The following is a 115,343-nucleotide window of genomic DNA, read 5'->3' on the forward strand; positions in this document are numbered from 1 at the left end:
AATCATTTATCAATATCAGCATTTGGGATATTTTACATGTAGTAATTACTATTTCAGCATGGTATATTCTTATTCCGGCCAAGAAAACACAAGAAACACGGTGCGGTAAGCTAGCTTAACAAGCGAAAGAAACTTCAAAAAAGTGCTTGCCAAATTGGTTCGGACATGATAAGATATAAAAGTTGCTGAAGAGAACAACACTCGGATGCGAACGACGTTTGATCTTTGAAAACTGAACAACGAGTGAGTAAATGATCTTGCTTGCAAGATCAACAAATGAGATTTTTAATCTCGTCAGATTCAAAATGAGCTAATCGCTCTTTTCAATACTTTATTGGAGAGTTTGATCCTGGCTCAGGACGAACGCTGGCGGCATGCCTAATACATGCAAGTCGAGCGGACTTGAAGAGAAGCTTGCTTCTCTGATGGTTAGCGGCGGACGGGTGAGTAACACGTAGGCAACCTGCCCTCAAGCTTGGGACAACTACCGGAAACGGTAGCTAATACCGAATACTTGCTTCCTTCGCCTGAAGGAAGCTGGAAAGACGGAGCAATCTGTCACTTGAGGATGGGCCTGCGGCGCATTAGCTAGTTGGTGAGGTAACGGCTCACCAAGGCGACGATGCGTAGCCGACCTGAGAGGGTGATCGGCCACACTGGGACTGAGACACGGCCCAGACTCCTACGGGAGGCAGCAGTAGGGAATCTTCCGCAATGGGCGAAAGCCTGACGGAGCAATGCCGCGTGAGTGATGAAGGTTTTCGGATCGTAAAGCTCTGTTGCCAGGGAAGAACGTCCTTGAGAGTAACTGCTCAAGGAGTGACGGTACCTGAGAAGAAAGCCCCGGCTAACTACGTGCCAGCAGCCGCGGTAATACGTAGGGGGCAAGCGTTGTCCGGAATTATTGGGCGTAAAGCGCGCGCAGGCGGTCATTTAAGTCTGGTGTTTAATCCCGGGGCTCAACCCCGGATCGCACTGGAAACTGGATGACTTGAGTGCAGAAGAGGAGAGTGGAATTCCACGTGTAGCGGTGAAATGCGTAGAGATGTGGAGGAACACCAGTGGCGAAGGCGACTCTCTGGGCTGTAACTGACGCTGAGGCGCGAAAGCGTGGGGAGCAAACAGGATTAGATACCCTGGTAGTCCACGCCGTAAACGATGAATGCTAGGTGTTAGGGGTTTCGATACCCTTGGTGCCGAAGTTAACACATTAAGCATTCCGCCTGGGGAGTACGGTCGCAAGACTGAAACTCAAAGGAATTGACGGGGACCCGCACAAGCAGTGGAGTATGTGGTTTAATTCGAAGCAACGCGAAGAACCTTACCAGGTCTTGACATCCCTCTGACCGTCCTAGAGATAGGGCTTTCCTTCGGGACAGAGGAGACAGGTGGTGCATGGTTGTCGTCAGCTCGTGTCGTGAGATGTTGGGTTAAGTCCCGCAACGAGCGCAACCCTTGATCTTAGTTGCCAGCACTTCGGGTGGGCACTCTAAGGTGACTGCCGGTGACAAACCGGAGGAAGGTGGGGATGACGTCAAATCATCATGCCCCTTATGACCTGGGCTACACACGTACTACAATGGCCGGTACAACGGGCTGTGAAGCCGCGAGGTGGAACGAATCCTAAAAAGCCGGTCTCAGTTCGGATTGCAGGCTGCAACTCGCCTGCATGAAGTCGGAATTGCTAGTAATCGCGGATCAGCATGCCGCGGTGAATACGTTCCCGGGTCTTGTACACACCGCCCGTCACACCACGAGAGTTTATAACACCCGAAGTCGGTGGGGTAACCGCAAGGAGCCAGCCGCCGAAGGTGGGATAGATGATTGGGGTGAAGTCGTAACAAGGTAGCCGTATCGGAAGGTGCGGCTGGATCACCTCCTTTCTATGGAGAATCGTTTCCCGTAGCGGAAACATTCAAAAAGTCTTCAGGAAGCATGCTTCCGAAGCGAGCTTTACTTCGTAAAGCTTTTAACTCACTCGTTGCTCAGTTTTGAGAGCTCAAACTCTCAAAACAGCTTGCTTTTGCATGGAGCTTGTTCTTTGAAAACTAGATATCGAAACGAAAATTGCGAATTAGAACATTCCTTTTAGCTGAACTTGTGTTAAACAAGTTTCAAATATTAGCGAAAACTGCTTTGCGATGGTATCGAATTGGAACGACTTTTGGATTTGCGCAAGCAAACCAAGGGAAGTGAGAAGTCGAAACCGGAGTATATGGTTAAGCTACTAAGAGCACACGGAGGATGCCTAGGCGCTAGGAGCCGATGAAGGACGTGGCGAACAACGATACTGCCTCGGGGAGCTGTAAGCAAGCTTTGATCCGGGGATGTCCGAATGGGGAAACCCAGCTGGGGTAATATCCAGTTACTCACAACTGAATACATAGGTTGTGTAGAGGCATACCAGGGGAACTGAAACATCTAAGTACCTTGAGGAAGAGAAAACAATAGTGATTCCGTCAGTAGCGGCGAGCGAACGCGGAACAGCCCAAACCAGAGAGCTTGCTCTCTGGGGTTGTGGGACGTCTCACATGGAGTTACAAAGGAGCCGGTTAAACGAAGAGGTCTGGAAAGGCCCGCCAAAGAAGGTAAAAGCCCTGTAATTGAAAGTCTGCTCTCTCCGAGACGGATCCCGAGTAGTGCGGGGCACGTGAAACCCCGTATGAATCCGGCAGGACCATCTGCCAAGGCTAAATACTTCCTAGCGACCGATAGTGAAGCAGTACCGTGAGGGAAAGGTGAAAAGCACCCCGGAAGGGGAGTGAAATAGAACCTGAAACCGTGTGCTTACAAGAAGTCAGAGCCCATTTTAGGGGTGATGGCGTGCCTTTTGTAGAATGAACCGGCGAGTTACGTTCCCGTGCAAGGTTAAGGTGAAGAGCCGGAGCCGCAGCGAAAGCGAGTCTGAATAGGGCGAGTTAGTACGTGGACGTAGACCCGAAACCGGGTGATCTACCCCTGTCCAGGGTGAAGGTGCGGTAACACGCACTGGAGGCCCGAACCCACGCACGTTGAAAAGTGCGGGGATGAGGTGGGGGTAGCGGAGAAATTCCAATCGAACTCGGAGATAGCTGGTTCTCCCCGAAATAGCTTTAGGGCTAGCCTCGGAAAACAGAGTCGTGGAGGTAGAGCACTGATTGGGTGCGGGGCCCGCAAGGGTTACCAAGCTCAGTCAAACTCCGAATGCCATAGACTTACTTCCGGGAGTCAGACAGTGAGTGCTAAGATCCATTGTCAAAAGGGAAACAGCCCAGACCATCAGCTAAGGTCCCCAAGTGTGTGTTAAGTGGGAAAGGATGTGGAGTTGCACAGACAACCAGGATGTTGGCTTAGAAGCAGCCACCATTGAAAGAGTGCGTAATAGCTCACTGGTCGAGTGACTCTGCGCCGAAAATGTAACGGGGCTAAACACACCACCGAAGCTATGGCTTGATGCTTTGCATCAGGGGTAGGGGAGCGTTGTATAAGGGTTGAAGGTGTACCGTAAGGAGCGCTGGACATTATACAAGTGAGAATGCCGGTATGAGTAACGAAAAGATCAGTGAGAATCTGATCCGCCGAAAGCCTAAGGGTTCCTGAGGAAGGCTCGTCCGCTCAGGGTAAGTCGGGACCTAAGGCGAGGCCGAAAGGCGTAGTCGAAGGACAACAGGTCGAAATTCCTGTACCACCGTAAATCGTTACGAGCGATGGGGGGACGCAGTAGGGTAGTGACGCAGACTGATGGATGTCTGTCCAAGCAGTAAGGCTGATGTGTAGGCAAATCCGCACATCCTAAGGCTGAGCTGTGATGGGGAGTGAAAATTACAGTAGCGAAGGTCATGATCTCACACTGCCAAGAAAAGCCTCTAGCCAGATGAAGGTGCCCGTACCGCAAACCGACACAGGTAGGCGAGAAGAGAATTCTAAGGCGCGCGGAAGAACTCTCGTTAAGGAACTCGGCAAAATGACCCCGTAACTTCGGGAGAAGGGGTGCCCCGGTAGTGTGAATAGCACGAGGGGGCCGCAGTGAAAAGGCCCAAGCGACTGTTTAGCAAAAACACAGGTCTGTGCGAAGCCGTAAGGCGAAGTATACGGGCTGACGCCTGCCCGGTGCTGGAAGGTTAAGGGGAGCGGTTAGGGAGTAATCCCGAAGCTGTGAACCGAAGCCCCAGTAAACGGCGGCCGTAACTATAACGGTCCTAAGGTAGCGAAATTCCTTGTCAGGTAAATTCTGACCCGCACGAATGGCGTAACGACTTGGGCGCTGTCTCAACGAGAGATCCGGTGAAATTTTAATACCTGTGAAGATGCAGGTTACCCGCGACAAGACGGAAAGACCCCATGGAGCTTTACTGCAGCTTGATATTGAATTTGGGTACGATCTGTACAGGATAGGTGGGAGCCTTTGAAGCATGAGCGCCAGCTTGTGTGGAGGCACCGTTGGGATACCACCCTGATCGTATCTAGGTTCTAACCTGGTGCCCTTAGCGGGTACGGGGACAGTGTCAGGTGGGCAGTTTGACTGGGGCGGTCGCCTCCTAAAGAGTAACGGAGGCGCCCAAAGGTTCCCTCAGAATGGTTGGAAATCATTCGAAGAGTGCAAAGGCATAAGGGAGCTTGACTGCGAGACCTACAAGTCGAGCAGGGACGAAAGTCGGGCTTAGTGATCCGGTGGTACCGCATGGAAGGGCCATCGCTCAACGGATAAAAGCTACCCTGGGGATAACAGGCTTATCTCCCCCAAGAGTCCACATCGACGGGGAGGTTTGGCACCTCGATGTCGGCTCATCGCATCCTGGGGCTGAAGTAGGTCCCAAGGGTTGGGCTGTTCGCCCATTAAAGCGGTACGCGAGCTGGGTTCAGAACGTCGTGAGACAGTTCGGTCCCTATCTGTCGTGGGCGTAGGAAATTTGAGAGGAGCTGTCCTTAGTACGAGAGGACCGGGATGGACGTACCGCTGGTGTACCAGTTGTTCCGCCAGGAGCACCGCTGGGTAGCTATGTACGGACGGGATAAGCGCTGAAAGCATCTAAGCGTGAAGCCCCCCTCAAGATGAGATTTCCCAGTATGTAAGACCCCTTGAAGACGACGAGGTAGATAGGCTGGGGGTGGAAGTGCAGTAATGCATGGAGCTGACCAGTACTAATCGGTCGAGGGCTTATCCAAATTGCAGGTTCTAGTCGCAAATTTCGTTTCGGATCTAGTTTTCAGAGAATGATCTCTGAGTGTATAGCAGCATCGTTTGGTGGCGATAGCGGAGGGGTTCCACACGTACCCATCCCGAACACGACCGTTAAGCCCTCTAGCGCCGATGGTACTTGGACCGAAGGGTCCTGGGAGAGTAGGATGCTGCCAAGCGAGACCCCACTGGGGTATTTTTTTTCGAGTTTTTGATAAGGGCCCTTAGCTCAGTTGGTTAGAGCGCACCTCTGATAAGGGTGAGGTCGGTGGTTCGAGTCCACCAGGGCCCACCATACAAGATTTATGCAATTCACGGGGTCCCCGGAAAGTAATCGGAATAAACCTCGAAGCTACACTTCACTTTGTGGGGTGAACAAACATGGGGCCATAGCTCAGCTGGGAGAGCGCCTGCCTTGCAAGCAGGAGGTCAGCGGTTCGATCCCGCTTGGCTCCACCATTCCCTGATAGCTCAGTTGGTAGAGCACTCGACTGTTAATCGAGTTGTCACAGGTTCGAGTCCTGTTCGGGGAGCCATATGGAGAGGTGTCCGAGTTGGCCGAAGGAGCACGATTGGAAATCGTGTAGGCGCCACAAGCGTCTCGAGGGTTCGAATCCCTCTCTCTCCGCCAGAAGATTTTTTAGTGAGGCCCGTTGGTCAAGGGGTTAAGACACCTCCCTTTCACGGAGGTAACAGGGGTTCGAATCCCCTACGGGTCATAGATATGGAGGCTTAGCTCAGCTGGGAGAGCATCTGCCTTACAAGCAGAGGGTCGGGGGTTCGAGCCCCTCAGCCTCCACCATATAACTTTTATAACGACGCGGGGTGGAGCAGCCCGGTAGCTCGTCGGGCTCATAACCCGAAGGCCGCAGGTTCAAATCCTGCCCCCGCAATTATACTTTCCTAAGAGAAAGTGATCTGGAACCGTGGTGTAGTTGGCCTAACATGCCTGCCTGTCACGCAGGAGATCGCGGGTTCGAATCCCGTCGGTTCCGCCATCTTGATTATGCTTCAGGGATGAGAATCCGTTTTGGGTTCGTCGGAGCATACACTTCGAGAGCATTAGCTTCGCAGTCTCGAACGAAGTGAGAGTATCCCGTCGGTTCCGCCATTTAATATTTAATACCGCATGCGGACGTGGCTCAGCGGTAGAGCATCGCCTTGCCAAGGCGAGGGTCGCGGGTTCGATTCCCGTCGTCCGCTCCAATTATTTTGCGCCCTTAGCTCAGCTGGATAGAGCGTTTGACTACGAATCAAAAGGCCGGGAGTTCGAATCTCTCAGGGCGCGCCATTATAAAACTTATTTGCCGGCGTGGCGGAATGGCAGACGCGCTCGACTCAAAATCGAGTGGGAAACCGTGGAGGTTCGAGTCCTCTCGCCGGTATAACATAACGGGATGTAGCTCAGCTTGGTAGAGCACCTGGTTTGGGACCAGGGGGTCGCATGTTCAAATCGTGTCATCCCGATATTATTTTACGCGGGTGTAGTTCAATGGTAGAACTTTAGCCTTCCAAGCTAATAGCGTGGGTTCGATTCCCATCACCCGCTTACGGATATAGAGAAAAAAGAGATGATCATGATCATCTCTTTTTTTGTGCTTTTAGGGTACCCACAAGACTACGTACTCACTGCAATTACATCCTTTTGAACTTGAACAAATACAATTCACCCTGTGGAATGTTGATTAGCAGCATATAGATCGAATTAGACTTCATTTTAATAAAACGCTTACAAAAATATCTTGCCTATTTAGCCATGATGTAATACTATACCAATTAAGCGCTTAACCTTTATGGGTAAGGCGCTTAAACTTAACGTAGATTAAGCGCTTTACCCATAAAGGGAAAGGAGACGAAATCCATGACAACGATCCGGCTGACCATGGCCCAGGCACTGCTCCGCTATCTGGACCAGCAGTATATTTCCGTAGATGGTGTGGAGACCAAATTCGTGAAGGGTGTTATCGGTATTTTCGGACACGGTAATGTTACAGGAATAGGAGAGGCACTGGAACGCAGCCCAGGAAGTCTGACGTACATGCAAGGCAAAAATGAACAGGGTATGGTACACACTGCAGCGGCTTATGCCAAGCAGAAGAATCGCAGGCAAATATACGCGTGTACCACATCGATCGGCCCAGGTGCGTTGAATATGATTACCGCTGCTGCAACAGCGACCGTGAACCGGATTCCTGTACTTCTGCTTCCCGGAGATAACTTTGCCACACGTGAACCGGACCCGGTTCTGCAACAGCTCGAAGTGAGCAGTGATTATACCGTCTCGGCTACAGACCCATTTAAAGCGGTCAGCAAGTATTGGGATCGTATTGTACGTCCTGAACAGTTAATGATTGCTGTAACACAGGCGATGCGTGTTCTCACGGATCCAGCGGAGACGGGAGCGGTAACGCTGGCACTGCCGCAGGATGTGCAGGCAGAGGCGTACGATTACCCGGAAGCGTTCTTCGCCCGCAAGGTGCATTACCTGGACCGCCGGCCTCCGGTCCAGGCAGCCATTGAACGGGCCGCGGAACAGCTGGCCCGTGGCAGGAAGCCGCTGCTGGTTGCTGGCGGCGGTGTGTTGTATTCCGAGGCGTCTGTTCAGCTCGCTGCCTTCGCCGAGGCATTCGGCATTCCGGTTGCCGAGACCCAGGCTGGCAAGAGTGCACTGTCCTGGGACCATCCACTCAACGTGGGGGCCATCGGGGTTACAGGCTCTCTGGCAGCAAACCGGCTTGCAAGAGAAGCAGATGTTGTGATCGGCGTCGGCACCCGGTTCTCGGATTTCACGACGGCGTCCCGATCCGCTTTTCAGCATCCAGAAGTGACATTTATCAACCTAAACCTGAACGGTATGGATGCTGCCAAACTGGGCGGGGAAGCCATTCTTGCAGATGCACGAGAAGGTCTGCAAGCCTTGCAAAAGGCAATGCAGGAACGAGGATATCGTAGCGGCTACGGCCCATCCGAGGTTGCTGATCTGCGGGGTGAATGGAATCGAGAAGTAGATCGGTTGTATGAACTAGAGCACGAAGCCGGCTTGGCACAGACCACCGCCGTTGGAATTATTAATCGGAATATTGATCCATCTTCCATCATTGTTTGTGCAGCGGGTAGCCTGCCGGGAGATTTGCATCGCCTGTGGCGAGCAGCAGAACCGAAGACGTATCACATGGAATACGGCTTCTCCTGTATGGGCTATGAGGTGAGTGGTGCGTTTGGAGCAGCGCTTGCCGAGCCGAATCGGGAAGTATACGCCATGGTTGGTGACGGCAGTTACCTGATGCTGCATTCCGAGCTGGTGACCAGTCTGCAGGAACAGAAGAAGTTCACCATTTTGCTATTCAATAACAATGGATTCCAATGCATTCATAATTTGCAGCGTGAGCACGGCAGTGACGGATTCGGCAACGAGTTTCGTTATAGGGAATCGGAGAGTGGACGACTGACAGGGGATTACCTGCCGATGGATTTTGCAGCACATGCTCGCAGTCTGGGAGCACAAGCATATCGAGCAGAAACAGCAGAGCAGCTGGAGCAGGCGCTCAAGGATGCAAGGAATGAGAGCGTGACTACACTTATCGAGATTCCGGTTGTACCAGGGACCAATGCAGGAGGATATGAATCCTGGTGGAATGTTGGCGTGCCGGAGGTATCAACAGAAGAAAAGGTGGTAAGTGCTCATCATGCAATGCAAGCCAGCCGTGCCAAAGCAAAGCTCATTTAATTCAGCACCGTATATCTGAACGGACAAGATGCTGAACTCTAATAAAGGAGATGTGGAGCCATGAACAAGCTGCCATTTCAGCTCGGGATTCATCCGATCAACTGGGTCGGCGAAGATGTGAAGGAGCATGGAGACAACACGACGTGTGAGCAGATTTTGGATGATATTCAGCGACTCGGATTGACTGGTACGGAGATGGGGCGCAAATATCCAACGGATCCAGCTGCACTGCGTGAGGAATTAGATAAGCGCAATATCCGTCTCGTTTCCCAGTGGAAGTCGGTATTGCTCTCCGACCCAGCATACCGGAAATCAGAGCTGGACAGCTATCGCAGACACACGGAGTTTCTGCAATCGATGGGTAGTACGGTGATTAGTACAGCAGAGATCGGGGGTTCCCTGCATTTTGATCCACGGCGGACTCCGCATGAGAAGGAAGTGCTAAGACTCAGTGAAATCGAGTGGCACATCCTTGCTGAAGGGTTGAACGAGGCTGGTGCCATTGCACGAGAACATGGATTGAAACTGACATACCATCACCATGGCGGCACCGTAGTGGAACGGCCGGAGGAGATCGACCGGTTGATGGAATTGACCGATCCTACTCTCGTTTACTTGCTTTATGACACGGGTCATGCCTACTACGGGGGAGCTGATCCACTTGCTCTGCTGCGTAAGCATTATGACCGGATAGCCTATATTCACTTGAAAGATATCCGTCCGGATGTACTGGATGAGGCACGGGCAGCACAATCTGATTTTGTTGGCTGTATTCGCAAAGGGGTATTTACTGTACCCGGGGATGGATGCATTGATTTTGCACCGATTATGCAGGAATTGGTTGATCGGGGATACGATGGGTGGGCGATGCTTGAAGGCGAGCAGGATCCTGCCATTCATAATCCATACGAGTATGCGAAACGTTCCCTCTTGTACATGAATTCATTAATTAAGTAGCCCATCTAATTCGGCATGAGTTTAATGTGATTTCCATAGGGTTAGGTAACGAAGGTGTTTTTCATATGTGCATATCAAAATACCAATGTAGACAGAAGGTGTCTCCGGAGAGAAGAGTATATTTTATCTGGATCGGCCAGCACCTTTAATCTAGAACACTATTCCATTTACGAAAGGGGTTCTAAGCCATGGCTTACGTTTCCTTTCCTGCTTCCAGGAAGACGGATTTTACCGCAATCGGAAGACTGTGCATTGACTTGAACGCCAATGAGATTAACCGTCCGATGGAAGAGACGATGACGTTTACGAAGTATGTAGGTGGATCTCCGGCCAATATTACGATTGGCATGTCCAGGCTTGGCATGGAGACGGCTTTTATCGGGAAAATCGCCAATGACCAGATGGGGAGATTCATCCATAGTTATCTGGAACGCAACGGAATTGATACGTCCAATGTGGTAACCGATGACACAGGAGCAGTGACAGGGCTTGCTTTTACCGAGATCAAAAGTCCAACCGACTGCAGCATACTGATGTATCGCGACCACGTAGCTGATCTGCTGTTACAAGCCCGTGAAGTGCAGGAGCAGCTGATCGAGGATTCCAAAGTGCTGCTAATTTCCGGAACGGCTCTTGCCCAGAGCCCATCTCGTGAAGCAGTATTTCAGGCACTAACGTATGCAAAAAAACATGGAACGGTCATTGTATTTGATCTCGATTATCGTCCCTACACCTGGACATCGGCGGAAGAAACAGCAGTGTATTACAACCTTGCAGCTGAAAAATGCGACATCATCCTGGGCACCCGTGAGGAATTCGACATGATGGAGACATTTGACCATAATACACAGCGCAGCGATCAGGTGACCTCGCAAAAGTGGTTTGACTACTCAGCAAAAATTGTTGTTATCAAGCATGGCAAGGAAGGATCCATTGCCTATACCCGCGAGGGGCTATCCCATCGTGCAGACAGCTACCCAGCGCGTGTGGTGAAGACATTTGGAGCTGGCGACTCCTATGCAGCAGGGTTCCTGTACGGATTAATGCAGAACTGGACGATTGAACGCAGTATGGCGTATGGCAGCGCAGCAGCAAGTATCGTCATTTCTAGTCACAGCTGCTCGGATGCGATGCCAACGGTAGAACAGGTAAATGACTATATTGATCGCTGCAAACGGGGCGAGATTATAGTGTCGTGAATCACTAAGGAATGGTTGCAACATATATAAGCGAAGGGAGACAGGGCTATGGGAAATGGGATTTCGGAAGCGTCCACAACCGTGACGATGGTACAAAACTGGATCGGGGGTGCCTGGGTAGCCCCGGCGGCAACCCGAACCGAGCCGGTCATGAATCCGGCTACGGAGGAAGTCATTGCACACGTCCCGCTGTCAGAACAGGCAGACGTGGATCTCGCTGTCCAAACGGCAAGAGAGGCATTCCCATCCTGGAGCAGCACGCCAGTTCCTCGCCGTGCGCGTGTTTTGTTCCGCTACCAGCAGTTGCTGGTGGAACACTGGGAAGAACTGGCCCGGCTGGTCACATTGGAGAACGGCAAAAGCTATGCCGAAGCCTACGGGGAAGTACAGCGGGGCATTGAATGCGTCGAATTCGCGGCAGGTGCCCCGAATCTGATGATGGGCAAGCAGCTGCCTGATATTGCCACAGGGCTGGAATCAGGCATGTATCGGTACCCGATCGGCGTTATAGGGGGGATCACCCCTTTCAACTTCCCCATGATGGTACCGTGCTGGATGTTCCCGCTGGCGATTGCGTGCGGGAATACCTTTGTGCTGAAGCCCTCCGAGCGAACACCGCTGCTCGCAGGGCGCCTGGCTGAGCTGTTCAAGGAAGCCGGGCTTCCGGACGGTGTACTTAACATCGTACACGGTGCACATGACGTCGTGAACGGACTGCTTGAACATCAGGATGTTCAAGCCATCTCTTTTGTCGGCTCACAACCTGTGGCTGAATACGTCTACACTACTGCATCCGCGCACGGAAAACGGGTGCAGGCCCTCGCCGGTGCCAAAAACCACTCGATCGTCATGCCGGATGCCGACCTTGACCTGACGGTGAAGGAGATCACCAGTGCAGCTTTTGGCTCAGCCGGAGAACGCTGCATGGCCTGTTCGGTTGTCGTGGCCGTTGGTGATATTGCAGATGCGTTGGTACAAAAGCTGGTGGAAGCAGCGGACCGCATCACGATCGGCAATGGTTTAGATGAGGGTGTGTTCCTCGGTCCGGTCATTCGAGGCCCGCATAAAGAACGTACGCTCAGCTACATTGAATCCGGAGAACAGGAAGGCGCAGCCTTGATCCGCGATGGCCGCAAGGATGAAGCGGCAAGCACGCCCGGATATTTTGTTGGACCCACCATATTCGACGAGGTTCAGAGCAGCATGAAAATCTGGAAGGATGAGATCTTCGCCCCTGTGCTCTCCATAGCTAGAGTAGATACGCTCGAGGAAGCAGTCCAGCTGGCGAATCGTTCCGACTTTGCCAATGGGGCGTGCCTGTTCACTCGTAGCGGGGCGAGCATGCGACAATTCCGTGAAACGATTGATGCAGGCATGCTTGGCATTAACCTGGGCGTACCTGCGCCAATGGCCTTTTTCCCTTTTTCCGGCTGGAAGAAATCCTTCTACGGTGACCTGCACGCCAACGGTACGGATGGAGTTGAATTTTATACGCGTAAAAAAATGGTGACGGCCCGCTGGTAACAACCCTAGGCATAAACCAGACCAAGGGGAGACCTCATCCTATAGCGAGTGAACACAGGGACAGGGAGGATAACGTAAATGGGCAAGGACAAAGTGAGAATTGGCATTATTGGTGCCGGGCGGATCGGTAAAATTCATGCAGACAATCTCCTGCGCAACCCGCATGCCGAGATTGTAGCAATCAGTGATTTGTTTGCGGGGCCTGAGCTGGAGGCTTGGGCCTCAGCACGGGGAATTTCGGTCGTAACGGCAGACAGCAGTCAGCTGATCTCGATGCCGAACGTGGATGCTGTGCTGATCTGCTCCTCGACGGATACGCATGTACCCTTAATTGAACAAGCGGCGCAAGCGGGCAAGCATATTTTCTGCGAGAAGCCGGTCAGTATGGATTTGGCTCAGACCCAAGCGGCTGTGGCGGCTGTGCAAAAGGCTGGCGTGAAGCTGCAAATCGGATTCAACCGCCGCTTCGATCACAACTTCAAACGGGTGCGCGACCACGTACAGGACGGGACGATTGGCGATCCGCATATTATCAAAATCACTTCACGGGACCCGAGCCCGCCGCCCGCGGAGTATATCCGGGTATCTGGCGGAATTTTCATGGATATGATGATTCACGATTTTGATATGGCACGTTATCTGTCGGGAAGTGAAGTAGAGGAAGTATATGCCCAAGGGAATGTGCTGATCCACCCTGTTTTTGCAGAGCATGGAGATGTGGACACAGCCATTGTGACGATGAGTTTTGAAAATGGAGCCATCGGGGTCATTGATAACAGCCGCCAAGCGTTATATGGATATGATCAGCGTGTCGAGGTGTTTGGCTCATTGGGCAGTGCAGCTGCTGCAAACGATCATCCCAATACGGCAGAGATTAGTACAGCGGCAGGGCTTATGCGGGATAAACCGCTTCACTTTTTTCTGGAAAGATACAATGAGGCTTATGTGCAGGAGACGGCCCTTTTTATTGAAGCGATCCTGAAGGATACACCCGTTATTGTAGATGGTCATGATGCGGTTCAGGCTGAACGGATCGCACTGGCTGCAAGGATGTCCATGGAACAGGGCAGACCTGTCAAGCTGCGAGAAGTCACTGGGGTGACAATGGAATCTCAAACTGCATCGCCCTAAAAATTCAATTCAGCGTTCATGCTATTGCAGATGGTGTTTCTCTATGGATAGGAATACGAGATTGCCAGGGCGCAAAGAAAGGAGAGGCTGCAGCATGTCAGAACGTATCGTGAAACCGGCAGCACATTCGAAGGGGGACGGCACGCTTATACACGTAACTCCAGAGTCTGCTGGTTGGCAATATGTTGGGTTTCAGGTAGTACAGCTTGCAGAAGGGCAATCCTTCACCCGTGAGAGCGGTGATCAGGAACTCTGTGTCGTACTGCTCAGCGGACTGGCCAATATAAGTACGCGGGCGCATGCGTGGGAGAACGTTGGGAAGAGAATGAGCATATTTGAGAAAATACCTCCTTATTCCGTCTATGTCTCTAGCTCCGATCAGGTGGAGATCAATGCTCTTTCCGAATTGGAAATAGCCATATGTGCGGCACCGGGCAAAGGAACATATCCGGCTCGTCTCATCACACCGGAAGACGTTGGAGTAGAGACCCGCGGGTATGGCAATCTGGAACGCCAGATTCATAACATATTACCGGAACAGAAGGAAGCGGACAGTCTGCTCGTCGTTGAAGTATTTACGCCTGATGGACATTGGTCGAGTTATCCGCCGCATAAACATGACCGGGATGCCTTGCCTGAAGAATCACTACTGGAGGAGACCTATTACTTCCGGGTGCAGCCCGAGCAGGGGTTTGCCATTCAACGCATTTACACAGACGATCGATCTGTGGATGAAACACTGGCAGTGAACAATGGTGAGGTCGTGCTTGTCCCTCGCGGATATCACCCAGTAGGTGCTCCACCGGGATATGAGGTGTATTACCTTAATGTGATGGCGGGCCCGACTCGAACCTGGAAATTTTATAATGACCCTGACCATGATTGGCTGATGAAAAGGTAATTCGGTCTCATCAGTATCTTATAGTGTGGTTTCGAGTTGCGAATGCAGACTTCCCCCTGCATAATGAGAAGAAAACGATTACCTATATATAAGAATCTTGTATATAGCACAGATGGGGAATTAACAATGAAAGCAACCATTTATGATATTGCGCGTGAGGCGGGCGTATCCATTGCCACAGTCTCCCAGGTCATTAACGGCAAAGGGAAGATCAGTGAGAAGCGGCGCGCTGAGGTTATGGGGATCATGGAGCGCCTTAACTATCAACCTAGCGCGATCGCAGCTGCACTTACAGGCAAGCAAACCTATACGCTCGGTCTGCTTGTACCCGATATATCCAATCCGTATTTTGCCGAGCTTGCCAGAGCAGTAGAAGACCGGAGCCGTCAGCTGGGGTACAGCGTCGTGATCTGCAGCACGGACAATAAGGACGAGCGGGTAGAGCGGTATTTAAACCTGCTTCAGCAAAAAAGAGTCGATGGCATGATGATCGGAACGGGTATTGATAATGCCGAGATTTTGTCACCCCTTCTGCAGCAATCCATACCTGTTGCCTTAATTGCTCGTCAACTGCCGTCCCTCTCGGTGCACACCGTTGCGATCGATGACAGGCTCGGAGGTGCACTGGCTGCGCAGCATTTGCTTCAGCTCGGTCATACCCGCCTTGCGGTGGTGTCAGAGCCACTCAAGGTCAGCAGCAGTAAGGAACGTGTACGCGGATTCCGCGAAGCAGTGGAGGAAGCAGGTCTTGCTCTTGAATTTTCCCAGGTCAGGGAATCAACCGCAGACATAAAAGCAGCCAAACAGGAGGTGCTTGTGCTGCTCGAGCAAACCAACCGGCCAACCGGCATATTCTGTTGTAATGATATGCAGGCTATTGGAGCGTTGCAGGCAGCAAAAGAGCACGGTCTGCGAGTCCCTGAAGATGTCTCCATCATCGGATTCGACAATACCATTCTCGCATCCGTGACCAATCCACCGCTCACGACGGTTGCCCAGCCTATTGAGGATTTGGGGCATCGTGCTGTGGATCTGCTAATCGATGAGTTGAAGGATGAGCATAAACGGCCACAGAAATTGGTTCTGAAACCCGAGCTGGTGATCAGAGAGTCAACGGGGGAGGTCTCCACTCATTCTTGATTCAGGGATCCAGCATCACATCAGCTCAGTGAGATAGACAAAAAAGCCGAATTCAACCTCCTAGGAGGATGGATTCGGCTTATTCCGTGTAGACTACGGGATCAGATGGCATGATGGAATCCAATTAGTATGATGTAATCCCGTTTCTCCTTGATAGGAGGAGGTAAGCTATTTTTCACATAGGGTAGCTATAATGGTCGATAGGTTGGTTTGGATGGATGTATTAATATAGAACAATATATGGATGAAATGGTATACTAAAAATAGCATACGATATCCAATTTTTATACGATATTAGGATGAGAAAGATGGGTGATTTTATCAAAAGGTGGGGACTTGCTGCATCCATATGTTTCATTGTGGGCTTATTGCTACTGGATTTTTCTTCTGGTCAGAAGGAGATCACTACGGAATCAGAAGTTGAATCCCTCACACAGGATCCTTCTCAAACTAATGTGATGGACTGGGAAGTTACGAAACTATCTACTGAACAGTTTCAAGAGAGATATTCCGAACTTACGGGTGAGAGAACATCGAAGGAACCCATCAACCAGGAGCACGAGTGCCAGAAGGCCGACACCACAGAGGAACAAACACCTTCAATAATCATGGAGTGCTACGACGCAGAGTACGCGGCCAATATAGCCCTGGAAGAAGGAATTTCAGCACAGGCAGGAGTTTTGGTACAAGTAAGAGAGGTCAGAAATGGTGACATGATACGAAAAGAGTTCCGCAAAGTGTATGAGAACACCGGTTATCTCTCCTCTGATGATTCCAGCACAAGTGAACTTGTGAAAAATTATGTCTTGGGTACGCTGCAGGATCACTCTCGATTACAGCTCAGTTTTAGTGGATACGTAGCACACCTACAGAGACAAGGAGAATGGGAAGCCCGGAATCAAAGGGCAAAGGATCCAAAACATTTTAGCGGATCAGGATTTTTCCAACTATAGATTAATTCAGGCGCATATAGGTTAACGAGAGGAGGTTGATTTATGAATAGAAAAAGAAAGCTGATTCTGGGTATCGTTATTTTACTTGCCTTAGTAGCTACAGCGATACCCGTGTACATATCTCAACAGCATACCACGTTTCGGGCAGAGGTTACGGATCACATGACCATGCTGGACAAATTCGACCGGTTAGAAATCACAAGATTTTCAAGTTCATCGGGGGACAGGGAGGAAGTGATCATCAAGGATGCGGCGGAAATTCAGGACATTCTGAAGGACTACAAGGATATTGAATTGAAGAAGATTAATCAGAGGGATACAGAACGGGAATCTCCCTATTATTATGAGTGGCGTCTTATGATTAACAAAGAGGAACGTGAAATCAATGGTTTTGGAATCACCTTATATAACAAACATTCAATGACGATCTATAACGGTAATGATACGCGAGATAAACTACAGGACTATAAGGTGTCGCAAGATATGAATTGGTACAAGATGGAGCGCCTCTTTGAGGGAATAAAGGAGGAAGAATCATGACCGAGTACTACGTTCGTCCTGTAGAGACGGAAGATGTTCCGTTCCTGTGGGAGATGTTATACGCTTCACTGCATACCCAGGCGGATGATGAACCTTTGGAACCTGGGATTGTCCATTCTCCAGAACTGTCCAAGTACGTGGAAGGCTGGGGAAGAGCAGGGGATTTTGGATATATCGCGGTAGATACATTAGGCAGGAAACTGGGTTCGATCACTTTACGTTTGTATGATGAGCACAATGCCGGATACGGTTACGTGAACGCTGCTACACCAGAGATGGGCATGGCAGTCATTGAGGAAGCACGAGGAAAAGGATTGGGCACTCTTCTGATGCAGGCGGCATTGGATGAAGCTCGGCAGAGGGGGACTCAGGCCGTGTCGCTGAGCGTAGATCCGAATAATGCAGCCATCCGACTTTACCGGCGTTTTGGATTCGAGGAGATTGGGATGTGTGGTACATCGGTCACCATGTTATGTCGGCTTCATCCAGCTCTTTGAGTACTACGGGATGGGAGTCTAAATGGATCTGAACATAGAAGAAGCGTTCCCACAAGGGAACGCTTCTTCTATTTCGTCAAAAATGCTAGTGCTTCATCATATGTTTCCCATTGGAATTCCGTCTGATGCTCCGATTCCTTGGAGATCCGATTCAGCTGCATCTTCGCAATGGCACTGCCGACCGCTACACTAGCACGTTTCATACCCCATTGTGTGAGCAGCTTTTGATGCTCCACAATTTTCTCTTTCGTTTCCTGGGAGAAAGCTTTCATGTTTCGCATGTCCACCAGTACATCAAACGAATTATCCAATTGCTGCGCAATATGTTGAATTTCCCGATTCGTTTGTTCTACTTCTTCAGGGGAAACCATGCCATCCCAGATTATTTCAATAATATGTTCCTTTGAATCCAAACGTCGTACAGACATACAGGCAACTCCCTCGAAAAAAATATGTAATATATAAGTCTATTGACCTATTAATTATACCCGATAATCGGGCTATGAAACAAATTTTCGAGATTATGTAATACTTATGAACTATTTTTATACTAGCAGAGTTAATATTAGGGAATCTCGGATGAGAGTGAAATAGCCGCTTCAAAAATAATAGAGCCGCCCAGATTAATGCTCTGGATGGCTCTATTTATTTCAGGAGACAAATAGGGGGATGCTGAGCTTGCCCCTGTGGGTTGTTGCTTCCTATATGACTTCATGTTAATTAATATCCGATCTTTAGACTGCTGCCTTCTGTAGCTACTCCCTTGGAACGGATAATTGGGAGCTTATGCTCAGCTGTAAACCCGAGGGTTTCCCCATCGTGCAACGTGACGTCATTTTCAACCACGTAGGTCATCGTCATAAACATCATTTCAAATACATCACTTAATGGGTTGGCTGAATGTATAATCTCGATCTCTTCTTTTCCGAAGTTACGCAATCCATACGTATAGGCTGAAGCGCCTTCCGCATTCTGATACATACCGATAAAAATCCATAGGGAAACAGGCAGCTCGTCCTGCTTGAGGATATAACTAGTCTCAACATACTGACGTGCCTCGACAACAAGTGGTGCCAAATATATGGCGAGTGCATGGTCAAGCTGTAACAGTGCACTTGCTGTCTTGGTAAACAGGATATGTCCCTGGATCGCATCCGGTGCGTTCAGAACAGAGACGATAATTTGTGATTGATGTCTGGAAGTAACTTGTTCGGCTTCACGCCACAATATATTTAATTTGGCGTTCTCCTCTACTTCCCGGTCAGGAACAGGGGCACCAATATAAGCACATACCACCTGCATCCCATCTACCTCAAAGAAAAGGTTACCCTCTTCCGAACTCTCTTCGATATTAATATCCCAATCCTTCTTCATCGTGTGGATGAATTGATCAAAATCACAGTCATCCTGTTCCAAAAGGACAAAACCAACAATGGTTTCACTATGTGAAGAAGATTCGACGGCTCCGCCTACAGATACAGGTTCCTTTTTGCGACGCCGAAGCTTGTCAAACAGTCCCATGAGACATTCTCCTTTCCAAATCCATCACGGTAATGGGGTATAACTGATTCCATTATTACCTTACCATACCATACTTTGGTCTGTAATGAATAAGGGCAGTAAGTTACCACTCAAGAGCTGATTAGAGGAAAAGTACCAGGAGCAATGCGATCAATGCTGGCAATCCTTGTTTGACGATAATAGACCGGGAAGCAGTTGCTCCTCCGTATAAGGCTGCGATGATGACACAAGCCAGGAAGAAGATCTGAATGTGCTGACCAATCACCGAGTCTGGATACACCAATCCCCAGATCAGCCCCGCTGCAAGAAAACCGTTGTAAAGCCCCTGGTTAGCTGCCAGAGACTTGGTTGATTCTGCGAATTCTGGTGTGAGACCAAAGGTTTTCATTGTACGTGGACGAGTCCACATAAACATCTCCATGATCATGATGTAAATGTGTTCAATGGCTACCAGAGCCACAAAAACTGAACCGATCAATACGAACACCTTGCTTTCTTTTTATGTAGTTTATTTCATTATCTTCTCAGTATAAATGTTTGCAACCACAACTTAAAGTATTAATTAAATTTTGTACAAATAAATTGTGTGAAATAAATATGATAGGACGAATGAGAAAACAAATGATTGTTTAATTACAAACAATATATTATATTATCTATAAATAAACAAACAACAATATAAATAGTTGTTTAAAAAGTCCGAAGGAGGAGTTGGAGTGTTTCGTAATCCATATGTACGGACCATAGTCATTTCCCGATTACTTCTGCAATTGGGGATCTGGGTACGCAATTTTGCCATACTCTTGTATGTGACTGATCTGACCAACAATGATCCGCAGGCCGTATCATGGATCTCTGTGGCCGAGTATGCACCCATCTTTATTTTTGCAATAATCGGAGGAACCTTCGCTGATCGCTGGAGGCCCAAACATACCATGGTGTGGTGTGATCTGCTTTCCTCACTTTCTGCGGTAGTTGTGCTGGTTGCCTTAATGTTTGGTCCCTGGTATTCAGTGTTGTTGGGTACCTTGGTTTCAGCAGTATTCTCTCAATTCTCACAGCCCTCTGCAATGAAGCTGTTCAAGCAGCACGTCCCAAGTGAGGGGTTGCAGGGAGTAATGGCCATGTTTCAAACGTTGGTTGCTGTCTTTATGGTGGTTGGTCCCATGATCGGAACGGTCATCTATCAGAACTACGGGATCGAAGTATCTCTTTTTCTTACATCTGTGATGTTTCTGCTATCGGGGCTGGTTCTTTCGCGGTTACCTAAAGATGAAGGGGGGACTGTGGCTACAGGCATTAGGGGCTCCTTCCATCAAGAGCTGGCTGAGGGGTTTCGATATGTGTATGCTAATGTTGCTCTTCGGGCACTGGTCATGACTTTTGCGGTAGCCGGGCTGGCTGCTGGGTTGATACAACCGTTGATGCTGTTTGTTGTCATCGATAATCTGGGGCAGGACAAAACTTTTCTACAGTGGCTGCTCATGGTTAATGGTGCAGCCATGCTGGTCGGGGGCGCAATCATCATGAGTGCAGCCAAAAAACTTCAGCCTCAAGTGCTGCTCGCTGCAGGTTTGCTGATCAGTGCGCTCGGAACAATCATGATGGGCTGGTCCACCAACATTTTGCTGACCATGATCGCTCAGGTGATTAACGGTTTCTTTTATCCTTGGATTCATGTAGGCATTCAGACGATGATTATGCGCAATACGGATACGAACTATATTGGCCGAGTGGGAGGGGCAGTTACTCCGGTGTTTATGGGCATGATGGTCATTAGCATGTCGTCCGCAGGTTATCTAATGAATCAATTGAACCTAACGACGGTAGTTACCGTGAGTGGTGTACTCTTTCTGGCAGGTGCGTTCATTTTGTTGCTGATGTTACCTAAGGGGAAGGGAGTTAGCGGATCTCACGTGATGAGGAACTCGGAGTAAATTCATTTGCAAGATCAACAAATGCCGATTGCTGAAGTCTGCCTGTTGGGTAATAATATATTCGAAGAGATGAATAGCTCATGGAAAAGAGGGGACTGGCATGGGAACCGTTCAATACGTGCTGCTTGCAGACGATCCATCGACGTTTGTTACGCGGACCGTACCGTTAATCGATATTGAGCTTGCTGGAATTCCGGGAGACCGTCATTATGGCCTGCTGCGTCCCGCGGACTCCAGACAGAAGATATATAAGCGGGGCACGATGATTGCCAATCGTCGGCAGATTAGTATTGTCTCGGAGGAGGAATGTGCACTCATTGCTGAGAAAATGAACATTCCCGAAATTCGTCCGGAATGGCTTGGTGCAAATATGATGGTTCGTGGCATTGACTGCTTAACTGAGCTGCCTGCCGGAACGCGGCTTCTGTTTCCTGACGGGACAGGTTTGATATGCGAAGGAGAGAATCTCCCTTGTGTTCATCCAGGGAAAGTGATTGAGCAAGTCTATGAACAGGATGGTTTGCGCAAAAAATTCGTGCCTGCCGCTCGCAAAAAACGTGGTATTGTCTGCTCGGTTGAACGGGAAGGTGCAATTCGAACTGGTGATACGATTGAAGTTATACGCCTGTCCTGATATTTGGGGGCAGGTTTTTGCGTGAATGAATGTATTCCTCGGGTGTGCTCCCGATAATGGATTTAAAATCCTTGATGAAGTGAGGCTGATCATGGTATCCAAGCTCCTGAGATAGCTTAACCAGATCGCAGTGAAGACCACGGTCGATCAGTTCGGCTGCATTTTGCAGTCGGTAGAGCTTGATTGCCGTTTTGGGGCCGATTCCTACATACTGATTGAACAGGCGCTGGAGTTTTCTTGTATGAATGTTCCAGAAAGACGACAGATCATCCACTCTCAACAATTCCCGGTTCAGTTCAATCTGCTGTACGATATCGTGAACCAGTCTCGCTTGGGTATCCTCAGCTGGAAGGTGTGCACATAGAAGTTGGTCCATGTAACTGATTTTATCGACATGACTGCCATCAGTGAGCAGTTGTTCTTCCAATGATGCTGCGCTGACGTTAAGCACACGGGAAACTTCCAACGGTTGTTCACACAATGATGAGATAGGGAGGCGAACAAAGGGATAGAATCCACCCGGTCGGAACTTTACGCCAAACACCTGCCCCTTTCCGCGAATGAGATAGGAGAATTTGCGTCCAGAAGGACCGAAGAAAAATGTGTTGCCCCGCTCTACGACCAGATTAACACAGGGATTGGGCACCACATGCTGTGGATAGGATTCAAGACCTGTAAGATCCCACGATACCATCCAGTAATGTTTAACAAAAGGACTGAGCGCTTCCGCAGGAGCATGCCGTGTCAGCTCATATCTTTTGTTGCCTTCGTTCAGTTGAAGCAGGCCCATGCTGGGTATGCTGATATGGGTTGAGGATTCCATCTTGTTCATCTCCTCTGTATTTAATGTGGCTATCCCTGTGTTCGCAGGTACAGAAAAACATGGGTGTTGTCCGGTCACTTCTGCTCTCGGAACAGCAGTGCTCGAACAGCAAAACGTGGCAATATAAGCTGTCTTCGCCACCTGGAGGGCTGGCTGAGCAGCCGGTACAACCATTCCAGATTTAGCTTTTGCCACAAGGCTGGGGCACGTTTGGTCTTGCCTGCAACGATATCCAGGCTTCCTCCGACGCCAATGGCTATACGAGCATTTAGCAGATGACGGTGCTTGTCGATCCAGTGCTCGGCATTCGGTGCTCCGAGTGCAACAATAAGAAAGTCTGGTTGTGCATTGCGGATTTCCTCCACAATGTGCTCTTCCTCATCCGTTGAGAAAAAACCATGGTGCCTGCCGCTAACGATTACACCCGGGTAATTCTCCTCGATGACTTCCACTGCCCGTTGACTAACCTTCTCTTCTGCTCCAAGCATATAGAAGGACCACTGTTTTCGGTTTCCCTCTTCTAATAAGCGGAATAACAGATCACAGCCGGTTACCCGTTCAGTCAATTGACCGCCTCGGAAGCGTGAGACCATCACAATGCCTGCCCCATCCGCGGTTACCAATCCGGCTTGATCCACGATCGCCCGGAGTGTTTGGTTCTTTTGACACGACATGACGATTTCCGGATTTCCCGTAATGACATGAAAGAGTTCAGTGCTACGCCGATCTACAACATCGCTTAGAATGGTGAGGGTCTGCTCCATGGTGAGGTTGGGAAAAGGAATACCCATAATATTCGTAGTTTGGCTCATGCTTTGCTTCCTTTCTGATGAACGCCCCACCAATGAATAGGGGCAAACTCATGGTACCAAATGCTGTTATTTCATTCCATTTTAGTATATCTGATCTTGTAGCAAAGAACTATATGGTTCAGTTATCAGTTATGGAACAGGCGGCTAAAGCATGGACTCGGCAATATGTAACAGCTGGTCTATAGATAGGCCACTTGCAGCAATTCGGTATTCCAAACCTGTAGGATCATTCCAACGCAGCACCTGATCCATTCGTATACGAGCCTCACGATCATCTGTATCCCAGACCTTTACAGGCATCTCCCCTAGGGTGGCATGCATCCCTTTAATCGTTATTGTCTGACGCTGATCCAATATTTCAAAGCCTTCTGTAGGCTGAGTAATTGTGACATACGTATATGGATCTTCTGCCGAAGAATAACCATATTGGAGTGCTATGCCTTTTCCGCTTGCGTATATTTGCGGTAAAGTCTGTTTCAATTTTTCTGGCATTGTAGCTTGGATGCGGTCTATTGTGGTTGTTAATGAAATTCCGGATATGGCTTCGGCCTGATGCAGTGAAGTTTGTAGCTCCATCTCTCCATGTTGGAGTTGAACCTGTATATCATTTTTTCTTTGCAACGAATAACCTTGGTCTGTTTTGACAGGTGTATAGAATAATAACTCATATTCTTCAGGGGTCAGCTGCTGGTCTCCTACCTGAATTGATCCATTCGCCGTAGTATGCGTTTTTGCATAAATGAATTGATAGATTTGACTGGTGAGATCTGTAGCAAGTGCTCGCGTATCAGGTGAAAAACCAAAGATTAAACTGCTGACTATCAGGGTAGCTGCCGAATAGGATAACCAGCGTTTAATACGGTGCATGGTATTGGGGTGCTGTTTACGTTTGTCTCGTTGAGCCCTTGCTATGGCTTGATCGATAGCGGTTCCCAATTCTTTCTCCGGGACTTCAATGGCATGGATGCTATTAATCCACTTCTGTAGTGGTCTATTCATGACTGCATTCCTCCTTGAGCTCTATTCGTAGTTTTTTCATAGCTGTGTGCAAGCGGGTTTTCACAGTTCCGACAGGACATGACAGCAATTCTGCGATTTGAAATACCGTCAGGTCATGATAGTACTTCAGAATGATGACGGTGTGGTACTTCTCCTCCAGATGTCCCACAGCCTTGGCAATATCCATTCTCTCTTCGACAGAAGAGGAGTTTACGGGATTTTCGACATATTCCGAAACAGGATTAGGAAGCAGGGTAACCCGATTTTTCTTTTTCATGTAATCAATGGCACAGTTGATAAGAACGCGGATCAGCCATGTGTTGAAATGGGCGGGTTCTTTCAACTTTTGTATGGATAAGTATGCCTTGTAAACACACTCCTGTACGATATCCAGGGCATCATGCTGATTATGGGCGTAAGCATATGCTGTTCGGTAAAGTGTGGTCTGTCTTTCCTCAATGAGCTGTCTGAAGGCCCCTTCGTTTCCTCGTTGGGCTTGAATTATTTTTTCCATGAACTCTCCTTATCATTTTGTGATATATGGATTGGACTGTCCGGAGACTGCAAATGGTTTTAGGTGTTTTAAATTTGTTATTCTCTCTATAATCTTAATCTTATTTTTCCGGTTGTCGTGTTTTTACAATACGAAGTTAAGGGTATAACGATAGGATAGGAGTGCGAGTTGGTAGATCGCATATCCATTGCATAGGGGAGTGAGTTCATGGAATTAAAATATGAATTTTATATCAACGCCGGGCTGGAAGACGTGTGGAATGCCCTGATTTCACCTGACGGCACACGAAGCAGTTTCTTTGGCAGTGAACTTCGTTCCAATTTTCAACCAGGCCAGCCGTTTGCTTATGTAGGACCAGGCAATGATGGTGCTGAAACCGTCCATGTGTACGGTGACATTTTAGAGTTCGAACCTTTATCCAGACTCAGTTATCGGGAGCATCCCGGACCCTCGTATCATGCGAATCATACGGATCTTGAATCCAGAGTGGTCTTCCAGCTCGAAACCGTGGGCGAGTGTACCAAACTGACCTTGATCAATGATCAGTTTACGGAGAATCATCCTTCCTATGCAAGCGCGCAGAACAGCTGGTGGATGATTTTAAGCAGTATCAAAACCTGGGTAGAAACGGGAAAAACGTTGGACTTCGGGTGGTAAAAAAATATACCTGAGTCGTCACATAAAAAAAATCCACCGAAAGGCAGCCGAGCCTTCGGTGGATTTTATTTGTCTATATTTTAACAGTATCGATTGAATTATACTTGTTGAACCTTGATCAGGTTGGTATTACCGGATTGACCGATAGGTACACCTGCGGACAACACGATAATGTCGCCTTTTTCGATATAACCTGTTTTGATTGCGTTACGTGTAGCAGATTCGAACATTTCATCCGTCGTCGTTACTTTGTCGCCCATAACCGGGATAACGCCGGAGAGCAAGCAAATTTTAGCGAGTACTTCTTCATGCTGAGTAACGGCGATAATCGGTGCTTTCGGACGGTACTTGGAGATCATGCGTGCTGTGAAGCCACTTTCTGTGGAAGTGATAATCGCTTTGGCATTCAGTACAAGAGAGGAACTTACAGCTCCCTGACTGATAACTTCCGTAATGTCGGCTACTTGTGCAGCTGATTTTTGACCGAATTGCTCTTTGTAATCAATCATCGTTTCAGCACGACGTGCAACAGCAGCCATTGTGCGAACAGATTGGACAGGATATTTACCTGCAGCCGATTCACCGGACAGCATGACTACGTCTGCGCCTTGAAGAACGGCATTTGCTACGTCGCTGACTTCGGAACGGGTTGGACGCGGGTTAACTTGCATGGATTCCAGCATGTGCGTAGCAACGATAACCGGTTTACCTGCACGGTTACATTTGTCGATCATTTCTTTTTGCATCATAGGTACGTCTTCAATCGGCACTTCAACCCCGAGGTCACCACGAGCTACCATGATACCGTCAGAAGCTTCAATAATATCGTTCAGGTTGGTCATACCTTCCTGATTTTCAATTTTGGAGATAATCTGCACGTGTTCTGCATCGCGTTCTTTCAGGATGCTGCGAATTTCACGAATGTCATCGCCTTTGCGAACAAAAGAAGCGGCAATGATTTCGATATCGTTTTCGATCCCGAATCCGATGTGCATAACGTCACGCTCGGTTACACCCGGCAGAGTCGTTTTGATTCCTGGCAAGTTAACGCCTTTACGTGGTTTAAGAATGCCACCGCTGATGATTTTGCAATGAATATCCGAACCCTCTACAGAGAGTACAGTCAGATCTACCAGACCATCGTCAATCAGGATGCGATCGCCAGGCTTCACAACGAGATTCAATTCAGGATAGTTTACGGAGATGCGCTCTGCGTCACCCAGGATTTCTTCTGTTGTCAGAATGAGCTCTTTGCCTGCTTGCAAGTGGCAGGATGCTTCTTTCAGTTTACCGATCCGAACTTCCGGTCCTTTGATGTCCATCATAATAGGTATATATTTGTTCAGTTCGGAAGCTGCTTGGCGGATGTTGTTAATCCGGGTAACGTGGTCTTCCAGCTCACCGTGAGCCATATTCAGACGGGCCACCGTCATGCCTTCCTGAATCATTACTTTCAATGTTTCGATCGAGTCACAAGCAGGTCCCATAGTACAAATAATCTTTGTTTTCAACATGCTGATTTCCTCCTCATATTTTGCTTATGTGTGTATTGTAGCGTTTTCTGTCGAATCAGGGTATGAACTATAGTACAATGATTGGAGTATAGTCCAGTATTGAGGTGAGTTATGGTCATTCCGTTAGAAGTAAGGCATATTAATGGCGTCGGTTGGTACGAAGAAGCGGTGCAAACCGAAGGAACCTGGCGGCTCAGCTTGGTTACATATGGAAAATGTGTATATTGGGTGAACGGCGAGAAACTGATTATGGAGAAGGGTGAATTGTTGTTGATTCCCGGTGATGTCTCCTATTATGGCAAAAGCATTCCTACGGTAACGCACACTCAAATTGTTGTCCATTTGCAAGGAGATCATGCCGATGGATTGCCTGCATTGGAACGGGCAGAAGCGTTACGGCATAGACCCGGATGTTACGAGCTGATTCATGAACGCATGAAGGCGATTCACCAGCAGTGGCAGGAGCGTCCTTCTTATTATGTCATGATGAGTCAGGCGTTATTGATGGAAGTGTTGATTTATGTGAATCGGGAACTGGACCGAGGAGTTATTCCACCAGAGAAACATATGCACGCAGAGCGGATGAAACGATACATTGAGCGCCATTACCGGGAAAAGTTAACGAAGGATGATCTCGGAGATGTGATTGGCAAGACGCCCAATTATGCAGCAGCGTTGTTCAAAAGCATGACGAATCAAACGATCAGCCAGTATGTGCATGACCAGCGGATGAAACGAGCATTATATCTCCTCACCGAATCACAGTTGTCCATTCAGGAGATTGCCGAATTTCTTGGTTATCGGGACTTGTCGTACTTTTACCGCATTTTCAAGCGCATAACCGGAACCCAGCCTTCCGACTGGCTCCATGAGCGTCCTCCTGTGATTTAAGACGGAACTTTAACCCTGAAAGTGGGTCGGTTTTTGGTTTCTTCTATATAGATGTGCAAAAAAAGAGGGCCGCTGGCCCTCTTTTGATGTCATGCAGCATATATCCTTGCTGCTTGTAAGGAGTGATTAAGCATTGCTGCTTGTATTGGTGGCACCTACATGCTGCTTTGTTTTTTTGCGGGCAAGGCTGCTGCGGGCCAAGACTGCCCGGACGGCCCAATACGCTGCTTCCGCAAACAGAATTCCGCCTGCAACATCCAGCAGGGAGTGCTGTTTTACAAACACCGTTGAAGCAATGATCAGCCAGAGCCACACTGACCAGGAGATTCGGGCGAGTGGTCGGAAATTCAAGTGTCGATTAATGATTATAAACAGCAGATAACTTGTGAGGCAGTGAACGCTTGGAAAACAGTTGAATGGAGCATCATTGGCATAGATGAACTGAACTAGCGTACTGCTCAGATCGGTTCCGCCAACCATTGGCCGCGGGACATGCGTTGGAAAGACTGCAAAACAGATGTTGGCCGCGATAACCCCGACATTATAGGTCAGTAGTGTACGCCAGAATAACGATTTATTAGTCAGGCCCAGATAGATAAAGCCAAGGTATAGAATGGGCATCCAACTGATGTATGGGTAGATAAATTCTTTGATAAATGGAATTTGTGTATCAATCCAAGCGTAATTGTAGAAGACATTGTCACCCGGATTACTGCCTAGAAAAACATATATGGTGCCTTGAAGTGGTATGCAGAGTATAGCCAGCAGATGCCCCCAGCGCAGAAATAGTTCTTTCATATTGACCCCCTGATTTGTTATGCATCGTGCACGTTCGTTATTTTACTCTTTTCTCTTTATATAAGACGCTGCAGAGTATGGTTAACCCTGCAGCCAATATCTTGCGTACTACTATGATGACAGTTTCGAACACAAGCCATACCTGATTTTAGGGGAAAAGAGGGTGGAGAAAGTCTCTATTTTGTTACTTTTATAATTTTATCCAAAAAAGGATATTCGAATGTCCGTTGATGTGATACAACTAAATTGTCATATTAAATTCGTATGACAACGACAGATGACAATGAAATGAGGCTGATTTATCCATGGCAACCCCGCAAACCGGAAAAAAACCATCGTTCTCCGTACGCAGACCGGTACTGGCTGTGATCATCATTGAACTGCTGCTCTTGCTCGCTGTATTTGCAGCAGGGGCTGTCGCGACGGTGAAACAGTTGGATTACACGTCTCCAGTGCTTATGTCCTTTACGCCGATGGCTGTTGTGCTCATCATTTATCTGACCCTGCGGCGCAGATGGGCCGAGACGGGATTTCGTTCCCTAAGAACCATCCCGGTTCAGCACGCAAAGTATTATATTCCGCTACTCCTTGTACTGGGTACAATCGCCCTGAAGGGTTTTGCGGAGCTGACTTTAGCGAAAGTAGCCTTCTTTATCTTTTTTACGCTGCTCGTCGCCTTTGTGGAAGAAACCGTATACCGCGGACTAATATTCAAAACATTACTTCGCAAGAGTGCAGTGGCAGCGGTAGTGACCTCAAGCATTTTATTTTCCATTACACATATGTTGAATGCACTCTCAGGTCAAAGTATGGCTGATACGATGCTGCAGCTGATCTATGCATTACTGCTCGGAGCTGTACTGGCGCTGTTAATGCTGAAAAACGGGAACATCATTCCCTTGATTCTGTTTCACTTCATACATAATTTGATCCAATTCCTAAGTGATGACCTCCAGGATACGAATACTCTTCCTTATGATCTTTTCTTGTTAATCGTTCTTGCTGTTCATTGTTTATGGTTGATCTATGGTGCTCGAAAAGAAAAAAGGATCTCTGCCGATGGTGGAGCTGCTGGACATGAAGTTACACATTAGATGTTCCTAAGGCGACTTGGTAACCGCATTTAGCACTTGTGGTGTACTCGTGTTATACTTCAGTCTGGCGGTAGGGGTGACATGGGATACGGTTTCCTGTGTCAGCCCCTTTCGCACATTAGAATAGACAGCAGGTGAGTAAGGATGGAAAAAACAGCACAAGAAGTTGCCGAATGGATGGTTCAGGAGATTAAGTTTACCGGAACATTGAAGCAGGAAGCTGCAATTGAATACGTGAAGACTCATTTTGGTGATGAATTTGTTTTTGTTAATGAGAACGGGAATGCTTCTTTATCCAAAGAAGTGAAAAAAGCATTCCGAAAGCTCCATGGCGGGCAGATCGCCTGGGATCGGGATGCCTTTATGTGGGCTTGGACGTAGGTTCATTTGGATGTATAGGATGAGTGAATCTAATTGAAATGGATATGCATGCCAAAATATTTTATAAAAAGTGTATAAGTTGGTTCAGATCTGCATATCCTTTCATAAGACCGCACAGCAGGGGATGTGCTTTTGAACAAGACTTGTCCACGGCAGCACGAATAACATGTATTTCCAAAGCTGTTTGAAAAGAAAATACAAAGATTTGCTTTTTGGCAGAATTAGAGTTATAATAAGAACAAGTTGTAGAGAGAGTGGAAAACCTAATTCACATATTGTAAAGGGCGATCACTTATAGGTTATGACTGGTACCTTTTTCAATGTGTGAATTTTTATTTGCTTGCTGCAAAGAACAAAGGAACATGTTAATCTTTATTTGGAGGTGTAATTCACATGCAAAACGGAACAGTAAAATGGTTCAACGCTGATAAAGGCTTCGGTTTCATCGAAGTTGAAGGCGGAGAAGATGTATTCGTACACTTCAGCGCTATTACAGGCGAAGGCTTTAAAACGCTGGACGAAGGTCAACGCGTGCAATTTAAAATTGTACAAGGAAACCGTGGTCCTCAAGCAGAAGAAGTTGTAAAACTGTAATTAAAGCATAGCTGCCTTTAACATGTTATAATGGTAAAGGCAGCTTCTTTTTTTTGAGCAGATAGATGTAAGTCGGCCCAATAAGTTTGTCGAAGCAGTAGCCCAGCGGGTTCAAGACTTCCGCTAAGTATAGGCTTCTGTGAAATAACGTCGGTTAGATGTCTTTCCATAACAAGGGGGTAGAAGTCATGTATAATCGCAAAAAGCCATTGGAAGAAATTCCACAAGCGGATGCGGCAATCTGGGAGTGTACGAGTGAAACGTGCAAAGGATGGATGCGGGACAATTTTGCGTTTGATAGCGTGCCTACTTGTCCGATATGTGCTTCTGAGATGGTTAGCACGACTAGGATGCTGCCATTGCTTGAAAATTCGAACAGTAACATGAAGACGATGTCTAAAGGAACTCGGATTTAACATAGCTTACCCGCCTCTAACGAGGTGTTTTTTTTTAACTCAGATCTGACATCTTGTGCAAAGGTACGGGTAATGAAATATGAAGTTCCCGGCATTCGTTTTGGCGAATGCCTTTTTTATACGTTTTAAAATATTGAAATATAACAAACACCCCTCATGGCAGTACCATCATGAGGGGCGTTTTTATTTTAAAATAGCTAGTGAGTATGCTTGCTTAGATGAAAAGGAATGGAAGCAAGAATAATGTGGTTACCAGCGCCAAATCATATCCGGCCCCGTATCCGTAACCCCCGCCGTACCCGTATCCGTAAGGGCCATAAGCGGAAGACTTTACTCTTTTTGCGGTAACTGCGTTGTTTTTCCCTTTTCTGCGCAGCTGCTGTTTGGATTTTACAGAGCACAAGCGTGGGCCTTCGAAACTTCCGCTGACATAAATCTTGCCATCCCGGCAGCCTCCAAGTGTACCGTATATGTGCTTGCCATCTTTCATAATCATACATACCGGGCGTCCAACGTGCGGAGACACCGTCTCTTCACATACCGGATGAATTCTGTGCATGCATATCCTCCTCAGATTTTGCGGTTTGCCGCTTGGAATCAACGGTTTGTATATCATAGTAAAAAAAGAGTGAATTGGTATGGACGAGTACCCGGAAAATGTATAGGGATGTGCCGCTTTTGTCATTGCTCCATACACTGGAGGAGGGAAGGGGGCTGGAAACTTTGGATTATCATGATTTATTGGCTAAACTCGGTGAAGGAAGTGCGCATCCTGGCGGATTCATGGCGACAGTGCAATTAATCGATTCCTTGTCTCTTCCTGAACGGGGGCAAGTATTGGAAGTAGGATGTGGTACAGGGAGGACGGCATGTTATCTCGCTCGGAATGGGTATCGGGTGACGGCGATTGATCTTCACCGTCAGATGCTGGAGAAAGCGGTCAGAAGAGCAAGACGTGAACGGCTGGATATTCGTTTTATTCAGGCAGATGTCACTGCGTTACCTTTTGCGGATCATCGATTTGATGTGGTGTTTGTAGAGTCGGTTACGATATTTACTCGCTGGCGCGCTGCGCTCTCCGAATATAAGCGGGTTTTGAAACCGGGAGGGCGTTTGATTGACAGGGAGATGGTTTTGTGCGGACGGAAAACTGATCTGATGAGCCGCAGGTTGAAGCGTTTTTATGGAATGAGGACACTGGCCACCATGACGGTATGGAAGAAGCGGCTCAAACAGTGCGGATTTACCAGCGTGTTGGTTCGTGAGCACTCTCGCTCCATGGGGAAATGGGGAGTGGATCATGATCCGTACCGGGAACTGGACATGGCTATGTTTGAGGACGAACAGGTCCAGCGCATGAGTGAAACCAATGACCAATTGCTGGCGAGATACGGTAAAAGGTTGGGTTATGCCGTTTTTGATGCAAAGGTCCCGCCTGACGAGAGATGAATGCTGATGAAGGTGAACTTAAGCGTAAGGTATTGGTGTGAGAAAAGGATAAGGCAACTCACAGGGTGAGTTGCCTTTTTGTACTGCAGTTTGAATGCCGGCCCGGGAAGTGATTACAGCATATCGTTGTCGATAATTCGCCAGTGATGTTTGAGGAGGGACTCCAATTGCGGTTTGTCGTTGGTACGGAAGGCGTTAAGAATCTGGCGATGTTCCTCGTTAACCTGCTGAAGAACCCCGGATAACTTCGATTTGTTGTCACTTACATAGGACTGGCGAATGAAGCTGTTTTTCAATGTATCCAACATTTCAATAACGGTTGAATTGCCACATCGCTGGATGTACAAGTTGTGAAATTGATATTGGTCTTTACTATAGGCGGTAAGATCGAGCTGAGCAATGTCTTCATCCATTCTTGCGATAAGTGCTTCCATCTCAAGTAGGTCGGATGATCTCAAATGATCAGCTGCCAGTGTGGCGGCGAGAGCTTCCAGTACCCCGATGGCCTGGGAGAATTCAAGCTTTTTGCCAGAATCAAAAGGAGCAACAATAAAACCCCGGCGCGGAATATATTGCAGCAGATTGTCTGATGCAAGCTGAAACAGCGCCTCTCTTGTCGGAGTGCGACTGATGTCCAGCTTTTTGCATATCTCTGCTTCGTTGATCTTCTGATTGGGGAGCAGTGTTCCGTCCTGAATCTTCTGGGCGATATAGTCGTAAACGTGATCTTTCAAGGAACGGTATTTAGGTAATTCCATACCGAATTCCTCCTTCTGTATATAGTAATGATAGGATGTGCGAGCTAGGCCCAAGTGTGGTGCGCCGTTCAGGTGTTATAAGTTTTTATCATCTTAACACCGAGGGGGAAGTTGGGCAAGCTAACTTAAATGCCTATTTAATGTTATTTAAGTGTTAGATATGTTACGTATAATGGAATATAAGTCCATAAATGGTTGAAAGTTATTGCTGAAAATGCAAATATTTGTTAGTATAACTTACATAAAGTTCCTTATATAGTACGTTGTATATTGTATACAGATTCAGATGTGTATCATTCCAAAAAAAGAATAGGGGTATGCTCTGTGAAACGAATTCTTTTACCGGTGTTGTTGTCGTTGATGGTTGCGATCATGTCGGCTTGTGGGCAGGAACGGACAGCAGGTAATCCTTCGGCTCCAGCCTCGACCGCTGAAGGCGACGGAACAGAGAAGGAAGTCATTGTACTTGGTACCAGCGCAGATTACGCACCCTATGAGTTTCATAAGAGCATCGATGGCAAAGACACAATAGTTGGTTTCGATATCGAGATTGCCAAAGCTATTGCGGCGGATATGGGGGCCGAGTTGAAGATTGAAGACATGGATTTTGATGGTCTCCTCATGGCGCTGGACACAGAAAAGGTGGATTTTGTGATCTCGGGCCTAACCCCAACCGAAGAGCGGAAGGAGAACGTGGATTTCACGGATATCTATTACTATGCAGAACAGGCAGTGCTTGTCCGGGAGGGTGAGGGTGGAGCGTTAGGTTCGCTGAATGATCTGTCAGGCAAGCAGGTCGGTGTGCAGAAAAGCTCCATTCAAGAAGGGATTGCTCAAGGGATAGATGGTGCCAAACTCACATCCCTAGCGAAAATACCTGAGCTAATTCTGGAATTGCAGACTGGCCGCGTGGATGCGCTCATTTTGGAGAAGCCGGTAGCGGAACAGTATGTGAAGAATCAGCAGGGACTTGCCTTGTCGGACGTAAAGATTGAACAAGCCGAAGATGAAGCTGGATCGGCAATTGCCGTCAAAAAAGGAAATGAGGAGTTGGTGAAACAAATTAACGCTACACTCCAGAAGCTCAAAAGTAACGGTGACATCGAACGTTTCGTCATTGAAGCTAATGAGTTGGTTGGGGACTAAGCCTGGCGAGTGAGGGATATGCCGTGAATTTAGATTTTTCGTTTTTATCGGATCATTGGCAGGATTACGCAAGAAGTGCGTGGGTGACGTTGGAATTGTCTTTCTTTGGCGTCCTGCTGGGCACCATCCTTGGGGTTTTGGTTGCACTACTGCGTATATCACGTGTGTGGCCATTCAAATTTTTGGCATCAGCCTATATTGAACTCATTCGGGGTACACCGATGCTGGTGCAAATTCTTATCATTCACTATGGTCTGACGGTGATCGGCATCAATTTGCCGGCATTTATGTCAGGGGTTGTGGCACTAACCATTAATAGTTCTGCTTATATGGCGGAAGTGTTTCGGGCAGGAATCCAGGCAATTGACAAAGGGCAGACAGAAGCTGCTCGTTCACTTGGTTTCACCCATGGCATGACGCTTCGCTACATTATACTGCCTCAGGCGTTTCGCAACATGCTGCCGGCAATCGGTAATGAATTCATTATCATTATTAAAGATTCTTCCCTTGTCTCCATGATTGGGATTGCCGAGATTATCTACACGGCCAGATCTGTTCAAGGTGTTACCTTTCAACCACTCGCACCGCTCCTCGTGGCTGCTGCACTCTATTTTGTGATCACATTTACGCTGGCTAATCTGCTTGCCTGGGTAGAACGGAGGCTCTCTGCTTCCCGTTAATTGAGATTTACCCGCTGTACCAGGGCTATGGTGGAATTGGTGGTGAAGGGGTCGTAAATAGAGAAGGCTGAGCATACATTGATATTGTATTTTGTATACAGATCGGCAGGAGGTGCTGAGGAGTAATGTCAGACTCTCAAAAATGGTTGGAATGGTCGGAACAATATGCTGCGCCTAACTATCATCCGCTCCCGATTGTCATTGAAACAGCCGAGGGGGTTTGGGTTCAAGACCCTGAAGGTCGTCGATACATGGATATGCTAAGTGCATATTCGGCGTTGAACCATGGACATAGGCATCCTGTGATTATTCAGGCGCTGAAGGATCAGGCTGACCGGGTTACGTTGACTTCGCGGGCGTTTCACAGCAGTGCAGCCTCCCTTTTTTATCAGAAACTCTCGCAATTTACTGGCAAAACGAAGATTCTTGCGATGAATACGGGTGCTGAAGCAGTGGAAACGGCAGTTAAGGCTGTGCGCAGATGGGCCTATCGTTGTAAAGGTGTCCCAGAAAATCAAGCTGAAATTATCGTCTGCTCCGGTAACTTCCATGGAAGAACGTTGACAGTCACGTCTTTCTCCTCTTCAACTGCGTACCAAAAGGACTTTGGTCCATTCACTCCCGGATTTCGCATTATTCCTTATGGAGACATCGATGCATTGAGGCAAGCGATCACTCCAAATACTGCGGCGTTTCTGGTGGAGCCGATTCAGGGTGAGGCAGGTATAATCATCCCGCCGGATGGATACCTTGCGGAGGCTTTTGAACTATGTAAGAAAATGCAGGTGTTAACGGTGGCGGATGAGATCCAGACGGGTTTTGGTCGAACGGGACGCCGTTTTGCTTCTGATTGGGAAGGGGCAATACCTGATCTCTGGATCATGGGTAAAGCGCTTGGTGGAGGAATTATGCCGATCTCGGCTGTGGCAGCAGATGCAGAGATCCTTGATTTGTTCGAGCCTGGCTCACATGGCTCCACATTTGGAGGCAATCCGCTTGCTTGTGCGGTGGCTGTTGCGGCGCTGCAGGTATTGGAAGATGAACGACTGGCAGAGCGATCGGAGCGTCTGGGGAATTATTTTATGCAACATCTCAGGGGGATTAGGAGCGCTGCGGTAAAAGAGGTACGAGGAAAAGGGTTGTTTATAGGTGTCGAACTTCAAGTGCCTGCCCGTCCATATTGCGAGCAACTAATGACAGCAGGATTGCTGTGCAAGGAAACGCATGAGACAACGATTCGCTTTGCACCCCCTCTTACCATAACGGAAGATGAAATCAATTGGGCATTAGAAAGAATTAAGGAGGTCTTAAAGGATTAAGGGATGGGAGTCTGGATAGGCGGATGAGAGATCGGTTCTAATTATAACTCATTGCTTTAGAAATAAGCCGCGAAGGGGCTGATCTGTATGGGGAATCATAATACGGAAACTGCAGGCAAGCTGGAAACTGCTATTGAAATGGGGTTAAGTTCTAAGGAGCAGCGCCAGGTGGCTGTTATTAAAGTTCCTTTTGGCCTCGGGGGTGCTCGCGGGGGTGCAGAGTTAGGTCCGGATGAGCTGATTACAGCTGGGCTGAAGCGGGAGATTGCGAGACTCGGATTAGTTCTGACGGAGGAAGTGCGTGTGGAATGTCCGTTGGTAGCTGATGCACCAATTGACCGTAATCGTGCTAAATATTTGCGTGAAGTACGCCAAGTGAGTGAGCGGGTGTGCGCCGAAGTGTCGCGTGTGGTAGCAGGGGGTGTGTTCCCGCTTGTTCTCGGAGGAGACCACAGTGTGGCAATCGGTACTATGGCGGGGTTAACTTCTCATTATTCAAACTTGGGTGTAATCTGGTTCGATGCTCATGCTGACCTGAATACCGAGGAGCGCAGTTTGTCTGGTAACATGCATGGGATGAGTCTGGCTGCGGCACTGGGACATTCGGTGTTTAATTTATCCCATATCCCTGGGGTTGGTCCATTTATTAATCCTTCCAATCTGGTGTACGTCGGGTTGCGGGATATTGATGAGTATGAGAAAGAGCAGATTAGAGCACATGGAATCAAAAGCTTCACAATGCATGATATAGACCGAATGGGAATCCAGTGGGTTGTCGAACAAGCGGTGGCTGTGGCAGGAAAGGGAAGTGACGGGATTCATCTTAGCTTCGATATGGATTGCCTCGATCCTCGTGAAGCACCAGGGGTGGGTACACCGGTCCCGGGAGGGTTGAACTACCGTGAAGCGCATTTTGCACTGGAGTTACTGGCTTCCACGAATCGTATTACCTCTATGGAACTTGTGGAGGTCAATCCGTTATTCGATCATAATAGACACACTGCGAGGTTGGGGGTAGAACTCATTGCGTCGCTGCTGGGGAAACGCATATTGTAATGAGTTACAATGGAGTGGAAAGATCGCATGGTCCTAAGAAGTCTCTTATATAGAAGGAAGAAGTTTTATGAAAAGCCGGAACCGAGTCTCGAACGTGCCTTCCTTGAAGGAGGGAGAGAGGCTTTTCTGGCTTTTTGTTATTCTCTTATAAATGAATTGAGTGTGCCGTGGAAGACAGGGTTAGAAGGTTACAAATATGGTTTTAACTTTTTTCGAAAAAAGTACTTGCATAATTAAACTCTACATGGTATATTCTAATTCCGGCCAAGAAAACACAAGAAACACGGTGCGGTAAGCAAACTGAAAAGCTTCGAAAGAAACTTAAAAAAAGTGCTTGCTAAATTGGTTCGGATGTGATAAGATATAAAAGTTGCTGAAGAGAACAACACTCGGACGCAAACGACGTTTGATCTTTGAAAACTGAACAACGAGTGAGTAAATGATCTTGCTTGCAAGATCAACAATGAGATTTTTAATCTCGTCAGATTCAAAATGAGCTAATCGCTCTTTTCAATACTTTATTGGAGAGTTTGATCCTGGCTCAGGACGAACGCTGGCGGCATGCCTAATACATGCAAGTCGAGCGGACTTGAAGAGAAGCTTGCTTCTCTGATGGTTAGCGGCGGACGGGTGAGTAACACGTAGGCAACCTGCCCTCAAGCTTGGGACAACTACCGGAAACGGTAGCTAATACCGAATACTTGCTTTCTTCGCCTGAAGGAAGCTGGAAAGACGGAGCAATCTGTCACTTGAGGATGGGCCTGCGGCGCATTAGCTAGTTGGTGAGGTAACGGCTCACCAAGGCGACGATGCGTAGCCGACCTGAGAGGGTGATCGGCCACACTGGGACTGAGACACGGCCCAGACTCCTACGGGAGGCAGCAGTAGGGAATCTTCCGCAATGGGCGAAAGCCTGACGGAGCAATGCCGCGTGAGTGATGAAGGTTTTCGGATCGTAAAGCTCTGTTGCCAGGGAAGAACGTCCTTGAGAGTAACTGCTCAAGGAGTGACGGTACCTGAGAAGAAAGCCCCGGCTAACTACGTGCCAGCAGCCGCGGTAATACGTAGGGGGCAAGCGTTGTCCGGAATTATTGGGCGTAAAGCGCGCGCAGGCGGTCATTTAAGTCTGGTGTTTAATCCCGGGGCTCAACCCCGGATCGCACTGGAAACTGGGTGACTTGAGTGCAGAAGAGGAGAGTGGAATTCCACGTGTAGCGGTGAAATGCGTAGAGATGTGGAGGAACACCAGTGGCGAAGGCGACTCTCTGGGCTGTAACTGACGCTGAGGCGCGAAAGCGTGGGGAGCAAACAGGATTAGATACCCTGGTAGTCCACGCCGTAAACGATGAATGCTAGGTGTTAGGGGTTTCGATACCCTTGGTGCCGAAGTTAACACATTAAGCATTCCGCCTGGGGAGTACGGTCGCAAGACTGAAACTCAAAGGAATTGACGGGGACCCGCACAAGCAGTGGAGTATGTGGTTTAATTCGAAGCAACGCGAAGAACCTTACCAGGTCTTGACATCCCTCTGACCGTCCTAGAGATAGGGCTTTCCTTCGGGACAGAGGAGACAGGTGGTGCATGGTTGTCGTCAGCTCGTGTCGTGAGATGTTGGGTTAAGTCCCGCAACGAGCGCAACCCTTGATCTTAGTTGCCAGCACTTCGGGTGGGCACTCTAAGGTGACTGCCGGTGACAAACCGGAGGAAGGTGGGGATGACGTCAAATCATCATGCCCCTTATGACCTGGGCTACACACGTACTACAATGGCCGGTACAACGGGCTGTGAAGCCGCGAGGTGGAACGAATCCTAAAAAGCCGGTCTCAGTTCGGATTGCAGGCTGCAACTCGCCTGCATGAAGTCGGAATTGCTAGTAATCGCGGATCAGCATGCCGCGGTGAATACGTTCCCGGGTCTTGTACACACCGCCCGTCACACCACGAGAGTTTATAACACCCGAAGTCGGTGGGGTAACCGCAAGGAGCCAGCCGCCGAAGGTGGGATAGATGATTGGGGTGAAGTCGTAACAAGGTAGCCGTATCGGAAGGTGCGGCTGGATCACCTCCTTTCTATGGAGAATCGTCTTCTGTAACGAAGACATTCAAATCTAAAATCTAGCCAGGTCGGCTAGTTGCTCACTCGTTGCTCAGTTTTGAGAGCTCAAACTCTCAAAACAGCTTGCTTTTGCATGGAGCTTGTTCTTTGAAAACTAGATATCGAAACGAAAATTGCGAATTAGAACATTCCTTTTAGCTGAACTTGTGTTAAACAAGTTTCAAATAATAGTGATAACTGCATTGCTCCACTGGAGCAATTGGTTAAGCTACTAAGAGCACACGGAGGATGCCTAGGCGCTAGGAGCCGATGAAGGACGTGGCGAACAACGATACTGCCTCGGGGAGCTGTAAGCAAGCTTTGATCCGGGGATGTCCGAATGGGGAAACCCAGCTGGGGTAATATCCAGTTACTCATAACTGAATACATAGGTTATGTAGAGGCATACCAGGGGAACTGAAACATCTAAGTACCTTGAGGAAGAGAAAACAATAGTGATTCCGTCAGTAGCGGCGAGCGAACGCGGAACAGCCCAAACCAGAGAGCTTGCTCTCTGGGGTTGTGGGACGTCTCACATGGAGTTACAAAGGAGCCGGTTAAACGAAGAGGTCTGGAAAGGCCCGCCAAAGAAGGTAAAAGCCCTGTAATTGAAAGTCTGCTCTCTCCGAGACGGATCCCGAGTAGTGCGGGGCACGTGAAACCCCGTATGAATCCGGCAGGACCATCTGCCAAGGCTAAATACTTCCTAGCGACCGATAGTGAAGCAGTACCGTGAGGGAAAGGTGAAAAGCACCCCGGAAGGGGAGTGAAATAGAACCTGAAACCGTGTGCTTACAAGAAGTCAGAGCCCATTTTAGGGGTGATGGCGTGCCTTTTGTAGAATGAACCGGCGAGTTACGTTCCCGTGCAAGGTTAAGGTGAAGAGCCGGAGCCGCAGCGAAAGCGAGTCTGAATAGGGCGAGTTAGTACGTGGACGTAGACCCGAAACCGGGTGATCTACCCCTGTCCAGGGTGAAGGTGCGGTAACACGCACTGGAGGCCCGAACCCACGCACGTTGAAAAGTGCGGGGATGAGGTGGGGGTAGCGGAGAAATTCCAATCGAACTCGGAGATAGCTGGTTCTCCCCGAAATAGCTTTAGGGCTAGCCTCGGAAAACAGAGTCGTGGAGGTAGAGCACTGATTGGGTGCGGGGCCCGCAAGGGTTACCAAGCTCAGTCAAACTCCGAATGCCATAGACTTACTTCCGGGAGTCAGACAGTGAGTGCTAAGATCCATTGTCAAAAGGGAAACAGCCCAGACCATCAGCTAAGGTCCCCAAGTGTGTGTTAAGTGGGAAAGGATGTGGAGTTGCACAGACAACCAGGATGTTGGCTTAGAAGCAGCCACCATTGAAAGAGTGCGTAATAGCTCACTGGTCGAGTGACTCTGCGCCGAAAATGTAACGGGGCTAAACACACCACCGAAGCTATGGCTTGATGCTTTGCATCAGGGGTAGGGGAGCGTTGTATAAGGGTTGAAGGTGTACCGTAAGGAGCGCTGGACATTATACAAGTGAGAATGCCGGTATGAGTAACGAAAAGATCAGTGAGAATCTGATCCGCCGAAAGCCTAAGGGTTCCTGAGGAAGGCTCGTCCGCTCAGGGTAAGTCGGGACCTAAGGCGAGGCCGAAAGGCGTAGTCGAAGGACAACAGGTCGAAATTCCTGTACCACCGTAAATCGTTACGAGCGATGGGGGGACGCAGTAGGGTAGTGACGCAGACGGATGGATGTCTGTCCAAGCAGTAAGGCTGATGTGTAGGCAAATCCGCACATCTAAGGCTGAGCTGTGATGGGGAGTGAAAATTACAGTAGCGAAGGTCATGATCTCACACTGCCAAGAAAAGCCTCTAGCCAGATGAAGGTGCCCGTACCGCAAACCGACACAGGTAGGCGAGAAGAGAATTCTAAGGCGCGCGGAAGAACTCTCGTTAAGGAACTCGGCAAAATGACCCCGTAACTTCGGGAGAAGGGGTGCCCCGGTAGTGTGAATAGCACGAGGGGGCCGCAGTGAAAAGGCCCAAGCGACTGTTTAGCAAAAACACAGGTCTGTGCGAAGCCGTAAGGCGAAGTATACGGGCTGACGCCTGCCCGGTGCTGGAAGGTTAAGGGGAGCGGTTAGGGAGTAATCCCGAAGCTGTGAACCGAAGCCCCAGTAAACGGCGGCCGTAACTATAACGGTCCTAAGGTAGCGAAATTCCTTGTCAGGTAAATTCTGACCCGCACGAATGGCGTAACGACTTGGGCGCTGTCTCAACGAGAGATCCGGTGAAATTTTAATACCTGTGAAGATGCAGGTTACCCGCGACAAGACGGAAAGACCCCATGGAGCTTTACTGCAGCTTGATATTGAATTTGGGTACGATCTGTACAGGATAGGTGGGAGCCTTTGAAGCATGAGCGCCAGCTTGTGTGGAGGCACCGTTGGGATACCACCCTGATCGTATCTAGGTTCTAACCTGGTGCCCTTAGCGGGTACGGGGACAGTGTCAGGTGGGCAGTTTGACTGGGGCGGTCGCCTCCTAAAGAGTAACGGAGGCGCCCAAAGGTTCCCTCAGAATGGTTGGAAATCATTCGAAGAGTGCAAAGGCATAAGGGAGCTTGACTGCGAGACCTACAAGTCGAGCAGGGACGAAAGTCGGGCTTAGTGATCCGGTGGTACCGCATGGAAGGGCCATCGCTCAACGGATAAAAGCTACCCTGGGGATAACAGGCTTATCTCCCCCAAGAGTCCACATCGACGGGGAGGTTTGGCACCTCGATGTCGGCTCATCGCATCCTGGGGCTGAAGTAGGTCCCAAGGGTTGGGCTGTTCGCCCATTAAAGCGGTACGCGAGCTGGGTTCAGAACGTCGTGAGACAGTTCGGTCCCTATCTGTCGTGGGCGTAGGAAATTTGAGAGGAGCTGTCCTTAGTACGAGAGGACCGGGATGGACGTACCGCTGGTGTACCAGTTGTTCCGCCAGGAGCACCGCTGGGTAGCTATGTACGGACGGGATAAGCGCTGAAAGCATCTAAGCGTGAAGCCCCCCTCAAGATGAGATTTCCCAGTATGTAAGACCCCTTGAAGACGACGAGGTAGATAGGCTGGGGGTGGAAGTGCAGTAATGCATGGAGCTGACCAGTACTAATCGGTCGAGGGCTTATCCAAATTGCAGGTTTTAGTCGCAAGTTTCGTTTCGGATCTAGTTTTCAGAGAATAATCTCTGAAATGAAAATCGGTACATCACTCCAATGTGTGTATGATTTTCAGTTCCACAAAATGCATTTGTTACACAAATGCTCGTTTGGTGGCGATAGCGGAGGGGTTCCACACGTACCCATCCCGAACACGACCGTTAAGCCCTCTAGCGCCGATGGTACTTGGACCGAAGGGTCCTGGGAGAGTAGGACGCTGCCAAGCGATTCCCTTTGGGGTATTTTTTTTGCCCCCCTCGTAGAGAAAAAGGGATTTATATACGGGCCCTTAGCTCAGTTGGTTAGAGCGCACCTCTGATAAGGGTGAGGTCGGTGGTTCGAGTCCACCAGGGCCCACCATAATGATTCACCAGATAAACGTGGGGCCATAGCTCAGCTGGGAGAGCGCCTGCCTTGCAAGCAGGAGGTCAGCGGTTCGATCCCGCTTGGCTCCACCATTCCCTGATAGCTCAGTTGGTAGAGCACTCGACTGTTAATCGAGTTGTCACAGGTTCGAGTCCTGTTCGGGGAGCCATATGGAGAGGTGTCCGAGTTGGCCGAAGGAGCACGATTGGAAATCGTGTAGGCGCCACAAGCGTCTCGAGGGTTCGAATCCCTCTCTCTCCGCCAGAAGATTTTTTAGTGAGGCCCGTTGGTCAAGGGGTTAAGACACCTCCCTTTCACGGAGGTAACAGGGGTTCGAATCCCCTACGGGTCATAGATATGGAGGCTTAGCTCAGCTGGGAGAGCATCTGCCTTACAAGCAGAGGGTCGGGGGTTCGAGCCCCTCAGCCTCCACCATATAACTTTTATAACGACGCGGGGTGGAGCAGCCCGGTAGCTCGTCGGGCTCATAACCCGAAGGCCGCAGGTTCAAATCCTGCCCCCGCAATTATACTTTCCTAAGAGAAAGTGATCTGGAACCGTGGTGTAGTTGGCCTAACATGCCTGCCTGTCACGCAGGAGATCGCGGGTTCGAATCCCGTCGGTTCCGCCATTTTAATCAATTCCACACTTTACACCGTGCCGGTGTAGCTCAACTGGTAGAGCAACTGACTTGTAATCAGTAGGTTGGGGGTTCAAGTCCTCTCGCCGGCACCATTTATTACTTTCACATCTTAATCTATAGTAGAATGTATATTATAGACAAGGATGGGAATACTGAGATACTCTCAGGTTGAATTATGGCGATCGTGGCGAAGTGGTTAACGCACCGGTTTGTGGATCCGGCATTCGGGGGTTCAATTCCCCTCGATCGCCCCATGATTTTATTGGGGATTAGCCAAGCGGTAAGGCAACGGACTTTGACTCCGTCATGCATAGGTTCAAATCCTATATCCCCAGCCATTTTATTATGAGTCATTAGCTCAGTTGGTAGAGCACCTGACTTTTAATCAGGGTGTCGAAGGTTCGAGCCCTTCATGACTCACCATTTATATTTTGCGGTCGTGGCGGAATTGGCAGACGCGCACGGTTCAGGTCCGTGTGGGCTAACCCCCCGTGGAGGTTCGAGTCCTCTCGACCGCACCATATATTTTGCGGACGTGGCTCAGCGGTAGAGCATCGCCTTGCCAAGGCGAGGGTCGCGGGTTCGATTCCCGTCGTCCGCTCCAATAATATATGCGCCCTTAGCTCAGCTGGATAGAGCGTTTGACTACGAATCAAAAGGCCGGGAGTTCGAATCTCTCAGGGCGCGCCATTATTTCCATTAATATCGGGATGTAGCTCAGCTTGGTAGAGCACCTGGTTTGGGACCAGGGGGTCGCATGTTCAAATCGTGTCATCCCGATTTTTTATGATTATGCGGGTGTAGTTCAATGGTAGAACTTTAGCCTTCCAAGCTAATAGCGTGGGTTCGATTCCCATCACCCGCTTACAGTAAGCCTCTTGCCTTGTGCAGGAGGTTTTTTTATTTATTTATTTATTTATTTATAATCTCATGTGCACTTCATCTTATATGAACAGCTCAGACTTTAGTAATTTGCTCTTCCCAGATGAATTTGTTTAAATGGATAGATTAAGGAATATCCTGGATGATTGATGATTCAGATCTAAAGAGGAGGAATCGTGTGAAAAGGGCACTTGTTATTGGAGGACATGGAACGTTAGGAAAGGCGATTGTTGCCAAGTTGAATGAGCTGTCTGTAGAAGTGGTTACAGCAGGCAGAAGCTCAGGTGATTATCAGGTCGATATAACTTCAACGGACAGCATTAAGGCTCTTTTTGATACTGTGCAAAATATTGATTACGTCATTGTCGCTGCTGGGCAGACACATTATGCCAAACTGGAAGAGCTGACCCCTGAGAACAACATGATCAGTGTACAGAGTAAATTGCTGGGTCAGGTCAATATCGTGTTGATTGGTCAACACTATGTCAATAACAATGGGAGTTTCACGCTGGTTAGTGGTATTATCAAGGACCATCCTATTGCACAAGGTGCTTCAAGTGCTATGGCCAACGGGGCAATTGATGCGTTTGCCAAAGCGGCAGCCTACGAATTGCCAAGAGGTATTCGTTTGAATTCGGTCAGCCCTAATTTGTTTGAAGAGTCGGCTGAGAAATATAGAGACTTTTTCATTGGTTTTAACCCGGTACCTGTGGAACGAGTGGCTAATACGTTTATTCAAAGTGCGCTGGGCATCGAAACGGCACAAACCTTTAAAGTATATTAAATATTCAGAGTAGGCTGATCAATTGATCGTTGAATCGTCAGAAAGTTTACTGCGGGCTACATGCAGATGATCTCCATAAAACTAAGCTTGCTTGAATTAGGATGATATAACTCAGGATACGCCCAAAGTAAAAATAACAAAGGACATTAACAGGATAAACCTGCTAATGTCCTTTTGATTATATTTATGCTCTGCAATTCCAGGCGATTAGTATCTTTCCAAAATCGTTTGAGTCTTCAAGCCATCGGCAGGTATAAGCCAGTTGTTGCTTTCCAACACTTGCAGCAGCTCGGTACGCAGGCCGGATACGGCTGCATCATCTTCGGTTTTGAAAGAAACCTCTACAAGATTCTCGAAACCTGTCCCATCTGCGTTACGAATAGGCCATACTTCAAACGTCAGCTCTTGTCCATTCCATGTTCCTTCATAGCGTTGGAACGTTACAGGGCCGTGAGCACGGGATTGTGAGAGCGTTTGTTTACCCCAGTTGGAAGAGGACCAGTTTTTCAGTTTGCCTGGCAGCTTGTCCAGCAGCATATCGAGCGCATCCTTCTCGGAAGGAAGCTGAACGCCTGTAGCTTTGGTATCCACCTTTTTGGTATTGGAGAAGCTCAGCGTTTGTTTGCCATAACCCCAATCGATCTCAGCCTCATAGTTATCATCTGATGCATCAAATCCCTCTTGATTAGCCAAGGTCAGTGCAGCGTTAATGTCACCGTTAATTACGGGATAGCGCTTTTTGTAGGTCAATTCATAGTTGTTTTTGTCATCCTTCTTCCGGAAACGGACATCCCATCCTGCTTGGTTCAGATTCAGAGCATTGGTGTCAAAATACTCAGCGCTGATGTTTCTCGGTGTAGAATCCAGGGACAACGTCTGAATAACTTCACTGCGAGGCGTTCCATCAGAGTTCAATACCAGCTCCGGTTTAGCCAGAAACTTTACTTCGTAGGCAGGTACGGCATTGGCCGCCGCTGAAGCCTGTGGTGCCTGGAACGCCAGACTACTCCCCAATGTGACAATACTCAGCATCAATGAGGTTGTTACCTTTTTCCACTTTTTCAAAACCAATCACTCCCTAAGCTGGATTAATGTACAGACCCACTTTAGCGCCCGAGTATATGAAAGTGATTAACGTTGGACGAGCATTGCGTTAACCCTGCATAGATTTGATGAATGGCGAATGAGAGTTTTTATGGGATCACGCCAAGAAATGAAGGAGAGCCCGTGACTCCTTCTTGAAGAACTTCCTTGAACCGATTCATTTGAACCGAAGGATGTCGATCCTTATTATGTACCGTGTATATATGCCTAGGTGCTTGTTCCCCGGGAATGGGCAGGACTTGAATCAAGCCATGCTGCTCCTCCCACTGGACGGCCATGCGCGACATGAATGAAATATGACCTCCGAGCAGAACCAGCTGCTTGATTGCCTCGAGTGAGTCCATCTCTACCGTACTGCGAAGCCGCACAGCATGTTGTTCCAGCCATTGGTTGGTCAAACGGCGAGTGCTTGATTCGTTCCCATGCAGGGCGAAAGGAATCTGAGAGATATGGTCGGGCTCCAGCACTTCTCTACTAGCCAGAGCATGCTGAGGAGCACAAATTAATACCAGATCATCTGCGCATAGCGGATCGGCTTGAAGAATCGGACCAACAAACGGTTCGGAAGAGATTACTCCCAGATCAATCTGGTGCCGCATTAACATCTCGCGAATAACAGGCGATGGTTTGACCGATAACACAATGCGAATACCGGGAAACTCCTGTGAGAATGTATTTAGCATCGGAGGCAGCAGATAGGTTGCAGGTACATAACTCGCCCCAATGTGAAGCGTGCCCCGGTAGAGGCTGTCGTATTCTTTGACTACCCGGCGCGCCTCCTGGGTCAGGGCATTAATTTTAACGGAATAATGAAGGAGGGCCTGTCCAGCCTCCGTTAGGAACGTCTTCCCGCTGCGCGACTCAAATAATCGCACTCCCATCTCTTCCTCCAGTGATTTCATATGAAAAGTAACCGTGGGCTGCTTGATACCCAGTATCTCTGCGACGCTGGTCATGTGATGATGCTTGTCAATCAGCTCTACAATTTGCAGTTTAATCAGATTCAACGAACTCACACTCCTCTCCCTTATCCAGGGCCTCCATAATATAAGATGATTTAATGCTTGTTTTCATAAAGACGCAGAGTACAGGACCAATCTGAAAAAAGCGAAGCTAAAAGCTTTCTGAAAGAAAGCTACTCGGAAGCATACGCTTCGCCTTTATCCCCTGATGTCTCCCTTAGAAAAAAGAATCTAGGAAATCCGGGGATAACAGCAATCAGAAGATGGTGGTGTAATCGAAGTAACCAAATGAAAAATGAATTTGAATCACCTTATATAGATTTAATCTATGAACATCAACAGAATTCATCTAAAAAGTTAATTTCATTTTTACATTCCTAACATACAACTCGCGAGAGCGGGAGTTAGACTGAGTACAGTACAAGAAGACAGGCAGGGATGCTTATGAAAATGGAGATTTCAGGAGTTCAAAAATCATTCAATCGCACGCCTGCACTATTGCCCACGGATCTAACGCTTCAGCACGGTCAGTTTACAACGCTGCTTGGTCCGTCAGGCTGCGGCAAAACCACTTTGCTGCGGATGCTTGCCGGACTGGAACAGCCGGATGCGGGAGAGATTGTTGCGGGTGATCAGTGCATCTTCTCAGCTGCCAAGCGGATTGATGTACCCACCCATAAGCGTAATCTGGGCATGGTGTTTCAGGATTTTGCATTATGGCCGCATATGACGGTATATGAAAATGTTGCATTTGGCTTGAGGGCCGGAAAGCAGAAAGCAAATTTACGGCAGAAGGTAACCGAAGCACTTGGCATGGTTCGCCTGCAAGGCATGGAAGAGCGTTATCCTCATCAGCTGTCCGGTGGACAGCAGCAGCGGGTTGCTTTTGCCAGAGCGGTAGCCGTAAGACCTGGTGTAATTCTGTTCGATGAACCACTTAGTGCACTTGATGCTGTACTGCGAGAAGAAATGCGGATTGAGATGATGTCTCTCGTTCGGGATATGGGGCTAACCGCACTATATGTCACTCACGATCAGGTTGAGGCGATGTCGATGTCAGATGAGATTGTGGTCATGGAGAAGGGGCGGATATTACAAAAAGGTAGTCCCGAGACGATCTACTCATCGCCAAGCGATCCTTTTGTTGCTTCATTTATCGGCAAATCCAACTGGTTGACACCGAATCAGTCCATGGTACGGCCGGAACATGTGACCTGGAACAGGACAAGTCATGACGACCTGCGTTATCAGGCCACGGTAATGAGTGTCAGCTATGTAGGGGAGCGTTATGAGATACGGGTTCAAATGGAAGGGCTAGGTGTATGGACGACTTACCTGGATCGAAGGGTCCGCGTAGGTGAGCAGGTTCAGCTGTATATCTCGCCGGAGCGTATCTGCCGTATGAACGGGCAGGATAGCATGGATGCGAAGCGGGAAGTTATAGCTGCAGCAAACTAGATGCTTGAATGAGGAAATGAGAAGAAATGTTAAGTTTACTCGAAAAAACATATAACCAAGGGAGATGGAATGTGATGTTGGGAATGAAAACACGGAAAAAAAGCGCAATGCTGCTGTTAACAGCGGTGATGAGCATTAGCTTGTTCGGATGCAGTACGAACTCAACCGCTGGAAATGCAGGACAATCTGCGGGAGAAGGCAGTGCCGCAGCAGCACAACCAACCGAAACAGCAGGCGGCAAACTGGTGCTCTATAGTGCAGGGCCACAAAAGCTGGCAGATAATATCGTGAGCGGGTTTACAGCCAAAACAGGAATTGAAGTAGAGATGTTCCAGGGGACAACCGGTAAAATTCTTGCCCGTATGGAGGCAGAGAAATCAAACCCTGTGGCCGATGTAGTTATTCTTGCCTCTTTGCCTTCAGCACAGGCACTCAAGGCTGACGGTTTGACCCTCCCATACCCTGAAGCAGCCAATGCCGACAAGCTGAACAAGGACTGGTCAGATGTAGAAGGTAACTATTTCAGTTCAAGTGCTTCGGCACTCGGAATTGTGTACAACACCAAGCTGGTGTCTGCGCCTCCGACAAGCTGGGCTGAACTCGCTACACCAGCATGGAAAGACGCTGTAAATATCCCCGACCCAACGTTGTCTGGCTCTGCACTGGACTTCATTACAGGGTACCTGAGTGTGAACGGTGACCAAGGGTGGGATCTGCTGGACAGCTACAAAGCGAACGGTGTGGCCATGGCGGGTGCGAACCAGGAAGCTCTTGATCCGGTAATTACGGGAGCTAAAAGCATCGTTGCAGCAGGTGTTGATTACATGGCATATTCCTCCAAGGATAAAGGCGAACCCCTGGATATCGTATATCCAGAAGAAGGGACTGTAATCAGCCCACGACCGGCTGCCATTCTGAAATCGAGCCCGAATGTAGAAAACGCCAAGGCGTTTATCGACTATCTGTTGTCCGATGAAGCACAGAAGCTGGTTGCTGATGCGTACCTGATTCCGGGCCGTGAAGATATTGAAGCGACCAATCGGGCCAATCTGAAAGATATCCCGCAGCTGAAAGTGGACTGGAACTGGATGAGTGAACACGGTGATGAGACAGCGGCTCGTTTCTCCGAGATTTTCAAATAAGACTGCTGAAACAAACTGAAGAACATTCGGCAACACGTGTGACGGGTGTTTTGGTGGAAGTCATGTGAGGTGAAATCAGTGAAACCTGTTGTACTGGACAACAACCGTATTTTTCGGAGAGTGGGCGTGATTCTGGCCCTCTTTCTGCTGACTATAAGTATTGGCGTACCCTTGCTGCTGATTTTCTGGCAGAGCGTGTATCCGGATGGACAATGGGACTGGATGGCTCCGATCCGGACGATTACTGGTCATCATTTGTCTGCTGTGCTGCTTAATTCTGTCTGGCTCGGCATCTGTGTTGTTGCCGTCACCACCTTGCTGGCCCTGCCGCTTGCCTGGATGATGGCCAAGACCCGAATGGGCCAGCACCGCTGGGTGGATGTGATCCTGATGATTCCGTTCATGACACCACCGTATATCGGCTCCATGGGCTGGATATTATTTATGCAAAAAGGAGGATACCTGCAGCAGTGGATGCCATCAGCTGAGAAATGGAGCGAGCTCTTCTTCAGTTTCTGGGGCATGGTGCTGATTATGAGCTTGCATCTATTCCCGTTCCTATATTTGCTGCTGCGGGATGCGTTGATTCGCATCGGCGGCAATCTGGAAGAGGCAGGGTCAGTGCATGGTGCAACAGCAGGATACCGGTTTAGACGCATTATATTACCCTTGCTGTTATCTTCATACGGGATGGGGATTATGCTTGTTTTCGTTAAAACGATTGCGGAATTTGGAACTCCAGCCACCTTCGGCCGCCGCATCGGATACTATGTCATGACCTCGGAGATCCACAAATATATCTCCAGTTGGCCGATTGACTTCGGTAAGGCCACCTCACTGGCATCGGTCTTGTTATCCGTATGTCTCGTAATGTGGTACATGCAGTCTGCCATGAGTCGTAAATTCACGTACCGTCTGGTGGGGGGCAAAGGACAGCGGTCCAAACGGTATTCCCTTCGCGGGGGAGCTGGCTGGCTATGCGGTCTGTATCTCGCGGTACTTCTCATTCTTTCTGTGGGGATTCCGTACTTCTCCATTATTGCGGCGTCGACGATGAAGCTGCGGGGGGCCGGATTGTCTCTGGACAATGTAACACTGGATCACTATCGGGATCTGCTCTCCTGGGGCTCGGTTAGCATGAAAGCCATCGGAAATAGCCTGGGATTATCCCTCGCCGCTTCCACCGTTGCGGTTGTGATTGGTACAGGTTTTGCGCTGGCGATTGGCAAGTCATCCTCATTCATGCAGCGTATCATTGATCTGTTCAGCCTACTTCCCAACACCGTACCGGGCATTGTCATGGTTGTGGGTTTGATCCTGTTCTGGAATTCACCTTGGATGCCTGTCACCCTTTATAACACGTACGGGATGGTGGTTCTGACGTATGTCGTACTGTTTTTGCCTTATACGGTACAGTATGTGAAATCGAGCTTTACCCAGATCGATGGTACTTTGTTTCAGGCAGGTGAGGTGTTTGGCGGAAAGCCGCTGTATATCCTGCGGCGCATTCTTGTGCCGCTCATCATTCCCGGCATGCTGGCCGGTTGGATGATGACATTCACCATTGCAACACGCGAGCTCGTAGGCTCATTGTTGATTCTCCCGCCGTCCATGCAGACATCGGCAACGTATATCTTTGCACAGTTTGAGCAAGGTCAGGTCTCGCTCGGAATGGCCATGGCTGTTGTAACGGTTGGCATGACCGTACTGATGCTGCTCGGCATTGAACTACTGAATTCAAAGAGAAAGTGGAATGCATCATGATCAAACTGAACGTATGGGGCGGAGCAGGCGAGCATGGCCGCTCCGCCTATCTCTTGAGCGGAGACAGGACTCGCATTTTAATGGATTGTGGCGTGAAAAAAGAAGGAGCGGGAGCGTACCCGCTTATCCAGCCTGAACTTGTATCAACGCTGGATGCTGTTCTGCTGTCCCACGCGCATGAGGATCATTCCGTTGCTATTCCTTTATTATACAAGATGGGCTATCAGGGTGAGGTATGGACGACGCGTGAGACAAGGGAGCAGTTGGACACCTATTTCCGGGCGTGGCGCAGCAATCTGGAGCGTGCAGGACATGATCTTCCCTATGGGGAAGCAGACGTGGAGTCCATACGTTACAGGTATCTGGAGGATCAGGCGAAGCCCGGGATCTGGTTCGAGATGATTCCTGGTCTGCACGTGTTATGGGGACGCAGTGGCCACCTTGCCGGATCGGTATGGTTTGCACTTGAGATGGAGGGTAAACGGATCTTCTACTCCGGAGACTATACATCCGAGTCCATGCTTTTACAGGAAGATTGTGCGGCAGAGGCGCTGAGATTGGCAAGCCTGTTCCGGGGCAGGGAGCACAAAAGCAGCCGTATGAATAATTCGCGATTGACTCAAGGCTTGGCTGTTAGTGATGGCATACCATTTGCTGGAGAACCGCGGGTAGAACTAGCGATAGCAACTGAGAATCCTGGAATTTCCGAGATATCCTTGACTCCTTCGTTAACAAAGAGCAACTTGAATCAACCGATGGATCTGGCGATTGTGGATGCTGCGTATGGAACCGACCGGGAAACGCAGGCAGAAAAATTGGAACAGCTGGACCGTGCCATTCGCCAGACCATTGCTCGTGGAGGGAAAGTGCTGCTGCCCATGCCCTCGGTAGGCCGTGGTCAAGAGATCATACTGTGGGCACATGAGCAGTTCCCTGGCGTTCCGATGATCGTCGAGCAGGGGCTACTAGATGGCATGAAGCAGCTGCTGCGTGCCCCATATTGGCTGAGAGAACAGGGGAAACATATTGAGGGTTCGCTAAATGGCGTCATTGAACGATTTTTAACGGGACAATCCTGGCACCTGCCCAAAGGTCAGGAGGATCGGGAGCGACTGCTGAATCAATATGGTGCTTCCCTATGGTTTATTCCCGACGGCATGATGCAATCTTCGCTTGCCCGTTGGTACTATAGCCAATTGGCGGAGAATGGTGAGAACCTGATCCTGCTCACCGGGCATGCGGCTGTTGGTACCTTTGCACAGCAGCTAGCACAGAATCCAGCGGAGCATGGGGTCTGTGAGGTGCAGAAGATTCGTTATAAAGTGCATCAGGGCTGGCTGGATGTCGAGAGAATGCTGCATCGGGTGCCTGCTCGGCATACCTTGCTTGTGCATGCAGATAAAGCCGAGACGGACAGACTGAGAGAGGGCTTGCTCAAAAATAGCCCATCACCGGAAGCAGAGTTACATTCATTGTCTCCGGGGGATGAGCTATATGTCTAAACATAAAATTAGATGAGATCCATGCTTTATAATGCCATAAAGCATCAGGTGAGAGCGTCCTTAGGGACGTTCTTTTCATTGAGGACTAGGGTTCACGTTGAATGGGGTGCTCAAGTTCTGAATGACCCATCAGACTATCCAGTGCTTCACCATCTACAAGCACTTCCAATTGATTTATTTCATCAAACTGAAACATCGACGTGGTTAAAGCTTCCAAGGCCAGCAATTCTCCACTGCTGCCAAGCTTGGCTTCATCGGGGATATGAACATCCAAAGTCAACGTATCCTCGGCAGATTGGACGGAGAGCAGTTCAACCTTTTCCCATAGAGAGACCAGCTCAGTATCGTCACTGTTTTGTAAGGCTTCAAATGCTTTTTTGTATTTTTCGTCGTTCTCTACAAACTCCAGCTCAACTTCTCTTTTTTCCAGTTCCAGCACCTGTGTGTCGGCGAAGTATACTTCAACAGTCTGCTTCTCTTCCTTATTCGGCTCAACCTGAGTCCCACCATTGTTGGAAGGCTGTACGCTTCCGGAATGGTTGGGTTCATTCGTTCCGGATTCACTCACTGGTTTCTGGGCACACCCTGCGGCCATGATAAGAATGAACAAGAATAGTAGTCCGTATCCCATCTTTCGTTTCAACAAATCACATCCTTCGTTTGGTATAACGTTATATTTTATATCCCTAGATATTCCTTGATTCCATCAACTATTGCTTGTGCAGCTTTCGCCTGAACTTCTTCGGACGACATGGCCTTCTCTTCAGCAGCATTGCTCAAGAACCCAATTTCCAAGAGCACAGCAGGCATGGTGGTTTCCCGTATCACCTGCAAGCTGCCATTTTTGACACCCCTATCCTTGAATCCCAGAGCCTTCACCAAACGTTTATGAATGATATTGGCCAGGTCCTTGCTGCTGCTGCGCTGATAATAAAAGGTTTCTGTACCTGATGCCTGAGGTGAGGATGTTGCACTGTTGCCATGTATAGAGACAAAGACATCCGCATTTAACTCATTCGCCAGTTGAACGCGCTCGGAACGTGTGGGATAGATATCGCTGTCACGTGTCATGACCAGATCAATATCAGGCTCATTGAGCAGAAGAGCTTGTACTTTTAGACCCAATGCCAGAACGTATTCCTTCTCCGGTTTATTGGTGATACTTATGGTCCCTGGGTCACTGCCTCCGTGACCTGGATCAATCACGACGATTTTGCGTCCTGTATCGATGACGGGACTCACTGGCACGGGCGTTATGCTGTCCCCCGAAAGGTTGAGATCGATAAGCAGCTTGTCGGCAATCACGTTTTGATCGAACTGCACGTCCTTCACATTGTTTAATTCAACCACAATCCGAACTTGTCCGGGATCTCGTTTAAATAGGGAATATCTCACTTCCGATACATTGGGATATCCGATTACATCCAGATTTCCATTAAATCCCTTATCAAGTGGTTGTGCCAGGTCACCAAAGACCGTTCCAGGCAGATCCACAACCAGTCGATCCGGGTTCTTCAAGGTGGATATGACAGGCTGCACTTGTTCGCCATCCATGGACACGACAAGCTGATTATCGGCAAAAACAATATCTGTTACATGGGTTAACGACGTGGTGTCGCTGCCTCCTGAATCATCTCCAGATGCTTCGGCGGACTCATTATTGCTGCCAGTTAAGTATACGATCTTCTCCTGATTGTTCCATTTTACGCTAAGCCCCATCTCTTCACTGACAAAACGAATGGGTACCACCAGCGTTTTGTTTAAAATTTGTGGAGCCGTATTCAGGGTAACCTGTTTGTCAGCAACCATGGCTTGCTTCTGATCAACGGTGAGAGATATTACTTTTTCATTTTGCTGTATCTTCACCTGACGGGCTTGTTGATTCCAGTCGACTTTAAACTTCAAATTTTCTGCAACGACTCGGATCGGGATCATGACATTTTTATTGACGATGGTCACCTGAACGTCATTCGGAAGAGACAATTGCTCTCCATTCAAGAAGATTTTAGACGTGTTTGCAGCGGCATTTCCCTGAACAGGAAACAGAAAAAGGAAGAACAGGCTCAGAAACATAAATACAATTATTTTCTTCATGAATACACCTCAACATTTTTAGAGCTTGTAACTCACCGACATGGAAATTCAGAGTTCCCATCGGTAAAAAACAATTCATCTCCCATAATTTTACTACAATATATAAACAACAAATTTGTAAAAATGTTTCTTTTATTGATTTATTTAATTTTAGTGCTCAGATCTAGTATGATAGGTGACTCCATCTCTCAACCATGACATGGATTATATAAACGAAAGAAACGACCCCAGGGAGGCCGTCACTTGTACTGTATATAGATCAATTATTGCAATTTTAATGCTTTGGCTGTGCGCGCTTCTACTTCATCCATCAGAGAGGTCATATCCATACCCGCATGATTACCAAGCAGAATAATCGTTACGTCGTCTGATAGATTACGAGAGAAGGCTGTGGCAAAACCGCCTCCGCTGCCATTGTGGAAGACGGTGCGATTATCGCCTTTTTCCTTGAGAATCCAGGCATAGCCGTAATTTTTGTCCGAATAGGGCTTGTACATCTGTTCAATCGTCTCCTGACTGAGGATCTGATCGGTGTACAGTGCGCGGTCCCATTTGAGCATATCGTCAACCGTCGAATAGATCGTCCCTGATCCCGATTGTGACACGTAATAAGGAGCAGGCACCCACTTGTTATTTTCTGCGACGAAACCACTAATGGTTTTGACCTTGCGTGATGCCTCACCCGAGTTTTTCATGCCGAGCGGCTTCAGAATCGTTTGTTGAACATAGTCGGCATAACTCATGCCGGATACCTGTTCAATGACATAGGCGAGCAGCACATAGCCGCTATTGCTGTAGAGATAGGCAGTGCCCGGTTCGAACTTCAGCGTTTTGTGACGGATCTCCTCTACCGTTTCTTCCAGTGAGGTTCCTTCACCCCGACCAAATGCAGACGGAAGCCCGGAAGTTTGAGATAACAGCATATGCAGAGTCATCTCGTCACCCTTCGGAATACCAGAGATGTATTTGGAGATGGGATCTTCTACATTCAGCTTGCCATCTTCCGCGAGGCTGAGAATGGAAGCTGCCGTGAAGGATTTGCTCAGTGAAGCAATTCTTGTCTTCTGGTCCGGGCGGTTCAGCGTTTTCTCATCGGCCAGTCCATATCCTTGACGAAGCAATACTTCACCATTGCGGGCTATTAGGGCCATGCCAGGGAATTGAATTTCACGTAAATAAGCATCCACGCTGGTCACTTCCTTGTCCAGCAAACTGACTTTGTCCGTTTGGATGTTCACGCTCATCTGACCAGATGAGGTACGGCCGACTTTTATATCGGCTTTCAGGGCATTTGCTATAGGACGGACAGGTACCATAAGCGTACCGTTAACCGTACGGGATTTCACGCCTGCATCCAGGCGAACATGGTTGACCTTGATCGAGTCGCTGCCGGACTGGTGAACCAAAGTATCTCTTCCGACGGTGATGGTAGCTGTTTTGGTACGGTTATCCCATTTCAAGGAACCCTTCACCGACTGGACGACATCCCTAAGGGGTACGTACGTTGATCCGTTATAGATCTGAGGTGTATTCTTCCAGGATTGTGGTTCGCCATTCACTTCAATAAGAACTGCTTTCGTGTTCTGTGCAGCCGATATCGATGTGCTGAATTGTCCCAGCATCGGCCCTGCAACCAGAATGAACGCGAGCAGAATACGAAACAGGGATAAATAGGCCTTGGAAACCGATTGATGCTCGTGAGGCGATCTGCGTGTGATTTGAATCCTCTCCTTCCAGACTTTTCATGAATAACCAGCTTAAAATATTGTAAACGATCTCGCGGAGAGGGTCAAAATGGATGGAGAACAAGAGAATAGAAGAGCCTAACAAAAATAATAGAATTTCGATGATTTTTAGTATTCATACATAATGTTTTCATGATGTTCGTCCGATAAAAAGAAAGGTGAAGATGATGATGGGGGATAGTTCATATGAAGAAAAGGTTTCAACAATGGTTTGCGCCAACCGTAAAAAAACGTCTGGTCGCGGCGCTGCTTCTGTTTTTGATTGTGCCAAGCATCACCGTTGGTTGGTTATCTTACGATAAAGCCGCAGAACGGGTTAGAGAAGAACTCCTGCATTCTGCACAGGCCAAAACAGAGATGCTCAGTTTACAGATTGACCAGATGCTCAACATGGAGAAAGATAACGCCGCACAGCTCGCTGCGGGTTTTACTTCTGAGGATGTTATTAATAAATCGCCTGCACTGCAAAAACAAATGGATGATATGTCTCAAAACCATAAAGAACTGGGCGTGCTGACGATCGGTGCCGAGGATGGAAGCTGGATGAAGTCTCCTGATCCTGGGCAACAGATCTATGATCCGCGGGAACGCAGCTGGTATACGATGGGCATGGCATCGAATGATCCTATTATTTCGGACACATTCCAGTCAGCAACAACAGGAGAGTGGGTCGTGACTGCCTCTGCCAAGCTGGCTGATGGCAAAGGTGTATTTGGAGCCAATGTTAGTCTTAACCACTTAAAAGAAAATGTAGATCAGATTCATATTGGTGAAGAAGGAAAGCTGTACATGTTGGACAATGGCGGAAAGTTCCTGTTCCATTACAATATCGAATCGGGTGTGCAGTCAGATCAAGACTATATTAATGAAATGTACAAGAGCGACAAAGGAACCGTAACGTATACGTATGAAGGACAAGAAGTGGAAGCTGTATACTTTACGAACCCGGCAACGGGGTGGAAAATCGTCGGTGAGATGCTGCCTTCCGAAGCAGATGAAGCAGTTAGACCGATTATGATTCGAACCTATACACTTGTGGGAAGTTCACTAATCATCGGTATAATCCTGCTCATATTCATCATCCGAGGAATTGTTCGTCCATTGCAGCAGCTCACCCAGGCCGCATCCAAGGTCAGCGCCGGGGACCTTACGGTTCGTGTTGGGCTGAAGCGGCGGGATGAATTTGGACAGCTTGGAGACAGCTTCGATTCCATGACTTCATCGCTGCGCAATGTTCTTGGAGAGGTGCATGATACGTCGAGCCAGCTCGCGGCATCATCCGAGGAATTGATGGCCAGTTCGGAACAGACGTCCAAAGCAACAGAACAGGTTGCCGAGCTGATGCAGAACGCAGCGGAAGGAACGACCAAACAAAATGACAGTCTTGCGGCAACGGGTCAGCTTGTCGGAGAGATGTCCATTGGTGTCAAAGAAATCTCTTCCAGCGCCGAAGAGACGGCCCGCATTGCAGGGGAAGCTTCGAACAAGTCCGAAGCCGGAATGGTAACCGTGGAAGAAGCGGTCGCTCATATTCAGCGGGTCAACGAAGAGAGTGAAGCCATGGCGGCAGTCATTGAGGATCTCCGGGCAAAAAATGAAGAGATTATTCAGATCGTTACCGAAATTACCACCATTGCGAAACAGACCAATATTCTCGCGTTGAATGCGAGCATTGAAGCTGCCAGAGCTGGAGAGCAAGGACGCGGATTTGCTGTTGTAGCCAATGAGGTTAAAGCTTTGGCACATAATTCAGGAAGTTCTGCCGAGCGGATTAATGAGTTGATGCGTGAAATGCAGGAGAAAACGTACGCAGTGCAGTCCACCTTTGCACGTACAGGTGAAGGTATGGTGAAAGGTTCGGAGCTGATTACCGAAGCGGGCGATGCGTTCCGTACCATTCGAGATGCGGTGCAGCTGGTTGCTGCTCAAGCCGGAGAAGTATCTGCGGCATCCCGTCAGATTGATGGAGGAATGAATCACGTAACCAAAGCTGTCAATGACACCATTGTGTTGTCTGATCAGATCGCATCCGGTACGGAAGATGGTTCTGCTGCAGCACAGGAGCAGCTTGCCACGATGGAAGAAGTGGCAGCTTCCTCTGCCGCATTGTCTCGAATGGCTGAAGATCTGCAGAGCATGATTGAACGTTTCAAGCTATAACCGATTAAATTGAATAAAGCGGTGCCTCTGAGTTAGAAAGGGGATAAACCGTAGAGTACCAGCGTCAGCATGACGATGACAACGAGACTGCAGGGTCAATTCCCTGTAGTCTTTTTTTATTGGAATAAGTATGCCCTGGTAACCTCACTGGAGAGCTTAACTCATTGAGAAGAGAGCATACAGAAGATGGTTATTGACTTTAAACAAACAAAATTATAATATATCTATAAATAAACAAACTTATATCGAATTATTGAGTGGTATTAATTGTCGATTGGGATATCTAATAAAAGTATAAAAAGGAGTTTGTCCAATGAAATCATCGGAACCATTATTGCAGACGGCCACGCTCGAAGAGATCAAGCGGGGATATCTCGCGGAAGGGCCAACCTTTACATGTATCTGCTGTGACTATAAAACAGAGGCGGGAATTGTCTATCCCGAGGAAGGTGTTCTCTATGAGGCAGAGAGATATATGCGTGTTCATATCGAGAAGACCCATGGATCTGTTTTTGAATACTTGCTGGAGCTGGATAAAAGTGTAACAGGCCTATCCGACGTGCAGCGGGGGTTACTTGGCCAGTTTTATGAAGGGAAGAAGGATACCGAAGTGCAGAAGGCACTGGGGATCGGTAGTGCGTCCACCATTCGGAATCACCGGTTTGTGTTGAAGGAGAAAGAACGGCAGGCCAAAATCTTTTTGGCATTAATGGAACTGCTAAAAAGCAAAGATGACTATGCTCCTGCCGAGCTCGTACTGCCTGTCACAAGACATGTGCATACGATCAACTATAAACAGTTTGATATCTCGGAACAGGATCGTGAAAAAGTGCTGGCCAAGTATTTTCCAGAAGGTACAGATGGTCCGCTGTCGAGTTTTCACATGCAGCAGAAGCATAAATATATCGTTCTCACTGAAATCGCCAAACGGTTCGAGCCAAAACGCCACTATACCGAGAAACAGGTTAACGAGGTCTTAAAACAAATCTATGAGGACTACGTGGAACTGAGGAGATATCTGATCGACTACGGTTTCCTGAATCGTGAAGAGGACGGCAGTCAGTACTGGTTAAACCTCTCGGCAGAGCAAGAAGAGAAGAAGAATAATAAACAAACGGAAACGGGAAGCGGGAAAGGAGAGAACGAAGAAATGAATCGGCGCAAAGAACTTCAGGAGCAGGCCAAGGAAATCAAGACGGAGGCTGGAATATACCAGATTCGGAATGAACGCAACGGTAAAGTCTACCTGGATAGCACATTGAATCTGAAAACGATCAATGGACAGAAATTCATGCTGCAAATGGGCAGCCATCTGAACAAGCAGCTGCAGGCGGAATGGAATGAATACGGTGATGATGCGTTTACGATTGAAGTGCTGGAAGTATTGAAAAAAGAGGATAACCCCTATTTTGACACCAAGGATGCACTTGCCAAATGTTTGGATCGTTGGATGGATCAGCTTGAGCCATACGGCGAACAAGGTTATCACGGGGACAAAAAAGGTAGTAGTCAGTAATTCCACAGCATATTTATTTCGGGCTTACCAAGTCCATGACCTTAACAGGTTATGGACTTTTTTGCATGAGAGATCTATTTGCATCTGTTCTGTAAAGGAGAAATCTGTCTCTCCCTCATTCACTCAACTTGTGGTATATTTCTAAATTAATATAAAGGAATCGTATTTACATCTCTGAAGGGATGAGAAGGAGTTGCAACAGAATTGGATAAATCAATGCCCATGGTCACAAAATCGGAAGACATCTTAGAGACTCGGGATCATGCCACGTTTATGCAGGGGGTAAAGGATTGCATTCCAACCCTGCTTGGCTATTTGAGTATTGGGTTTGCAGCAGGTGTCATCGAAATGACAGCAGGACTCAGTATGGCGGAAATCGCCCTGCTGAGTCTGATCTTATATGCAGGTTCGGCCCAGTTTATTGCTGCAGGCATGCTCGCATCGAACGGATCGGCAGCAGCGATCATCTTCACGATTTTCTTTGTCAATCTGCGACATCTATTACTCAGTGCAGCCGTATCGCCGTATTTCAGGCACCTGACCCCACTCAAAAACATGTGGATTGGCTCCCTGCTCACGGATGAATCGTTCGGAGTGGCGATGACTCGCGCAATTGGCCGCAAAACATTAAGTGAACGTTGGATGCATGGATTGAATATTACAGCTTATCTGAATTGGTTCGCAGCCAACATGGCAGGAGCTTATTTCGGGCGCTGGATTACCAATCCGGAGCAGTTTGGACTGGATTTTGCCCTGCCGGCCATGTTTATCGGCCTAATCGTGCTCCAGTTAATCCATCGGAAAAACAGAAAGCTGCACATCAATGTAGCCATTATTGCCGTGGTGTGTGTGGTACTAGCGAGTATGGCCTCTTTGGGCAGCATGAGCATTATAGTGGCTGCAGTCGTTGCAGCAACGATGGGAGTTGTCATGGAACGATGGAAGTAAGATGGGATGTATTTTGGATTATTATCGGGTCCGCCTTGTTGACCTTTATTCCCCGGGTGCTGCCCCTAATGCTGTTTAGCAAAATACAGATTCCGGTATGGCTGCTTCGCTGGCTGGAATATGTACCTGTGGCCGTGATGGCAGCATTAATTGGTCAGGAGCTGTTGATGTCTGGCAACCAGCTGGTACCGCTCACCCAAAATGCTGCACTGTGGGCCGCGCTGCCTACCTTTGTGGTAGCGATCTGGACGCGAAGCCTTCTCGGTACGGTTCTTGTGGGCATTGTAGCGATGATGATTTTGCGTTATGTGCTCGGGTAGAGGACGCAAGAGGTACAGGTAATTCCTTCAGACTAACGGTTAATAATGTTCTATAGACCTATGTAGTAGAACTGAGGTATCCGTTAAGAATGAAGGGAGCGAAGGTGAATGGGTAATACGAGGAAAAAGGTCCTGATCACAGGTGCTGCTGGCGTAATCGGTCGCAGTCTGCTGGACGGTCTGAGGGAAATGGACAAGTATGATATTGTTGCGGCTGACCTTCAGGATGATCCTGGAGCAGGTATTGTCCCCATGGATGTTACGGACGCAGAAAGGCTGCAAGAGTTGATGCGAGGAGTGCATACTGTGCTGCACATTGCCTGGGCCAAGGATGAAGAGGACTTCTTGGGTAAAGTTCTACCGATCAATGTTACAGGAGCTTACCATGTATATGAAGCAGCACGAATGAATGGTGTTCAGCGTGTCATTTTTGCAAGCTCTAACCATGCAACTGGCTTTTACCGTACAGGTGAAGAGATTGAGGTCGACGACCCCTATCGCCCTGACAGCTTCTATGGCCTCAGCAAATGTTATATTGAACTGCTTGGCCGATATTATGTGGACAAGTATGACCTGTCTTCATTCAACATTCGGATCGGCAACTTCTCCGGGGATGATTATCCGCATTCCGAGCGCTCTGCCCATATCTGGATATCCCCGAGGGATATGGTGCAGCTCGCTGTGTGCTGTATTGAAGCCGATTCCGGGATGAAGTATCTTAATCTATATGGAACCTCCGCGAATAGCGACAATTATTATGATATCGGTTATTTGGCTGAAAAAATTGGATACCGCCCGGAAGACGATGCTGCCGCGCTGTGGGAAGAAGCGAAGCGCAGAGGTGCGCCGGATAAGCAGGATGAGACGAAATATCAGGGTGGAGGATATGTGGCAAAAGACCAGTAGGGCGTTTAGTTGAACTGTTGAAAACGCTATTTTCTATTGAACCGGAAAGGGATAAAATGGAGACTGTAGGATCAAGGTTTCCATTTTGCATAAGAGGAAGGAACGGTTTAAATCATGAGTACAAGTCCATCCGTAATATTGTTTCAGGGAGATTCCATTACAGACGGAGGAAGATCGCGGAACGATGATCCGAATCACTTTCTGGGACATGGCTACGCTTATTTGATCTCAAGCAGATTGGGTGCGGAGCTGGCAGAGAAGCAGCCCACTTTCTACAACAGGGGGGTTAGTGGGGATCGCGCATCCGATCTGTATGCACGCTGGAATGAAGATACCTTTAGTTTGAAGCCGGAGCTGATCAGCATTCTGATCGGTGTGAATGACGCCTGGCGTATAATGAATAATGAACGGAGCGGGGTGACGGATCGTCTTGGACGGGCATATCGTCATCTGCTTGAAGAAACGCGGGAAGTGCTCCCGAATACAGGGCTCGTGTTGATGGAACCCTTCATTCTGAAAACCGGCGCTACGGTGGACAAATGGGATGCATGGCAGGAGAAAATAGGCCAATATCAACGCCTTGTCCGGGAGCTCGCGGATGAGTTCGATGCTGTGTTCGTTCCATTGCAGGATGTGCTCAATCAAGCGACTGAAAAGGCAGAGGCATCCTATTGGTTGTGGGATGGTGTGCATCCAACGGCGGCAGGTCATGAACTGATTGCACGTCAATGGTTATCTGTCGTACAGGACAGCAAACTTAAAATCCAATAGGAAAAAAGAGCAGAGGGTCCTGTGCAATCCTCTGCTCTTTTTTTACATAGACGAACATCCGAAAATAAATTATAGAAAAGTTACATATTTAGAAATCCCTTGTTTTATTTCCAAAGAGGAGGGTAATTAAGAAGCGTAGCACACTATACTCAATACCCGATAAGGAGTGAATTCAAAATGGCACAGAATAACCAAAACGGAAAAATGAGCCGTGAAGAAGCAGGACGTAAGGGCGGAGAGGCAACCTCGAAGAACCATGACAAGGATTTCTATCAGGAGATCGGCAGCAAAGGCGGGGAAGCTACATCAAAATCCCACGACCGTGAGTTCTATCAAGAGATTGGAAGTGAGGGCGGAAGCGCCCGGGGCAGCAGTGACGGAAATGACGATCAGGATGGCAAAATGAGCCGCGAAGAAGCAGGGCGCAAGGGTGGACAAGCCCGGTCACGGAATCGGAAAAATTAATCATTGATATAGAAGCAAGCGTGAAAAAAACGTAATTCTAGCAAACAAGGCCAGATCTCACCTGTGGAAAAGGGTGGGTCTGGCCTTATTTATTCATTTAATGTTGTACGGATAATCTAGGCTCTAGGCGATATGTGGTTCAATGGCTTGTCGATAGCTGAGCAGGGATTCATCAATGATGGTATGCAAGAAAACAGGATCCATGCCCTGCAGCAGTGATTCTGCATAACGCCAGGCGTTTTCTTCAATACGCAACCGGATCTCTGCCTGCTCAGGAGCCGAAAGGGGACCATCAAGAAGGTTGGAGAGATATGCTAATTCCGTATCCTCTGCATGACCCAGTTCATGAGCCAGAATGACATAAATATAGGCTTGCAATGGAGCTAGCGTACCGAAGAGCATCCGGCATTGCTCCATGATCTCTTTTTTGTACAGATATACGGTGTGACTCCCCATGTGATATTTACCTCCGACGAGGCGATTGTCCGGAAAATGGGATTCGACCTGGACAAGCACCCGGCTATCCGAGCGTTGCAGCAGCTCCGTTACAGCCTGATCAAATAATTCAGTATTCAGTATGGTTCACCTGTCCTCATAATAGAATAAAATGCATATGCAATGAGTACCGACAACTCTTTTACGAGAAAACAGTCTGAAAAGTTTCAGTTATTTTCATATTATTTGTTTTTTTACATAAGATTAGCCGAATTCCCTTCATTTTTACTATCTAATAAGCTAAAATGAAATCGGTTACAAAAATGGGGAGGAATTCTTATGAAGGTTCACCCTGGATTACGTTGGACGGCAGATCACATCGCTGCGGCTATGAAACATGGAATGTCCAATGGTTTGGAGCTTATCCATCACTGGAAAGACAGGCTCACGGACACGTGGAATGACCCCGTTTACGCCGGCTTTTGGTCGGATTTAGAAGGTTATGAACAGAAGGCACTCACAGAGAACCTGCCTGAACTATCTTTTTCCCTATTTCGTCAATTCAGGGATACGGGTGAGCGTCAAGCGTATGAGCAGGCCTATTTTGAAAGGCGCGGAAGGCTTGTTTCGCTGGGGCTGCTGGTGGCAGTATCGCCGTCTTCCTCTCGTTTGCATCTGCTGGAGGATCTGATCTGGAGTGTTTGTACCGAACAAACCTGGTGTCTGTCTGCCCATATACCGGAAGGGGAAGAAGCTGGCGCAAGAACACATATTGATCTATTCGCTGCAGAGACCGCACAGATGCTGGCAGAGCTAGTTGTGATACTGGATGACATGCTGGATGAACGTGTGATTCGGATGGTCAAGGCGGAGGTAGAAGACAGGATATTTACTCCATTGTACAGGGAGCAGCGGACTTACGGTTGGGAAGAGGCAAATCACAACTGGTCAGCCGTTTGCAGTGGAGGATGCGGAATGGCTGCTCTCCTTTTATTGGAGGATGAGCGTCTTAGAACCATGGCTGTGCAGCACACGGTTCGATCCATGAATGCATTTTTGAGTGGTTACGGGCCGGATGGAGGATGTGCTGAAGGTGTGGGCTACTGGGTGTACGGGTTCGGATTCTATACCTATTACGCAGAGATGCTGAGATTGTTCAGTGCAGGTGAACTGGATATGTTGTCAGAACCCAAGACGGGAGCGATTGCTGCTTTCCCGGGAAATATTCATTTATCGGATGGGGTATTTATCAACTATTCGGACAGTCGCGAGCGGGAGACGCTTCCGTCCGGTCTGCTATCCCTTTTATCCGAACGGCAGCAGATTCTAATCAACTCCGGGCTTCACATCCCGCTTCTCTCCCAGGATCCCTGCCGCAGGTGGGCTCATGCTCTCCGCAATGTACTGTGGACTAATCCGGCTAAGTTCGAGAGTGAGACTGAATCGGGTGAGCCCGGGGCTCCGATTTACTTGGAGGATTTGTCGTGGGTGATAGCACGAGGGACGCTGACAACAAGCGAACAGCAGGAAGTAAAGGTGGCCTTTTCGGTAAAAGGAGGTCATAACGCAGAGCCTCATAATCATAATGATCTGGGACACTTCATCCTTCATGGCGGAGGTGAAAACATTCTCTGTGATCCAGGCTCAGGCGAGTATACTCAAGCCTACTTCGCACCTGGTAGGGAAAGCATTCTGCAAATTGGCTCTCAGGGGCACAGCGTTCCTGTCATTGAAGGAACGGGTCAACAATCCGGAAGACAAGCCGAAGCCAAAATGCTACATATTAAGCACCTGCCATCACAGGGGATAGAGGCTGAATTGGATCTGACATCAGCTTATTCTGAGGCTCCTACACTGGCAAGATATATCCGGCGGTTACGATGGCACGGTTCAGCTGGAAATTCCGAAGCAGAGCTTTTCCTTGAAGACCACTACCAATGGCACCCACCTTCCGGTATTCAGAGAGGGGAGCCCTTGGATGTAAAACCGCTAGTTGCCCAACATTTTATCAGTCGAATCGAACCTGTCTTGCAAGAAACAGGAGTACGATGGGAAGGAAGCAGGGCTGTGGTGTTCATGGCGTACGATGCTGAATGCTGGAATGCACAGATCGAAGTGATCGAGACCGTGGATCATGATCACCTGCCACAGAAGTTTTACCGCACCGCATTAATCTTACGGCAAACCGCAGATGAAAGCGGTAACTCTCGGGATCATTCCGTACAGGAGACAAGGTGCAGACTCAAATTCACCATGTATCCGAGGTAATTCCATTCAAAGGATGAGAATTGAAGACAATCCGGGCTGAACTGTTGCAAGGAAACCACTGAAGGCTGCGTACAGATATAGTCCATTAAAGTTGCGTACGTGTATGAGTAAATAAATAAGGATACGAAAAGAGGAGGCAAAGCTCGTGAGTACATCGACATCGGTAACATGGGTTGAAGAAGCTTGGCGGCAGGGCGCGGACAAAACCATTCGCAACGCACAGCGAATCAAGGATACCTTTCCACACATCTCTCCGCAGGGGACGTATGACCAGAATGATCCGGAATGGTGGACAGCCGGCTTCTGGCCAGGATTGTTATGGCTTGTGTATGGTGAGTCCCCTGAAAATGTAGATGCTGCTTCATTGTCTCGTATTGCAGATAGCTGTGAACGGCAGCTGGAGGGATGCCTCCGTAATCCGGATTCGGTGGATCACGATCTTGGTTTCATCTGGCTGCTCAGCGGCGTAGCATCGTACCGCCAGACTGGCAGCCTGGACAGCCGGCGGCGGGGGATGCTTGCTGCCAATCTATTTGCTGCTCGCTTCAATGTACGTGGTCAGTTCATTCGTGCCTGGAACTTCAACTCGCCCACAATGGATACGCGCGGCGTAGCCATCATCGACAGCATGATGAACCTGCCGCTGCTCTACTGGGCATCGGAGCAGAGCGGCGATCCCCGCTTCCGCTTGCTGGCGGAAGCACACGCGGACACGGTTGCGCGCGAGTTCGTCCGCGCAGACGGGTCCATCTGCCACGTGGTGGAGTTTGATCCACACACGGGGCAGAAGCTGCGAGAGCATGGCGGACAGGGCCATGCTCCGGGTTCCGCCTGGGCGCGGGGCACCGCCTGGGCGCTGCATGGTTTTGCGCTGTCTTACCGGTATACGGGCGAAGCCCGCTATCTGGAGACAGCGGAACGCGCGGCCGATTTCTTCCTCGCCATGCTTGGCGAAGATATCGTGCCGTTCTGGGATTTTCGCGCACCGGCGGAGCATCAGGTGGCGTGGGATTCGTCCGCCGCTGCGATTGCGGCGAGCGGTCTGCTTGAGCTGGCGAAGCTGTCGCCACGCGGTGAAGAGTATGCCGCAGCGGGTGAGCGCATCGCTCGCGGCCTGCATGAGCGCTACAGCTCAGGCGAGTCAGCTGCGGAAGAGGGGCTGATCATGCAGGGAACCGTGCATTACCCGGAAGGAAGGGGATTGAATGTGCCGATCATCTACGGCGATTATTTCTATATGGAAGCGCTGGCTAAGCTGCGTGGACGTCCGGGTCTATTTTAACCTCAACATGTCGGAGAATTAAATCATTGAAATAAAAAACCACCTGAAGCAGCCTATCTTCCACGGGACTGTTTTGGGTGGTTTTTCGTGATATGAGTTAGATGATTTATTTGTTTTTCTTCGATGGCACGCGCCTGAGGATCACAAAGTCCGCTGAAGATTGATCGGGATATCGCTGCGGGATGATCTCTTGAACCTTGAAGTCGGGATAGTCAAATAAATAATGGAACAGGTTGCGATCCTGAATCGTGTCCACACCCGGGTTGCCGTTTTCCTTCAACCTGGTGTACAGTACAACCCATTCCTTCGATGAATGCAAAATATCATATAAGGTATTGCGGAAATCCGTCTCATCCGTGATGTGGTACAGCACATCCAGACACACTGTAAGGTCTGCCGTCAGAAAACCCCGGTTAATCCATAGGCCAGGTGTATACAGCATGAAGCTTTTGGAGGAGTCCGTGGCAAATTTTGAGGCACACAAGCGCACCGAAGAGGCTGCGACATCGACACCGAGGTATTCTTTATAATTCATATACTGCAGCTGGTTGCCGTCCCCACATCCAAACTCGATTACGCTGGTAATACCCTCCTGTTGGATCAATCCGTTCATAATCTCGGCCTTGAACTCAGCCAGAACCCCGTATGATCCACGTCCAGAAGTTTCTCCGGAACGGTATGTCTGCTCCCAATATCCAATGTAATCAAAGGGCTGCCGCATGTTTATCCTCCTATCATGTACAATTCAGTTGCTTGGCGCATGAAAAGTAGCAATATAGATAGGTTATGCGGAATGCTGGCGGGTATGATTCCCTGAAGAGAGATGAGACAACGGAATTGCTTTCCAATCATTTTTCTGAAAAATCGCTGAAAGCCTAAACATCTGGAAAGAACTTGCCGACATTAAAATTAAGGAAAAAAATGATGATAATCGGGGGGAAATGATGTTAAAGCCAAGATTGACCAAGTACATGGTGATGATGCTGGTATTCGTGCTGAGTATTTCCAACGTAGGCTTGGCCGCTGCGGCAGATAAGGAACTGTCCAAAATAGTGGTTTCCAAAAATGAGATGTCTCTCGAAGTGGGGGATTCCAGTTCTGTTACGGTAACAGGTGTATACTCGGATAATACGTCAACTAACGTAACCATTAATACATCCTGGAGCAGTAGTGATACTTCGATAGCAACTGTATATAATGGCGCAATTACGGCCAAAAAGGACGGTACAGCCACGATTACGGCAGAGTACCAGAATCAGAGCCAGACTGTTCAAGTAAAGGTTACCAAAAAGGTAAAAGCACTCTCCAAAAACGTACAGACACTGGATTTGCGCACAGGGGATACTAAAGATATTATCCTTACCGCTACGTACAGTGACAATGATACCAACAAGAATGCATCCCAAATGGCAGAGTGGTCTACTAGTGATGAGAAAGTGGCAACCGTAGTAAATGGTAAAGTAACCGGACAAAGTGCGGGTACAGCTGTTATTACAGCAAAAGTAGGCAGTCAAAGTGTAACAGTAGATGTTAACGTTGAGGTTGTTAAACGTGTAGATGTAGACAAAAAGCAGGTTAATCTGCTGTTGAACAAAAGTGAAGATGTTAAATTAACGGCGACTTATCCTGATGGCACGACCAAAGATGTCACTGACCTGGCTGAGTGGACGTCGAGTAATGAGAAAGTCGCAGATGTGTTAAAAGGTGAGATTACGGGGTATTCCGCAGGTTCCGCCACAATCACTGCTAAATATGGAACCAAATCCGTATCTGTAGATGTGGACGTAGATCTGACAAGTAAACTGAGTGTGGAGAAACAAAGTATTTTCTTCCGCTTGAGTGGGTCCAATAAAACAGCCAACATGGTGTTAACGGCTTCCTATCCAAACAGCAGTGATGTGAATGTGACAGATCAGGCTACTTGGATTTCCAGCAATGAGAAAGTTGCAACTGTGTTTAAAGGTCAGATTACAGCCGTAAGCGCAGGATCAACAACAATCAAGGCTTCCTATAGCGGCAAAACGGTAGAGATTGCCGTTGATGTTGATACAGCTAGATACCTTGATATCAAGGATGTCGATGACAAGCTCGCAATGAGTGTTACCGGTGATAATAAGACCAAGCAATTGAAAGCAAGTGCAGAATACATTGATGCAAGCACAGAAGACGTAACTTCCAAAGCTACATGGACATCCAGTAATGCGGACGTGGTATATGTATCGAATGGTGAGTTGATTGCTTATAAAACGGGTACTGCAACTGTTACTGTTGCTTACGGTGGCAAAACTGTTAAGTTTACAGTGAATGTAGACGTTCCGGACAAGTATGAAATGGATAAGAAAAAAGCCTCAGTAGCTGTCGGCGGTACATTCTCTGCCAAAGTACTGGCTGTTTATGGCGACACATCCAAAGATGTTTCGGAAGATGCAGAGTGGAGCAGCAGCAGTGAAAAGATTGCTGAAGTAGACAGTAATGGTTTAGTGACAGGTATTGCAACAGGTAAGGCTACCATTACGGCAAAAATTGAAGGCAAAACACTGACTTTACCTGTTGAAGTGGGCATGGCTAGTGGTCTGGAAGCAGATGTAAACTTCGTAGTACTGTCTGCCAAGGAAACACAACAGATCGTCTTGACAGCGACCGATGAAGATGGATTGACTGAGGATGTTTCATCCGAAGCGACTTGGAAATCCAGCAATTCGCGCGTAGCGGATGTGAAAAAGGGTGTTATTACAGGAAATAGCAGTGGTAAAGCAAACATCACAGCTGAGTATGGTTCCAAAAAAGTGACGATTCAGGTTGAAGTTGACGTCATCTCCCGCATTGAAGCTTCTGAACCGGCTCTTTCCCTGAAATCAGGTGATACAGCACAGCTGACGGTTACTGCATATTTGAGCGACGGTAGCGAACGCGATGTAACCGACAAAGCCGAATGGAAAACCAACAGCTACAAAGTAGCTCAGGTAACCAAAGGAAAAGTAAAAGCGGTTGGTTCAGGTAAAGCGAAAGTTACAGCCAAATACGGCAGCAAATCCGTAACTGTGGCTATCGATGTAGACACATTGAAATATCTACAAACCGATAAAGTTACCCTGACCATGAAACCAGGGGACAAGGTTACCGTGGTAGCAACGGCAACGTATGCAGATGGCAGTGAAGCAAATGTCTCCAAACCGGCACTCTGGAAGTCCTCCCGTATTGCAACAGCGTCGGTGAAGGATGGTATCATCCAGGCTAACGGTAAAGGTAAAGCGACAATCACGGTGAGTTATGCTGGCGTGAAAACAAAAGTGACCATCGTTGTTGAAGCGAAATAAAACTTAAAACTTGCCTTAAAGGTGAGATGTAAACGGGAAAACGGTGATGCCAGCTTGGATGCTGACACCACCGTTTTTTTGTATAAACAATTATATTTTCTCCATCAACGGATTACATCGTATGAGACAGAACCAAGGCACCATAAGCAAAAGCGATAACAATTAAAATAGCTGGATGCAGTTTGGTCTTGGTCATGACCCATAAGGAGATCCCTGCAATGATCAGTGTCTGCCAGATCCCGATGGAATCAGTGGATACTTGGCCGAACTCCCATGTGAGCAGAATCATAAGCACTGCAATAACTGGCTGCACAAGCAGCGTCATTCCTTTGACTTTCGGCGATGTACGATGCTTGTTAAGCAAACGAAGCAGCAGGATTAGTGCGGCAGCAGAAGGTACAATCGTGGCAAAACTGGCGATAAACGCTCCGAACCACCCGGCCACCTGATAACCGACAAATGCGGCAATCTTGGTAGCGATTGGACCAGGGAGCGCATTCCCGATGGCGAGTACATCGCCGAATTGCTCTGTGGTCATCCACTGATAATGGTTCACCACTTCTTCCTGCATGAGCGGGATGGAAGCAGGACCGCCCCCATATCCCAAAATATTGGCTACGAAAAATCCCCAAAACAATTCCCACCATGTTTGAAGCATCGTTTAGGACACCTCCTTGTCGGAGCTGCGTTTGGACTTGTAGCGCTGAACCAGATCCAGGTGGAATACGCCATAACCCAGGAAGACTGCAATAACAATGCCTGGATGAATATTCAGCAGCTGCAATAACACAAACGCAATGACACCAAACAGGATGGCAAAGGTTTTGCCGAGTCCGGACCATGCTTTTTTGGCGAATTCATAAGCCATCATGCCCAGCATCACAAAGATCACGGGGCGCACAGCCGCTACCATGCCTGCTACGATCTTCGACTCACGTAATGCGTACATGGAGCCAAGCAGGGCGATAATGGCAATGCTTGTGGGCAAAATGTGTGCCAGTACGGACACGATGGCACCGAGCACGCCTTTGGTTTTGTAACCGAGGTAAGCAGCCATTTTGGTTGCAATCGGACCAGGCAGGGCATTGGCTATGGCCAAAATTTCGCCGAATTCCTCATCAGTAACCCATTGATAACGGGTGACGGCTTCATAACGAATCAACGGAATAACCGAAGGACCACCGCCATAACCTAATATCCCGGTTCGTACCATACCCGTAACGAGACCGGTGTAATCTTTCCAACTCATGCTGTTTTCCTCCTACAGTCTCATGCCCATTCGGCTTTTATATCGTTTCAATAACAACTGTGATTCGACCTTCACAATGCCAGGCATCTTGTAGAGCTTCTCCAGCAGAAACTGCTCCATCTCTTCCATGTCCGCAAAAATGCCGTGCATGTGCAGTGTGCTTGGTCCCGTCATATGATAGAGGCTGGTGACCGCCGGTTCCTCGTCCAGTTTCTCAGCCACTTCATCAAGGAAGGGCGGCTCCACATCTACATTAAAAAAGGCAGAGACCTGAAGCCCAACCTTACCCGGGTTAATAACAACCGTGAAACGTTCAATAATGCCTTTTTCGGATAAAGCATTGATGCGAGCCTGAACCGCTACACGTGACAGTCCAATCTGTGCGCCCAGATCCGTATAGGATATACGGCTGTTCTGATGCAGGGCGGCTATGATTTTCCGATCGATCGCGTCCAGGTTGTACATTTGCGGGATTTCTCCTCCTTTAGAGGAGCGTTTATCTGACATGATTGATCCATCCTTTTCGTTCTCTATATAGATATAAAATGTAAACCTTCAAAAATGCATTTTGCATGCAGCATTCATATTTTAATGACGAATCGTAATTGGAGTCAACCTATTTATCCATTATATTGAATTTATCCGATTCCAGGCTTTCATTTTGTCATTGGCACCAAAATTTGAACACAAAAAGGCCGCTCTTGGAATAAAACCGCGAGCAGCTCTCTTTCTTTATACTGTAGATTATGCGTATAGGACTAGACACACATTGGTTCCATTTTATACACCTCTGGGAAGGTGAAACGTAATGCTTGTACCCTCACCAGGCTCAGACGATAATGTTAACGTCCCTCCTGCTCCACGAGCACGTTCTTCCATGCTGAACAGTCCGACGCCCTGACCTGCTGTCTGTACATTGAATCCGGCGCCTTGGTCCGAAATTGTTACGACTGTGCCTTCCTGGGAATCTTCCACCGTCACCTGTGCTTCGGCAACATCGGCATACTTGGCGACATTGGTAAGTGCCTCCTGGATAATCCGGTACATGGCGATCTCCCGATTCATCTCCAGCCGTCTGCGCAGGTTGCATTCCAGATCGACTTCGATACCGTAGTGGCGGGTATAGTTCTCAATGTAAGTCCGGATGGCCGGAACGACACCCAGATCATCCAGCACGGAAGGTCTGAGCTCCCAGGCCATGCCACGGACTTCTTCCATAATCCCCGTGACTTGCTTACGCAGCGCTTCCACGCCGGAATGAGGCTTGTCAGCCAGCAGCTGATCGATCTGAATCACGAGCGAGAAGAGACTCTGTCCGATTCCGTCATGCAGCTCACGGGATATCCGGCGGCGCTCCTCCTCCTGAATGTTCATGACCTGGGTCATCATCGTCTGCAATTCAGCTTCGACCCGTTTCAGCTTCGTCACTTCGCTGCGTACTGCCAGGTATTGATATGGTTCTCCGTCATTATCGAGAAAAGGCACAATCGTTGTATTCACCCAGTAGTGGCTGCCATCCTTCGCACGGTTACGAATCTCTCCGTTCCATACTCGCCCTGAAGAAATGGTTTCCCACAGGGTTTTCATAAACGTTTTACCGTGGTATCCCGAATTGATAATCCGGTGGTCCTGACCGATCAATTCCTCCCGGTCATATTGCGAAATTTCGCAGAATTTATCGTTCACATACTGTATCTTCCCTTTACGATCCGTGAGGGCAACGATGGAGGATTCATCCAATGCAAACTTCAGATCGCTTAGCTGATGCAGCGAGCCTTTCAGCCTGCTGCGGAATTCATCATCGGTGATATGATTGTCCAGTTCATCCAGCAGCTGCAGTACAGGCTGCTCGGCCAGTCCGCTAAGTCTGTTCTCACGTGCGCTACTCAAAGTTCAGCAACCCCTTTTTCATGGCAAACTTGACGAGTTCAGGTCTGGTCCGCAGGCCCAGCTTATCCATCAGGTTGCTTTTGTGGGATTCGACCGTTTTGACGCTGATGACCAGGTGCTCGGCAATTTCCTTGTTGGCGTAACCCTTGGCGATCCAGGACAATATCTCTTTCTCCCGTTCGGAAAGTGTGTCATACGGCCCGGCGTTTTCCTGTTTGGATTTGTCCAGATATTCACTCATCAGCCGTTTGGTGGCACTGGGATACAGATACGCACTCCCCTCTGCTACAGAGCGAATGGCTGCCAGCAGTTCCTCGTGCGGTGCGCTTTTGAGAATATATCCTGAAGCTCCGGCATGGATTGCACGGAACAGATACTCTTCATCATCATGCATGGTCAGAATTAAAATGGCCACGTCAGGCATTAACTTTTTCAATTCTGCCGTAGCAGTCAACCCGTCCTTGCCTGGCGGCATGCTGAAATCCATCAATACCACATCCGGTTTCAATTCCTGTGCCTTGGCAATGGCCTCGTCACCATCTGCTGCATCCCCCACGATCCGGATATCATTCTTGCCGTCGAGCAGAGCGATCAGCCCGGAACGCACAACCACATGATCGTCCACAACCAATAGTTGAATCACTACATATTCCCCCTGTCCGCTTCTTGGTTCTGTCTTCATGATACCAAAAAAAGCCACCCAGAGGTTTAATCTCTGAATAGCTTTTCTTCATCGCGTTCGCCGGGCCTGCTTATCCGTGAATGGCTGCAGCTGCTCCGGCCGCTAGCTCTGCTTCCCTGACCTTGTCCGGTGAGAACGTGCATGGCTGCCTGCTGCCAACAAGCAGCACGGCACCAGGGACGCTGCTCTCCAGAAACACAGGCACAGCGATGGCGCATAACAGCCGCTCTGCGATCATCAACGGACAACGGCCAGGTGTACTGGCGTTTGTGGTACTTTCATCCGACAGGGACGTACGGCCTGTCCGTAGAGCAGTGCCCACAAGATCATGTCCGGGGCGCATCTCCATCCGTGTAACGCGATCATTGGTTGCGCCAGAAGTGTACTTCCAGCGCAGCATGGACCCCGAGAGATAGGCCAGTCCGCAAAAATCGGTGGATGTGTTTAGGCGCAGATTATTGATCATCTCCTGAATGCCGGAAGGGAGTTCATCGTGCATGAGAGACACTTCCTTTTTGGAATTACACCATTAGATTAGACTCGGTGACATGGATATGTTTAACCTTTGACCAAGGTGTCCTGAAATATAAGTTTATACGGTAGTTCTATTGTAGTCTCATTCGTCTGAGTTGTAATTCAGGGAATCCCCCTATTTCGGTTCTGCAAAATACTGATCTTAATTAACGTACGGCCTCAATCCGTACACAGCAAGAAACTTTACCATATCGAAATATGTGTATGACCTCATAGGATGTGACTTTTCTCACAGCAAATTCAGGGAATTTCTCAGCCAGGTTCAGGTAATCCCCCGATAACGTTCACGCCGGTTTCGCGATAAGATAGATTCATAAGGAAACACGAGGGGGACGAAAGTGATGGGTACGATATTTACAGAAAGAACAACCCAAGCGACAGAACGTAAAACGGAGGGAAGCAAAATGACACGAGAGACAGGTGGAATACTTTCGTTCGTAACAGCTGAACAGTGGGCCTGGATTGAGGACAAAATGCAGCCCAAACGGGTGAAGTCGGGGTATAGTCTCTTTCTGGAAGGCGATGAAGCCGGATATCTGTACTACATTCGTTCGGGACGCGTGAAAATGACCAAATCGACGGAAGATGGCAAGGAAATCATTTTGTCGATTCAGCAAAAAGGGGACCTGATCGGGGAATTTGGTGGCATTGGCGGCCAGAATCACAGCTACAGTGCAGAGATGACGGAGAAAGGCGAACTCGCGATCATCTCGCTCAGTGATCTGGAAAGCGTGCTTAGCAAACATGGGGACCTTGCCTTGAAATTCCTGCAATGGATGGCACTTTCACAGCGGATTACCCAATCGCGTTTCCGGGATCTGCTGCTCTATGGCAAAGCTGGGGCTTTGGCTTCGACACTGATCCGTGCCAGCAACTCGTATGGCAAAATCACTCCTGAGGGGATCGTACTTGAGATGAAGCTGAACCATACGGAGCTTGCGGAGATGATTGGAGCTACTCGGGAGAGTGTTACACGGATGCTGGGGGCCTGGAAAGAACAGGGTACACTGGACACACTGGATGGCAAACTGATGATTCGCGATCTAGCCGCATTGCGCTGCATGTGTGGGTGTCCTACGTTTCCGAGCTGTCCAGCAGAGTTATGCCGCCTTTAGTTTCACCATAGTCATGGATCACAGATCAATCTTCACTGGCGATTGGGGTCGTTACGGAGAAGAAAAAAGCTGATGTCGGTATTAACCGATATCAGCTTTTTGGAGTTGAGCATATTCCCTGGCGAGGATCGAATAGAGCAACGAATCGTGAAATGCTCCCTTGTAAAACCAATGCTCCCGCATCAGGCCTTCGTACTCCATGCCGATCTTCTGCATGACTCGCTCAGATGCCTTGTTATTCGGCCGGCATTTGGCGTAGATCCGATGTACACCAAGGGTGTTGAAGCCCAAACCCAGCAGCGCATGGCTTGCCTCGGCGGCATAGCCTCTACCCTGATACTGTGGATTCATCACATAACCCATCTCCGCATTGGTTCCCTCCGTGTATATGCCAACGCTGCCGACCAGTGTTCCGTCTGTTTTCAGGCAGACAGCAAGGTCATATTGGGATCTAGGGTGTTCCTGTTGCGACTGCAGAACCTGTTCGATGTACGCAGTTGTATCTTGTTCTGTGTTGGGTCCCCAAGCTGTGTACTTGGTTACTTCAGGTGAAACGGTGTACGTATGTATACTTTCCCAGTCGTCCAAGCCAATCTCTCGTAAAATCAGTCGTTCTGTCTCTGCTAACATGCCATTCACTCCCCTGGCCGATAATTAAGTTCATTTTACCTGTATCGATTGGATCATTATAACAAAAAAATAACTCATGAAGCCGATTCAGATCTGAATCGCTCATGAGTTATTGAAAAGGTTGTTATTGTGGTTGTTTGCATGGAACTGCAGGATAAGTGTAAGCCAATTTGCGGACGATTTCCTTCTGCCACTTCGTATCACCCAAGGTGATGGCCAGGTTCAGAAGATCCAGATAATCGTCAAGCTGCAGTGAAGTCTTTTGCAGTGTTGTATTCATTTGATGTTCGTTCCCCTTTAGCTATATGATCGGTAATTCATGTAAAGTTCAATTGTAAATAAGAGACAACCTCAAGAATGATAATCATTATCACGTATACATGTATTATGCTACGAACACAGCGAAAAAGCAATGTTGAGAAACCAATTAATCATTATTTTTTTTCGAAAAAAGGCTTATCCATAACAGAAACGGAATGTACACGCCCAAATAAGCCGACGGATAGAGGAACCAGCCATTCAGCAGAAAATGATGAGTTTCGGTTGTAAATGTAGTCATATGTGCATTTGTGGCATACACATCTCCGGCAATGACCGTGGCATCACTATAGAAACATATAAGAGCCAAGGCATGAAAACACTTTATGACCGTTCGGGAACGAAGAGCTAGAAAAACCATCACGAGTGGGACAATGATTAGAAGCAGCAAAAATAGAAATCTCATGGTACATGTTCTCCTTTATCATGCTTTTGGTAAACAGTATGGGCAGTTGCGCAACGGAGCAAACTTTTTTCAAAAATTTTACATAAACAAAGAGGAATTCATCATGTGAAGGATTAAATTAAAGTGGACAACCCATTAAAAGGTAAATCTGAGGAGGAGAAGGAGAACATGAAGAAGGCGTTATGGCAGCACTGGATCGGGGCATTCCTAATTTTCATTCTGACGGCAACAGCACTGCTGGGGCCAGGTTCACAGGGTCCGGTACAAGCTGCGGCAGCACCGCTTACTGTATCGCAGGCTATAGCTGCTCAGAGTGGTGGAGGAACGGCGACGGTAGAGGGTTATATTGTTGGACATGCTACCGGCTCACTTACAGCCAAGTTTACATCTCCTTACGCCAATGATTTTAACTTCCTGATTGCGGATTCTCCGTCAGAGAAGGCCAACGCAAAATTGTTGGACGTACAAGTTTCCTCTTCATTCCGCTCACAGTATGGACTTGCTTCCAATCCGAGCCTTGTAGGCAAAAAGGTCATCGTAACCGGAACACTTGGTGCATACAACAGCTATGCAGGACTCAAGAACCCAACCTCCATTACACTCTCTACCGGAACAACCAATCCTAACCCTGAACCGGGCCCAGGGACGACACTGCCAGATGGTACAGGCAAGAAGGTGTTGTTCGATAATACCCATGCCCAAACAGCTGGAGCAGCGGACTGGATCATTGATGGGGCATTTTCAGACTTTGCGAACGGGCTTAGAAACGCAGGCTTTGCCGTGGATCAGCTTGAGCGCAGTATCCCGTATACATTCGGTGAGCAGGCCATCACCTACAATACATTAAAAGAATATGATGTCTTCGTCATTGGCGAAGCCAACGTGCCGTTTAAAGCAACGGAGCAGGCTGCCCTGCTGCAATATGTACAGAACGGGGGCAGCGTCTTCTTCATCTCCGATCACTATAATGCAGACCGAAACAAAAACCGCTGGGACTCCTCCGAAGTGTTTAATGGATACCGGCGTGGAGCTTTTCTGAATCCGGCCAAAGGCATGTCCTCGGCAGAAGCCGAATCTCCAGCGATGCAGGGAGTTACGAGCTCTGACTGGCTGGCAAGCAACTTCGGCATCCGGTTCCGCTACAATGCACTGGGTGACGTAAATGCCACCGATATTGTGGCTCCATCACAGTCATTTGGAATTACAAGTGGTGTAAATGCGGTGGCGATGCATGCCGGATCTACCCTGGCCATCATTGATCCGAACAAAGCCAAGGGATTGGTTTATGTGCCAAGCGGTGTATCCAAATGGGGCAGCGCCGTGGATCAGGGCGTGTACAATGGCGGCGGGCGTGCCGAAGGTGCATATGCAGCCATTGCAAAGGTAGGCGCAGGCAAAGCAGCATTTATCGGCGATTCCTCACCGGTGGAAGATGCGACTCCGAAATATTTGCGAGAAGAGACGGGGGCCTCCAAGAAAACCTATGATGGATTCAAGGAAGTGGACGATGGCACCTTCCTGGTCAACACCGTAAAATGGCTTGCGGTAAAAGAAAGCTATACGAGTCTGTCGCAGGTATCTGGCCTGACATTGGACACACCGACGAACCTGCTTGCCATAGAGACTCCGGCTAACTCCACCGAACCACAGCTTGAGCCATGGTCTGCTCCGGCTGCAGGATATAAATGGTACGATCCAACGACGTTCAAGAAAGGTTCTTATGGCGCCGTTACACCTTAAGGTAGAATCTTAGAGAGCTGCTTAGCTGTACTGGAGCCTGTTTGTGACGCTAACGTTGCAAACAGGCTTTTCCTATTTGATGAAACAGGGCAAGGGTCTGATTGGTATAAATGAATCGTACCGCGGGAAACGTATAGGTTAACTATGTTGGCATCAATCCAGAAGGAGAGGCGGTAAATAATGACCCGGCAAGTAGACTGTGACAGTTCGTCCATGAGACAGAGGCTGAAGGAAGATTTGCATCGTGTAGCGGATCGCATGAATCGGACATTAACCCGTTTTGACAATGACAGTGTCTGTCTGCTCGCACAATTCGCTGAGATTCGTACCGAGATCAAGCAGATTGAGGTGCTCGCCTCTTCCTTTTATCTGGATTGTTACCTGTCTCCCTTCACCGAAAAATTCGCTGAGCTGACGGCAAGCGTACAGCATCTGTCTGATCGCAGATATGGTGCTCTTATCGTTATTGAACGTGAAATTCCTCTGGAACCTATCATTCATTCGGGTGTTGCTGTGGATGCGCGAGTGACCCATGCGCTGCTTGAATCCTTGTTTATCCCCGGTGCACCGCTGCATGACGGGGCAGTTCTGATCCGCGGCAACCAGATCGTCTCCGCAGGCAATGTGCTCCCACTGTCCCAGGCTGCAGCTGGGGAACGTAAAATGGGAACACGCCACCGTGCCGCACTGGGGCTAAGTGAATTGACAGATGCCGTTGTGCTGGTTGTTTCCGAGGAAACGGGACAAGCTTCTTTTGCCGTGGACGGGGATTTGCATCCCATTAATGTCGTTGAGACCATTCATTAACGATAAGCGACAGGAGGCTTCCTAGCTTCGTATTCGTCTTACATCGTGATGTGATTTTGCACATTCTGAGATTATCTAGGTACAATAGAGGATGGCGAAGATACAGAAGCCTTGTGATTTACTCGCAAAAATGGTTGGAGGAGACGGTTAAACATGAGTTGGTTTGAAGTAATGGAGCATCATGATTATGAGGAACTGGTCCTGTGTCAGGACAAAGCTTCCGGGTTAAAGGCGATCATCGCCATTCACGATACAACACTAGGCCCTGCACTCGGCGGTACTCGAATGTGGACGTATGCTTCTGAAGAGGCTGCTATAGAAGACGCACTGCGCCTTTCGCGTGGAATGACATATAAAAATGCCGTATCCGGCTTGAATCTTGGCGGCGGTAAAGCTGTGATTATCGGTGACCCACGCCGCGACAAGAATGAAGCGATGTTCCGTGCATTCGGCAGGTACATTCAAGGTCTGAATGGACGTTATGTAACTGCAGAAGACGTGGGGACCTCGGAGGAAGACATGAACCTGATCTATCAGGAAACGGATTATGTAACAGGCATATCGCCAAGCTACGGCTCGTCCGGGAACCCATCTCCTGCTACGGCCTGGGGAGTGTACCGGGGGATGAAGGCAGCGGCCAAAGAGGCCTTTGGCACGGATCTGCTGGAAGGTAAAACCGTTGCCGTTCAAGGTGTCGGCAACGTAGCCATGAGTCTGTGCAAGTATTTATACGAGGAAGGTGCCCGCTTGATTGTGACGGATATTCACAAGGATTCCGTGAAGCAAGCAGTGGATCGCTTCGGGGCAACGGCTGTTGATCCGGGGGAGATTACCGGCGCCGAATGTGACATCTATGCACCGTGTGCACTGGGTGGAACGATTAATGATGATACACTCAAAACGCTTAAAGCCAAAGTGGTTGCAGGCTGCGCCAACAACCAGCTGCTGGAACCACGTCATGGTGACATTTTGCATGAGAGAGGTATCGTTTATGCTCCGGATTACGTCATTAATGCAGGCGGAGTCATCAACATCGCGGACGAATTGAATGGTTATAACTCGGAGCGTGCTTGGAGCAAAATCGGAGAAATTTACACCAGTTTGGAGAAAATTTTCGAAACCTCCCGTACCGAGGGCATAGCCACGTATATCGCCGCAGACCGTTTGGCTGAACGCCGAATTGAGCTGATGAAGAATACACGCAGCACCTTCCTCCAGCAAGGTCATCACGCACTGAGTGCCCGCCGACTGCGCGGGTAAGTCCAGGAGGAACCATGAGTTTCATACAGCTGAATGCGTTAAAAAGATAGCCAAAGAGGCAGGTATTCCCGAAAGGAATGTCTGCCTCTTTTTTTGATAGGTTACCCTGTTACAGCGTTTTGGGTTACTTTTGCTGCTGCATGTGATCCTTGAAGCCGCCTTTGTAGGTGGTGGTTGGTGATTTGACTTTGTCGATTAACAGAATGCCATCATATTGTTCAGCCGGGATGAAGTTCATCGACATCGGATGAATGACTTCATCCACCATGCCATCCTCTGCTGCAAAGACCGGGCGGGACAACCAGGCTGCAGCACCTGTAGCGTTTTTGGCTTCGGAGAGATCAATGTATGTATTACGGAAACCGGATTTCATTAAGGTATACTCCAGACTGCCGCGAGGCATCGGAGAGATATCAAACGATTGGCCTGTGGAAATCTCGCTCGCTTGTCCTTCATTCATATAAAGCCCGATCACATACATGTCTTCCTGCAGCTTCTCATGCATCATTTCGCCCATGCTTTTGAAGCTGGATTGCCACAACCCCGAGTTCCCGTTACCTTCTCCGATAGGAGGATTGAGAATGGTCGATGTGCTCTTGGCGAGATGGTCATTGTGAGCCCAAAGAATGAATTTTTTACCTGGATACATGACGTCCATTAGCCACTCCAGATTATCAGCCATGGCACGGTCGCGGAATTCGTAACTCTCCCGAGTGTCGTAGGCAGCCATCTCGATAAATTTGCTCCGGTCCTTCAGCACACGGATCATCATGTCAGCCAGTTTCGGGTTATCCGGGAATGACTTTACGAGTTCCTGCTTATGCTCGGTGATCCAATGAACCAATTCCTCGTACTGAGGAGAATAAGCTTCCTTCACTTGGTGAATGGCCGCCTTGAATTCGGGATTGTTGTCGCTGTCGATACCATATTTGTTAAGGACGGCATACAAATCCGTGATGCCCTGCATCTCAAATGCATAGAACTGCTTGCCTCTGGCAGGATCCAGACTGCTAATCCAGTCACTGATAAATTGGGTTAAGTACCCGGTCGTAAACTGCATATCATATCCTGCAAGAATCAGTGGATGATCCGTCTTGCTCTGCTCCTGAATGTATTCGTAGAGGCCGAGTGTTTCCTGCGAGTGCCAGATCGGGAAAATGGAAAGCTCCATCATCTGGGCAGGCGTCAGGTTCGCGCCTTGTTCATAGGCAACGGCTGCATCCCCCATGCCGGATTCGAATGCAATGACATCATAGCCGAGTTCTTCATGCAAAAATTTGATCATGCGCGTTTTGATGGCACTGTATTCCGCAACCCGGTGAAAGTTCTCTCCCAGACTAACTACTTTCTTGTCCTGCAGCAATGGCTTTAGAAAGGCAAGGTCACTGTAGTTGTCCGAGGTCAGGGATGTGATCTCATGGGCATGCTCCTGCACCCATTGCTCCTTAGCTATAGGTGAGGCTGCTGCCGAAGCGGAGCCAGCAATCATGGCAATAGCCATGCCGAGTACGGCTGTTTTTTGAATAAAACGATATTTCAGGTTCATGATGTGTATCCTCCGTATGAATGATATGTTAAAATCCATAACCCAAGGATACGGGCTAATTCTAAAGAAAGTATAACGCGGAATTATAATGTTGTTGTGCTTTCTCTATTGGCAGCTTATTTGGTCATTTAAGTGAATGGGCAGACCTTGATAAAAATGCGAAAGAAGGAGCCTAATCACTGGGATTAGGCTCCTTTTATATTAATTATGGGAATCGGTTATGAGTTGCTGACAATGCTGGCTTTCTTTTCAGTGAAATAGTAACCGAGGGCCAGCAGCGGCATGATCAGGCCTATTAGTGTCGTCAGACTCCAGCCACCTGATGCGTAAGACCAGCTTCCAATAGAGGAACCAAGGGCACCTCCAATAAAGAAGATCGACATGAAGATCCCGTTCACCCGTCCTCTTGCTTCGCCAGCAAGGGAGTAGATGACGCGCTGCCCCAGAACGAGATTGCCCGAGACTGCCATGTCGAGTGTAATGGCAACAACGACCAGTAGAACCAGCTCAGCAGTCGAATGTCCCTGGAACACGTACGCAAGGCCGAAGGATAGAACAGCAATTACAATGGCGAGACCGGTCAATATCCGGGTCAGGCCTTTGTCTGCCCATCTGCCCGCGATGGGAGCCGCAATGGCCCCGCCCACCCCGGCTAGGGCAAACCAGGCAATGCCCTGCTGGGTCATGCCAAAATCATTCGCCAGCCGCAAGGGTACAGTGGTCCAGAAGAGACTAAAGGCACCAAACAAGCTGGCCTGATACAGCGCCCGGCGGCGCAGCATGGGCAGAGTTTTAAACAGGGTACCCAGTGAAACAATGAGCTGACCATATTTCATTGCAGGCTGAGGCTTGCGTGCAGGAAGAGCGCGTGATAATAGCAGAGCGAGCAGTGCAATAACGATAGCGGAGAAGATAAAGACAGCCTGCCAACCAAAAGCATCCGTAATGAAGCTTGCCACCGGACGAGCCAGCATGATGCCAAGAAGAAGGCCGCTCATGACATTGCCTACGACCTGCCCGCGTTGTTCTTCCGAAGTAAGGTAAGTCGCGTAGGGTACGAGAATCTGGGCAACGACGGAACCTACACCGATAACCAGAGAGGCCGTTAGAAATAATACAGCATGAGTGGAGAACGCTGCTGCAGCCAAGGCAACAACCAGTAATACCAGAAAGGAAGTTACGAGCCGCCGATTCTCCATAATGTCACTGAGCGGTACGATAAACAGCAGTCCGATGACATATCCAACTTGTGTTAACGTTACGATTAATCCTGCCGCAGCAGGCGACAATCCTGTCGAATCACTGATCGGCCCGATTACGGTCTGTGCGTAGTACAGATTAGCCACAATGAGTCCGCATGCCGCAGCCAAAAGGAAAACCAGCCAACGGGGAACCTGTTTTGCTTGCACATCGTTTTTCATGTTCATGATTATCATCCTCCACATGGTATTAAATTACTACTCATAATGAGTCAATACAGCTGGAATCATTATTTTCTAAACAGTTCGTTCACTAATTACAAACATATAATAAACTAAACGTCTAGTATTGTAAATAGGCGCAAATAAATTATTTGGGAGAATCAGCATCGTCGGAGGAGCAAATTGTTTATGTAGTGGGCAATTTAGTATAATGAACGTATCGTTTTTAAGAAAATAGAAATGAAATGTGTGCTTAGAAACAAGGAGGGGTCTAGATGACAGCCAAAAGAGGGCGTCCCCGCAACATGGAAACCCAGAATGCCATTCTGGCAGCAGCCTATGAGTTATTATTGGAACATGGCTTTGCCGCGATTACGGTTGAAAAGATAGCTGAGCGAGCGCAAGTAAGCAAAGCAACCATATATAAATGGTGGCCCAATAAGGGGGCTGTCATTATGGATGGATACATGTCGGCCATGACAGCAAGATTGCCTGTCCCGGATACAGGATCGGTATTTGAGGATGTACGCATTCATGCGAGTAATATGATTCAATTTTTGACCAGCCAGGACGGAAAGGCCATTACAGAGATTATCGGAGAAGGGCAGTCAGATCCAGGTCTTGCGGTAGAATATCGGACCAGATATATTCAGCCTCGTCGGCGTGAAGCTTGGGGGATTATTGAAAAGGGCGTAACGCGGGGCGAATTGAAGAGTGACCTGGATATCGGTTTGTGCATCGACATGATCTACGGGCCGGTGTTCTATCGCATGTTAGTGACGGGGGAACCAATGGATCCTGAGTTTGTACAGAGGCTACTGGATTCACTATTTGCAGGGATTAAGTCCAAGTAAGCGGAGAGAAGGAACGAAAGCCGAAGGGTAACAGGGCGATTCTCATGAATCACCCTGTATGAAGGCGTATCTGGCGAGGCTGCGTCATACCTGAAACAGGGGAGAAATGGCTGAGGGCCAAGAAGCAGAAGTATCGGAGGCAGAGGAAGGAGATTGCTGGCTTAAAACGGGGGGAGCGTTCCATACCACACTCGGCAATTCTCGTCGTAATACAGGTGCTACGTCGTGGGCAAAGCGCTCCACTTGCTCCAGCTGCTCACTATGACTGAGTCCATCCACGCTAATGCTTAGCACCTGATGTCCGAAAGCGGCATGGTAATCCATGATTTTCTCAATGACCTGTTCCGGACTGCCAATAAGCACGGGTCCACGTGCAATGTTATCTTCCAGATCTGTGAAGGGTGACTGGTTATGCTGTGCGGCAGCGGTAGCATGAAATGCATTATAGTAAGGTGTGTAGCGACGAATCGCCTCCTCACGAGTATCTGCCAGATACAGGCTGCCTGCTCCCGATCCGATCACCGCACGCCTTGCATCATGACCATAATAATCGAGGCGTTCCCGATAATGGTCAATCAATGCTTTGTATTTTGCCAGGGGATGAAAAGAATTCGAAGTGAAAAGCGGCTCACCATATTTCGCAGCCAGTTCAGTAGAGAGTGTACTCGACGCGCTGCCATGCCAGATTGGAATGGATTGCTGGAGTGGTCTCGGCCAAGTGGTAACCTCATGAAGGGGAGGTCGATACGTGCCCTGCCAGGTTACATTCTCCTCCGTCCACAGGCGCTTCAGCAGTTCATAACGTTCAGCAAGGGAAACCCACTGTTCCTCTTCACGAATGCCAAACAGCAGATAGTGCCGGGGGTCATTGCCTTTCCCGATGATCATCTCCAGCCGTCCACCAGATAACTGATCCAGCGTTGCATAATCCTCTGCAACCCGCACTGGATCCAGTACGCTCAGAACAGTGACTGTGGTAAGCAACCGGATACGTGAGGTAGCTGCAGCTATAGCAGTCAATACAACTGGAGGTGAAGAGGACAGAAAAGGTGCCCCGTGCCGTTCACCAATCCCGTACGCATCGAAACCCAAACGCTCGGCCAGTCTGGCTTGCTCCAGAATGTTGTGGAATTTCTGCTGTGTCGTGAGAGCTTCACCAGTGACCGCATTAGGCAGGTTCATCATGAGGCTAAACAAGGCAAATTTCATCTGAACTTCTCCTTGAACTGGATTGGCCATTCTGTGTTGTTTAATCCTATGGAAATAGTAGGATATTATGAATTAAACTTACTGTAACATGTCCGTTTCGATTCTTCTAATGGATTTTTTCTATAAGACGAAATATATTCAATATAAATGTCTAAATGTGCAGGAAATTGCCACGATTTTTATTGACCGCTGTAAAATTTAGGATTAAAATTGTACTTATCATAGAAATTCAAATTTCTGGATTTTCATTGTGGAGGTGGGAGACATGGAACCTACAACTACGATACGCTCAAATATTGAGGATTACATCAGGAAACAGGGGTATACCCTTCAATACTTTGCTGATATATCGGGGGTTAACGCCGGGACGTTAAGTGCAATTATCAAAGGTACACGGCCGATCGCCATGGCTCAATTGGACCTCATCACCCAGGGCATGAAGCTGGAAGAGGGCCACTTCTACGAAATATATGGTGCTGAATGTTTTGTGGAATCCGCACCGCACTGGAGAAGGCTGGAGCCGTTCCTGCAACGCTGCGCTGAGTTGGACAAGCTGGACTGCATACAGAGGGTAATTCAGCAAGTGACGGATGACCGCTCCTATGTGTCCGAATTGTTCGAGCTGGCCGAGTATATGCTTGAACGTGGTCAGAAGAAGGCTGCGCGAATGCTGTACGAATGTGTCGCCGAGTGTGAGAAGTACCAGCACTCCGAACGTCTGGCACTATGCCATTATCGCATCTTCACCTTGTCTCTGAGCCAGGACCAGCATGAGAATCTCAGGGCTGCAGTACACTTCGAGCCGTATATTAACCGGCTGGATGAAGAGCGACAGCTGGACGCAATCAGGGAATTGGCTAATACATATAGTGGATTGCGCCACTGGGATAAGGTATTTCAATTAGCTGGTGAACTAGAGCAGCGAGTTGGATTTTTGGAACAATATCTAACGAAGAAAAAAGGTTTAGATAACCATAGAGTTTCCAAGCACCCTCTATTCACCTACAGATCTTATGCGCATTTATTGATGTCTAATGTGTGGGGCGAGCGAGGAAATTACGAAAAAGCTTTGAATCTTACAACGCTGTACTCCAATGTTGTTGTTGATGACCCTACAGCAGAGGATCTTATATTTATTAAAAGATTTAAGGATTGGGCGGAAGTTAATTCCTACCTTTATAAATTGATGTTGGGTGATTACGAAGCCTTAGATTCCTATTTGGATTTTATTGATGAAGACGAAAATGAAACACTTCTTGGGTTGGTTAAGGTTATGGAAGCAGCAAATCTATACAATTTGAATGTAGACCACGCCCTCAGGAGGTTTGATCTATATATTCATCTTTTATTTGAGGAAGGCAATCACGAAACTAGCTATGTTGTTCAAGTCAAAGATGATAGGTACACCAAATTTTGGGCAGAATTAGCGTTCTATCAGTTATCTAAGGAAAGATATGAAGAAGGATTTAGGAGTCTAATGACTTGTTTGTCATCAGCTCATAAAATCAAAGATGACTCAACAATCATTTACTGTGTAGGTTTATTCGAAGAATACAGGCATCAAGCGACTGAATCTGTTAAGCTAAACTATTCTAATCTTATCAAGGAGGTTTATGGTCGATATGCTAAAAAAAGCCACGTTAGTATTAATGCTGTTTAGTTCAATCCTTTTGATTACAGGTATGATTAACCCTATGGATTCCATGAGAAGTTCTGTATCCAGTCACGGCACAGGTGGATATTAAAAAGTCTTAGGTTTGTGTATAGATGTTGTTAAATGTGGACGAGCGTTCTTTCCGGATTTAGGAAATGAACGCTCTTTTGTGAATGTATTCTAATATGAATCAACCATAGCAATTGAGAGATGTTAATAGTTAGCTGCAATTAAGAGTTGGTTAATTGGAATCCGTACGTGAAAATAATCATTTAATTCTATACAAGATGTGGAATGTGAATGCGGTTAAACACCTAATGTTGGTTAGTCTTAAGTCTATATCTTGAATTGTTGCAAAATGCTTGGTAATGAATGAATACCTCTGCAAATAAACTTTTTGATTTGCAAAGGAATAAAATATGAATTTTTTGGCAATCTATCCTAAAATGGTCTATAAAAGAAGGGGGTGCATGCTATGAAAGGACCAAGTCAAGTTGTAGACCAGATTGAACGGAACAGGCAAGAATTAAGTCGTTTGGCGGAGCATCATGGCATGCAAGACTACAAAGTCCTTCAACAATCGATGGTACTGGACGAATTGATTAATGAATATAACCGTTTTAAATATAGAAAACAACAATATATGAACAGACAACCGATTGCATAATGCAGTCGGTTTTTTAGTTTCAAAAGCATGCAGCTAAAGGAACGAAAACAGCCAACCGTAGAGGATAAGGTTGGCTGTTGCTAAAGCTAGCTACAATTAAGCAGGAAGCACGGCGTGATTTAACCTTCTGAACATTTAATTCATTCTTGCCTCAAGGCGCCGGGCCACGATGGAAAGGGTGTAGTTGATGACAAAATACAAGACCGCTGCGAGCAGGAGCGCCGGGATAACGTAATCGAAGCTCTGACCGCCCAGGATCTGCACGTTGTGCATCAGCTCCGGCAAGGAGATGATAATGGCCAGGGACGTATCCTTCAGCAGGGAGATGAACTGACTGACCATCGGCGGCGACATGCGGCGCAGTGCCTGTGGCATAATGATGCTGCCCAGGGTCTGCATATAGCTGAGACCGGAGGAACGGGCGGCTTCCACCTGTCCGCGCTCAACCGATTTGAGACCGCTACGAACGATTTCGGCGATCATGGCGCCTTCGAACAGGCTAAGCCCAACGACGGTGGACCAGAAGACGGACATCTTAATCCCCAGCTGGGGCAGGACAATATGAATGAAGAAGATGATCAGCAGCAGCGGCAGGTTTCGAATTGTATCCACAATAACCGCAATGATCTGTGACAGGACCGGAATACGGGTATACCGGACGGTACCCAGCACGGTGCCGAGAACAAAGCTGAAGACGATTGACAGTCCTGCCACCTGCAAGGTGATCAGGAATCCATGCAGCAGGAAACGAAGGTTGGGCCAGGCATAAGCCCCGCTAAAGTCCATAGTACATCGACCTCCTTCTGTGAGTAATGCTTAGGCTGAATAGTGGTATGGCTAAATCACATGGTAACCTGCCCGGCCGGCTTGTTTTTCTTCGGCTTGCCCTTGCGGCCTCGTGCTTCGGCGTCGCTCTGTCCAAACCTGCGCTCCATATAATGAACCAGAAAACTGAGCGGCAGCGTCAGTACCAGGTAGAAAAGTGCAACAATGGTATACACGCTCAGTGGCTGGAACGTATCCGAATTGACCAGATCGGCAAAATACATCAGGTCCATGCCAGCAACAACGGCAAGAATGGAGGAGTTTTTGACCAGGTTGATAAATTGATTGCCGATGGATGGAAGCACAATCTTGATTGCCTGCGGCAAAATAATCAGGTTCATGGCCTGTACGTAGGACAAACCTGAAGATCTAGCGGCCTCCAGCTGTCCCCGGGGGACGGTCTGAATGCCTGCCCGGATGGCTTCTGCAATAAAAGCTGCTGTGTAGATGGTAAGACCTAGCGTACCAGAGACAAACCCGTCCAGTGAAATGCCAAGGGCGGGCAGTCCAAGGTAAAAGAAGAACACGACCAGCAGAAGCGGAATATTTCGAATGAATTCCACAAAAGCCGTACCGATCCAATTGAGCGGCTTGATGGGGGATATCCGAAAGATTGCCATGATTGCTCCAAGGATAAAACTGCCGATCAAAGCCATGATGCTTACTTGAATCGTATTGAGGAATCCCTCCAGGAAACGATCGGAATGCTTGAACAATACATCAAAATCCAATTTGCCCATGTAGGCGAAGCCTCCGTTCTCCAGATGTGAAGCGGCGACTCATGCTATACGGGTGGTTTAGTCCCTACAGATGAAAACCGCCGCTCGTTCATCGTTAATCGAGGTTACTCGGGCTTGGTGCCAAGCCATTTTTCATGTAACGTATCGTATTCACCACTGTCTTTCATGCTCTTGAGCAGGTTGTTTACTTCTTCTACAAAAGCAGAGTCGCCTTTGCGGATAGCCATTCCATATGGCTCACTTGTGAAGTTGCCACCAACCAGCTTGTAGTTGTTGTCCGTTTGCTGCATGCCGATCAGTATGATATTGTCCGTCGTCAGTGCCTCACCTTTGCCTGCTTTGAGCGCAGTGAAGGCATCCTGATAGTTGTCGAATTCCAGTACTTCGGCATCCGGAGCTTTTTCACGAATATTCTGCGCAGAGGTTGAACCTTTAACTGCGAGCACCTTCACACCTCCAAGGCTCTCCAGTCCGGTGATGGCACTATCATTTTTTACAAGAAGGGACTGTCCTGCCTCGAAGTAAACGTCACTGAAATCCACCTGCTCCTTCCGCTCGTCTGTGATCGTCATAGTAGCGATGATGATATCGATGTCACCGTTCTGGAGCATGGGAATCCGGGTTTTGGATGTGACCTCTTTCAGCTCAACCTTGGTCTCGTCTCCAAGGATCTGTTTGGCAAGTGCCTTGGCGATATCAATATCGAATCCTTCGACCTCACCGCTTGCTGGGTCCTTCAAGCCAAAGAGCTTCGTATCATATTTGACCCCGGCAATCAGCTTGCCGCGCTCCTTAATCTGTTCAATGGTTCCTTTGGCTGCAGTATTCTCATCACCGCCACCACCACCGCTGCTGGTAGATTCCTCTCCTGTACTACAGCCGGCCAATGCCAGCGAGAGAACCAAAACAAGGACAAACGACGGCCACTTCAGCAAATTCTTCATGAGTAAAGACCCCTTTCAAAATGGAATATCCTATCATTCTCAATGATGAATTAGACGACTTAGGAACTGCTGTGCCCGCTCTTCCCGCGGGTTATCGAAAAATTCTGTGGCAGAAGCCTCTTCCACGATCCGTCCTTCGTCCATGAAAAAGACACGGTCTGCCACTTCACGGGCGAAGCCCATTTCATGGGTAACGACAACCATGGTCATGCCGTTATGTGCGAGAGAGCGCATGACATCCAGTACTTCCCCGATCATTTCGGGGTCGAGCGCAGAGGTGGGCTCGTCAAAGAGCATGATTTTGGGCTCCATGGCGAGTCCCCGTGCAATAGCGACCCGCTGCTGCTGTCCACCGGACAACTGGGAGGGATAGCTGTCAGCCTTGTCGGCAATGCCAACACGGGTTAAATATTTCATTGCCGTAGCAGCTGCCTCAGCTTTGGGCTGTTTGCGTACCTTTACTGGGGCAAGTGTAATGTTATCGATGACTTTTTTGTGAGGATAGAGATTGAAGTGTTGAAATACCATGCCAATGTCGCGACGGAAGAGGTTGATGTCCACCTTTTTCTGATGTAAAGGGACACCGCTGACGACGAGTTCGCCTTCCGTAATGGTCTCCAGACGGTTGATGCAGCGGAGCAGTGTACTTTTGCCAGAGCCGGAAGGGCCAATAATGACAACGACCTCTCCTTCTTCAATGTGAAGATGAATATCTTTGAGGACATGAAAATGACCAAAGTGCTTCTGCACACCCCTAAATTCAATCAAGAGTAACCAATCCTTTCTGCAACGTTGGTTTGGAAAAGGAATAATAAGGAATAAATTGAAACTAGTTATTTAATCATACATAGTCATCCTTCTTCTGGCAATTGGTTTGTAATAAAACATGACATAAGTATGAGGTTTAATAGGGCTGTAGGCCAAAAATGCGTCATGTATTTGTTAAGTTGGTAAGTTGTTTGTGACGAATCCTGACAGAAAAATGAATCGAATCTCCTAGAGTTTTTACAACCTTTGGAATAGATGTATAGAGTATACTGATGTTGATACCTATCCTATGTCCAGGGTAACGGAACAAATAACCTCAAATTCTAACGCTACATGGCAAAAAAACACAACCTTGGTCCAGATCCCGTTGATATGATGGGTGATAATACTCATTCCTGAAAGCGATGCTATGTCGATCACAGTCCAATCCCAATACAGAGAAGAGAGGATGTTCTGAACGATGAATACATACTACTCCCCATTACGTACAGGAGAAGGTATCCAAGCTGATACGAAAGCCTATGAGGTTGCTCTACCTGACATTCCTGCTCGGGATTTCCGCATCACGGACTACGGAGCAAAAGGAGACGGCGTGACGGACAACACGGAGGTGTTCAGGCTTGCTATAGCGGCGTGTGCTGAAGCCGGTGGTGGACGAATTGTTATTCCGGCAGGGGTCTGGCTGACAGGTCCGATTGTGCTTCGCAGTCGCATTGAGCTGCACACAGAGGCGGGAGCATTGGTAACGTTCAGTCGCGAGTTTGATCATTATCCTCTGATTGCTTCGAGCTTCGAGGGGTGGCAGGTGGTAAGATGCCAATCTCCAATTGACGGAGAATCGTTGGAGGATATCGCGATTACAGGTGAGGGAATATGGGATGGCAGCGGAGAAGCATGGCGTCCAGTCAAACGGTCCAAGATGACCGCTTCACAATGGAGTCGATTGGTTGCTTCCGGTGGTGTTGTAGAGCATTCGGGTGAAAATGAAGAAATCTGGTGGCCTTCGGCCTCGGCCCTCGAAGGTGGCGCCATCGCCAACCGGCTTCATATGGAACAGGAGCGCGAACTGTCCGCTTATGAGGGAGCTAGAGACTTTTTACGTCCGAACATGGTCAGTTTGCGTCGGTGCAAGCGGGTGCTGCTGGATGGTCCAACATTCCAGAACTCACCTGCATGGAACCTGCATCCGTGGGCATCGGAGCATGTTACCATACGTAACGTGAGTGTACGAAATCCGTGGTTTTCTCAAAATGGTGATGGGCTGGATATTGAGTCATGCCGTCATGTTGTCGTGGAGCACAGTGTGTTCGATGTGGGGGATGATGCCATCTGCCTGAAATCCGGCAAGGACGCTGAAGGCCGAGAGCTCGGTTTGCCATCTGAATATATTACAATTCGGGACTGCACCGTATATCATGGTCATGGCGGATTCGTTATTGGCAGTGAGATGTCGGGTGGCGTACGGCATGTGCGGGTATCGGATTGTACGTTTATTGGGACGGATATTGGACTAAGGTTCAAAAGCGCCCGCGGGCGCGGTGGAGTTGTTGAAGATATTGAAATTCAGCGTATCTATATGAAAGATATCATCATGGAAGCCATCTCGTTTTCCTTTTTCTATGCGAATATGGAGGGATCAGCCCGCGGCAGCGATCTGTTTCAGGACATTAGTGAGGAGACCCCGGTGTTCCGTGATATTCGAATATCGGATGTTATCTGTGCAGGTGCAGAGATGGCTTTATTCGTAAGCGGACTGCCCGAAATGCCTCTGGACGGTGTAGTAATCGAAGGATATGACGTCACTGCTCGGAACGGTATACAGTGTGCTCATGCGAAGCACTTGAGAATTGCCAATCTGAGAGCCTGGATTTCCGAAGGATCATTGATCCATTTACACCAATGCAAGGGTGCTGAAATAGAGGGAATTCAGGGAAAAGGGCCTGACGGCCGGCTTCTGATTGTAACAGGACACGAGTCTGCCGGAATTGTGTGCCGGGAGGACGATGCAGATGAGGAAGGACGCCAGATTTCCATGGGTCCTGAAGTAAGAAGCGGTGTGCTCATCCGCAGATAAGAGTCCTTGATACGAAAGAATGGCAAGTCAGCCGCAGTGGTGTAGCGTGTGTCTCCAGAAGATGTCATCCTGATTTTTGTGATATAGAGACACATTCATCTGGGTAGGGCTACCCACTCGGCTTCTATCTTCAACTTTCCAAGATTCCCCGTACTAGCGATGCTCTTTTCGATAGCGCAAAGGGGTGGTTCCGGTCACCTGTTTGAATGTTTTGTTGAAATGAGCCGTGTGCTCAAACCCGACCTTCTCCGCGATCAACTGCACCCGCTCCTGGGTGGACAATAGGCGCCGCTGCGCTTCCCGCACCCGCACAACCCGTAAATATTCACTGAAACGAAAACCGGTAAACCGACTGAACATCCGGCTCAGATAGGATGGACTGATATAGAAACGGGCTGCCGCATCCTCCAGGGTAAGCGGTTCGTTGTAATGTCTGTTCACGTAAGCGGCAATCTCGCCGATTTTATCCTGCATCGGGTGAATCGGGCCGGGTGACATCAGGCGGCTATTTTCTTCTACGCGATAGATATGGATCAGAAGCTGAGCGAGCAGGCTTCGGACAACCATCTCATAGTGAGGGCGACGCTCCTTGCATTCGCGCAGCATCTGCCATAGCATGCGTTCCATCTCTTGCTGCTCTGATTCGGGGAAGTGAAGCAGCCTGGATCGTTCGAAAGGGAGCAGACCGCACACGCCAAGTTCCATCCCGGTGGCAAACGAAGGAGAGAAACCAATAAGTATTCGTTCGAATCCGGGCTTGTTTCCTCTGGACGTTGTATGCACATCATGCGGATTAATGAGGATCAGATCACCTTTGCTGGCGGTCAGGAGCTGGCCGTTCATGGAATACACCCGTTCTCCTTCAAGCAGGTAATACAGCTCGTAAAATGGATGAGCGTGAGGCTGCGGCATGGCATTGCCTTCATGTCTGCGCATGTATTCAATGGTGAATGAATTTTCCCCAATGCGATATTTGGGTCCGATTCGATCCTCAATCATACTCATGATCAGGCTCCCTTCTACTTCGTCTGATTTACGTTTATATCCATATCATAACGGAAAATCCAGTTTGTTGTAAACGCTATCAAAAGTTTCGTTCAAATTGGATGGACGGGTTCTAAGGGTGACAAACGAACAGCGATGTTTTACAGTAGGGAGAGTGAGGCCAAACTCTGGAAGAGGGTCTCCAATATGATTTGGAAGGAAGGAAACAGGTTATGACGACACATGAATTATCGCCTCTGGTTGCTGCGCTGGATATGCAGCCACACGTTGAAGGCGGTTGGTATAAGGAAGTATGGAAGGCTTCTTATCAAATCCCGCAATCCGTTCTGCCGGAAGCTTATTCGGGTCCAAGATTTTCTGCAAGCTCGACGTACTTCCTGCTGCACCCGCATGAAATTTCCGAGTGGCACACCGTTTTGTCCGATGAACTGTGGTTGTGGCACAGCGGAAGTCCAATTGAATTGAAACTGGGCGGCAAAGGGGAAAACCCTGAGAATGAGGAAGTGCTCGTGCTCGGCATGGATCTTGCTGCAGGGCAATCGCCGCAGGTACTTGTTCCAGCTGGGGTATGGCAAACGGCACGTCCGCTGGGAGATGAGCCTGTATTGGTAACGTGTGTGGTTGCACCAGGTTTCCACTATGATGATTTCAAGCTGGTTTCCAAAGGCTGATCGGTTAAAACGATTGAACGGCGAAATCCCGATTCGGATGCAGATGCATTCAAATCGGGATTTTTTTGGTTTTTCCTATATTTCATGAAGCTTGTCTAAATGACTGAACTTAGAAGTTAAAGTTATCCGGATCCGAACCGAAGCGTTTGTTTTCGTTCAGTCCATTAATCTGTTCAACCTCATCCGCAGTCAGTTCAAAATCATATAGATCAGCATTCTCTCGAATACGCTGTGGCGTAACGGATTTTGGTATGGTTACGATGCCGTTTTGAAGATCCCAGCGCAAAATGACCTGTGCGGGGGATTTGCTGTACTTCGCTGCAATTTCCTGAAGAAGCGGATGTTCCAGTAGATTGCCTTGGCCGAGTGGAGACCAGGCCTCAATTTGGATCTGGTGTTTACTGCAGTAGTCCCGGAGCTCCGATTGAATCAGTAGCGGGTGAAGCTCGACCTGATTCACAGCAGGTTTGACGGTGGCATCCGTCATCAGATCCTCCAGATGGTGAATCTGGAAGTTGCTTACGCCTATAGCGCGGATGCGTCCTTCGCGGTGCAGTTTCTCTAGTGCTCTCCATGTATCCTTGTATTTGCCCTTGACTGGCCAGTGAATCAAATAGAGATCAAGATATTCAAGTTCGAGTCGTTCCATGCTGGCTTCGAAGGCGGCCAATGTTGATTCATAGCCTTGGTCGCTGTTCCAAACTTTGGTGGTAATGAACAGATCCTCGCGGGCAACTCCGGATTCACGAATACCTTGGGCTACACCGGTCTCGTTGTTGTAGGCTTTGGCTGTATCGATGCTGCGATAACCTGCCTGAATGGCCGTTTTGACGGCTTCAACCACTTCTTCTCCATCTTTCACTTTGAATACGCCAAAACCCAGCCAAGGCATTTTGACTCCGTTATAGAGTGTCGTTGTGTCCTGCACGTTTTTCATGATCCGTATTTCCTCCCCTGTTCCTTCATTTATCCCACTATGTAATTACCCTGCTGTAAGGCAGCCAATCGCATAGGATAGGCCATCTTTCCTGATTATACTAAAAGCACTTAGGGAATGGAAAAAAGATGGGCAGAAAATTAACGGAAAATAAAGCTCTTTTACTCTTTTTTGGCAGTTGGAGGTTTGGTTTTGGTGCTTGCGGGTGATAAGATGAAGTATACGCGATGTGGAAGCGAAAATAATGAAAAGTGCTGTTAACGACTTTGGAATACTCACATTCGAAAAAGAACGGAATATGCACGGATGGGTCCAGTTGGGATCAGACGTGCGATTAATGATAAAGGAGCAAGAATGATGGCTAAACCTAAACAAACCAAAAAGGCAGCAGCCTGGTCACTCGTCGTAATGGGGGCAGGCTTTGCCGCTTCATTGCCGTTTCAGGGCAGTGTTGTAGGCAAGCTGCTGGTGGGTTCATTTGAAGCAGGATTGGTAGGGGGGCTTGCCGACTGGTTCGCTGTAACGGCATTGTTCCGCCACCCGCTCGGCATTCCGATTCCGCATACGGCCTTGCTGCCGAAAAACCGGGATAAGATGACGGAGGGCCTTGTTTCTGCGGTGGAGAACAATCTGCTCAACAAAGACAGCATTACCGAGAAAATTGCCGGTTTCAAGGCAGCAGAAATGGTAATCGACATCATGTCACGTGAACTTCACAATGATGGCGTCAAAACGATGATCGACACGCTGTGCAAACGTATTTTGGCAGGGCTGCCGCTGGAGCAGATTGCGCCGCTGGTTGCGAGTGAGATCAAATCACAGGCCGGGGCTTTCGACCTTGGACCGATCCTGGAACGGGCGTCCATCCAATTGAGTGAACGTGGATATGACACGAAGGCACTGGACTACGGGTTGAAGCAGGCTGAAGAGTGGCTGGTGAAGCCGGAGACCATCACGTTTCTGGGTGAGAGCGGCATGAAAGCTATTAGTGGCATTCAGATGAATGGCCTTATGCAATTTGCCATGAATGCCTTCCTTGGCTATATGAATGAGGAGAAGCTTGGCAGCATCCTGCAGGGATATTTATTTGACCAGGTAGAGGATATGAAACGTGAGGGAAGTGCCCTCCGGTATAAGGTGTTAGGTCTGGTTCGAACTCAAGCGGTGCGTCTTGCCTTGAACGAAAGTGTGCGCGGCGGATTGAACGGCTGGAAAGACAGCCTGCTGGACAGCTGGAACGCGGAAGAAACCGTGCTCAACAAGCTTGCCGAACTGAGGGAAAGAGCTCTCGCTGCTATGGAGGATGGAAAGTATGTGGAGACGTATGCGCTCCCTGCCATTGAGCGGGTATTATCCGATCTGCGCTCAGACAGTGCATTGCTGGATGCCATGAATGCCAAGATTGTCGAAGGCGTAACAACGCTGCTGGAGAAAAACCACTCCAAGATCGGAAATCTGGTCCGTGAAAATGTTGATAAAATGGATAATGCCTCATTAATCTCATTGATTGAGGACAAGGTAGGTCAGGATCTTCAATGGATTCGTATTAACGGCGCCGTGACCGGATTCGTTATCGGTATTGCGCTGACTGCCCTGCGGATGGTACTGGAATAAGATCTTAGGCTTAGTAAGTTGGAGGGCTGCCCTAATATGGGGCGGCTCTTTTTTGCGTGTCTGCGCAAATGCTGCGAAATTGTTGCAAAAATCAGGAAAATGGGTAATGTAACCCGAATCCTTTACTGGAACCATTTAGGAAGAAAGTTATATAAAAACGATGCCGTGAGCCGATGTGGGCATGTTGATTTTGTACTATGATGCAGTTAACAAATGAATAGGGCGGACTCTAAAATGCTGCTTAGGATTATGACCGAGGGGGGATTGGTATTCAACGTACAGGAGGGCTTAAAGGCTTCATTGCACTTATCATCATGGTTACTTTAATTTTGGGGGGCTGCAGCAATATGAAAGAAAGCGAGAAGCAAGCATTGTACCAGGAGGCCGAATCCAGTGTGGTTCAGTACTTCAAGCAGAAATATGAACTGGATGTTGTGATTACCAGCAAAGAACTTTTACCTGAAATGGCGGTTTCCCAGATCGGTCTGAAAGGGCATGTGAAGGACCATGAGGGTCAAAGTTTCGGCATATCATACGATTACAAAAAGAAAACAACCAAGAATCTGGTCATTAGCCCGGAGATTGAGGAAGCCATACAAGCGAAAGGGTACGATCCGTACGCCAAATAAACTGGAGGTGTAGTTGTTGAGCAAACCGCCGAATATTGATGACGAGACATATAGAACATTATCCGACCTGGCCTACCAGGATCAGAAAACGGGTGATAAATTAACCGAGCTTCCTGGATGGGAGGTGCTTGAAGGGACGGAAAGCAACAAATTGTCCGGCTTTGATGCCGTCACATTCTACAACCCGGAGACCAAGCAAGCAGTCATTTCATACCGCGGTACGGAGGGGAGTGCCTCTCTGGACAGATCTGTTCCCGATTTTGTTATGGATGGACGCATTGGTGGCGGGGAATTAATCCGCAAAGGCCAGCAAGAGACCAGCAAATTTGTCGATAGTCTCACACCGGAATGGCTCGACAAAGGTGTTGAGAACGTCAAGGACTTCACCGGGGTATCCAAAGTGGAAAATTGGGCCGGGGACAGAGTACGAGATGTGGAGAACTGGGCTGGCGACCGGGTAAAAGATATTGAGAAAACCGTGTCCCCAACAGGTTGGGCTAACCAGATGTATCAGGCCGAGAATTACGCGAATCACATGCAGGATAAGCATAGGGATCTGAATTTCTCGATGACAGGACACTCCCTTGGTGGGGGGAATGCACAGTATGCATCCGCGTACACAGGCATACCTGCAGTGACATTTAGTGCCCCATCTGTTATGGGTAACCTGACCCCGGAAGTACGCCGTCAGGCGGAAGCGGGTAAATTCGATGGCCAGATTACGAACTATGCGCATCCGGGCGATCTGGTAGCGAGCGGTACGCTTGGCGGATATGATCGGCATGTGGGAACAACCTACTATATCAATTCTGATTACGCGACAGCGAACGACGGTGTCAGCATCATAGACAAAGCGAAGAACTCTTTTGGCGGCGAAAACTATCACAGCCTTGATCAATATAACTTCAAGAATGGTTATATTTCCAATGAACTGTACGATCCGATTACCGGAGAGCGAATTGGTTATTCACCTCGTCTGATGGACTACTTGACTGGCTACAGCAAAAACATGGGGCCACGCCTATCGAAAACAGGTGTAGGCGGGGGAGCTGCAGGAGCTGCTTCCGGTCTGATTCAGGTAACGCCGGAAGAACTGAAGAGTGTCGCTTCCCGCTGGAAGCAAAATGCACAGCAGTGCAACGCCGAGCTCAATCAGGTGCGCAGCCGTATGGCTCAATATCTGCATACCAGCCGCAGTCGCAGACTGGAGCCCATTGTAACCCAGCTTGATGCGTCCATTAACGAATTAAGTACATGGCATATGAAGCATACGAGTCAATTCCTCGACTTCATTGATCAGAAGGCAGATGCCTTCCGCCAGGCTGATGAGAGTCCGGTTCATTTTAATTAAACACCGGAGCTGCCAGGAGATCGATAATGGTATGTACATAAGGGGAGGGGATAGGCATGAGCGGACAATTGCTGGTGGAACTGAATGACCTTCGAATTGCGGAGAAGGAGCTTACACGGCTGCTGGCCCGCCTGCAGGCAGATGAGCAGGAGGCCAGAGCCCTGTATGCGCGGCTGAATGACTGGAAGGGTCAGTCGGCTGACTACACCAGGCAGCAGATTGAAGGATTCTTCGCAGGGCTGTCCAGTCGAATCCATTCAATTGAACAGCAGAAGCGGAGCTTGCTGCAATATATTGAGATTATGATTCAGACGGATCAGGAACGCTAATCGTAAACGTTGAAACGAAGTATGGGAAATCTCATCTCACAAGAAAGAGCCTTGGCATCTGCCAAGGCTCTTTTGTTACGTTAACCAATATATAAGACCGCGTGTTATCTCTTTTTGCGGCGTGTGGCGAGTGCAATGCCCAGGAAGGACATAATCAGCGCCAGAATCGATACGATCAGTGTTGCCTGCTGCAGTTTCAATGTACCCGGATCTGAATCCGTATTATTCGGCTCACCTGTAACGGTATCGGTTAATGCATCGCCGAGCGTGGTATCATCGTCAGTCTTGGTATCGTCTGCGGCATTATTATCTCCAGCGGCTGCTTCGTCATCGCTTGCATTGCCAGCTGTACCTGCGCTGTCATGGCCACCTGTTGCGGCTTGATTGCCTGCAGCTGCAGGTTCTTCGCTAATAGCCGTAATACTGTGAGGTGTGCTGTCACTAGGTTGTCCTGTCCATTCTACGATGCTGCCATCGCTATAGTATTGGAACGCGTCCCAAGCGACTTCTGTTGCTGTATCCGGATTTTGTGCGACAAAGTTAAATTGCTGGAATTGTCCGGCGAGGATCCCCTCGTTATCTCCATCCACTTCCCAGGTAATCGATGTTACTTCGTTCGAGCTGTTTTTCTCTGTGGTGATTTTCCATCCAGCCAGTGGCTGATATTGCTTGAATGCTACACCTTCCGGAACCTTCATTGTGATCTTGGTTGTTGGCAGATCCTTCTCGGAAGGAATTTTGATCGTGTACGTCTGCCATGCTCCGGTCTGTGCAGCCGCTGGGCTGACAGTGACATGAGCACTTGCGAAGCCGGCGAACAGCATGAGCGCTGCAGCACCTGCCGCTATAGTGGATGTAAGTTTGGAAGTCCAGGATGTTCTTTTCAAAATAAATTACCCCTCTCTTTTTCTAGAAAAATTATGGATTCGCTGTGTTGATCTCGAACTCGGTATCCAGTGAATCAAGGGATCGAGTCAACAGGTGAACCTTGATGCTCCATCGTCCAGGCATGGAGATGTATTCTTCTGCTTGATACACGCCTGTATCGTTTTTTGGAATGGTGATTTCATAAATCCCCATATCCATATCCAGGTGGGTCAGCGTCAAGGTGATCTGCTCCAGATCATTTACTACGCTGCCGTCAGGTGCTTTTACGCCAACCTCGAACTGATTCTCACCAGTGACATTAGGGCTGACCTGGAGCGTGATCGCTGAGCCATCCTCTGTCGTTTGTACTTCCTTGAATGGACCAGCGGCTTCAGGCTGGCCGGGGGACAGATGGGTAAGTACAGCAGCCAGAGCCAGCACAACGGCACCTATCGCGAGCTCTGCTTTGAGACTGCCTGCCAGTCGGTTACCCTTGCCCTGTCTGGCCGTTCGGGCATGACACCATGCGAATGCGATCATCACCAGCAGCAGAACGATCTTCGCGAGCAGCACATAACCATAAGTGGTGGTGAACAGGGATGTCAGTACAGGTTCGGGTAAAATGATTAAACTGCTGTAGATCCCCGTAGCAACCAGAGCGGCTACAGCACCAATGCCCCAAGCTGCAAAACGGCGGATAGCTCCCCAATACACCTCTCCTCGTACCTTCGGAGGAAGCTTGTCAGCCAGTGGAGGCAGACAAACCGCCATGGCCGTCAGAGCACCAATCCAGAATGCTGCTGCAATCAGGTGGACATAATCCATGGTTATGGCAAGTCCACGCTGCTCGGCTGCGGCGGGATGACCTGTCATAGCATGCGTGAGCAGCCATCCCAGTACAAGTACCAGTGAACCATAAGATGACCAGATGCGGATCTTGAGTGAGCGATCCCGGTCATATCCAGACAGGATTGTGACTGCAAGCAGCATCAGAATGAGCATCTGTGCCATCCAAATGAGGCCAAACGACGTCAGCTTCAAGGCACTGCCCATCAGTGCCCAGCTGAATTCATGGATAGCCACCCCTGACTCGTAAATCGTGTTCAGAGGCAAACTGATGATCGCGGCTACAGAAGCTGCCGCATAGCTGATCCATAACAGCTTATAGCTGCCTGGCACCTCCATGGGTTCTCTTGCCATGGATGACGGAGCAATCCGGAAGAGCAGGAAGGCGAGCGTGCCCAGGATGACAGACAATGCAAGATATTGAATCCAATCGGTCAGCGACAGTATCCATTTGATTGGACCGCCTGTTTGACCAGTACCGGAGGTCAGATCCGCCAGACCCACAGGGGCACCTGACGGTTCCCCGATATGGAATACATAGGCTCCCTGAATGGGATGGCCATCGGCCGACACGGCTTTCCAGCTGACGGCATAAGTACCGTTGCCAAGTCCGCTGCGCAGCCCCGTTTCGAGCACGTGAGGACGCTCGGCGTCTATCTGCACGTTGCCGTCATCCGCTTGTGTGCCGTCAGGTGCGGTAATTTTAATATCATAGAAGGCCGTTTGCAGCGATTCATTGAATTCCAGTGTCAAGCGCTCTGGAGCGGTCGCTACCAGATCGTCCTCCCCTGGCGAGGCCTGAACAATATAAGCATGGGCTGAAGCCCATTGCGGCATAACCAGACAACACATGAGCAGCAGGGAAACCATTACGGCCCAGTGCCGTTTATCCCATCTCATTGTAAAACGTCCTAAACTCAAAAAAACATCACCCTCAGGTTATAGAATTGTAGTTATTCTTCGGATGCCGATAACAATCTATACCATTATAACTTTGTCCAAAATAACGGCGTATGACTACATCGGGCTATAAAAAAACGATTATATTCCAAGAATTGTGACAAAAGCATGAATGCTTGCTATTTGCGCAGTTTCCGTCCGGCAAGGCCGCTTTCAAGTGCGTAGCGGGTCAGTTGAACACGGTTTTCGAGCTGCAGCTTCTGCAAAATATTTTTGAGATGATTCTTCACTGTTTGATCGGAAATGCCGAGCTGGTCTGCTATTTCGCGGTTCGTATAACCGGCGGATACCCACTGCAGAATCTCGAGCTCCCGTGTGGTAAGCGGGTTATCCGGCACATCTTCACTTCGAGGCGCAGGGAACTCCTGCAAAATCCGGTACGCCAGTTCCTTGCTGAGCGGTGCATCGTCAGAGACGATCGCGCGCAGATATTCCAGCCAGGTGGAGGGGGCCAGGTTTTTGAGCAAATAACCCTGGGCACCCTGTTTCAGTGCTTCGAACAGATACGTTACATCGTCGGAGACCGTCACCATAACGATAATCACGTAAGGATAGCGGAGCTTGATCAGCCGAGTGGCTTCGAGACCATCCATATCCGGCATCTGCACGTCCATCAGAATAAGATCTGGCATCCACTGTTCGGTCAGTTCCAGTGCTTCCTGTCCATTTGATGCCGTACCGATGACTTCAAATAGACTGTCTTCCGATAAAATACTGCATATCGCTTCGCGTGCATGGGCGTGGTCATCAACAATCAATACACGTACATGTTCCATATTAAGCATCCCCCTTACCTATCGTCATTCGTGTTAGGCCCGGTTTGGAATCCAGGAAGAAGGACCAGCCCATCTGAATGGCACGTTCCTTCGTAATCCTCAGTCCATATCGGTCCTTGAGGTGCAGTGGATCGCCACTAACACCTACGCCGTTATCCTGAATTCGAACAGACCAGGAGAGAGAGTTGCCCTCCGCTTCCACTTGAACATGGGAGGCCTGCGCGTGTTTACGTACATTAATCAGAGCTTCCCGAATGCAGGCGAGGAGCTCAACTTGTTCTTTTGGCGTAAAGAAATGACTGTCCAGTTCCCAATGAACCTGGGCTCCAGGTATCGTTTCCTGCGTTAGGGATTCGACCTGTCCCTGAAGTGAAACTCCTGTAGGCATGGCGGTATGTCCGGGCACATATCGCAGCTGGGCGATGGCTTGCCGGACATAGGCATTTACTTCGTGTACGGTCTTGCGGATTTCCTGAATTTCATGTTCGTGCCCGGTGCCAGCCATGCCACGCTCGGCTTTATCTGTTTTGACAGACAAGAGAAAGAGGGATTGCGCAATCCCGTCATGAAGCTCACGAGCCAGCTGGTCCCTGGCCTCAAGGGCAGCCTTGGAGGCACGTTCCTGTTCCAGTGCAGCTCTTGCACCTTCCAGCATCTTGAACAGACGGCTCAGCAAAGTAACGCTAACAAGGTATACGATAACGGGAGTCAGCCAATTCCCCGCGTCCATGGAGAGGTAGGGCATTAAAAATTGATGACGTATGTATTCCCAGAGGCCAACGGTTAATGTGGGAATCAGCAGGATCATCCACTTGATTTGTTTGTAGGACATGCATCCAGAACTCCTTTAATATCGACTCTTTGTGCGAATCTATGCCCCATTATAACCCAACCTGTCCCTGGTACCTAGTCTGTTGGTCTCGCAGGATGTTTAGGTGGATACGGGAGTATATAGAAGGATATCTAAGAACGACATGCCGTGACAGAATGTCACGGAGTGTGAGGCTGGATGTATAAGGGAGAGGAGGGCTGTGCCTGTTTTCCCTAAGTCGGAAGGTTCTTTATACTTATATAGAACGTGAATTCATGACAAACCATGTTAAGGAGTGAACGCAACAACATGAATCAAGAGGTATTGGAACGTCGTAGTGAGTTGCTCAAGAAGAATATTCATCAGATGCTTCTTCAAGACAATCAGCACGGAATCAGTCGCCAGGATAACATGTTTTTGCAGCAGATGATCAAAGAGCTGCATCAAACTTCACATGAACTGAACACCACCCGTTAATTGGAATTGGTTCGTTAAGAACTGTCCTGAATTCCAAGATCGACTCATTGATGAAAATGAAAATGGCGCTATCCCCAATGGACCGGGGGTAGCGCTTTGGCATTATATAGGGATTTTGTGGGCGGCCTTACATTAGCGTGCGTTAGGATAACAGCTGCTGTGCTGTCTTCTTCTGAATGTAACGGATGAAAAGCTCCGCCAGCTCAGGATCGAATTGGGAGCCTGCACATGCCCGCAGTTCGTTGATCGCTTCATCCACCGTTTTGGTTTTCTGATACGGTCGTTCGGTGGTCATCGCGTCGAATGAATCAATGACAGTCAGCATTCGGCACAAGCGGGGAATTTCACGGTCTCTTAAACCGTAGGGATATCCTTTGCCGTCAAACCGCTCATGATGCAATTCAATATATGGGATCAGATCGTTGAAACGTTCGTTGGTCATCACCATTTTTTTGCCCCAGGTGACATGTCCTTTAATCGTTTCCCATTCCTCTGCGGTAAGCTTTTCCTTTTTGTTCAGGATGGACCACGGAATCTCCAGTTTACCGATATCATGGATCAATGCACCCAGTACAAACTGCCGTTTCTCCGCATTGTCGAGTTCCAGCAGCTCACTGAGATCGAGGGCGTATTTGTATACTCTTTTGGAGTGTTTGAATGTGTCGATATCCTTGTACCTGAACAGGTTCAACTGCTGCTCGATATCCCGTACATCCAGCACCAGGTCAATTTCATGTTCCATGCCGTCATTGCTGCCATGACGATGGACGTTGTTTTTGCCCTGTTTTTTGGCATAATAGAGCGCCTTATCAGCTTGGTCCACAAGCTGTGATTTATTGTACATATCTACCTGGTATCGTGCGACCCCGGCGGAGAAGGAGAGACAGCCGTGCGGAAACACCTCGACTCCTTCAAAAGGAGTATCGTTCAGCTGCTTGCGCAGTTTGTTCATAAAGGTATAAGCCTCGTCCAGCTCCATGCCAGGCATGAGCAGCGTGAATTCTTCCCCGCCATAACGAAAAGCAGTGACTTGGGTACCCTCCGTCTTGCGGTTTAGAAAATCTCCTAGCAGAGCAAGCAGACTGTCACCCTGCAGGTGACCGAAGCGGTCGTTATACTTTTTGAAGTCATCAATATCGATTAGCCCCAAGGAGAGCGGTGTTCCTGCCGCACGGGCAGATGCCAGCTCATTTTCCAGCATGTTTTCGAAGTGGCTGTGGTTAAAGAGACCGGTTCGTTGATCGGTATTTGCCTTTTCTTCAATGCTCTGGTACATCAGGAACAGCTGTTTGAACGCGTGAGATAACAGAATGCTGAGACTCAAGTAAAGCAGCAAGCCCAGAACGCCGTTATGAATGACCAGTATGGTCAGCACCAGCGCCAGAATCAGTGTACATAGATAGACGAGCAGCGACTCGGTCACGAACGCACGTTTCATCTGCTGAAGAGCATCCTTGGTGGAGAAATGAAAGAATAAGCCCAGCGTAATCGTATTAATGATAAAGTATGCGGCAAGTGCTGCAAAATAAGGAAACAGATTATACCCGTCCAGCGCTCCTGGAACACCGCCTGTCCATGTAAATATGGAAGCCGCTCCCGCAATCATAAGGCTGTAAATGCTGAAATTAACAATGTGTTTCCACCAGGCAAGCTTGCGATCCTTGATTAATAAAATGAGGGAAACGGGCAGGAGCACAGACAGGCTGAACGCACCGCCGAACATGAAGATACAGGCAAGATACACGGAAGAGTCCATGGATTGCTGATTACCCTTGGGTGGGATCTGAAAGGTGAAGTAATCCAGGATCAGCGCGGCACCCAGCATGGTGTAGACCATAACCCATTCCTCAGTGGAGAGGTGCAGATAAGACAACTTGTTCATATACAGAAAAATACCGATGCCTGCACAGCACAGCAAAACAACATACATGCTGCTTCGGTCTGCTTTATGGATAAGATTACGAATAAAGTTCATACAAATTCTCCTGCTTGGTTTAGTCGGCTCTTGATGTATAGATATCGGTTCGTACCATATAGATGTATAACATAACAAGTTACCTGGTAAAAATCCAGAAAGAAAAAACAGGCCGCTGGCAGCCTGTTTGTCTTGGTTGGCAAGTATGTACTAGCCACCCAGCTTGTATCCCGAAGTCAACGCGACAACGACAGAAGCTACGATGATTGCATTGATGACGATGCGGGAATATTTAATACCTTCGAATTTTTTCATGGAAAAGACCTCCCTTCCTTGGAGTCTGTCCTAATCTCTTCAGGCCGGATGGATGTCGCTGGCGTTGCAGCCTTGCCGGAACGATTCACCATCATGTACTGGATAAACAGGAATATACCAATGTTCATGACCACATCGCCGATGCTGATCACCTGGGTCCGCGGATAGGGACTGGAGAGCGGGATGATATCACCCAGGAAGGAAAGGTGGGTAGATGCATCCATCATATAATGTTTCGATACCGCTCCACCTTCACGAAGCATATCCACATAGTAAGGTCCGAGTACAGCGGAAGCCTCCACCGAGACAGGCATGCGTCCACCATTCACCGCCATAACGATGAAATTGAGGAACACGCCAATCCAGATCAGCGTAAATCCCCGGTGATGCCGGTTCAGCCACAGAAATGCAAGACCCGTGACGTACACCGCTGCAAAGAGGTACCCATTGATGGATGCAACCCAATCCAGTCTTTCCTGCAAGAAAAAGATAAGGAATTGGGCGAGCAGCAACAGTGGGAATATCCACCCGCCGCGAAGTTGAAGTGTTGCAAACTGGTGGAGACCATACCGGTACCCGCCCCGGAACAGTCCAACGATCAAACCGAGCAGAATGCCGTCATATACCATGATTAACTCCTGTCATTCAGATATGTGTGATTGCGGTTTCTTTTTGTGTACATATGTTATTCGACCTTTTACTGGTAAATCCTGCAAAGCGAAAATGATTTTGAAGAAGAATTTTGCAAAAAAATAAATGAAAAGCCGTCTTTACGGAACCATGGATTGAATCCATCGTGCTGTTCGCGAAAAACGGCGGTTTGTGTGACAAATTACGAGATTAATCCTAACAGGCGACGCTTATGTGTTTACTCCGATTCCCCGTTTAGATAATTGAAGAAAGGCTGATCTACCCAGAAGTTATAGCTGGTAATGTCCGCATCTGGAGCAAGCTTCCGGAAGCCTTCCTGAATCCCTTTGGCATTCTCCTTCAATGAGAAGGATTGAGCGTAGTAGTTGCCGAGTGCAATTTTGTTGTTGCTAATGACCGGGTAGTCCTGAACAGCTGTTGGTGAATAATACAGTGGTTGCCACCAGGAAGCATAAATGAGGGCAGAGGCATCATCGCTGTTCTTTTTGGCATATTTCAGAATAATGTCATTGAAGCGGGCCTTGTCCGCCGTGTTGTTGAACTCGAATTGAATATCATATTCCTTGGCATATGCAATATAATTACCATTTTCAATTTGGGTCACCTTGTAATCCGGCGTTTCCTTGGGCTCGCCCCATTCCTTAAGATAGATGAAGGCAGAGGTTTTCGGCTGGAATTGCACATCGGCATCGATGCCCTCGCTGCGAAGCAGGCCAATCAGCTGCACGGCGTGTTTGATATCATCATGTCCATAAGTCAACGTCAGTTCATCGATAAAATTCGAATCGAAGCGGCTGTCCTTCAGGTTGTATCCTGTAACGAGGTCATTCCGAAGTGCCTGATCCACAATCTCTCTTAATTCGGGTGCTTCAATTAGATCCGCTGTGCGATACGCGGCATACAGTTTGGAGTAGATGTCGGCATCGCCAGAGCGTCCGATCTCATGCTTGTATTTTCCCTGACTGGTCAATACCCGGCCGAGCAAGATGTTGGCAAAATCAGCACTCGCCGCACCGCCCTTACGCAGAGCAGGATAGAGGCTTTCCGGAACCAGTCCGGTATCGATGGCAGCAGCGAGTTCCTGAGCCGCCTGACCTTGAACGCGATTCGGGCTGATGCCAAGCTTGGTGAGCGCTTGTTTTGTTTTCTCTTCCGGATATGTATACGCAAGTTCCTTGAATCCAGCTGCCTTGACGGCAATGAATACGGCAGCATACGTGCTGAGGGTTTCATTGGCACGGACTTCCGTACCAGACAGGATACCATTGTTATGTAGGGTAATGGCTGCATCATAAGTTGAATCTCCCGAGCTCAGATCGGTAAAAGCAGGAGCCTGGGTCTGACTATCACTGGCTTCTTCCGTGGAGACCGCCGCTTGATTCGTTTCAATGATAGCTGCTATCGCTTGAATGAAGTCACCTTTGGTCAGCTGCTGTGGCAGCTGGATGCCATACTTGGCCTGCAGGAACTGAGCATAATCGGCTGCACTCTCCGTATATATAGATGGAGTTTGAGATGTGGTTGCTTTTGCAGTTTGAGATGCGGATGGTACGACGGGCGAAGCAGATGCAGCGGAAACCGAAGCAGGCAAGCTGAGGCTGCCGATGGTGACCGGAGCGGCGAGCAGGGCCGCCAGCGTGAACTGGGTGATTTTTTTCATATGAATAGCCTCCTTAAGATATGGTTGGGAAAATGGAACAGTTTGCGCTATAATTCTGACAAAACCGATGTGAATTTAATAATTGGATTGACTTTAGCACGGAGAAGCCATCCATGTCAACGGAAAAAAGTCATCCTGAAGCGCTTCCCAAAGTGTCTTAGCAGGCGATGAAATAATTATATTTAATTTGAATGTTTATGCACAAAGATTTATTGACAAGGATCGACAGTATCCGCTAGGATTATAAAAAAAGAATGTGGAAAAGGGGAATCTTCAAAATGAAAAGAGGCTTATCGTTCGTCTTATCGATCATCATGTTGGCAATTTTGCTTGCGGCTTGTGGAACTTCGGCTTCCAAAGACGAACAATCGGCCCAAGGCGGCGACAGTGAGAAATCACTGCGCATGGCACTCGTACTTCCTGAAAAAATCGGGGTAAACCCGTTCTTTGTACAAATGGATGAAGGTTTCAAAAAAGCAGGCGAAGAGTTTAAAGTAGATACCAAAACAATCGAATCCACAGACCCGGCAGCATTCGAGCAAAATCTGCGTGCTGCGGTTGCGGAGAACTATGATCTGATTATTACGGCGACATTCCAGGCAGAAGATGCACTGAAAAAGGTGGCTGCCGAGAATCCGGACAAGTCGTTTGCCATTGTGGATACAACGGTTGATCTGCCTAACGTACGCAGCGTTGGTTTCCGTGAATATGAGGGAGCGTATCTGCTTGGTGCGGCTGCCGGACTATCCACCAAAACGGATAAAGTCGGCATGATCGCAGCAGTGGACGTTCCATTGATCAAGAAATATACCGAAGGTTTCAAAGCAGGTCTGGAATCCGTTAACCCGGATGCAGAATTCCTCGTGAACTATGTTGGTGGCTTTAATGACCCTGCCAAGGCAAAAGAACTGGCACTGGTACAATTCGGCAAAGGCGCTGACTTCATTGCTGGTGCATCTGCAGTAGGTGACCTCGGCGTATTCGAAGCAGCAAAGGAAAAAGGCTTCTATACATCCGGTCAGGATACCGATCGAACGGTTGAAGATCCAGAGCACATCGTATTGTCCCAATTAAAATCCACAGATACGGTTGCTTATGAGACAGTGAAGGATTTCGTAGAAGGAAACTTCAAAGCAGGTGCTGTAAACTATGGCCTGAAAGAAGACGGTGTTGGTTTGACTTTCGTTACACGTGATAGCGAATCCGCACTGAGTGATTTTGTTGGACAGGAAGTTATCGACAAGGTAAAAGCAATTAATGAAGATATCGTATCCGGCAAAATCGTTGTGAAGGATCCATTGCAGCAATAGTTTTGATTGTTTGATGGAGTTGTATTGATCAGCCGGCTGCCCGATCAGGCAGCCGGTTTTGCTGCTATTAAATGCCCGAGACCGAAAGGAGCGAACGCGAGATATGCTGTTGGAGATGGATCAGATTACGAAGAAATACGGCGGCTTCACCGCCAATCGGGATATCCGTTTTAATTTGCGTGAGGGAGAGATCCACGCCCTCGTTGGTGAGAATGGAGCGGGTAAAACAACCCTGATGCGCATGCTGTACGGAATGGAGCAGCCCACGTCAGGTACGATCAAAGTCCGGGGGCGCGAGGTAAGCTTCGCCACTCCGTCTCAAGCCATGGCCAGCGGTATTGGCATGGTGCATCAGCATTTTATGCTGTTTCCTTCCTTTACGGTGGCCGAGAACATTGTTATTGGCCGCGAGCCGGCTGCAGCGGGCGTATTTGACCGTAAGCAGGCAGCTGCTCAAGTGAACGACCTGGGCCAAAAATACGGCATGCCCGTTGACCCATGGAAAAAAGTATCCGAGTGTCCTCTCGGCATGCAGCAGCGTGTAGAGATTCTCAAGGTGCTGCATCAGGGGGCAGATATTATTATCCTGGACGAGCCTTCAGCGGTATTGACACCACTTGAAGTCAAGGAATTGCTGGCCAATATGAAATCTCTTGCGGCGCTGGGCAAAACCTTCGTATTGATTACCCACAAACTGCAGGAAGTCATGGACGTGGCTGACCGGATTACGGTTCTTCGCGATGGTCAGGTCACGGGCACATTGGAGGCGAAGGACACCAATGTAGAGGAATTATCCCGGTTAATGGTTGGGCGTGAATTGGTACGTCTCGACAAGCAGCCATCCGTGCCTGCAGAAGCCGTACTCCAGGTGGAGGGCGTAACCTTGTCCGGAGCGAAGGATCGCTCGGCGCTGAAGGACATCCATATGGAAGTACGAAAAGGAGAAGTCGTTGGCATCGCAGGCATTTCGGGTAACGGTCAGTCCGAACTGATCCAGGTTATTGCCGGACTGCGCACTGCAGACAGCGGCCGTGTCCTGCTCTCGGGGCAGGACACAACGAATTGGCCTGTTCGCCGCATTCGGGAGCATGGACTTGCTCACATTCCCGAGGATCGGTATATGTGGGGGGCGGCCAAGGATGCCAGTGTGCGTGAGAATGGACTCATGGGACATCATCACCGGCTTCAAACACGAGGCGTTATTAAGGCCAAAGCTGCACGGGCTATGGTGGAGGGCTGGATCAAACAGTTCAGCATCAAGACCGGTTCGGCAGAGACGAAGGCACAGTTCCTGTCAGGAGGTAATCTGCAGAAGCTGATTGCTGCACGTGAATTTGCGCAGGATGCTCCGTTCCTGATTGCAGCGGAACCGACACGTGGCGTCGATATCGGAGCGATGGAGACGATTCATGCCGAGCTGCTTCGCAAACGAAACGAAGGTGCTGGTGTGCTGCTCGTTTCTTCCGAGCTGTCCGAGATTTTGCAATTATCCGATCGAATTATTGTGATGTATGAAGGCGAGATTGCCGGGGAACTGAAGGCAGATGAAGCCACGGAAGAACAGATTAGCTTATTGATGGCAGGAGGGAAAGAGCGGGTATGAATCGGGTAAAAGAAACACTTCGCGGACTCGTACAGCCGCTGCTTGCCATAGTAATCGGTTTGCTTGCAGGAGCTGTGGCAATTCTGGTTGTTGGCGGGAATGTCTTCGAAACATATGCAGAGATGTGGAAGGGAGCCTTCGGGAACTTCTACTTCTTCACGAATACACTGGCTCGTTCGACACCCATTATCCTTGCAGGACTGGGTGTAGCACTCGCGTTCCGTGCAGGGTTCTTCAACATGGGAGCCGAAGGACAGATGATTCTCGGGGGGCTCAGTGCGGCGCTCACAGCGCTCTATCTGCCAGGCCCGGGCTGGTTTGTCTGTATTGCGGCCATTGTGGCAGGAATCCTGGCCGGAGGAATCTGGTCCCTATTTGCCGGCTGGCTGGATGCCCGGTTTGGCATGAACCTGTTGATTACAACGCTGCTTCTTAACTATATTGCCATCTATTTCGGCGGGTACATGGTATCTTATCCGTTCAAGGATCGTACCGGCTCCGCAGCGATGGCGCAGACGCCGATGATTGATCAGGGAGTCTGGCTGCCGAAGCTGTTCCAGGGAATGGGACTGCACGCCGGTTTCATCATTGCGATTGTAGCTGCAATCCTGATCTATTGGTTTACGCACAAAACGGTAACCGGTTATGAGATTCGCATGCTCGGAAGCAATCCGTCGTTCGCGACGTATGGCGGGGTTCGCCGGATTCGGATGATGATGCTGTCCATGGTGATCAGCGGTGGGTTGGCAGGTCTGGCGGGTGCAGGCGAAGTGCTGGGAACACAGTATCGTTTCCTGGATGGCTCGCTGTCATCTGCAAGTTACGCATGGAGCGGTATCATGGCGACACTGCTCGCCCGCTCGCACCCACTCGGTACGGCTGTAGCGGCCATTTTGCTTGCTGCCCTGCAGACAGGTGCAATGGGTATGGAACGTAATACGGATGTGCCGCTTGAAGTCGGCAGTGTAATCCAGGCCGTGCTTACGTTATTTGTATCAGCCCAGATCGGGTATTCATTCCTGAAGCGGAGAAAGGAGAAAAAATCCAATGCAGCAACTGTTTGATGCAGCCATGTTCGGCTCGACCTTGCGGATTATGACTCCGATCCTGCTTGCAGCGCTCGGCGGGGCATTGTGCTCCCGTGTCGGCCTTTTCAACGTGGGTCTCGAAGGACTCGTGCTGATCGGTGCTTTCTCCGCGATTGTAGGTAACTATTTGTTTGGCAACGTACTTCTGGCCGTTATCTTCTCTATTATTATTGTGATGTTGTTCTCGGCACTGTTTGCCTTTATTAGTATCAATCTCAAGGCAAATGCCATCGTAGTCGGGATATCCCTGAATTTCCTGGCAACAGGTCTGACGACCTTTGCATTACGGGCGATTTTTGATGTAAAAGGTGCATACTACGACAAGGATATGGTGGGACTTCCCAAATGGGATATTCCACTGATTAAGGATA

Annotated in this window: 99 protein-coding genes, 30 tRNA genes and 6 rRNA genes (1 of these 135 running past the window's edge); 92 read left to right on the forward strand and 43 right to left on the reverse strand. The window is 48.6% G+C overall.

Annotated features, from left to right (window positions below; all coding sequences use genetic code 11):
* Window positions 1–331 precede the first annotated feature (331 nt).
* The 26 genes from MHB82_RS01355 (at window position 332) to MHB82_RS01480 (ending at window position 17,727) form a co-directional block, all read left to right on the forward strand.
* Window positions 332–1,883 (forward strand): 16S ribosomal RNA (locus MHB82_RS01355).
* 334 nt (window positions 1,884–2,217) lie between these two features.
* Window positions 2,218–5,145: ribosomal RNA gene (locus MHB82_RS01360) — 23S ribosomal RNA — on the forward strand.
* Window positions 5,146–5,220: 75 nt separating this feature from the next.
* Window positions 5,221–5,337, forward strand: a 5S ribosomal RNA gene (rrf, locus tag MHB82_RS01365).
* The 16S, 23S and 5S rRNA genes sit together here with 13 tRNA genes alongside, the layout of an rRNA operon.
* 39 nt (window positions 5,338–5,376) lie before the next feature.
* Window positions 5,377–5,453, forward strand: a tRNA-Ile gene (locus tag MHB82_RS01370).
* An 88-nt stretch (window positions 5,454–5,541) separates the two neighbouring features.
* Window positions 5,542–5,617, forward strand: a tRNA-Ala gene (locus MHB82_RS01375).
* A gap of 1 nt (window position 5,618) precedes the next feature.
* A tRNA-Asn gene (locus tag MHB82_RS01380) sits at window positions 5,619–5,694 on the forward strand.
* Window positions 5,695–5,697: 3 nt separating this feature from the next.
* A tRNA-Ser gene (locus MHB82_RS01385) sits at window positions 5,698–5,789 on the forward strand.
* Between the two features lie 16 nt (window positions 5,790–5,805).
* Window positions 5,806–5,877 (forward strand) — tRNA-Glu (locus MHB82_RS01390).
* Window positions 5,878–5,884: 7 nt separating this feature from the next.
* A tRNA-Val gene (locus MHB82_RS01395) sits at window positions 5,885–5,960 on the forward strand.
* A gap of 17 nt (window positions 5,961–5,977) precedes the next feature.
* Window positions 5,978–6,051 (forward strand) — tRNA-Met (locus MHB82_RS01400).
* A gap of 27 nt (window positions 6,052–6,078) precedes the next feature.
* Window positions 6,079–6,156: transfer RNA gene (locus MHB82_RS01405), tRNA-Asp, on the forward strand.
* Between the two features lie 133 nt (window positions 6,157–6,289).
* Window positions 6,290–6,364 (forward strand) — tRNA-Gly (locus tag MHB82_RS01410).
* Between the two features lie 8 nt (window positions 6,365–6,372).
* Window positions 6,373–6,449, forward strand: a tRNA-Arg gene (locus MHB82_RS01415).
* A gap of 15 nt (window positions 6,450–6,464) precedes the next feature.
* Window positions 6,465–6,543: transfer RNA gene (locus tag MHB82_RS01420), tRNA-Leu, on the forward strand.
* Between the two features lie 8 nt (window positions 6,544–6,551).
* A tRNA-Pro gene (locus MHB82_RS01425) sits at window positions 6,552–6,625 on the forward strand.
* Between the two features lie 11 nt (window positions 6,626–6,636).
* Window positions 6,637–6,707, forward strand: a tRNA-Gly gene (locus MHB82_RS01430).
* A gap of 312 nt (window positions 6,708–7,019) precedes the next feature.
* A complete protein-coding gene (iolD, locus tag MHB82_RS01435) occupies window positions 7,020–8,885 on the forward strand; it encodes a 3D-(3,5/4)-trihydroxycyclohexane-1,2-dione acylhydrolase (decyclizing) (RefSeq protein ID WP_341173634.1) in 1,866 nt (621 codons plus the stop codon).
* Window positions 8,886–8,945: 60 nt separating this feature from the next.
* Window positions 8,946–9,842, forward strand: a complete 897-nt coding sequence (gene iolE / locus MHB82_RS01440) for a myo-inosose-2 dehydratase (protein WP_341173635.1) — start codon at window positions 8,946–8,948, stop codon at window positions 9,840–9,842.
* Between the two features lie 188 nt (window positions 9,843–10,030).
* On the forward strand, window positions 10,031–11,041 hold the full coding sequence (iolC, locus tag MHB82_RS01445; protein ID WP_341173636.1) for a 5-dehydro-2-deoxygluconokinase: 1,011 nt from the start codon (window positions 10,031–10,033) through the stop codon (window positions 11,039–11,041).
* Window positions 11,042–11,089: 48 nt separating this feature from the next.
* Complete coding sequence (locus MHB82_RS01450) at window positions 11,090–12,565, forward strand: CoA-acylating methylmalonate-semialdehyde dehydrogenase (protein WP_341173637.1); 1,476 nt, start codon at window positions 11,090–11,092, stop codon at window positions 12,563–12,565.
* A gap of 78 nt (window positions 12,566–12,643) precedes the next feature.
* The gene (gene iolG, locus MHB82_RS01455) at window positions 12,644–13,696 is read left to right on the forward strand and encodes an inositol 2-dehydrogenase (protein WP_341173638.1); all 1,053 of its coding nucleotides are present in this window, start codon (window positions 12,644–12,646) and stop codon (window positions 13,694–13,696) included.
* Window positions 13,697–13,790: 94 nt separating this feature from the next.
* Window positions 13,791–14,597: a 5-deoxy-glucuronate isomerase gene (gene iolB / locus MHB82_RS01460; RefSeq protein WP_341173639.1), complete on the forward strand. Its 807-nt coding sequence runs from the start codon at window positions 13,791–13,793 to the stop codon at window positions 14,595–14,597.
* Window positions 14,598–14,723: 126 nt separating this feature from the next.
* Entirely contained in the window at window positions 14,724–15,737 is a 1,014-nt protein-coding gene (locus MHB82_RS01465; RefSeq protein ID WP_095362330.1) for a LacI family DNA-binding transcriptional regulator, read from the forward strand.
* 308 nt (window positions 15,738–16,045) lie between these two features.
* The gene (locus tag MHB82_RS01470; RefSeq protein ID WP_341173640.1) at window positions 16,046–16,690 is read left to right on the forward strand and encodes a hypothetical protein; all 645 of its coding nucleotides are present in this window, start codon (window positions 16,046–16,048) and stop codon (window positions 16,688–16,690) included.
* Between the two features lie 42 nt (window positions 16,691–16,732).
* The gene (locus MHB82_RS01475; RefSeq protein ID WP_341173641.1) at window positions 16,733–17,230 is read left to right on the forward strand and encodes a hypothetical protein; all 498 of its coding nucleotides are present in this window, start codon (window positions 16,733–16,735) and stop codon (window positions 17,228–17,230) included.
* Window positions 17,227–17,727, forward strand: a complete 501-nt coding sequence (locus MHB82_RS01480) for a GNAT family N-acetyltransferase (RefSeq protein ID WP_341173642.1) — start codon at window positions 17,227–17,229, stop codon at window positions 17,725–17,727. Before MHB82_RS01475 ends, MHB82_RS01480 begins: the two co-directional genes overlap by 4 nt.
* Window positions 17,728–17,795: 68 nt before the next feature.
* Here MHB82_RS01480 and MHB82_RS01485 read toward each other — a convergent pair whose 3' ends face one another.
* The 3 genes from MHB82_RS01485 to MHB82_RS01495 form a co-directional block, all read right to left on the reverse strand.
* Window positions 17,796–18,155, reverse strand: a complete 360-nt coding sequence (locus tag MHB82_RS01485) for a hypothetical protein (RefSeq protein ID WP_341173643.1) — start codon at window positions 18,153–18,155, stop codon at window positions 17,796–17,798.
* A 292-nt stretch (window positions 18,156–18,447) separates the two neighbouring features.
* Window positions 18,448–19,248: a DUF4261 domain-containing protein gene (locus MHB82_RS01490; protein ID WP_110757249.1), complete on the reverse strand. Its 801-nt coding sequence runs from the start codon at window positions 19,246–19,248 to the stop codon at window positions 18,448–18,450.
* Between the two features lie 121 nt (window positions 19,249–19,369).
* A complete protein-coding gene (locus MHB82_RS01495; RefSeq protein ID WP_095362336.1) occupies window positions 19,370–19,735 on the reverse strand; it encodes a DUF1304 domain-containing protein in 366 nt (121 codons plus the stop codon).
* A 229-nt stretch (window positions 19,736–19,964) separates the two neighbouring features.
* On the opposite strand from MHB82_RS01495, the gene MHB82_RS01500 reads away from it, so the two are divergent.
* Complete coding sequence (locus tag MHB82_RS01500; protein WP_095362337.1) at window positions 19,965–21,185, forward strand: MFS transporter; 1,221 nt, start codon at window positions 19,965–19,967, stop codon at window positions 21,183–21,185.
* Window positions 21,186–21,285: 100 nt separating this feature from the next.
* Entirely contained in the window at window positions 21,286–21,819 is a 534-nt protein-coding gene (locus tag MHB82_RS01505) for an MOSC domain-containing protein (protein ID WP_095362338.1), read from the forward strand.
* On the opposite strand, the gene MHB82_RS01510 is transcribed toward MHB82_RS01505, so the two are convergent.
* The 4 genes from MHB82_RS01510 to MHB82_RS01525 form a co-directional block, all read right to left on the reverse strand.
* Window positions 21,803–22,642 carry a helix-turn-helix domain-containing protein gene (locus MHB82_RS01510; RefSeq protein ID WP_341173644.1) on the reverse strand — a complete coding sequence of 280 codons (840 nt, stop codon included), beginning with the start codon at window positions 22,640–22,642 and terminating at the stop codon, window positions 21,803–21,805. The genes MHB82_RS01505 and MHB82_RS01510 overlap by 17 nt on opposite strands.
* A gap of 74 nt (window positions 22,643–22,716) precedes the next feature.
* Complete coding sequence (locus MHB82_RS01515; protein WP_095362340.1) at window positions 22,717–23,454, reverse strand: WecB/TagA/CpsF family glycosyltransferase; 738 nt, start codon at window positions 23,452–23,454, stop codon at window positions 22,717–22,719.
* 144 nt (window positions 23,455–23,598) lie between these two features.
* Entirely contained in the window at window positions 23,599–24,453 is an 855-nt protein-coding gene (locus MHB82_RS01520) for a hypothetical protein (protein ID WP_341173645.1), read from the reverse strand.
* The gene (locus MHB82_RS01525) at window positions 24,446–24,967 is read right to left on the reverse strand and encodes a sigma-70 family RNA polymerase sigma factor (RefSeq protein WP_341173646.1); all 522 of its coding nucleotides are present in this window, start codon (window positions 24,965–24,967) and stop codon (window positions 24,446–24,448) included. The genes MHB82_RS01520 and MHB82_RS01525 overlap by 8 nt, the downstream gene beginning before the upstream one ends.
* 207 nt (window positions 24,968–25,174) lie before the next feature.
* Here MHB82_RS01525 and MHB82_RS01530 point away from each other — a divergent pair, with 207 nt between their 5' ends.
* On the forward strand, window positions 25,175–25,624 hold the full coding sequence (locus tag MHB82_RS01530) for an SRPBCC family protein (protein ID WP_110757243.1): 450 nt from the start codon (window positions 25,175–25,177) through the stop codon (window positions 25,622–25,624).
* A 98-nt stretch (window positions 25,625–25,722) separates the two neighbouring features.
* On the opposite strand, the gene pyk is transcribed toward MHB82_RS01530, so the two are convergent.
* On the reverse strand, window positions 25,723–27,138 hold the full coding sequence (gene pyk / locus MHB82_RS01535; RefSeq protein WP_341173647.1) for a pyruvate kinase: 1,416 nt from the start codon (window positions 27,136–27,138) through the stop codon (window positions 25,723–25,725).
* A 111-nt stretch (window positions 27,139–27,249) separates the two neighbouring features.
* Between pyk and MHB82_RS01540 the strand changes: the two genes are divergently transcribed.
* Window positions 27,250–28,029 carry a helix-turn-helix transcriptional regulator gene (locus MHB82_RS01540; protein ID WP_341173648.1) on the forward strand — a complete coding sequence of 260 codons (780 nt, stop codon included), beginning with the start codon at window positions 27,250–27,252 and terminating at the stop codon, window positions 28,027–28,029.
* A gap of 126 nt (window positions 28,030–28,155) precedes the next feature.
* Here the strand turns inward: MHB82_RS01540 and MHB82_RS01545 are convergent, their stop codons facing one another.
* Window positions 28,156–28,827 (reverse strand): phosphatase PAP2 family protein, encoded by a 672-nt coding sequence (locus tag MHB82_RS01545; protein WP_095362344.1) that lies wholly within the window; start codon window positions 28,825–28,827, stop codon window positions 28,156–28,158.
* Between the two features lie 305 nt (window positions 28,828–29,132).
* Between MHB82_RS01545 and MHB82_RS01550 the strand changes: the two genes are divergently transcribed.
* From MHB82_RS01550 to MHB82_RS01565, 4 genes are all read left to right on the forward strand, one after another.
* On the forward strand, window positions 29,133–29,921 hold the full coding sequence (locus MHB82_RS01550) for a CPBP family intramembrane glutamic endopeptidase (protein WP_110757239.1): 789 nt from the start codon (window positions 29,133–29,135) through the stop codon (window positions 29,919–29,921).
* Between the two features lie 144 nt (window positions 29,922–30,065).
* Complete coding sequence (locus MHB82_RS01555; RefSeq protein WP_095293548.1) at window positions 30,066–30,302, forward strand: DUF6953 family protein; 237 nt, start codon at window positions 30,066–30,068, stop codon at window positions 30,300–30,302.
* Window positions 30,303–30,695: 393 nt separating this feature from the next.
* On the forward strand, window positions 30,696–30,896 hold the full coding sequence (locus tag MHB82_RS01560) for a cold-shock protein (RefSeq protein WP_024633772.1): 201 nt from the start codon (window positions 30,696–30,698) through the stop codon (window positions 30,894–30,896).
* A 188-nt stretch (window positions 30,897–31,084) separates the two neighbouring features.
* Window positions 31,085–31,312 carry a cold-shock protein gene (locus MHB82_RS01565; RefSeq protein WP_095362346.1) on the forward strand — a complete coding sequence of 76 codons (228 nt, stop codon included), beginning with the start codon at window positions 31,085–31,087 and terminating at the stop codon, window positions 31,310–31,312.
* Between the two features lie 214 nt (window positions 31,313–31,526).
* Here MHB82_RS01565 and MHB82_RS01570 read toward each other — a convergent pair whose 3' ends face one another.
* Window positions 31,527–31,871, reverse strand: a complete 345-nt coding sequence (locus MHB82_RS01570; RefSeq protein WP_095362347.1) for a hypothetical protein — start codon at window positions 31,869–31,871, stop codon at window positions 31,527–31,529.
* 164 nt (window positions 31,872–32,035) lie between these two features.
* Here MHB82_RS01570 and MHB82_RS01575 point away from each other — a divergent pair, with 164 nt between their 5' ends.
* The gene (locus MHB82_RS01575) at window positions 32,036–32,761 is read left to right on the forward strand and encodes a class I SAM-dependent methyltransferase (protein WP_341173649.1); all 726 of its coding nucleotides are present in this window, start codon (window positions 32,036–32,038) and stop codon (window positions 32,759–32,761) included.
* A gap of 113 nt (window positions 32,762–32,874) precedes the next feature.
* Here the strand turns inward: MHB82_RS01575 and MHB82_RS01580 are convergent, their stop codons facing one another.
* Window positions 32,875–33,519, reverse strand: coding sequence for a GntR family transcriptional regulator (locus MHB82_RS01580; protein WP_095362349.1), 645 nt, complete (start codon window positions 33,517–33,519; stop codon window positions 32,875–32,877).
* Window positions 33,520–33,843: 324 nt separating this feature from the next.
* Between MHB82_RS01580 and MHB82_RS01585 the strand changes: the two genes are divergently transcribed.
* The 25 genes from MHB82_RS01585 to MHB82_RS01705 all read left to right on the forward strand — a co-directional run bounded on the left by MHB82_RS01585 (window position 33,844) and on the right by MHB82_RS01705 (window position 45,665).
* Window positions 33,844–34,665: a transporter substrate-binding domain-containing protein gene (locus tag MHB82_RS01585; protein ID WP_341173650.1), complete on the forward strand. Its 822-nt coding sequence runs from the start codon at window positions 33,844–33,846 to the stop codon at window positions 34,663–34,665.
* Between the two features lie 23 nt (window positions 34,666–34,688).
* On the forward strand, window positions 34,689–35,345 hold the full coding sequence (locus MHB82_RS01590; protein WP_341173651.1) for an amino acid ABC transporter permease: 657 nt from the start codon (window positions 34,689–34,691) through the stop codon (window positions 35,343–35,345).
* Window positions 35,346–35,470: 125 nt separating this feature from the next.
* Window positions 35,471–36,664, forward strand: coding sequence for an ornithine--oxo-acid transaminase (locus tag MHB82_RS01595; RefSeq protein WP_341173652.1), 1,194 nt, complete (start codon window positions 35,471–35,473; stop codon window positions 36,662–36,664).
* 87 nt (window positions 36,665–36,751) lie between these two features.
* Window positions 36,752–37,720 carry an arginase gene (gene rocF / locus MHB82_RS01600; RefSeq protein WP_341173653.1) on the forward strand — a complete coding sequence of 323 codons (969 nt, stop codon included), beginning with the start codon at window positions 36,752–36,754 and terminating at the stop codon, window positions 37,718–37,720.
* A 518-nt stretch (window positions 37,721–38,238) separates the two neighbouring features.
* Window positions 38,239–39,790: ribosomal RNA gene (locus MHB82_RS01605) — 16S ribosomal RNA — on the forward strand.
* A gap of 247 nt (window positions 39,791–40,037) precedes the next feature.
* A 23S ribosomal RNA gene (locus tag MHB82_RS01610) occupies window positions 40,038–42,964 on the forward strand.
* 135 nt (window positions 42,965–43,099) lie between these two features.
* Window positions 43,100–43,216: ribosomal RNA gene (rrf, locus tag MHB82_RS01615) — 5S ribosomal RNA — on the forward strand.
* A 57-nt stretch (window positions 43,217–43,273) separates the two neighbouring features.
* Window positions 43,274–43,350 (forward strand) — tRNA-Ile (locus tag MHB82_RS01620).
* Window positions 43,351–43,372: 22 nt separating this feature from the next.
* Window positions 43,373–43,448 (forward strand) — tRNA-Ala (locus MHB82_RS01625).
* A gap of 1 nt (window position 43,449) precedes the next feature.
* Window positions 43,450–43,525, forward strand: a tRNA-Asn gene (locus MHB82_RS01630).
* A 3-nt stretch (window positions 43,526–43,528) separates the two neighbouring features.
* A tRNA-Ser gene (locus tag MHB82_RS01635) sits at window positions 43,529–43,620 on the forward strand.
* 16 nt (window positions 43,621–43,636) lie between these two features.
* A tRNA-Glu gene (locus tag MHB82_RS01640) sits at window positions 43,637–43,708 on the forward strand.
* A 7-nt stretch (window positions 43,709–43,715) separates the two neighbouring features.
* Window positions 43,716–43,791, forward strand: a tRNA-Val gene (locus tag MHB82_RS01645).
* Between the two features lie 17 nt (window positions 43,792–43,808).
* Window positions 43,809–43,882: transfer RNA gene (locus tag MHB82_RS01650), tRNA-Met, on the forward strand.
* A gap of 27 nt (window positions 43,883–43,909) precedes the next feature.
* Window positions 43,910–43,987: transfer RNA gene (locus MHB82_RS01655), tRNA-Asp, on the forward strand.
* Window positions 43,988–44,015: 28 nt separating this feature from the next.
* Window positions 44,016–44,091, forward strand: a tRNA-Thr gene (locus MHB82_RS01660).
* 86 nt (window positions 44,092–44,177) lie between these two features.
* Window positions 44,178–44,253, forward strand: a tRNA-His gene (locus tag MHB82_RS01665).
* Window positions 44,254–44,262: 9 nt separating this feature from the next.
* Window positions 44,263–44,337 (forward strand) — tRNA-Gln (locus MHB82_RS01670).
* 9 nt (window positions 44,338–44,346) lie between these two features.
* Window positions 44,347–44,422, forward strand: a tRNA-Lys gene (locus tag MHB82_RS01675).
* A 10-nt stretch (window positions 44,423–44,432) separates the two neighbouring features.
* Window positions 44,433–44,520, forward strand: a tRNA-Leu gene (locus MHB82_RS01680).
* Window positions 44,521–44,528: 8 nt separating this feature from the next.
* A tRNA-Gly gene (locus MHB82_RS01685) sits at window positions 44,529–44,603 on the forward strand.
* A gap of 9 nt (window positions 44,604–44,612) precedes the next feature.
* A tRNA-Arg gene (locus MHB82_RS01690) sits at window positions 44,613–44,689 on the forward strand.
* A 16-nt stretch (window positions 44,690–44,705) separates the two neighbouring features.
* Window positions 44,706–44,779: transfer RNA gene (locus tag MHB82_RS01695), tRNA-Pro, on the forward strand.
* A gap of 14 nt (window positions 44,780–44,793) precedes the next feature.
* Window positions 44,794–44,864: transfer RNA gene (locus tag MHB82_RS01700), tRNA-Gly, on the forward strand.
* A 159-nt stretch (window positions 44,865–45,023) separates the two neighbouring features.
* Window positions 45,024–45,665 (forward strand): short chain dehydrogenase, encoded by a 642-nt coding sequence (locus MHB82_RS01705; RefSeq protein WP_341173654.1) that lies wholly within the window; start codon window positions 45,024–45,026, stop codon window positions 45,663–45,665.
* 207 nt (window positions 45,666–45,872) lie between these two features.
* On the opposite strand, the gene MHB82_RS01710 is transcribed toward MHB82_RS01705, so the two are convergent.
* Window positions 45,873–46,730, reverse strand: a complete 858-nt coding sequence (locus tag MHB82_RS01710) for a CYTH domain-containing protein (RefSeq protein ID WP_095361658.1) — start codon at window positions 46,728–46,730, stop codon at window positions 45,873–45,875.
* 128 nt (window positions 46,731–46,858) lie between these two features.
* Entirely contained in the window at window positions 46,859–47,776 is a 918-nt protein-coding gene (locus MHB82_RS01715; protein ID WP_341173655.1) for a LysR family transcriptional regulator, read from the reverse strand.
* Window positions 47,777–48,175: 399 nt separating this feature from the next.
* On the opposite strand from MHB82_RS01715, the gene MHB82_RS01720 reads away from it, so the two are divergent.
* The 4 genes from MHB82_RS01720 to MHB82_RS01735 all read left to right on the forward strand — a co-directional run bounded on the left by MHB82_RS01720 (window position 48,176) and on the right by MHB82_RS01735 (window position 53,597).
* Window positions 48,176–49,189 carry an ABC transporter ATP-binding protein gene (locus tag MHB82_RS01720; RefSeq protein ID WP_341176567.1) on the forward strand — a complete coding sequence of 338 codons (1,014 nt, stop codon included), beginning with the start codon at window positions 48,176–48,178 and terminating at the stop codon, window positions 49,187–49,189.
* A gap of 74 nt (window positions 49,190–49,263) precedes the next feature.
* A complete protein-coding gene (locus tag MHB82_RS01725; RefSeq protein WP_341173656.1) occupies window positions 49,264–50,331 on the forward strand; it encodes an ABC transporter substrate-binding protein in 1,068 nt (355 codons plus the stop codon).
* Between the two features lie 78 nt (window positions 50,332–50,409).
* Window positions 50,410–52,095 carry an ABC transporter permease gene (locus MHB82_RS01730; protein ID WP_341176568.1) on the forward strand — a complete coding sequence of 562 codons (1,686 nt, stop codon included), beginning with the start codon at window positions 50,410–50,412 and terminating at the stop codon, window positions 52,093–52,095.
* On the forward strand, window positions 52,092–53,597 hold the full coding sequence (locus tag MHB82_RS01735; protein WP_341173657.1) for an MBL fold metallo-hydrolase: 1,506 nt from the start codon (window positions 52,092–52,094) through the stop codon (window positions 53,595–53,597). The genes MHB82_RS01730 and MHB82_RS01735 overlap by 4 nt, the downstream gene beginning before the upstream one ends.
* A gap of 85 nt (window positions 53,598–53,682) precedes the next feature.
* On the opposite strand, the gene MHB82_RS01740 is transcribed toward MHB82_RS01735, so the two are convergent.
* The 3 genes from MHB82_RS01740 to MHB82_RS01750 all read right to left on the reverse strand — a co-directional run bounded on the left by MHB82_RS01740 (window position 53,683) and on the right by MHB82_RS01750 (window position 57,313).
* The gene (locus MHB82_RS01740) at window positions 53,683–54,240 is read right to left on the reverse strand and encodes a GerMN domain-containing protein (protein WP_341173658.1); all 558 of its coding nucleotides are present in this window, start codon (window positions 54,238–54,240) and stop codon (window positions 53,683–53,685) included.
* Window positions 54,241–54,275: 35 nt separating this feature from the next.
* Window positions 54,276–55,691 (reverse strand): N-acetylmuramoyl-L-alanine amidase family protein, encoded by a 1,416-nt coding sequence (locus tag MHB82_RS01745; protein WP_341173659.1) that lies wholly within the window; start codon window positions 55,689–55,691, stop codon window positions 54,276–54,278.
* Between the two features lie 263 nt (window positions 55,692–55,954).
* Window positions 55,955–57,313, reverse strand: coding sequence for a serine hydrolase (locus tag MHB82_RS01750; RefSeq protein ID WP_110756631.1), 1,359 nt, complete (start codon window positions 57,311–57,313; stop codon window positions 55,955–55,957).
* 309 nt (window positions 57,314–57,622) lie between these two features.
* On the opposite strand from MHB82_RS01750, the gene MHB82_RS01755 reads away from it, so the two are divergent.
* From MHB82_RS01755 to MHB82_RS01785, 7 genes are all read left to right on the forward strand, one after another.
* A complete protein-coding gene (locus tag MHB82_RS01755; protein WP_341173660.1) occupies window positions 57,623–59,596 on the forward strand; it encodes a methyl-accepting chemotaxis protein in 1,974 nt (657 codons plus the stop codon).
* Window positions 59,597–59,909: 313 nt separating this feature from the next.
* A complete protein-coding gene (locus MHB82_RS01760; protein ID WP_341173661.1) occupies window positions 59,910–61,112 on the forward strand; it encodes a DUF2087 domain-containing protein in 1,203 nt (400 codons plus the stop codon).
* Between the two features lie 222 nt (window positions 61,113–61,334).
* The gene (locus MHB82_RS01765; protein ID WP_246058504.1) at window positions 61,335–62,060 is read left to right on the forward strand and encodes an AzlC family ABC transporter permease; all 726 of its coding nucleotides are present in this window, start codon (window positions 61,335–61,337) and stop codon (window positions 62,058–62,060) included.
* Window positions 62,051–62,380, forward strand: a complete 330-nt coding sequence (locus MHB82_RS01770; protein ID WP_095291558.1) for an AzlD domain-containing protein — start codon at window positions 62,051–62,053, stop codon at window positions 62,378–62,380. Before MHB82_RS01765 ends, MHB82_RS01770 begins: the two co-directional genes overlap by 10 nt.
* A 108-nt stretch (window positions 62,381–62,488) precedes the next feature.
* Entirely contained in the window at window positions 62,489–63,286 is a 798-nt protein-coding gene (locus MHB82_RS01775) for an NAD-dependent epimerase/dehydratase family protein (RefSeq protein ID WP_341173662.1), read from the forward strand.
* Between the two features lie 114 nt (window positions 63,287–63,400).
* Window positions 63,401–64,057 (forward strand): SGNH/GDSL hydrolase family protein, encoded by a 657-nt coding sequence (locus MHB82_RS01780; RefSeq protein ID WP_341173663.1) that lies wholly within the window; start codon window positions 63,401–63,403, stop codon window positions 64,055–64,057.
* A gap of 177 nt (window positions 64,058–64,234) precedes the next feature.
* Window positions 64,235–64,522 carry a KGG domain-containing protein gene (locus MHB82_RS01785; protein WP_095361647.1) on the forward strand — a complete coding sequence of 96 codons (288 nt, stop codon included), beginning with the start codon at window positions 64,235–64,237 and terminating at the stop codon, window positions 64,520–64,522.
* A 123-nt stretch (window positions 64,523–64,645) separates the two neighbouring features.
* Here the strand turns inward: MHB82_RS01785 and MHB82_RS01790 are convergent, their stop codons facing one another.
* Window positions 64,646–64,978: a hypothetical protein gene (locus tag MHB82_RS01790; RefSeq protein WP_095361646.1), complete on the reverse strand. Its 333-nt coding sequence runs from the start codon at window positions 64,976–64,978 to the stop codon at window positions 64,646–64,648.
* Window positions 64,979–65,296: 318 nt separating this feature from the next.
* Here MHB82_RS01790 and MHB82_RS01795 point away from each other — a divergent pair, with 318 nt between their 5' ends.
* On the forward strand, window positions 65,297–67,225 hold the full coding sequence (locus MHB82_RS01795; RefSeq protein WP_341173664.1) for a heparinase II/III family protein: 1,929 nt from the start codon (window positions 65,297–65,299) through the stop codon (window positions 67,223–67,225).
* Window positions 67,226–67,370: 145 nt separating this feature from the next.
* Window positions 67,371–68,507 (forward strand): glycosyl hydrolase, encoded by a 1,137-nt coding sequence (locus MHB82_RS01800; RefSeq protein WP_341173665.1) that lies wholly within the window; start codon window positions 67,371–67,373, stop codon window positions 68,505–68,507.
* A 106-nt stretch (window positions 68,508–68,613) separates the two neighbouring features.
* Here MHB82_RS01800 and MHB82_RS01805 read toward each other — a convergent pair whose 3' ends face one another.
* Complete coding sequence (locus tag MHB82_RS01805) at window positions 68,614–69,228, reverse strand: class I SAM-dependent methyltransferase (protein WP_341173666.1); 615 nt, start codon at window positions 69,226–69,228, stop codon at window positions 68,614–68,616.
* 223 nt (window positions 69,229–69,451) lie between these two features.
* On the opposite strand from MHB82_RS01805, the gene MHB82_RS01810 reads away from it, so the two are divergent.
* Window positions 69,452–71,824, forward strand: a complete 2,373-nt coding sequence (locus MHB82_RS01810; RefSeq protein ID WP_341173667.1) for an Ig-like domain-containing protein — start codon at window positions 69,452–69,454, stop codon at window positions 71,822–71,824.
* 112 nt (window positions 71,825–71,936) lie between these two features.
* Here MHB82_RS01810 and MHB82_RS01815 read toward each other — a convergent pair whose 3' ends face one another.
* The 6 genes from MHB82_RS01815 to MHB82_RS01840 form a co-directional block, all read right to left on the reverse strand.
* Window positions 71,937–72,482 carry a chromate transporter gene (locus MHB82_RS01815; RefSeq protein ID WP_095291571.1) on the reverse strand — a complete coding sequence of 182 codons (546 nt, stop codon included), beginning with the start codon at window positions 72,480–72,482 and terminating at the stop codon, window positions 71,937–71,939.
* Between the two features lie 3 nt (window positions 72,483–72,485).
* On the reverse strand, window positions 72,486–73,073 hold the full coding sequence (locus tag MHB82_RS01820; RefSeq protein ID WP_341173668.1) for a chromate transporter: 588 nt from the start codon (window positions 73,071–73,073) through the stop codon (window positions 72,486–72,488).
* Window positions 73,074–73,085: 12 nt separating this feature from the next.
* Window positions 73,086–73,580 (reverse strand): Lrp/AsnC family transcriptional regulator, encoded by a 495-nt coding sequence (locus MHB82_RS01825; protein ID WP_095361639.1) that lies wholly within the window; start codon window positions 73,578–73,580, stop codon window positions 73,086–73,088.
* 273 nt (window positions 73,581–73,853) lie between these two features.
* Entirely contained in the window at window positions 73,854–74,963 is a 1,110-nt protein-coding gene (locus MHB82_RS01830; RefSeq protein ID WP_095361638.1) for a PAS domain-containing sensor histidine kinase, read from the reverse strand.
* Entirely contained in the window at window positions 74,956–75,606 is a 651-nt protein-coding gene (locus MHB82_RS01835; RefSeq protein WP_095361637.1) for a response regulator, read from the reverse strand. The genes MHB82_RS01830 and MHB82_RS01835 overlap by 8 nt, the downstream gene beginning before the upstream one ends.
* A gap of 109 nt (window positions 75,607–75,715) precedes the next feature.
* The gene (locus MHB82_RS01840; protein WP_341173669.1) at window positions 75,716–76,144 is read right to left on the reverse strand and encodes a GAF domain-containing protein; all 429 of its coding nucleotides are present in this window, start codon (window positions 76,142–76,144) and stop codon (window positions 75,716–75,718) included.
* A 376-nt stretch (window positions 76,145–76,520) separates the two neighbouring features.
* Here MHB82_RS01840 and MHB82_RS01845 point away from each other — a divergent pair, with 376 nt between their 5' ends.
* Window positions 76,521–77,294 (forward strand): Crp/Fnr family transcriptional regulator, encoded by a 774-nt coding sequence (locus MHB82_RS01845; protein ID WP_249281211.1) that lies wholly within the window; start codon window positions 76,521–76,523, stop codon window positions 77,292–77,294.
* Window positions 77,295–77,375: 81 nt separating this feature from the next.
* Here MHB82_RS01845 and MHB82_RS01850 read toward each other — a convergent pair whose 3' ends face one another.
* The 3 genes from MHB82_RS01850 to MHB82_RS01860 form a co-directional block, all read right to left on the reverse strand.
* Window positions 77,376–77,924, reverse strand: coding sequence for a GNAT family N-acetyltransferase (locus MHB82_RS01850; protein ID WP_341173670.1), 549 nt, complete (start codon window positions 77,922–77,924; stop codon window positions 77,376–77,378).
* Window positions 77,925–78,048: 124 nt separating this feature from the next.
* Window positions 78,049–78,204 carry a hypothetical protein gene (locus MHB82_RS01855; protein WP_170948240.1) on the reverse strand — a complete coding sequence of 52 codons (156 nt, stop codon included), beginning with the start codon at window positions 78,202–78,204 and terminating at the stop codon, window positions 78,049–78,051.
* A 147-nt stretch (window positions 78,205–78,351) separates the two neighbouring features.
* On the reverse strand, window positions 78,352–78,648 hold the full coding sequence (locus MHB82_RS01860; protein ID WP_341173671.1) for a hypothetical protein: 297 nt from the start codon (window positions 78,646–78,648) through the stop codon (window positions 78,352–78,354).
* A 168-nt stretch (window positions 78,649–78,816) separates the two neighbouring features.
* On the opposite strand from MHB82_RS01860, the gene MHB82_RS01865 reads away from it, so the two are divergent.
* The 3 genes from MHB82_RS01865 to MHB82_RS01875 all read left to right on the forward strand — a co-directional run bounded on the left by MHB82_RS01865 (window position 78,817) and on the right by MHB82_RS01875 (window position 82,455).
* Window positions 78,817–80,388: a DUF6359 domain-containing protein gene (locus tag MHB82_RS01865; protein ID WP_341173672.1), complete on the forward strand. Its 1,572-nt coding sequence runs from the start codon at window positions 78,817–78,819 to the stop codon at window positions 80,386–80,388.
* 180 nt (window positions 80,389–80,568) lie between these two features.
* Entirely contained in the window at window positions 80,569–81,195 is a 627-nt protein-coding gene (gene cdaS / locus MHB82_RS01870; RefSeq protein ID WP_341173673.1) for a sporulation-specific diadenylate cyclase CdaS, read from the forward strand.
* A gap of 153 nt (window positions 81,196–81,348) precedes the next feature.
* The gene (locus MHB82_RS01875) at window positions 81,349–82,455 is read left to right on the forward strand and encodes a Glu/Leu/Phe/Val family dehydrogenase (protein ID WP_341173674.1); all 1,107 of its coding nucleotides are present in this window, start codon (window positions 81,349–81,351) and stop codon (window positions 82,453–82,455) included.
* Window positions 82,456–82,579: 124 nt separating this feature from the next.
* Here MHB82_RS01875 and MHB82_RS01880 read toward each other — a convergent pair whose 3' ends face one another.
* Window positions 82,580–84,001: an erythromycin esterase family protein gene (locus MHB82_RS01880; RefSeq protein ID WP_341173675.1), complete on the reverse strand. Its 1,422-nt coding sequence runs from the start codon at window positions 83,999–84,001 to the stop codon at window positions 82,580–82,582.
* 218 nt (window positions 84,002–84,219) lie between these two features.
* Window positions 84,220–85,428 carry an MFS transporter gene (locus MHB82_RS01885; RefSeq protein WP_437126829.1) on the reverse strand — a complete coding sequence of 403 codons (1,209 nt, stop codon included), beginning with the start codon at window positions 85,426–85,428 and terminating at the stop codon, window positions 84,220–84,222.
* A 269-nt stretch (window positions 85,429–85,697) separates the two neighbouring features.
* Between MHB82_RS01885 and MHB82_RS01890 the strand changes: the two genes are divergently transcribed.
* Window positions 85,698–86,276, forward strand: coding sequence for a TetR/AcrR family transcriptional regulator (locus MHB82_RS01890; RefSeq protein ID WP_095361630.1), 579 nt, complete (start codon window positions 85,698–85,700; stop codon window positions 86,274–86,276).
* A gap of 84 nt (window positions 86,277–86,360) precedes the next feature.
* Here MHB82_RS01890 and MHB82_RS01895 read toward each other — a convergent pair whose 3' ends face one another.
* Window positions 86,361–87,485, reverse strand: a complete 1,125-nt coding sequence (locus MHB82_RS01895; RefSeq protein ID WP_341173676.1) for an LLM class flavin-dependent oxidoreductase — start codon at window positions 87,483–87,485, stop codon at window positions 86,361–86,363.
* A gap of 265 nt (window positions 87,486–87,750) precedes the next feature.
* Between MHB82_RS01895 and MHB82_RS01900 the strand changes: the two genes are divergently transcribed.
* The gene (locus MHB82_RS01900) at window positions 87,751–89,145 is read left to right on the forward strand and encodes a transcriptional regulator (RefSeq protein WP_341173677.1); all 1,395 of its coding nucleotides are present in this window, start codon (window positions 87,751–87,753) and stop codon (window positions 89,143–89,145) included.
* A gap of 469 nt (window positions 89,146–89,614) precedes the next feature.
* Window positions 89,615–89,806, forward strand: a complete 192-nt coding sequence (locus MHB82_RS01905) for an aspartyl-phosphate phosphatase Spo0E family protein (protein WP_095361627.1) — start codon at window positions 89,615–89,617, stop codon at window positions 89,804–89,806.
* A 135-nt stretch (window positions 89,807–89,941) separates the two neighbouring features.
* Here MHB82_RS01905 and MHB82_RS01910 read toward each other — a convergent pair whose 3' ends face one another.
* From MHB82_RS01910 to MHB82_RS01925, 4 genes are all read right to left on the reverse strand, one after another.
* The gene (locus MHB82_RS01910; protein WP_095361619.1) at window positions 89,942–90,592 is read right to left on the reverse strand and encodes an amino acid ABC transporter permease; all 651 of its coding nucleotides are present in this window, start codon (window positions 90,590–90,592) and stop codon (window positions 89,942–89,944) included.
* Window positions 90,593–90,648: 56 nt separating this feature from the next.
* On the reverse strand, window positions 90,649–91,371 hold the full coding sequence (locus MHB82_RS01915; protein ID WP_095361618.1) for an amino acid ABC transporter permease: 723 nt from the start codon (window positions 91,369–91,371) through the stop codon (window positions 90,649–90,651).
* A gap of 104 nt (window positions 91,372–91,475) precedes the next feature.
* On the reverse strand, window positions 91,476–92,315 hold the full coding sequence (locus MHB82_RS01920) for an ABC transporter substrate-binding protein (protein ID WP_341173678.1): 840 nt from the start codon (window positions 92,313–92,315) through the stop codon (window positions 91,476–91,478).
* 39 nt (window positions 92,316–92,354) lie between these two features.
* On the reverse strand, window positions 92,355–93,083 hold the full coding sequence (locus MHB82_RS01925) for an amino acid ABC transporter ATP-binding protein (RefSeq protein WP_341173679.1): 729 nt from the start codon (window positions 93,081–93,083) through the stop codon (window positions 92,355–92,357).
* Between the two features lie 460 nt (window positions 93,084–93,543).
* On the opposite strand from MHB82_RS01925, the gene MHB82_RS01930 reads away from it, so the two are divergent.
* On the forward strand, window positions 93,544–95,157 hold the full coding sequence (locus MHB82_RS01930) for a glycoside hydrolase family 28 protein (RefSeq protein WP_341173680.1): 1,614 nt from the start codon (window positions 93,544–93,546) through the stop codon (window positions 95,155–95,157).
* Between the two features lie 153 nt (window positions 95,158–95,310).
* Here MHB82_RS01930 and MHB82_RS01935 read toward each other — a convergent pair whose 3' ends face one another.
* On the reverse strand, window positions 95,311–96,162 hold the full coding sequence (locus MHB82_RS01935; RefSeq protein WP_341173681.1) for an AraC family transcriptional regulator: 852 nt from the start codon (window positions 96,160–96,162) through the stop codon (window positions 95,311–95,313).
* Between the two features lie 212 nt (window positions 96,163–96,374).
* Between MHB82_RS01935 and MHB82_RS01940 the strand changes: the two genes are divergently transcribed.
* Entirely contained in the window at window positions 96,375–96,833 is a 459-nt protein-coding gene (locus MHB82_RS01940) for a cupin domain-containing protein (RefSeq protein WP_095361613.1), read from the forward strand.
* A gap of 109 nt (window positions 96,834–96,942) precedes the next feature.
* Here MHB82_RS01940 and MHB82_RS01945 read toward each other — a convergent pair whose 3' ends face one another.
* Window positions 96,943–97,770: an aldo/keto reductase gene (locus MHB82_RS01945; protein ID WP_095361612.1), complete on the reverse strand. Its 828-nt coding sequence runs from the start codon at window positions 97,768–97,770 to the stop codon at window positions 96,943–96,945.
* Between the two features lie 357 nt (window positions 97,771–98,127).
* On the opposite strand from MHB82_RS01945, the gene MHB82_RS01950 reads away from it, so the two are divergent.
* From MHB82_RS01950 to MHB82_RS01965, 4 genes are all read left to right on the forward strand, one after another.
* Window positions 98,128–99,384 (forward strand): DUF445 domain-containing protein, encoded by a 1,257-nt coding sequence (locus MHB82_RS01950; RefSeq protein ID WP_095361611.1) that lies wholly within the window; start codon window positions 98,128–98,130, stop codon window positions 99,382–99,384.
* Between the two features lie 347 nt (window positions 99,385–99,731).
* Window positions 99,732–100,013, forward strand: a complete 282-nt coding sequence (locus MHB82_RS01955; protein ID WP_095361610.1) for a hypothetical protein — start codon at window positions 99,732–99,734, stop codon at window positions 100,011–100,013.
* Window positions 100,014–100,029: 16 nt separating this feature from the next.
* Window positions 100,030–101,364 (forward strand): hypothetical protein, encoded by a 1,335-nt coding sequence (locus MHB82_RS01960; protein ID WP_095361609.1) that lies wholly within the window; start codon window positions 100,030–100,032, stop codon window positions 101,362–101,364.
* A 56-nt stretch (window positions 101,365–101,420) separates the two neighbouring features.
* Window positions 101,421–101,693, forward strand: a complete 273-nt coding sequence (locus MHB82_RS01965; protein ID WP_095291629.1) for a hypothetical protein — start codon at window positions 101,421–101,423, stop codon at window positions 101,691–101,693.
* 104 nt (window positions 101,694–101,797) lie between these two features.
* On the opposite strand, the gene MHB82_RS01970 is transcribed toward MHB82_RS01965, so the two are convergent.
* The 4 genes from MHB82_RS01970 to MHB82_RS01985 all read right to left on the reverse strand — a co-directional run bounded on the left by MHB82_RS01970 (window position 101,798) and on the right by MHB82_RS01985 (window position 105,974).
* On the reverse strand, window positions 101,798–102,580 hold the full coding sequence (locus MHB82_RS01970; RefSeq protein ID WP_255248076.1) for a YcnI family copper-binding membrane protein: 783 nt from the start codon (window positions 102,578–102,580) through the stop codon (window positions 101,798–101,800).
* Between the two features lie 31 nt (window positions 102,581–102,611).
* A complete protein-coding gene (locus MHB82_RS01975) occupies window positions 102,612–104,306 on the reverse strand; it encodes a copper resistance CopC/CopD family protein (protein ID WP_341173682.1) in 1,695 nt (564 codons plus the stop codon).
* A gap of 179 nt (window positions 104,307–104,485) precedes the next feature.
* A complete protein-coding gene (locus tag MHB82_RS01980) occupies window positions 104,486–105,142 on the reverse strand; it encodes a response regulator (RefSeq protein WP_095291633.1) in 657 nt (218 codons plus the stop codon).
* A 1-nt stretch (window position 105,143) separates the two neighbouring features.
* Window positions 105,144–105,974, reverse strand: coding sequence for a sensor histidine kinase (locus MHB82_RS01985; protein WP_341173683.1), 831 nt, complete (start codon window positions 105,972–105,974; stop codon window positions 105,144–105,146).
* A gap of 288 nt (window positions 105,975–106,262) precedes the next feature.
* Between MHB82_RS01985 and MHB82_RS01990 the strand changes: the two genes are divergently transcribed.
* On the forward strand, window positions 106,263–106,430 hold the full coding sequence (locus MHB82_RS01990; RefSeq protein ID WP_167301679.1) for a hypothetical protein: 168 nt from the start codon (window positions 106,263–106,265) through the stop codon (window positions 106,428–106,430).
* A gap of 142 nt (window positions 106,431–106,572) precedes the next feature.
* Here MHB82_RS01990 and MHB82_RS01995 read toward each other — a convergent pair whose 3' ends face one another.
* The 3 genes from MHB82_RS01995 to MHB82_RS02005 all read right to left on the reverse strand — a co-directional run bounded on the left by MHB82_RS01995 (window position 106,573) and on the right by MHB82_RS02005 (window position 110,971).
* Window positions 106,573–108,405, reverse strand: a complete 1,833-nt coding sequence (locus MHB82_RS01995; protein ID WP_341173684.1) for a bifunctional diguanylate cyclase/phosphohydrolase — start codon at window positions 108,403–108,405, stop codon at window positions 106,573–106,575.
* A gap of 251 nt (window positions 108,406–108,656) precedes the next feature.
* Window positions 108,657–109,289, reverse strand: coding sequence for a DUF5317 domain-containing protein (locus tag MHB82_RS02000; RefSeq protein WP_181429686.1), 633 nt, complete (start codon window positions 109,287–109,289; stop codon window positions 108,657–108,659).
* A gap of 239 nt (window positions 109,290–109,528) precedes the next feature.
* The gene (locus tag MHB82_RS02005) at window positions 109,529–110,971 is read right to left on the reverse strand and encodes a hypothetical protein (RefSeq protein WP_341173685.1); all 1,443 of its coding nucleotides are present in this window, start codon (window positions 110,969–110,971) and stop codon (window positions 109,529–109,531) included.
* Window positions 110,972–111,249: 278 nt separating this feature from the next.
* On the opposite strand from MHB82_RS02005, the gene MHB82_RS02010 reads away from it, so the two are divergent.
* From MHB82_RS02010 to MHB82_RS02025, 4 genes are all read left to right on the forward strand, one after another.
* Window positions 111,250–112,281: a BMP family lipoprotein gene (locus MHB82_RS02010; protein ID WP_095361604.1), complete on the forward strand. Its 1,032-nt coding sequence runs from the start codon at window positions 111,250–111,252 to the stop codon at window positions 112,279–112,281.
* A gap of 103 nt (window positions 112,282–112,384) precedes the next feature.
* The gene (locus MHB82_RS02015) at window positions 112,385–113,884 is read left to right on the forward strand and encodes an ABC transporter ATP-binding protein (RefSeq protein WP_095361603.1); all 1,500 of its coding nucleotides are present in this window, start codon (window positions 112,385–112,387) and stop codon (window positions 113,882–113,884) included.
* Complete coding sequence (locus tag MHB82_RS02020; protein WP_110756702.1) at window positions 113,881–114,948, forward strand: ABC transporter permease; 1,068 nt, start codon at window positions 113,881–113,883, stop codon at window positions 114,946–114,948. Before MHB82_RS02015 ends, MHB82_RS02020 begins: the two co-directional genes overlap by 4 nt.
* Window positions 114,932–115,343, forward strand: partial view of an ABC transporter permease gene (locus tag MHB82_RS02025; protein ID WP_095291641.1) — the 5' end (the start) only. The gene runs 512 nt beyond the window's last position; only the first 412 of its 924 coding nucleotides appear in the window; it begins with the start codon at window positions 114,932–114,934; the stop codon falls past the right edge of the window. The genes MHB82_RS02020 and MHB82_RS02025 overlap by 17 nt, the downstream gene beginning before the upstream one ends.

The sequence above is a fragment of the Paenibacillus sp. FSL K6-2862 genome, assembly GCF_038005125.1.
Lineage (GTDB): Bacteria > Bacillota > Bacilli > Paenibacillales > Paenibacillaceae > Paenibacillus > Paenibacillus illinoisensis_A.

Coding starts and splice junctions, on each gene's coding strand:
- MHB82_RS01485 (WP_341173643.1), bottom strand. CDS start 18,155: ATGTCTGTACGACGTTTGGATTCAAAGGAACATATTATTGAAATAATC.
- MHB82_RS02015 (WP_095361603.1), top strand. CDS start 112,385: ATGCTGTTGGAGATGGATCAGATTACGAAGAAATACGGCGGCTTCACC.
- MHB82_RS01980 (WP_095291633.1), bottom strand. CDS start 105,142: ATGGAACATGTACGTGTATTGATTGTTGATGACCACGCCCATGCACGC.
- MHB82_RS01845 (WP_249281211.1), top strand. CDS start 76,521: ATGGGTACGATATTTACAGAAAGAACAACCCAAGCGACAGAACGTAAA.
- MHB82_RS01805 (WP_341173666.1), bottom strand. CDS start 69,228: ATGCGGCAGCCCTTTGATTACATTGGATATTGGGAGCAGACATACCGT.
- MHB82_RS01770 (WP_095291558.1), top strand. CDS start 62,051: ATGGAAGTAAGATGGGATGTATTTTGGATTATTATCGGGTCCGCCTTG.
- MHB82_RS02000 (WP_181429686.1), bottom strand. CDS start 109,289: ATGGTATATGACGGCATTCTGCTCGGTTTGATCGTTGGACTGTTCCGG.
- MHB82_RS01510 (WP_341173644.1), bottom strand. CDS start 22,642: ATGGAATCCTCAACCCATATCAGCATACCCAGCATGGGCCTGCTTCAA.
- MHB82_RS01850 (WP_341173670.1), bottom strand. CDS start 77,924: ATGTTAGCAGAGACAGAACGACTGATTTTACGAGAGATTGGCTTGGAC.
- MHB82_RS01900 (WP_341173677.1), top strand. CDS start 87,751: ATGGAACCTACAACTACGATACGCTCAAATATTGAGGATTACATCAGG.
- MHB82_RS01570 (WP_095362347.1), bottom strand. CDS start 31,871: ATGCACAGAATTCATCCGGTATGTGAAGAGACGGTGTCTCCGCACGTT.
- MHB82_RS01905 (WP_095361627.1), top strand. CDS start 89,615: ATGAAAGGACCAAGTCAAGTTGTAGACCAGATTGAACGGAACAGGCAA.
- MHB82_RS01755 (WP_341173660.1), top strand. CDS start 57,623: ATGAAGAAAAGGTTTCAACAATGGTTTGCGCCAACCGTAAAAAAACGT.
- iolB (WP_341173639.1), top strand. CDS start 13,791: ATGTCAGAACGTATCGTGAAACCGGCAGCACATTCGAAGGGGGACGGC.
- MHB82_RS01745 (WP_341173659.1), bottom strand. CDS start 55,691: ATGAAGAAAATAATTGTATTTATGTTTCTGAGCCTGTTCTTCCTTTTT.
- MHB82_RS01930 (WP_341173680.1), top strand. CDS start 93,544: ATGAATACATACTACTCCCCATTACGTACAGGAGAAGGTATCCAAGCT.
- MHB82_RS01955 (WP_095361610.1), top strand. CDS start 99,732: ATGAAAGAAAGCGAGAAGCAAGCATTGTACCAGGAGGCCGAATCCAGT.
- MHB82_RS01725 (WP_341173656.1), top strand. CDS start 49,264: ATGTTGGGAATGAAAACACGGAAAAAAAGCGCAATGCTGCTGTTAACA.
- iolC (WP_341173636.1), top strand. CDS start 10,031: ATGGCTTACGTTTCCTTTCCTGCTTCCAGGAAGACGGATTTTACCGCA.
- MHB82_RS01865 (WP_341173672.1), top strand. CDS start 78,817: ATGAAGAAGGCGTTATGGCAGCACTGGATCGGGGCATTCCTAATTTTC.
- MHB82_RS01915 (WP_095361618.1), bottom strand. CDS start 91,371: ATGGGCAAATTGGATTTTGATGTATTGTTCAAGCATTCCGATCGTTTC.
- MHB82_RS01785 (WP_095361647.1), top strand. CDS start 64,235: ATGGCACAGAATAACCAAAACGGAAAAATGAGCCGTGAAGAAGCAGGA.
- MHB82_RS01470 (WP_341173640.1), top strand. CDS start 16,046: ATGGGTGATTTTATCAAAAGGTGGGGACTTGCTGCATCCATATGTTTC.
- MHB82_RS01705 (WP_341173654.1), top strand. CDS start 45,024: ATGATTGATGATTCAGATCTAAAGAGGAGGAATCGTGTGAAAAGGGCA.
- MHB82_RS01450 (WP_341173637.1), top strand. CDS start 11,090: ATGGGAAATGGGATTTCGGAAGCGTCCACAACCGTGACGATGGTACAA.
- iolD (WP_341173634.1), top strand. CDS start 7,020: ATGACAACGATCCGGCTGACCATGGCCCAGGCACTGCTCCGCTATCTG.
- iolG (WP_341173638.1), top strand. CDS start 12,644: ATGGGCAAGGACAAAGTGAGAATTGGCATTATTGGTGCCGGGCGGATC.
- MHB82_RS01515 (WP_095362340.1), bottom strand. CDS start 23,454: ATGAGCCAAACTACGAATATTATGGGTATTCCTTTTCCCAACCTCACC.
- rocF (WP_341173653.1), top strand. CDS start 36,752: ATGGGGAATCATAATACGGAAACTGCAGGCAAGCTGGAAACTGCTATT.
- MHB82_RS01815 (WP_095291571.1), bottom strand. CDS start 72,482: ATGCTTCAAACATGGTGGGAATTGTTTTGGGGATTTTTCGTAGCCAAT.
- MHB82_RS01565 (WP_095362346.1), top strand. CDS start 31,085: ATGTATAATCGCAAAAAGCCATTGGAAGAAATTCCACAAGCGGATGCG.
- MHB82_RS01950 (WP_095361611.1), top strand. CDS start 98,128: ATGGCTAAACCTAAACAAACCAAAAAGGCAGCAGCCTGGTCACTCGTC.
- MHB82_RS01490 (WP_110757249.1), bottom strand. CDS start 19,248: ATGGGACTGTTTGACAAGCTTCGGCGTCGCAAAAAGGAACCTGTATCT.
- MHB82_RS02020 (WP_110756702.1), top strand. CDS start 113,881: ATGAATCGGGTAAAAGAAACACTTCGCGGACTCGTACAGCCGCTGCTT.
- MHB82_RS01760 (WP_341173661.1), top strand. CDS start 59,910: ATGAAATCATCGGAACCATTATTGCAGACGGCCACGCTCGAAGAGATC.
- MHB82_RS01860 (WP_341173671.1), bottom strand. CDS start 78,648: ATGAGATTTCTATTTTTGCTGCTTCTAATCATTGTCCCACTCGTGATG.
- MHB82_RS01855 (WP_170948240.1), bottom strand. CDS start 78,204: ATGAATACAACACTGCAAAAGACTTCACTGCAGCTTGACGATTATCTG.
- MHB82_RS01880 (WP_341173675.1), bottom strand. CDS start 84,001: ATGAACCTGAAATATCGTTTTATTCAAAAAACAGCCGTACTCGGCATG.
- MHB82_RS01545 (WP_095362344.1), bottom strand. CDS start 28,827: ATGAAAGAACTATTTCTGCGCTGGGGGCATCTGCTGGCTATACTCTGC.
- MHB82_RS02005 (WP_341173685.1), bottom strand. CDS start 110,971: ATGAAAAAAATCACCCAGTTCACGCTGGCGGCCCTGCTCGCCGCTCCG.
- MHB82_RS01990 (WP_167301679.1), top strand. CDS start 106,263: ATGAATCAAGAGGTATTGGAACGTCGTAGTGAGTTGCTCAAGAAGAAT.
- MHB82_RS01995 (WP_341173684.1), bottom strand. CDS start 108,405: ATGAACTTTATTCGTAATCTTATCCATAAAGCAGACCGAAGCAGCATG.
- MHB82_RS01985 (WP_341173683.1), bottom strand. CDS start 105,974: ATGTCCTACAAACAAATCAAGTGGATGATCCTGCTGATTCCCACATTA.
- MHB82_RS01505 (WP_095362338.1), top strand. CDS start 21,286: ATGGGAACCGTTCAATACGTGCTGCTTGCAGACGATCCATCGACGTTT.
- MHB82_RS01895 (WP_341173676.1), bottom strand. CDS start 87,485: ATGAAATTTGCCTTGTTTAGCCTCATGATGAACCTGCCTAATGCGGTC.
- MHB82_RS01945 (WP_095361612.1), bottom strand. CDS start 97,770: ATGAAAAACGTGCAGGACACAACGACACTCTATAACGGAGTCAAAATG.
- MHB82_RS01790 (WP_095361646.1), bottom strand. CDS start 64,978: ATGGGGAGTCACACCGTATATCTGTACAAAAAAGAGATCATGGAGCAA.
- MHB82_RS01975 (WP_341173682.1), bottom strand. CDS start 104,306: ATGAGATGGGATAAACGGCACTGGGCCGTAATGGTTTCCCTGCTGCTC.
- MHB82_RS01520 (WP_341173645.1), bottom strand. CDS start 24,453: ATGAATAGACCACTACAGAAGTGGATTAATAGCATCCATGCCATTGAA.
- MHB82_RS01530 (WP_110757243.1), top strand. CDS start 25,175: ATGGAATTAAAATATGAATTTTATATCAACGCCGGGCTGGAAGACGTG.
- MHB82_RS01465 (WP_095362330.1), top strand. CDS start 14,724: ATGAAAGCAACCATTTATGATATTGCGCGTGAGGCGGGCGTATCCATT.
- MHB82_RS01580 (WP_095362349.1), bottom strand. CDS start 33,519: ATGGAATTACCTAAATACCGTTCCTTGAAAGATCACGTTTACGACTAT.
- cdaS (WP_341173673.1), top strand. CDS start 80,569: ATGACCCGGCAAGTAGACTGTGACAGTTCGTCCATGAGACAGAGGCTG.
- MHB82_RS01940 (WP_095361613.1), top strand. CDS start 96,375: ATGACGACACATGAATTATCGCCTCTGGTTGCTGCGCTGGATATGCAG.
- MHB82_RS01480 (WP_341173642.1), top strand. CDS start 17,227: ATGACCGAGTACTACGTTCGTCCTGTAGAGACGGAAGATGTTCCGTTC.
- MHB82_RS01765 (WP_246058504.1), top strand. CDS start 61,335: ATGGTCACAAAATCGGAAGACATCTTAGAGACTCGGGATCATGCCACG.
- MHB82_RS01825 (WP_095361639.1), bottom strand. CDS start 73,580: ATGTCAGATAAACGCTCCTCTAAAGGAGGAGAAATCCCGCAAATGTAC.
- MHB82_RS01910 (WP_095361619.1), bottom strand. CDS start 90,592: ATGGACTTTAGCGGGGCTTATGCCTGGCCCAACCTTCGTTTCCTGCTG.
- MHB82_RS01735 (WP_341173657.1), top strand. CDS start 52,092: ATGATCAAACTGAACGTATGGGGCGGAGCAGGCGAGCATGGCCGCTCC.
- MHB82_RS01820 (WP_341173668.1), bottom strand. CDS start 73,073: ATGAGTTGGAAAGATTACACCGGTCTCGTTACGGGTATGGTACGAACC.
- MHB82_RS01525 (WP_341173646.1), bottom strand. CDS start 24,967: ATGGAAAAAATAATTCAAGCCCAACGAGGAAACGAAGGGGCCTTCAGA.
- MHB82_RS01750 (WP_110756631.1), bottom strand. CDS start 57,313: ATGCTGGGACAATTCAGCACATCGATATCGGCTGCACAGAACACGAAA.
- MHB82_RS01875 (WP_341173674.1), top strand. CDS start 81,349: ATGAGTTGGTTTGAAGTAATGGAGCATCATGATTATGAGGAACTGGTC.
- MHB82_RS01595 (WP_341173652.1), top strand. CDS start 35,471: ATGTCAGACTCTCAAAAATGGTTGGAATGGTCGGAACAATATGCTGCG.
- MHB82_RS01775 (WP_341173662.1), top strand. CDS start 62,489: ATGGGTAATACGAGGAAAAAGGTCCTGATCACAGGTGCTGCTGGCGTA.
- MHB82_RS01935 (WP_341173681.1), bottom strand. CDS start 96,162: ATGAGTATGATTGAGGATCGAATCGGACCCAAATATCGCATTGGGGAA.
- MHB82_RS01540 (WP_341173648.1), top strand. CDS start 27,250: ATGGTCATTCCGTTAGAAGTAAGGCATATTAATGGCGTCGGTTGGTAC.
- MHB82_RS01560 (WP_024633772.1), top strand. CDS start 30,696: ATGCAAAACGGAACAGTAAAATGGTTCAACGCTGATAAAGGCTTCGGT.
- pyk (WP_341173647.1), bottom strand. CDS start 27,138: ATGTTGAAAACAAAGATTATTTGTACTATGGGACCTGCTTGTGACTCG.
- iolE (WP_341173635.1), top strand. CDS start 8,946: ATGAACAAGCTGCCATTTCAGCTCGGGATTCATCCGATCAACTGGGTC.
- MHB82_RS01965 (WP_095291629.1), top strand. CDS start 101,421: ATGAGCGGACAATTGCTGGTGGAACTGAATGACCTTCGAATTGCGGAG.
- MHB82_RS01795 (WP_341173664.1), top strand. CDS start 65,297: ATGAAGGTTCACCCTGGATTACGTTGGACGGCAGATCACATCGCTGCG.
- MHB82_RS01475 (WP_341173641.1), top strand. CDS start 16,733: ATGAATAGAAAAAGAAAGCTGATTCTGGGTATCGTTATTTTACTTGCC.
- MHB82_RS01780 (WP_341173663.1), top strand. CDS start 63,401: ATGAGTACAAGTCCATCCGTAATATTGTTTCAGGGAGATTCCATTACA.
- MHB82_RS01840 (WP_341173669.1), bottom strand. CDS start 76,144: ATGCACGATGAACTCCCTTCCGGCATTCAGGAGATGATCAATAATCTG.
- MHB82_RS01720 (WP_341176567.1), top strand. CDS start 48,176: ATGAAAATGGAGATTTCAGGAGTTCAAAAATCATTCAATCGCACGCCT.
- MHB82_RS01550 (WP_110757239.1), top strand. CDS start 29,133: ATGGCAACCCCGCAAACCGGAAAAAAACCATCGTTCTCCGTACGCAGA.
- MHB82_RS02010 (WP_095361604.1), top strand. CDS start 111,250: ATGAAAAGAGGCTTATCGTTCGTCTTATCGATCATCATGTTGGCAATT.
- MHB82_RS01810 (WP_341173667.1), top strand. CDS start 69,452: ATGTTAAAGCCAAGATTGACCAAGTACATGGTGATGATGCTGGTATTC.
- MHB82_RS01555 (WP_095293548.1), top strand. CDS start 30,066: ATGGAAAAAACAGCACAAGAAGTTGCCGAATGGATGGTTCAGGAGATT.
- MHB82_RS01890 (WP_095361630.1), top strand. CDS start 85,698: ATGACAGCCAAAAGAGGGCGTCCCCGCAACATGGAAACCCAGAATGCC.
- MHB82_RS01885 (WP_437126829.1), bottom strand. CDS start 85,428: ATGAACATGAAAAACGATGTGCAAGCAAAACAGGTTCCCCGTTGGCTG.
- MHB82_RS01920 (WP_341173678.1), bottom strand. CDS start 92,315: ATGAAGAATTTGCTGAAGTGGCCGTCGTTTGTCCTTGTTTTGGTTCTC.